General features: G+C 69.2%; 113 protein-coding genes and 1 tRNA gene (1 of these 114 running past the window's edge). 59 read left to right on the top strand and 55 right to left on the bottom strand.

The genetic code is table 11. The annotated features are described in order from the left end of the window. From B4V06_RS08105 to ptsP, 4 genes are all read left to right on the top strand, one after another. Positions 1-1,160, top strand: partial view of a redox-regulated ATPase YchF gene (locus B4V06_RS08105; protein ID WP_498168999.1) — the 3' portion only. 43 nt of this gene lie to the left of the window's left edge; 1,160 of the gene's 1,203 nt are visible here — the last part of the coding sequence; the start codon falls outside the window, past its left edge; it ends in the stop codon at positions 1,158-1,160. A gap of 226 nt (positions 1,161-1,386) precedes the next feature. Then, positions 1,387-3,237 carry a cation:proton antiporter domain-containing protein gene (locus B4V06_RS08100; protein WP_498168996.1) on the top strand — a complete coding sequence of 617 codons (1,851 nt, stop codon included), beginning with the start codon at positions 1,387-1,389 and terminating at the stop codon, positions 3,235-3,237. A 93-nt stretch (positions 3,238-3,330) separates the two neighbouring features. Further along, positions 3,331-3,666 carry an HPr family phosphocarrier protein gene (locus B4V06_RS08095; protein WP_123112253.1) on the top strand — a complete coding sequence of 112 codons (336 nt, stop codon included), beginning with the start codon at positions 3,331-3,333 and terminating at the stop codon, positions 3,664-3,666. Beyond that, on the top strand, positions 3,663-5,354 hold the full coding sequence (ptsP, locus tag B4V06_RS08090) for a phosphoenolpyruvate--protein phosphotransferase (RefSeq protein WP_498168994.1): 1,692 nt from the start codon (positions 3,663-3,665) through the stop codon (positions 5,352-5,354). Before B4V06_RS08095 ends, ptsP begins: the two co-directional genes overlap by 4 nt. 13 nt (positions 5,355-5,367) lie before the next feature. On the opposite strand, the gene dhaM is transcribed toward ptsP, so the two are convergent. The 3 genes from dhaM to dhaK are packed head-to-tail and all read right to left on the bottom strand — an operon-like array spanning position 5,368 to position 7,519. After that, positions 5,368-5,748, bottom strand: coding sequence for a dihydroxyacetone kinase phosphoryl donor subunit DhaM (dhaM, locus tag B4V06_RS08085; protein WP_123112251.1), 381 nt, complete (start codon positions 5,746-5,748; stop codon positions 5,368-5,370). After that, positions 5,748-6,521 (bottom strand): dihydroxyacetone kinase subunit DhaL, encoded by a 774-nt coding sequence (gene dhaL, locus B4V06_RS08080; protein ID WP_123112250.1) that lies wholly within the window; start codon positions 6,519-6,521, stop codon positions 5,748-5,750. Before dhaL ends, dhaM begins: the two co-directional genes overlap by 1 nt. Next, a complete protein-coding gene (gene dhaK, locus B4V06_RS08075) occupies positions 6,518-7,519 on the bottom strand; it encodes a dihydroxyacetone kinase subunit DhaK (protein WP_123112249.1) in 1,002 nt (333 codons plus the stop codon). Before dhaK ends, dhaL begins: the two co-directional genes overlap by 4 nt. Positions 7,520-7,797: 278 nt before the next feature. Between dhaK and B4V06_RS08070 the strand changes: the two genes are divergently transcribed. From B4V06_RS08070 to B4V06_RS08060, 3 genes are all read left to right on the top strand, one after another. Continuing rightward, a complete protein-coding gene (locus B4V06_RS08070; protein WP_123112248.1) occupies positions 7,798-8,217 on the top strand; it encodes a CBS domain-containing protein in 420 nt (139 codons plus the stop codon). Positions 8,218-8,223: 6 nt separating this feature from the next. Then, positions 8,224-8,466, top strand: a complete 243-nt coding sequence (locus B4V06_RS08065) for an amphi-Trp domain-containing protein (RefSeq protein WP_123112247.1) — start codon at positions 8,224-8,226, stop codon at positions 8,464-8,466. A gap of 277 nt (positions 8,467-8,743) precedes the next feature. Continuing rightward, entirely contained in the window at positions 8,744-9,766 is a 1,023-nt protein-coding gene (locus tag B4V06_RS08060) for a tyrosine-type recombinase/integrase (protein WP_498168989.1), read from the top strand. A 925-nt stretch (positions 9,767-10,691) separates the two neighbouring features. Here the strand turns inward: B4V06_RS08060 and B4V06_RS08055 are convergent. After that, positions 10,692-10,765 (bottom strand) — tRNA-Ile (locus tag B4V06_RS08055). Positions 10,766-10,871: 106 nt separating this feature from the next. Next, a complete protein-coding gene (locus tag B4V06_RS08050; protein WP_498168987.1) occupies positions 10,872-11,534 on the bottom strand; it encodes an FxsA family protein in 663 nt (220 codons plus the stop codon). Positions 11,535-11,653: 119 nt separating this feature from the next. Between B4V06_RS08050 and B4V06_RS08045 the strand changes: the two genes are divergently transcribed. Together B4V06_RS08045 and B4V06_RS08040 are read left to right on the top strand one after the other, a co-directional pair. Continuing rightward, positions 11,654-12,367, top strand: coding sequence for a DUF1405 domain-containing protein (locus B4V06_RS08045; protein ID WP_498168984.1), 714 nt, complete (start codon positions 11,654-11,656; stop codon positions 12,365-12,367). 42 nt (positions 12,368-12,409) lie between these two features. Beyond that, positions 12,410-13,456: a hypothetical protein gene (locus B4V06_RS08040; protein ID WP_498168981.1), complete on the top strand. Its 1,047-nt coding sequence runs from the start codon at positions 12,410-12,412 to the stop codon at positions 13,454-13,456. Positions 13,457-13,940: 484 nt separating this feature from the next. Here B4V06_RS08040 and engB read toward each other — a convergent pair whose 3' ends face one another. Then, entirely contained in the window at positions 13,941-14,561 is a 621-nt protein-coding gene (engB, locus tag B4V06_RS08035; protein ID WP_498168979.1) for a GTP-binding protein EngB, read from the bottom strand. Positions 14,562-14,657: 96 nt separating this feature from the next. Then, positions 14,658-15,356: a DUF4013 domain-containing protein gene (locus B4V06_RS08030; RefSeq protein WP_498168976.1), complete on the bottom strand. Its 699-nt coding sequence runs from the start codon at positions 15,354-15,356 to the stop codon at positions 14,658-14,660. A 168-nt stretch (positions 15,357-15,524) separates the two neighbouring features. On the opposite strand from B4V06_RS08030, the gene B4V06_RS08025 reads away from it, so the two are divergent. After that, complete coding sequence (locus B4V06_RS08025) at positions 15,525-16,367, top strand: 5-formyltetrahydrofolate cyclo-ligase (RefSeq protein ID WP_123112238.1); 843 nt, start codon at positions 15,525-15,527, stop codon at positions 16,365-16,367. A gap of 60 nt (positions 16,368-16,427) precedes the next feature. Here the strand turns inward: B4V06_RS08025 and B4V06_RS08020 are convergent, their stop codons facing one another. The 3 genes from B4V06_RS08020 to B4V06_RS08010 form a co-directional block, all read right to left on the bottom strand. After that, positions 16,428-16,631 carry a DUF8106 domain-containing protein gene (locus tag B4V06_RS08020; RefSeq protein WP_094522190.1) on the bottom strand — a complete coding sequence of 68 codons (204 nt, stop codon included), beginning with the start codon at positions 16,629-16,631 and terminating at the stop codon, positions 16,428-16,430. Between the two features lie 164 nt (positions 16,632-16,795). After that, positions 16,796-17,890: an archaeosine biosynthesis radical SAM protein RaSEA gene (locus tag B4V06_RS08015; RefSeq protein ID WP_123112237.1), complete on the bottom strand. Its 1,095-nt coding sequence runs from the start codon at positions 17,888-17,890 to the stop codon at positions 16,796-16,798. 37 nt (positions 17,891-17,927) lie between these two features. Then, complete coding sequence (locus B4V06_RS08010; RefSeq protein WP_123112236.1) at positions 17,928-18,434, bottom strand: VanZ family protein; 507 nt, start codon at positions 18,432-18,434, stop codon at positions 17,928-17,930. 297 nt (positions 18,435-18,731) lie between these two features. Between B4V06_RS08010 and B4V06_RS08005 the strand changes: the two genes are divergently transcribed. The 3 genes from B4V06_RS08005 (at position 18,732) to B4V06_RS07995 (ending at position 21,494) form a co-directional block, all read left to right on the top strand. Continuing rightward, positions 18,732-20,663, top strand: a complete 1,932-nt coding sequence (locus B4V06_RS08005; RefSeq protein ID WP_123114815.1) for an aldehyde ferredoxin oxidoreductase family protein — start codon at positions 18,732-18,734, stop codon at positions 20,661-20,663. Between the two features lie 76 nt (positions 20,664-20,739). After that, complete coding sequence (locus tag B4V06_RS08000; RefSeq protein ID WP_123112235.1) at positions 20,740-21,063, top strand: DUF8066 domain-containing protein; 324 nt, start codon at positions 20,740-20,742, stop codon at positions 21,061-21,063. A 62-nt stretch (positions 21,064-21,125) separates the two neighbouring features. Further along, on the top strand, positions 21,126-21,494 hold the full coding sequence (locus B4V06_RS07995; RefSeq protein ID WP_123112234.1) for a DUF8147 domain-containing protein: 369 nt from the start codon (positions 21,126-21,128) through the stop codon (positions 21,492-21,494). Between the two features lie 20 nt (positions 21,495-21,514). Here B4V06_RS07995 and B4V06_RS07990 read toward each other — a convergent pair whose 3' ends face one another. The 4 genes from B4V06_RS07990 to B4V06_RS07975 form a co-directional block, all read right to left on the bottom strand. Continuing rightward, positions 21,515-21,868 (bottom strand): AzlD domain-containing protein, encoded by a 354-nt coding sequence (locus B4V06_RS07990; RefSeq protein ID WP_123112233.1) that lies wholly within the window; start codon positions 21,866-21,868, stop codon positions 21,515-21,517. Continuing rightward, positions 21,865-22,494, bottom strand: a complete 630-nt coding sequence (locus B4V06_RS07985; RefSeq protein WP_498169077.1) for an AzlC family ABC transporter permease — start codon at positions 22,492-22,494, stop codon at positions 21,865-21,867. The genes B4V06_RS07990 and B4V06_RS07985 overlap by 4 nt, the downstream gene beginning before the upstream one ends. Positions 22,495-22,556: 62 nt before the next feature. Next, positions 22,557-23,456 carry an RNA methyltransferase gene (locus B4V06_RS07980; protein ID WP_498168971.1) on the bottom strand — a complete coding sequence of 300 codons (900 nt, stop codon included), beginning with the start codon at positions 23,454-23,456 and terminating at the stop codon, positions 22,557-22,559. Next, positions 23,453-24,043 (bottom strand): DUF8114 family protein, encoded by a 591-nt coding sequence (locus B4V06_RS07975; protein WP_123112230.1) that lies wholly within the window; start codon positions 24,041-24,043, stop codon positions 23,453-23,455. The genes B4V06_RS07980 and B4V06_RS07975 overlap by 4 nt, the downstream gene beginning before the upstream one ends. A 157-nt stretch (positions 24,044-24,200) precedes the next feature. On the opposite strand from B4V06_RS07975, the gene B4V06_RS07970 reads away from it, so the two are divergent. From B4V06_RS07970 to B4V06_RS07955, 4 genes are all read left to right on the top strand, one after another. Beyond that, complete coding sequence (locus B4V06_RS07970; RefSeq protein ID WP_498168968.1) at positions 24,201-24,740, top strand: DUF192 domain-containing protein; 540 nt, start codon at positions 24,201-24,203, stop codon at positions 24,738-24,740. Between the two features lie 72 nt (positions 24,741-24,812). Then, a complete protein-coding gene (locus tag B4V06_RS07965) occupies positions 24,813-26,864 on the top strand; it encodes an ATP-binding protein (protein WP_498168965.1) in 2,052 nt (683 codons plus the stop codon). 89 nt (positions 26,865-26,953) lie between these two features. Then, a complete protein-coding gene (gene folP, locus B4V06_RS07960) occupies positions 26,954-28,267 on the top strand; it encodes a dihydropteroate synthase (protein ID WP_498168962.1) in 1,314 nt (437 codons plus the stop codon). 177 nt (positions 28,268-28,444) lie between these two features. Then, positions 28,445-29,149 (top strand): 6-hydroxymethylpterin diphosphokinase MptE-like protein, encoded by a 705-nt coding sequence (locus tag B4V06_RS07955; RefSeq protein WP_498168959.1) that lies wholly within the window; start codon positions 28,445-28,447, stop codon positions 29,147-29,149. On the opposite strand, the gene B4V06_RS07950 is transcribed toward B4V06_RS07955, so the two are convergent. Beyond that, positions 29,146-29,931, bottom strand: a complete 786-nt coding sequence (locus B4V06_RS07950) for a creatininase family protein (RefSeq protein WP_498168956.1) — start codon at positions 29,929-29,931, stop codon at positions 29,146-29,148. The two genes, B4V06_RS07955 and B4V06_RS07950, sit on opposite strands and share 4 nt — an antisense overlap. Positions 29,932-30,037: 106 nt before the next feature. On the opposite strand from B4V06_RS07950, the gene B4V06_RS07945 reads away from it, so the two are divergent. From B4V06_RS07945 to B4V06_RS07915, 7 genes are all read left to right on the top strand, one after another. Then, a complete protein-coding gene (locus B4V06_RS07945; RefSeq protein WP_498168954.1) occupies positions 30,038-30,445 on the top strand; it encodes a nascent polypeptide-associated complex protein in 408 nt (135 codons plus the stop codon). A 10-nt stretch (positions 30,446-30,455) separates the two neighbouring features. After that, the gene (locus B4V06_RS07940; RefSeq protein WP_498168951.1) at positions 30,456-31,196 is read left to right on the top strand and encodes a methyltransferase domain-containing protein; all 741 of its coding nucleotides are present in this window, start codon (positions 30,456-30,458) and stop codon (positions 31,194-31,196) included. Between the two features lie 41 nt (positions 31,197-31,237). Continuing rightward, complete coding sequence (locus B4V06_RS07935) at positions 31,238-32,380, top strand: transcriptional regulator TbsP domain-containing protein (protein WP_498168948.1); 1,143 nt, start codon at positions 31,238-31,240, stop codon at positions 32,378-32,380. Between the two features lie 93 nt (positions 32,381-32,473). Next, positions 32,474-33,595 (top strand): pyridoxal phosphate-dependent aminotransferase, encoded by a 1,122-nt coding sequence (locus tag B4V06_RS07930; RefSeq protein ID WP_498168946.1) that lies wholly within the window; start codon positions 32,474-32,476, stop codon positions 33,593-33,595. A gap of 605 nt (positions 33,596-34,200) precedes the next feature. Next, positions 34,201-35,403 carry a methionine adenosyltransferase gene (locus B4V06_RS07925; RefSeq protein ID WP_498168943.1) on the top strand — a complete coding sequence of 401 codons (1,203 nt, stop codon included), beginning with the start codon at positions 34,201-34,203 and terminating at the stop codon, positions 35,401-35,403. 71 nt (positions 35,404-35,474) lie between these two features. Then, positions 35,475-35,927 (top strand): DUF5804 family protein, encoded by a 453-nt coding sequence (locus B4V06_RS07920; protein WP_123112218.1) that lies wholly within the window; start codon positions 35,475-35,477, stop codon positions 35,925-35,927. Between the two features lie 474 nt (positions 35,928-36,401). Further along, positions 36,402-37,145 carry a ThuA domain-containing protein gene (locus B4V06_RS07915; protein ID WP_498168940.1) on the top strand — a complete coding sequence of 248 codons (744 nt, stop codon included), beginning with the start codon at positions 36,402-36,404 and terminating at the stop codon, positions 37,143-37,145. A 52-nt stretch (positions 37,146-37,197) separates the two neighbouring features. Here B4V06_RS07915 and B4V06_RS07910 read toward each other — a convergent pair whose 3' ends face one another. After that, positions 37,198-37,866: a helix-turn-helix domain-containing protein gene (locus tag B4V06_RS07910; protein ID WP_123112216.1), complete on the bottom strand. Its 669-nt coding sequence runs from the start codon at positions 37,864-37,866 to the stop codon at positions 37,198-37,200. 84 nt (positions 37,867-37,950) lie between these two features. On the opposite strand from B4V06_RS07910, the gene B4V06_RS07905 reads away from it, so the two are divergent. Further along, entirely contained in the window at positions 37,951-39,606 is a 1,656-nt protein-coding gene (locus B4V06_RS07905; protein ID WP_498168937.1) for an NADH-quinone oxidoreductase subunit D-related protein, read from the top strand. 215 nt (positions 39,607-39,821) lie between these two features. Here B4V06_RS07905 and B4V06_RS07900 read toward each other — a convergent pair whose 3' ends face one another. The 4 genes from B4V06_RS07900 to B4V06_RS07885 all read right to left on the bottom strand — a co-directional run bounded on the left by B4V06_RS07900 (position 39,822) and on the right by B4V06_RS07885 (position 43,027). After that, positions 39,822-40,682: a glycoside hydrolase family protein gene (locus B4V06_RS07900; RefSeq protein ID WP_123112214.1), complete on the bottom strand. Its 861-nt coding sequence runs from the start codon at positions 40,680-40,682 to the stop codon at positions 39,822-39,824. 282 nt (positions 40,683-40,964) lie between these two features. Next, positions 40,965-41,423 carry an aspartate carbamoyltransferase regulatory subunit gene (pyrI, locus tag B4V06_RS07895; protein ID WP_123112213.1) on the bottom strand — a complete coding sequence of 153 codons (459 nt, stop codon included), beginning with the start codon at positions 41,421-41,423 and terminating at the stop codon, positions 40,965-40,967. After that, a complete protein-coding gene (gene pyrB / locus B4V06_RS07890; protein ID WP_498168934.1) occupies positions 41,420-42,361 on the bottom strand; it encodes an aspartate carbamoyltransferase in 942 nt (313 codons plus the stop codon). The genes pyrI and pyrB overlap by 4 nt, the downstream gene beginning before the upstream one ends. A 249-nt stretch (positions 42,362-42,610) precedes the next feature. After that, the gene (locus B4V06_RS07885) at positions 42,611-43,027 is read right to left on the bottom strand and encodes a DUF4260 domain-containing protein (RefSeq protein WP_123112211.1); all 417 of its coding nucleotides are present in this window, start codon (positions 43,025-43,027) and stop codon (positions 42,611-42,613) included. A gap of 108 nt (positions 43,028-43,135) precedes the next feature. On the opposite strand from B4V06_RS07885, the gene B4V06_RS07880 reads away from it, so the two are divergent. Further along, positions 43,136-43,456: an ASCH domain-containing protein gene (locus B4V06_RS07880; RefSeq protein WP_123112210.1), complete on the top strand. Its 321-nt coding sequence runs from the start codon at positions 43,136-43,138 to the stop codon at positions 43,454-43,456. 49 nt (positions 43,457-43,505) lie between these two features. On the opposite strand, the gene B4V06_RS07875 is transcribed toward B4V06_RS07880, so the two are convergent. Then, positions 43,506-43,859 carry a 2Fe-2S iron-sulfur cluster-binding protein gene (locus B4V06_RS07875; protein ID WP_123112209.1) on the bottom strand — a complete coding sequence of 118 codons (354 nt, stop codon included), beginning with the start codon at positions 43,857-43,859 and terminating at the stop codon, positions 43,506-43,508. Positions 43,860-43,996: 137 nt separating this feature from the next. Here B4V06_RS07875 and mvaD point away from each other — a divergent pair, with 137 nt between their 5' ends. The 3 genes from mvaD to B4V06_RS07860 all read left to right on the top strand — a co-directional run bounded on the left by mvaD (position 43,997) and on the right by B4V06_RS07860 (position 45,796). Continuing rightward, positions 43,997-44,995, top strand: a complete 999-nt coding sequence (mvaD, locus tag B4V06_RS07870; RefSeq protein ID WP_498168931.1) for a phosphomevalonate decarboxylase MvaD — start codon at positions 43,997-43,999, stop codon at positions 44,993-44,995. Between the two features lie 104 nt (positions 44,996-45,099). Then, the gene (locus B4V06_RS07865) at positions 45,100-45,462 is read left to right on the top strand and encodes a transcription initiation factor IIE subunit alpha family protein (protein ID WP_123112207.1); all 363 of its coding nucleotides are present in this window, start codon (positions 45,100-45,102) and stop codon (positions 45,460-45,462) included. After that, a complete protein-coding gene (locus tag B4V06_RS07860) occupies positions 45,413-45,796 on the top strand; it encodes a hypothetical protein (protein ID WP_123112206.1) in 384 nt (127 codons plus the stop codon). The genes B4V06_RS07865 and B4V06_RS07860 overlap by 50 nt, the downstream gene beginning before the upstream one ends. A gap of 29 nt (positions 45,797-45,825) precedes the next feature. On the opposite strand, the gene B4V06_RS07855 is transcribed toward B4V06_RS07860, so the two are convergent. The 10 genes from B4V06_RS07855 to B4V06_RS07810 form a co-directional block, all read right to left on the bottom strand. Further along, entirely contained in the window at positions 45,826-47,373 is a 1,548-nt protein-coding gene (locus B4V06_RS07855) for a cryptochrome/photolyase family protein (RefSeq protein WP_498168927.1), read from the bottom strand. Between the two features lie 64 nt (positions 47,374-47,437). Then, positions 47,438-47,608, bottom strand: a complete 171-nt coding sequence (locus tag B4V06_RS07850; RefSeq protein ID WP_498168924.1) for a hypothetical protein — start codon at positions 47,606-47,608, stop codon at positions 47,438-47,440. Between the two features lie 24 nt (positions 47,609-47,632). After that, on the bottom strand, positions 47,633-48,196 hold the full coding sequence (locus B4V06_RS07845; RefSeq protein ID WP_498168921.1) for a SipW-dependent-type signal peptide-containing protein: 564 nt from the start codon (positions 48,194-48,196) through the stop codon (positions 47,633-47,635). After that, the gene (locus tag B4V06_RS07840; RefSeq protein ID WP_498168918.1) at positions 48,189-49,208 is read right to left on the bottom strand and encodes a signal peptidase I; all 1,020 of its coding nucleotides are present in this window, start codon (positions 49,206-49,208) and stop codon (positions 48,189-48,191) included. Before B4V06_RS07840 ends, B4V06_RS07845 begins: the two co-directional genes overlap by 8 nt. Before the next feature lie 90 nt (positions 49,209-49,298). After that, positions 49,299-49,943 carry a hypothetical protein gene (locus B4V06_RS07835; RefSeq protein WP_498168915.1) on the bottom strand — a complete coding sequence of 215 codons (645 nt, stop codon included), beginning with the start codon at positions 49,941-49,943 and terminating at the stop codon, positions 49,299-49,301. Positions 49,944-50,251: 308 nt separating this feature from the next. After that, positions 50,252-50,878, bottom strand: a complete 627-nt coding sequence (locus B4V06_RS07830) for a hypothetical protein (protein ID WP_498168912.1) — start codon at positions 50,876-50,878, stop codon at positions 50,252-50,254. Positions 50,879-51,095: 217 nt separating this feature from the next. Beyond that, positions 51,096-52,739: a SipW-dependent-type signal peptide-containing protein gene (locus tag B4V06_RS07825; protein ID WP_498168910.1), complete on the bottom strand. Its 1,644-nt coding sequence runs from the start codon at positions 52,737-52,739 to the stop codon at positions 51,096-51,098. Between the two features lie 111 nt (positions 52,740-52,850). Beyond that, the gene (locus B4V06_RS07820; protein ID WP_498168908.1) at positions 52,851-54,539 is read right to left on the bottom strand and encodes a SipW-dependent-type signal peptide-containing protein; all 1,689 of its coding nucleotides are present in this window, start codon (positions 54,537-54,539) and stop codon (positions 52,851-52,853) included. A gap of 114 nt (positions 54,540-54,653) precedes the next feature. Beyond that, positions 54,654-56,357, bottom strand: coding sequence for a SipW-dependent-type signal peptide-containing protein (locus B4V06_RS07815; protein ID WP_498168905.1), 1,704 nt, complete (start codon positions 56,355-56,357; stop codon positions 54,654-54,656). A gap of 126 nt (positions 56,358-56,483) precedes the next feature. Next, the gene (locus B4V06_RS07810; protein WP_498168902.1) at positions 56,484-57,917 is read right to left on the bottom strand and encodes a choice-of-anchor W domain-containing protein; all 1,434 of its coding nucleotides are present in this window, start codon (positions 57,915-57,917) and stop codon (positions 56,484-56,486) included. Between the two features lie 461 nt (positions 57,918-58,378). Here B4V06_RS07810 and B4V06_RS07805 point away from each other — a divergent pair, with 461 nt between their 5' ends. Further along, positions 58,379-58,912, top strand: a complete 534-nt coding sequence (locus B4V06_RS07805; protein WP_498168900.1) for a DUF7344 domain-containing protein — start codon at positions 58,379-58,381, stop codon at positions 58,910-58,912. Positions 58,913-59,004: 92 nt separating this feature from the next. Here the strand turns inward: B4V06_RS07805 and B4V06_RS07800 are convergent, their stop codons facing one another. From B4V06_RS07800 to dacZ, 6 genes are all read right to left on the bottom strand, one after another. Beyond that, entirely contained in the window at positions 59,005-59,892 is an 888-nt protein-coding gene (locus B4V06_RS07800) for a DUF8054 domain-containing protein (protein WP_498168898.1), read from the bottom strand. 111 nt (positions 59,893-60,003) lie between these two features. After that, complete coding sequence (locus B4V06_RS07795) at positions 60,004-60,474, bottom strand: phosphate-starvation-inducible PsiE family protein (protein WP_123112195.1); 471 nt, start codon at positions 60,472-60,474, stop codon at positions 60,004-60,006. 77 nt (positions 60,475-60,551) lie between these two features. Next, positions 60,552-63,014, bottom strand: coding sequence for a DEAD/DEAH box helicase (locus B4V06_RS07790; RefSeq protein ID WP_498168895.1), 2,463 nt, complete (start codon positions 63,012-63,014; stop codon positions 60,552-60,554). Positions 63,015-63,086: 72 nt separating this feature from the next. After that, positions 63,087-63,752, bottom strand: coding sequence for a GNAT family N-acetyltransferase (locus tag B4V06_RS07785; protein WP_498168892.1), 666 nt, complete (start codon positions 63,750-63,752; stop codon positions 63,087-63,089). 96 nt (positions 63,753-63,848) lie between these two features. Next, the gene (locus tag B4V06_RS07780) at positions 63,849-64,637 is read right to left on the bottom strand and encodes a mechanosensitive ion channel domain-containing protein (RefSeq protein WP_123112192.1); all 789 of its coding nucleotides are present in this window, start codon (positions 64,635-64,637) and stop codon (positions 63,849-63,851) included. Positions 64,638-64,643: 6 nt separating this feature from the next. After that, on the bottom strand, positions 64,644-65,453 hold the full coding sequence (gene dacZ / locus B4V06_RS07775; RefSeq protein WP_123112191.1) for a diadenylate cyclase DacZ: 810 nt from the start codon (positions 65,451-65,453) through the stop codon (positions 64,644-64,646). A gap of 210 nt (positions 65,454-65,663) precedes the next feature. Here dacZ and B4V06_RS07770 point away from each other — a divergent pair, with 210 nt between their 5' ends. From B4V06_RS07770 to B4V06_RS07760, 3 genes are read left to right on the top strand one after another with little or no spacing between them, the layout of a single operon-like run. Beyond that, positions 65,664-66,821, top strand: coding sequence for an aldo/keto reductase (locus B4V06_RS07770; protein WP_498168889.1), 1,158 nt, complete (start codon positions 65,664-65,666; stop codon positions 66,819-66,821). 60 nt (positions 66,822-66,881) lie between these two features. Continuing rightward, a complete protein-coding gene (locus tag B4V06_RS07765; RefSeq protein WP_498168887.1) occupies positions 66,882-67,544 on the top strand; it encodes a hypothetical protein in 663 nt (220 codons plus the stop codon). Next, complete coding sequence (locus B4V06_RS07760; protein ID WP_498168885.1) at positions 67,541-68,893, top strand: hypothetical protein; 1,353 nt, start codon at positions 67,541-67,543, stop codon at positions 68,891-68,893. The genes B4V06_RS07765 and B4V06_RS07760 overlap by 4 nt, the downstream gene beginning before the upstream one ends. Positions 68,894-69,061: 168 nt before the next feature. On the opposite strand, the gene B4V06_RS07755 is transcribed toward B4V06_RS07760, so the two are convergent. After that, a complete protein-coding gene (locus B4V06_RS07755) occupies positions 69,062-69,232 on the bottom strand; it encodes an HVO_0758 family zinc finger protein (RefSeq protein WP_176329420.1) in 171 nt (56 codons plus the stop codon). A gap of 151 nt (positions 69,233-69,383) precedes the next feature. Here B4V06_RS07755 and B4V06_RS07750 point away from each other — a divergent pair, with 151 nt between their 5' ends. From B4V06_RS07750 to B4V06_RS07740, 3 genes are all read left to right on the top strand, one after another. Continuing rightward, positions 69,384-70,568: an MFS transporter gene (locus tag B4V06_RS07750; protein WP_498168883.1), complete on the top strand. Its 1,185-nt coding sequence runs from the start codon at positions 69,384-69,386 to the stop codon at positions 70,566-70,568. A gap of 99 nt (positions 70,569-70,667) precedes the next feature. Continuing rightward, complete coding sequence (locus tag B4V06_RS07745) at positions 70,668-71,885, top strand: glycosyltransferase family protein (RefSeq protein ID WP_255212523.1); 1,218 nt, start codon at positions 70,668-70,670, stop codon at positions 71,883-71,885. A 3-nt stretch (positions 71,886-71,888) separates the two neighbouring features. After that, a complete protein-coding gene (locus tag B4V06_RS07740) occupies positions 71,889-72,470 on the top strand; it encodes a DUF7109 family protein (RefSeq protein WP_123112186.1) in 582 nt (193 codons plus the stop codon). A 32-nt stretch (positions 72,471-72,502) separates the two neighbouring features. On the opposite strand, the gene B4V06_RS07735 is transcribed toward B4V06_RS07740, so the two are convergent. Beyond that, positions 72,503-72,886, bottom strand: a complete 384-nt coding sequence (locus B4V06_RS07735; protein ID WP_123112185.1) for a TlpA family protein disulfide reductase — start codon at positions 72,884-72,886, stop codon at positions 72,503-72,505. Positions 72,887-72,988: 102 nt separating this feature from the next. On the opposite strand from B4V06_RS07735, the gene B4V06_RS07730 reads away from it, so the two are divergent. The 6 genes from B4V06_RS07730 to B4V06_RS07705 all read left to right on the top strand — a co-directional run bounded on the left by B4V06_RS07730 (position 72,989) and on the right by B4V06_RS07705 (position 78,137). Then, positions 72,989-73,906, top strand: a complete 918-nt coding sequence (locus B4V06_RS07730) for a PLP-dependent cysteine synthase family protein (protein ID WP_498168880.1) — start codon at positions 72,989-72,991, stop codon at positions 73,904-73,906. A gap of 126 nt (positions 73,907-74,032) precedes the next feature. After that, on the top strand, positions 74,033-74,428 hold the full coding sequence (locus B4V06_RS07725) for a hypothetical protein (protein ID WP_498168877.1): 396 nt from the start codon (positions 74,033-74,035) through the stop codon (positions 74,426-74,428). Beyond that, the gene (locus B4V06_RS07720; protein ID WP_255212524.1) at positions 74,425-74,985 is read left to right on the top strand and encodes an MOSC domain-containing protein; all 561 of its coding nucleotides are present in this window, start codon (positions 74,425-74,427) and stop codon (positions 74,983-74,985) included. The genes B4V06_RS07725 and B4V06_RS07720 overlap by 4 nt, the downstream gene beginning before the upstream one ends. A 79-nt stretch (positions 74,986-75,064) precedes the next feature. Beyond that, positions 75,065-76,258 carry a DUF3179 domain-containing protein gene (locus tag B4V06_RS07715; RefSeq protein WP_498168875.1) on the top strand — a complete coding sequence of 398 codons (1,194 nt, stop codon included), beginning with the start codon at positions 75,065-75,067 and terminating at the stop codon, positions 76,256-76,258. Beyond that, positions 76,248-76,886, top strand: coding sequence for a hypothetical protein (locus B4V06_RS07710; RefSeq protein ID WP_498168872.1), 639 nt, complete (start codon positions 76,248-76,250; stop codon positions 76,884-76,886). Before B4V06_RS07715 ends, B4V06_RS07710 begins: the two co-directional genes overlap by 11 nt. A gap of 78 nt (positions 76,887-76,964) precedes the next feature. Continuing rightward, positions 76,965-78,137 (top strand): MFS transporter, encoded by a 1,173-nt coding sequence (locus B4V06_RS07705; protein WP_498168870.1) that lies wholly within the window; start codon positions 76,965-76,967, stop codon positions 78,135-78,137. A 190-nt stretch (positions 78,138-78,327) separates the two neighbouring features. On the opposite strand, the gene B4V06_RS07700 is transcribed toward B4V06_RS07705, so the two are convergent. Then, positions 78,328-79,566, bottom strand: coding sequence for a mandelate racemase/muconate lactonizing enzyme family protein (locus B4V06_RS07700; RefSeq protein ID WP_498168867.1), 1,239 nt, complete (start codon positions 79,564-79,566; stop codon positions 78,328-78,330). Positions 79,567-79,782: 216 nt separating this feature from the next. Here B4V06_RS07700 and B4V06_RS07695 point away from each other — a divergent pair, with 216 nt between their 5' ends. Continuing rightward, entirely contained in the window at positions 79,783-80,244 is a 462-nt protein-coding gene (locus tag B4V06_RS07695) for a TRAM domain-containing protein (RefSeq protein ID WP_123112177.1), read from the top strand. A gap of 40 nt (positions 80,245-80,284) precedes the next feature. Here the strand turns inward: B4V06_RS07695 and B4V06_RS07690 are convergent, their stop codons facing one another. Beyond that, the gene (locus B4V06_RS07690; protein ID WP_123112176.1) at positions 80,285-81,385 is read right to left on the bottom strand and encodes a geranylgeranyl reductase family protein; all 1,101 of its coding nucleotides are present in this window, start codon (positions 81,383-81,385) and stop codon (positions 80,285-80,287) included. A gap of 110 nt (positions 81,386-81,495) precedes the next feature. Continuing rightward, the gene (locus B4V06_RS07685) at positions 81,496-83,697 is read right to left on the bottom strand and encodes a thioredoxin domain-containing protein (RefSeq protein ID WP_123112175.1); all 2,202 of its coding nucleotides are present in this window, start codon (positions 83,695-83,697) and stop codon (positions 81,496-81,498) included. Between the two features lie 144 nt (positions 83,698-83,841). On the opposite strand from B4V06_RS07685, the gene purD reads away from it, so the two are divergent. Together purD and B4V06_RS07675 are read left to right on the top strand one after the other, a co-directional pair. Continuing rightward, positions 83,842-85,125, top strand: a complete 1,284-nt coding sequence (gene purD / locus B4V06_RS07680) for a phosphoribosylamine--glycine ligase (protein ID WP_123112174.1) — start codon at positions 83,842-83,844, stop codon at positions 85,123-85,125. A 192-nt stretch (positions 85,126-85,317) separates the two neighbouring features. Further along, positions 85,318-85,854: an acyltransferase gene (locus B4V06_RS07675; RefSeq protein WP_498169074.1), complete on the top strand. Its 537-nt coding sequence runs from the start codon at positions 85,318-85,320 to the stop codon at positions 85,852-85,854. 2 nt (positions 85,855-85,856) lie between these two features. On the opposite strand, the gene B4V06_RS07670 is transcribed toward B4V06_RS07675, so the two are convergent. After that, the gene (locus B4V06_RS07670) at positions 85,857-86,222 is read right to left on the bottom strand and encodes a DUF5798 family protein (protein ID WP_498168862.1); all 366 of its coding nucleotides are present in this window, start codon (positions 86,220-86,222) and stop codon (positions 85,857-85,859) included. Between the two features lie 128 nt (positions 86,223-86,350). Between B4V06_RS07670 and surE the strand changes: the two genes are divergently transcribed. Then, entirely contained in the window at positions 86,351-87,211 is an 861-nt protein-coding gene (surE, locus tag B4V06_RS07665) for a 5'/3'-nucleotidase SurE (RefSeq protein ID WP_498168860.1), read from the top strand. Between the two features lie 9 nt (positions 87,212-87,220). Here surE and B4V06_RS07660 read toward each other — a convergent pair whose 3' ends face one another. Then, positions 87,221-87,898 carry a nucleotide exchange factor GrpE gene (locus B4V06_RS07660; RefSeq protein ID WP_123112170.1) on the bottom strand — a complete coding sequence of 226 codons (678 nt, stop codon included), beginning with the start codon at positions 87,896-87,898 and terminating at the stop codon, positions 87,221-87,223. Between the two features lie 138 nt (positions 87,899-88,036). Here B4V06_RS07660 and B4V06_RS07655 point away from each other — a divergent pair, with 138 nt between their 5' ends. After that, on the top strand, positions 88,037-89,002 hold the full coding sequence (locus B4V06_RS07655; protein WP_498168858.1) for a DUF1028 domain-containing protein: 966 nt from the start codon (positions 88,037-88,039) through the stop codon (positions 89,000-89,002). Positions 89,003-89,065: 63 nt separating this feature from the next. Beyond that, positions 89,066-90,949: a 2-succinyl-5-enolpyruvyl-6-hydroxy-3-cyclohexene-1-carboxylic-acid synthase gene (menD, locus tag B4V06_RS07650; protein WP_498168855.1), complete on the top strand. Its 1,884-nt coding sequence runs from the start codon at positions 89,066-89,068 to the stop codon at positions 90,947-90,949. Positions 90,950-90,967: 18 nt separating this feature from the next. Here menD and B4V06_RS07645 read toward each other — a convergent pair whose 3' ends face one another. Further along, the gene (locus tag B4V06_RS07645) at positions 90,968-91,336 is read right to left on the bottom strand and encodes a BsuPI-related putative proteinase inhibitor (RefSeq protein WP_498168853.1); all 369 of its coding nucleotides are present in this window, start codon (positions 91,334-91,336) and stop codon (positions 90,968-90,970) included. A 99-nt stretch (positions 91,337-91,435) separates the two neighbouring features. On the opposite strand from B4V06_RS07645, the gene B4V06_RS07640 reads away from it, so the two are divergent. Beyond that, positions 91,436-92,188 (top strand): DUF2797 domain-containing protein, encoded by a 753-nt coding sequence (locus B4V06_RS07640; protein ID WP_498168850.1) that lies wholly within the window; start codon positions 91,436-91,438, stop codon positions 92,186-92,188. A 44-nt stretch (positions 92,189-92,232) separates the two neighbouring features. Further along, positions 92,233-92,859 carry a trimeric intracellular cation channel family protein gene (locus B4V06_RS07635; protein WP_498169071.1) on the top strand — a complete coding sequence of 209 codons (627 nt, stop codon included), beginning with the start codon at positions 92,233-92,235 and terminating at the stop codon, positions 92,857-92,859. A gap of 38 nt (positions 92,860-92,897) precedes the next feature. Here B4V06_RS07635 and B4V06_RS07630 read toward each other — a convergent pair whose 3' ends face one another. The 5 genes from B4V06_RS07630 to B4V06_RS07610 all read right to left on the bottom strand — a co-directional run bounded on the left by B4V06_RS07630 (position 92,898) and on the right by B4V06_RS07610 (position 97,789). Beyond that, positions 92,898-93,980: an ABC transporter permease gene (locus B4V06_RS07630; protein ID WP_498168848.1), complete on the bottom strand. Its 1,083-nt coding sequence runs from the start codon at positions 93,978-93,980 to the stop codon at positions 92,898-92,900. Then, on the bottom strand, positions 93,973-95,904 hold the full coding sequence (locus tag B4V06_RS07625) for a PrsW family intramembrane metalloprotease (RefSeq protein WP_498168845.1): 1,932 nt from the start codon (positions 95,902-95,904) through the stop codon (positions 93,973-93,975). Before B4V06_RS07625 ends, B4V06_RS07630 begins: the two co-directional genes overlap by 8 nt. Beyond that, positions 95,901-96,914, bottom strand: coding sequence for an ABC transporter ATP-binding protein (locus tag B4V06_RS07620; RefSeq protein ID WP_123112162.1), 1,014 nt, complete (start codon positions 96,912-96,914; stop codon positions 95,901-95,903). Before B4V06_RS07620 ends, B4V06_RS07625 begins: the two co-directional genes overlap by 4 nt. A gap of 93 nt (positions 96,915-97,007) precedes the next feature. Further along, the gene (locus B4V06_RS07615; RefSeq protein ID WP_123112161.1) at positions 97,008-97,523 is read right to left on the bottom strand and encodes a CNNM domain-containing protein; all 516 of its coding nucleotides are present in this window, start codon (positions 97,521-97,523) and stop codon (positions 97,008-97,010) included. Between the two features lie 146 nt (positions 97,524-97,669). Beyond that, positions 97,670-97,789: a DUF7989 family protein gene (locus B4V06_RS07610; RefSeq protein ID WP_498168842.1), complete on the bottom strand. Its 120-nt coding sequence runs from the start codon at positions 97,787-97,789 to the stop codon at positions 97,670-97,672. 82 nt (positions 97,790-97,871) lie between these two features. On the opposite strand from B4V06_RS07610, the gene B4V06_RS07605 reads away from it, so the two are divergent. Continuing rightward, entirely contained in the window at positions 97,872-98,393 is a 522-nt protein-coding gene (locus B4V06_RS07605; protein WP_123112160.1) for an SRPBCC family protein, read from the top strand. 28 nt (positions 98,394-98,421) lie between these two features. On the opposite strand, the gene B4V06_RS07600 is transcribed toward B4V06_RS07605, so the two are convergent. The 3 genes from B4V06_RS07600 to B4V06_RS07590 form a co-directional block, all read right to left on the bottom strand. Continuing rightward, the gene (locus B4V06_RS07600; RefSeq protein WP_498168839.1) at positions 98,422-99,012 is read right to left on the bottom strand and encodes a flavin reductase family protein; all 591 of its coding nucleotides are present in this window, start codon (positions 99,010-99,012) and stop codon (positions 98,422-98,424) included. A 42-nt stretch (positions 99,013-99,054) separates the two neighbouring features. Continuing rightward, positions 99,055-99,537 (bottom strand): VOC family protein, encoded by a 483-nt coding sequence (locus tag B4V06_RS07595; protein ID WP_123112158.1) that lies wholly within the window; start codon positions 99,535-99,537, stop codon positions 99,055-99,057. A gap of 119 nt (positions 99,538-99,656) precedes the next feature. Beyond that, positions 99,657-100,106, bottom strand: a complete 450-nt coding sequence (locus tag B4V06_RS07590; protein ID WP_498168836.1) for a DoxX family membrane protein — start codon at positions 100,104-100,106, stop codon at positions 99,657-99,659. Between the two features lie 69 nt (positions 100,107-100,175). On the opposite strand from B4V06_RS07590, the gene B4V06_RS07585 reads away from it, so the two are divergent. After that, positions 100,176-100,565 carry a winged helix-turn-helix transcriptional regulator gene (locus tag B4V06_RS07585; protein ID WP_123112156.1) on the top strand — a complete coding sequence of 130 codons (390 nt, stop codon included), beginning with the start codon at positions 100,176-100,178 and terminating at the stop codon, positions 100,563-100,565. 513 nt (positions 100,566-101,078) lie between these two features. After that, the gene (locus tag B4V06_RS07580) at positions 101,079-101,540 is read left to right on the top strand and encodes a DUF7960 family protein (protein WP_498168833.1); all 462 of its coding nucleotides are present in this window, start codon (positions 101,079-101,081) and stop codon (positions 101,538-101,540) included. A gap of 26 nt (positions 101,541-101,566) precedes the next feature. On the opposite strand, the gene B4V06_RS07575 is transcribed toward B4V06_RS07580, so the two are convergent. Continuing rightward, on the bottom strand, positions 101,567-101,845 hold the full coding sequence (locus B4V06_RS07575) for an acylphosphatase (protein ID WP_123112154.1): 279 nt from the start codon (positions 101,843-101,845) through the stop codon (positions 101,567-101,569). Positions 101,846-101,929: 84 nt separating this feature from the next. Here B4V06_RS07575 and B4V06_RS07570 point away from each other — a divergent pair, with 84 nt between their 5' ends. From B4V06_RS07570 to B4V06_RS07550, 5 genes are all read left to right on the top strand, one after another. Beyond that, positions 101,930-103,459, top strand: a complete 1,530-nt coding sequence (locus tag B4V06_RS07570; protein WP_498168831.1) for a phosphohexomutase domain-containing protein — start codon at positions 101,930-101,932, stop codon at positions 103,457-103,459. 157 nt (positions 103,460-103,616) lie between these two features. Beyond that, on the top strand, positions 103,617-104,774 hold the full coding sequence (locus B4V06_RS07565) for a BMP family lipoprotein (protein ID WP_498168829.1): 1,158 nt from the start codon (positions 103,617-103,619) through the stop codon (positions 104,772-104,774). 151 nt (positions 104,775-104,925) lie between these two features. Then, positions 104,926-106,554 (top strand): ABC transporter ATP-binding protein, encoded by a 1,629-nt coding sequence (locus B4V06_RS07560; protein WP_123112151.1) that lies wholly within the window; start codon positions 104,926-104,928, stop codon positions 106,552-106,554. Continuing rightward, positions 106,551-107,798: an ABC transporter permease gene (locus tag B4V06_RS07555; protein ID WP_123112150.1), complete on the top strand. Its 1,248-nt coding sequence runs from the start codon at positions 106,551-106,553 to the stop codon at positions 107,796-107,798. The genes B4V06_RS07560 and B4V06_RS07555 overlap by 4 nt, the downstream gene beginning before the upstream one ends. Continuing rightward, positions 107,791-108,891 (top strand): ABC transporter permease, encoded by a 1,101-nt coding sequence (locus tag B4V06_RS07550; RefSeq protein ID WP_123112149.1) that lies wholly within the window; start codon positions 107,791-107,793, stop codon positions 108,889-108,891. The genes B4V06_RS07555 and B4V06_RS07550 overlap by 8 nt, the downstream gene beginning before the upstream one ends. Positions 108,892-108,961: 70 nt before the next feature. On the opposite strand, the gene fer is transcribed toward B4V06_RS07550, so the two are convergent. Beyond that, a complete protein-coding gene (fer, locus tag B4V06_RS07545) occupies positions 108,962-109,774 on the bottom strand; it encodes a ferredoxin Fer (RefSeq protein ID WP_498168825.1) in 813 nt (270 codons plus the stop codon). A 202-nt stretch (positions 109,775-109,976) separates the two neighbouring features. Between fer and B4V06_RS07540 the strand changes: the two genes are divergently transcribed. Further along, positions 109,977-111,347 carry a geranylgeranyl reductase family protein gene (locus tag B4V06_RS07540; protein WP_498168822.1) on the top strand — a complete coding sequence of 457 codons (1,371 nt, stop codon included), beginning with the start codon at positions 109,977-109,979 and terminating at the stop codon, positions 111,345-111,347. Positions 111,348-111,467: the final 120 nt, after the last annotated feature.

The following is a 111,467-nucleotide window of genomic DNA, read 5'->3' as shown; positions in this document are numbered from 1 at the left end:
AGTCGACGTTTTTCAACGCCGCGACGATGAACGACGTGCCCGAGGGCGCGTACCCGTTCACCACGATCGACCCGACCGTCGGCGAGGCGTACGTCCGCGTCGACTGCGCCGCCCCCGAGTTCGACGAGAGATGCACGCCGAGCGTCGGCGTCTGCCGCGAGGGGACCCGCTTCGTCCCCGTCAAGCTCGTCGACGTCGCCGGGCTCGTCCCGGGCGCCCACGAGGGGCGCGGGCTCGGCAACCAGTTCCTCACGGACCTCAACGAGACGGACGTGCTGATCCACGTCGTCGACTTCTCCGGCAAGACGGACATCGAGGGCGAGACGACGGAGGGCCACGACCCGCGCGAGGACATCGACTTCCTCGAGGCGGAGCTCGACGAGTGGTACCTCGACGTGCTCCGGAAGGGCCTCGAGAAGTACGAGACGCGTTACCACGGGTCCGAGGCCGCCGTCGAGGCGGAGCTCGCCGAGCAGATGTCGGCGTTCGGCATCGACAAGGACCGGATGAAGCGCGTCATCCTCGCCGAGGGGCTCGAGCTCGACCCCGAGACGTGGGACGACGCGGACGAGGCCTCGCTCGCGCGGGAGATCCGGAAGCGCACGAAGCCGATGGTCGTCGCCGCCAACAAGATGGACACGCCGGAGGCGCAGGCGAACTGGGAGGAGATCACCGCGGACCCCGACTACGACCACCTCTCCTTCGTCCCCGCGAGCGCCCACGCCGAGAAGGCGCTTAAAAACGCGAACGAGGCCGGCGTCGTCGACTACACGCCCGGCGAGAGCGACTTCGACGTCGTCGGCGACGTCTCGGGCGAGCAGGAAGCCGGCCTCGACCGGATCGGTGAGTTCGTCGCCGACTACGACGGCACCGGCGTCCAGGGCGCGCTGGAGTCGGCCGTCTTCGACGTGCTCGGCTGCATCGCCGTCTTCCCCGGCTCCGCGAACGGGAGCAAAGACGAGAAGGGCGTCTTCCGCGACTGTTTCATCCTCCCCGAGGGGTCGACGACGGAGGACTTCGCGTTCCACATCCACTCGGACATCGGCGAGGGGCTCCTCCACGGCACCGACTGCCGGAGCGGGCGGCAGGTGGGCACCGACCACGCGCTCGACCACCGCGACGTGATCGAGCTGGTCTCGACGAAACAGCTCGCGCCGTAGGCGCCGATCGCCCCCCGAACCGGCTTTTCACCCCCGACGGCGACGGCGGCGGTTCTCCGGGCGATTTCCCGAAGTTGCTCACGAGCCCACGGACGAATCGCGACCGAGGCCGTCAGGTGTGAGCTCCACAGAATCCGAACAGGTTCGGGGGTCGGTGACGGGCTTCTCCGCAGCCAGCAGATATATACCTCGACTGTTCACATCAGCAGTTAGTCGGTAACCCAACGTGTCAAGTGAACTGATACCACTGGTAGCGGCGATCATCGCGATCGGAGTCATCGCGCAGCTACTTGCCGATCGCTTCGAAGTACCGAGCATCGTCTTCCTCCTCGTCGCGGGGGTCGCTCTCGGTCCCGAGGGACTCGGGTTCATCACCCCGGACACCTTCGCGTCGCTTCCGGCCATCGTCGGGCTCTCGGTCGCGATCATCGTTTTCGAGGGTGCGTTCCACCTGCGGATAGAGAGCATCCGACAGGCGACGAGAGAGAGCATCCGGCTCGTCTCGATCGGAGCGGCCATCTCGCTCGTCGGCACCGCGCTCGTCGTCCGGTTCGCGCTGGACGCCGATTGGGGGGTGGCGTTCCTCATCGGTTCGCTGCTGGTCGCGACCGGCCCGACCGTCATCACGCCGATCCTGCGGGTCGTTCCCGTTCGCGATCGAGTGGCGACGGCGCTGGAGACCGAAGGGATCGTCAACGACGTCACGGCGGCCATTCTCGCCATCGTGGTCTTCAAGACGATGCGGTTACAGGAACCGTCGGTACCGGCGTTCCTCGAGCTGTTCATCGAGCGGATCGGGACCGGGATCGGAGTCGGCGTCATCGTCGCGGTCGTGATCTGGGTCGTTCTCCGCTACATCGACCTCTCGCCGGGCGACGCGCCGCGAAACGCTCGGCTGGTCGTCCTCGCTGGCGCTCTCGTCGCGTTCGGCGCCGCCGACACCGTCGCGAGCGAGGCGGGGGTCGCCGCCGTCGCGACGGCCGGCATCATACTCGGGAACGCCGATATCCCCTACGAGGAGGAGATCGCCGATTTCAAAGGCGACATCACGCTTATCGTCCTCTCGTTCGTGTTCATCGCGTTGGCGGCGCTGCTCAGGTTCAGCGACCTGATCGCGCTGGGCGTCGGCGGCCTCGTCGTCGCCGCCGCGGTCATCTTCCTCATCCGGCCGCTGGACGTGCTCGTCTCCACGCAGGGAGGGGACTTCACCACGTCCGAACGGTTGTTCGTCAGTTTCGTCGGCCCGCGGGGGATCATTCCCGCCTCGGTCGCGACGCTGTTCGCGGTCGAGCTACAGGCGGCCGGCCAGTCCGAGGCCGCGACGCTGCTCGTCGGAACCGTCTTCTTGGTCATCTTTTCGACCGTCGTGCTTGAGGGCGGGTTCGCCCGCCAGATCGCCGAATACCTCGACGTGATACCAATGCGTGTACTCATCATCGGCAGCGGGCGGGTCGGCCGCGAGGTCGCCGCTCGACTCGAAAACAGGGGAGAGAACGTCGTCATCATCGAGAACGACGAGACAGCGATCGAAACCGCCCGCAGCGAGGGACTCACGGTGCACATGGGCGACGGGGCCAACGTGGACACGCTCCGCTCGGCCGGTATCGAGAACGCCAAGACCGTCATCGCGGCGACCGGCGACGACACGGTGAACCTCTTCGTCGGGCAACAGGCCACCACGAACTTCGACGTCGATCGCGTGGTCTGCCGGGCGAACGACCCGGAGAACCTCGACGCGTTCGATGACCTCGGCGTCGAGACGATCTCGCCGACCCAGGCGACGGCGCAAGCCATCGACGACCACATCGAGCGTCCGGCGATGGCCCGCTGGGTGGACATGCTCGGCGAGGAGGGCGACGTGCAGGAGGTGACGCTTCAGAACCCGGAGCTCGTCGGACAGTCGCTCAACGAGCTCGGTCCGGAGATCCCGGGTCGCTGTCTCGTCGCTCTCGTCTCCCAGGGCGACGAGACCTTCGTGCCCGAGGCGACGTATACGCTCGAGGCCGACGACCACCTCACCCTCATCGGCGAACCGGAAGCCGTCCAGTCGACCATGTCGCTGATACGCGGGAAGTAACGCCCGTCGAGTCCGTTGCCCGGGGTATCGCTCGCACCCGGCGTCGAGCCCCTCGAACGCACTTATAAGGCCGCCCCTCGCGTATCGGGGACTATGGAACGTACCGTAACGGTGGTACCCGAGGCGGGGCTCCACGCCCGCCCGGCCTCGGAGCTGGTGCAGACGGCGAACGGGTTCGACGCCGACGTGTCGATCGGTCGCGCGGACGACGGCGACGACGGGCTCGTCCGCGCCGACAGCATGCTCTCGGTGAGCGGGCTGAACGTCGGCCACGGGGAGACCGTCCGCGTCGTCGCCGAGGGGGCGGAGGCGGGGGACGCCCTCGACGCGGTCTGCGACCTGCTGACGAGCGAGGTCGATGGAGACGGCGAGGACGGCGACGAGAGCGACGACGGCGGGGCCGAGCCCGACGGCGGTGACCCGGCGTGAGGACGCTCTCCGGCGTCGGGAGCACGCCGCTTGCGGGCGTCGGCGCGGCACGCTGGTATCGCCCCGGGGCGGACCTGACGCTCCCCGACCGACCCGACCCGACCGCGGTCGACGCTGACGCCGAACTATCGCGGTTCGCGGCCGCCCGCGACGAGGCTCGGGCGGAGATCCGGGCCGCACGCGACCGCGCCGCCGAGCGCGTCGGCGAGGAGGAGGCGGCCGTCTTCGACGCGCACGAGCAGTTCCTCGACGACCCGGAACTGGTGGGGGACATCGAGGACGCGATCGGTGAGGGAGCGCCGGCCGAACACGCCGTCCACGACCGGTTCGCGGATGCGATCGAGCGGTTCGAGGCGCTGGACGGGCAGATGGCCGAGCGCGCCGACGACCTGCGCGACGTCCGCGACCGACTGCTCTCCGTCCTCCTCGACGTCGACTCGCTCGGCGACCTCGGCGACCTCCCGGCCGGGACCGTCCTGCTCGCCGAGCGGCTCACCCCGAGCGACACCGCGGAGCTGGACCCGGACGCGGTCGCCGGGATCGCGACCGTCGCCGGCGGGCGGACCGCGCACGCGGCGATCATCGCGCGGTCGCTGTCGATCCCCGCGGTCGTCGGCGTCGGGGAGCCGCTCCGCGAGGTGTCGGACGGCGCCGACCTCCTCGTCGACGGAGAAGCGGGACGGATCGTCGTCGACCCCGACGCCGAGACGCGTGCGGCCGCGGCGGGCGACGCGGCGTCGGCGGTGCCCGAGCGCGTCGCGACCGCCGACGGCAGACCGATCGAGGTGGCCGCGAACGTCGGGAGCGAGGCGGAGCTCGCCCCCGCCGCTGACCGCGGCGCCGACGGGATCGGACTGTTCCGGACGGAGTTCCTCTTCCTCGACCGCGAGGCGCCGCCGACAGAGGACGAGCAGTACGAGACCGTGACCGACGCCCTGTCGGCGTTTCCCGACGACCGGGTCGTCGTCCGGACGCTCGACGTGGGCGGCGACAAGCGGGTGCCGTACCTCGACCTGCCGAGCGAGACGAACCCGTTCCTCGGGCGGCGCGGGATCCGGCTCTCGCTCGACGAGCACCGCGACCTGTTCGAGACGCAGCTCCGGGCGCTGTTGCGGGCGGCCGCGAGCGAGGGCGGCGAGGGGCTCGCCGTGATGGTCCCGCTCGTCTCCCGGGTCGAGGAGGTCGAGGCGGCCGCGGCGGCGGTCGAGTCGGTCGCCGCCGACCTCGCCGCCGAGGGGGTCGACCACGCCGTCCCCGAGCTGGGCGCCATGATCGAGACGCCGGCCGCGGCCCTCCTCGCCGACGCGCTCGCCGAGCGGCTCGACTTCCTCAGTATCGGGACGAACGATCTGACCCAGTACGTGATGGCCGCCGACCGCGAGAACGACGGGGTCGCCGCGTACGGCGATCCCCTTCACCCGGCGGTGTTGCGGGCGATCGACCGCACCGTGTCGGCCGCCGCGGGGACCGACGCCTGGGTCGGGATGTGCGGCGAGATGGCGGGCGACCCGACGCTCACGGAGCTCCTCGTCGGGCTCGGGCTCGACGAGCTCAGCATGAGCGCGGTGACCGTGCCGGCGGTGAAAGAGCGGGTTCGAGAGGTGGACTCGGCCGAGGCGCGCGACCTCGCCGACGAGGCGCTCGCCTGCGAGACGCGCGCCGAGGTGCGAGAGCTGCTCAACGCGTAGCGAGTTACCCTCGTTACAGTTTCTCCATCCCGCGGGCGGCCTCGGCCTGCTCGTGGACCGACTCCAGCGTGGCGGACGGATCGGTCGCGGCCACGGCCGCGTTGACGGCTCCTTCCAAGACGGGCGCGTCGGCGATGACCGCCTCGGCGTCGCTCAGCTCGACGGCGACGTCGGCGTTCATCACGGCGCTCCCGAGGTCGACGAGGACGACGACACCGTCGCCGTCGTCCGCGGCGTCGATCGCGGCCCCGATGTCGTCCGGGACGGTGCCGATCCCGCCCTGTCCGTCGCCGCCGACGGGCTCGATGCGGGTGTCGCCGGCCATCTCCGCGGCCACCTCGACGATCCCTTCGGCCGCGCGCTCGCTGTGGGAGACGACGACGAGCCCGACCATCAGCCGTCCTCCGGGTCGGGCGGGGTCGCGTCATCCGACTCCGCCGCACCCTCGTCAGGGATCGTCGGCGAGGTCGCGTCGACGTCTGGGACCTCGGCGTCGAGTCGGTCGGCGGCGACCGCGAGCAGCTCCTCGAGGATGAACAGCGCGCTCGTCGCGCCGGGGTCCTGGTGGCCGACGGACCGCCAGCCGAGGTAGGAGGCGCGCCCCTTCTTCGCCCGGATCGGGACGGTGAACGCGACGCCGCGCTCGGCCGCGTCGACCGCCTTCGCGAGCGCTTCGAGCGGCGGGAGCTCGTCCGTCTCGATCGACTTCTTGAACGTGTGGACCGCGGGGGTGAGCGCGTCGACCATCGTCTGGTCGCCCACGCGGGCGTCGCCGCGGTCCTCGACCTTCTCGAGGTAGGTCTCGGCGAACGCCACGGCGCTTTCGGGCGTGACCCCGCCGTCGAGCTCCGCGCTCGCGAACACGAGCGAGCCGCCGAACAGGGGGCCGGAGGCGCCGCCGACCTCGGCCATGAGCGTCTTCCCGACCGTCTTGCAGACGGTCTGCGGGTCGGGGTCGTCGAGGTCGCGCGCCGCCTCGGCGGCGGCCGCCCACCCGCGCGCCATGTTGCCCCCGTGGTCCGCGTCGCCGATGGCGGAGTCGAGGTCGGTGAGGTGGTCGCGCTCGCCCTCGATGCGGTCCGCGACCGCCTCGACCGCCGCGACAACCGCGTCGCCGTCGCTCGCATCGTCCGCCGCTCCGCCGTCGGTTCGGGTCCCCCCGCTCATCGCGTCTGGGTGAGTGCGGGGGTGTCGGCCGGCGCGCCGAGCAGCTCCTTCAGCTCGTCGTCGACGGCGCAGACGGTGACCGACGCGCCCATCATGTCGAGCGAGGTCATGTAGTCGCCGACCCACGCGTCCCACGTCTCGAGGCCGCGCTCGCCGAGCAGCTCTTGGAGCCGGCGGTTGACCACGAACAGCTCCATCTGCGGGGTTCCTCCCATCCCGTTGACGATCGTGAGGACCTCCTGGCCCTCGTCGAGGTCGAGGTCGTCGAGGACGGCCTCCGTCAGGGCGTCGGTGATCTCGTCGGCGCTCATCAGCTCGGTGCGCTCGGTGCCGGGCTCGCCGTGGATCCCGATTCCCAGTTCGATCTCGTCGTCGCCGAGGTCGAAGGTGGGCTCGCCTTTCTCCGGCGTGACGCAGGAGGTGAGCGCGGTGCCCATGGTGCCGACGTTGTCGATCACCTTCTCGGCGACGCGCTTGACCTCCGACAGCTCGGCGCCCTGCGCGGCCTTCGCGCCGGCCGCCTTGTGGACGAGGATCGTCCCGCAGACCCCCCGTCGCCCCGAGGTGTACAGCGAGTCCTCGACGGCGACGTCGTCGTTCACCACGACGCTCTCGACCTCGACGCCCTCCATCTCGGCGAGTTCGATGGCGGTCTCGAAGTTCATCACGTCGCCCTCGTAGTTCTTGATGATCGCGAGGACGCCGTCGCCGGCGTCGCAGGCCCCGATCAGCTCCTCGAACTCGTCGGCGGTCGGCGAGGAGAACACGTCGCCCGCGGCGGCCCCGTCGAGCATGCCGTCGCCGATGTACCCCGCGTGGGTCGGCTCGTGGCCGCTCCCGCCGCCCGTCACGAGCGCGACCTTCCCGTCGACCGGCGCGTCGTCGCGGACGAGCACCTGCGTGTCCGGGAGCCGGCGGAGTCGGTCCGGGTACGCCGCGGTCATCCCGTCAAGCATCTCGTCGACGACGTCGTCCGGGTCGTTGATCAGCTTCTTCATAATCAACGTGTATGACACTCCGAGATCTGTTAAAGATAGTGGGAGTTCACGCTCCTCACCGGTCGCAGCCAGAGCGATCGCGCTTAACACCGGGTGAACGGTGCGCTCGCGCCTCTTTCCGGCACCCGAAACTCGCTGGGACCCATCGCTCGAAACTCGCTGGGATCGCTCACGCGGGTCGACGGTGGCGCGATACACCGCGCAGGCGTTCCCACGAATCAACAATCATGATACTCAATTATGTCGGTTGGCTCATATTTCTAACTGGGTGAAACCATATGCCAATCGAAGACCTCGCTCGCAGCGACGCCGTCACGGCTCCCCCCGAAACCTCCGTGACCGACCTCGCGGCGACCATGGACGAGGAGAACGTCGGTAGCGTCGTGATCACGGACGGCGAGACGCCCGTCGGGATCGTCACGGACCGGGATCTGACCGTTCGCGTCCTCGGAGCGGCAGTCGATCCGACCGAGCAGACGGCCGAAGACGTGATGACCGACGGGCTCTGCACGGCCGAACCCGGCACCGGGTTCTACGAGGCGACGAACCTGATGGCCGAGCACGGAATCCGACGCCTCCCCATCTGTGAGGGAGACACGCTCGTCGGAATCATCACGGCGGACGACGTGGCCGAACTGCTCGCCGACGAACAGCAACAGCTCGGCGATCTCATCCGCGCCCAGCGACCGGAGTACTGATCCCAAATGCCCGAAGAACAACTGTTCAAAAGCGAGAACCGTATCGACAGAGCGGCGATCTCGGAGGCGCTGCGTGACGCCGCGGACCAGATCGAGTCCGGCGACGTCACGCTGGGAAGCGGCGCGGAAACGCAGACCGCGACGGTTCCGGAACGCGCCCGGTTCGAGGTCGAACTCGAACGGCTGACGGACTCAGAGACCGGAGACCAGCGGCTCGAACTGGAGTACGAGATCAGGTGGACGGAGTAGCCCTCGACCCGTGCCGACTGCACTCTCCCTGTGCGCGGCACGCGGCTTTTATTTCTCTCTGAGGATACCGACGGTGGCGACTATCGAGAGTAGGACGAAATTGGGTGGCTGGGGAGTCCCAGCCCACCAATCCCGCACGGCCAAAGACCGTGCGCGTTGTAGGTGGGCCAACACGGATTTTCACCTGTGGACCTCGACGCCTTCGGGCGGTTTCCGCCCTCGGCGTCTGCCGCACCGCCGCTAATCAGGGCTTCGCGCAACCTGCGATTGAGCAATCATGAGTGAGCAAGACCTGATTGAAATCGAAGTGGATAGTGCTTTAGAAATGTACCTTGACCAACGCCAACCAGAAGTTTCGGACTCTACGCTCCAAGCTCACCGCTACCGGCTTGGTCATTTCGTGGAGTGGTGCGAGAACGTCGCAGAGATCGACAATCTGAACAACTTGACGGGTCGCAACCTCCAACAGTACAAAATCTGGCGACGTGAAGACGGTGACTTGAACAACGTCTCGCTGGTGACACAGCTCTCCACGCTCCGTGTCTTCATCAGATGGTGTGAGGACATCGATGCTGTAGAACCCGGTACTCACGACAAGATCTTGATGCCGTCGTTGAGCACGAACGAGGACCGAAGAACGGTTACACTCGGGAAGGGCGCCGCAGAAAAGCTTATCGAGTACCTCCGGCAGTTCAAATTCGCATCTCGGACACACGCTCTCGTAGAGCTACTGTGGCATACGGGGATGCGAATAGGTGCTGCCCACGCTCTCGACATCGTTGACTACAATCCCGAAGAGCAATATGTCGAGCTTCATCATCGGCCTGAGTCAGGAACCCGGCTGAAAAACAAGGAAGCCGGTGAACGATACGTCGCTTTGAGTACCGAAGTGTGTGATGCGCTAGATTCCTATCTCAAATACGAACGCGAGAAGGCCGCCGACGATGACGGTAGACAGCCGTTGTTCACATCTCGTCATGGACGCCCGGCAAAGTCTTCTCTCCGAGATAGCATCTATCGGATCACCCGTCCTTGCCAATATACAGGTGAGTGTCCTCATGACCGTGAGATAGAGTCGTGTGAGGCGATGGAGAATAACAAGGCTAGTACCTGTCCGTCGAGTGTCAGTCCACACGCGATTCGTCGGGGGTCAATTACCTACCACTTGGCGGAGGACGTTCCTGAGAAGGTCGTCAGCGACCGGATGAATGTGAGCCTTGACGTGCTTGAAAAGCACTATGACCGCCGTACAGAGCGAAAGAAATCAGAACAGAGGAGAGACTATACTGACGAATTATAACAGAACAAATTTTGAATTGTGGGCTACCAATCAAACTAATAATCAGTCCTCAATTAAGACTCTCTGAGATTCACCGGAAAATCACCGACATACTAACATAGTTATAATAAACGCTATCTAGTTCTCTATTAGGTTCCACTTTCACTCCGGTCACGGAACATTAATTAAAGAAAGTACACAATAATCTAGCAAATGAATAGACCTCATTCGGGATTTCCCGGTGTAGTAATGGAGAATGTCCATATTGACGGTGGTAGTACAGCTATCAAGAACGATGGAATGCCGATGATACTGAATAATGTGACTACAACAAACTACACCGATACTGGGCTTCGAGCTAAGAATGCTCCAATCCTCGGACAAGATCTACATTTCCAGTCGAACGATGCTCGCTTAGGATGGGATTTTGAGCGGAATGTCAGTTCTAACTTATATAACTCCACCGTCAAAGGGCATCGGGACGCAGATATCCGGTTCGGTCCAGACTGTCGCGCTGACATTTCCGATGTAACCGCTCGGAGTCTCTACGATAAAGCGAGGCGAGAAAATCCACTTCTCCCGCAAACTGGTCTTCAAGAGCTGGATATGGCGATTAATACAACCGAAAAGAAGCTCCAACAGGAGCAAAACCGTGGACGACTAAAATGGCTTCTTAACAGCCTCAGCAGGCAGCTTTGAGTGTTTTCTCGTCTTAGGGACTATTCTTAATCCAATTGCTCCAAAAATAACCTGAAAAATCCGAATTCTGAAACCCGGAAGGTGCGCGGCTAACCGATAGTCCACGACGTAGAAGGGCTCCGTGGAAGCAACGGTTGAAATCTACTAATACAGAGCGTTCTAACTATCCAGAGTTGGAACGAAGTTAGGTGGCTGGGGAGGAGACAGCCCCTAACGCGCCACGACAAAGAATCGTGGGCGCTGTGAGTGGGCCAACACGGATTTGAACCGTGGACCTCCCGGTTATCAGCCGAGCGCTCAACCTGACTGAGCTATTGGCCCAGGTGAGCGCATTCAGTCGTTGCGCGGGTAGGATTTTAAGGGTTTCCTTTCGTCACTCCCCCGCCGTCTCGCGGTTTCGACGCCGGGCGACCCGACGGTCTCGCGGTCAGTCGGTTCGCTCGGACTCCTCGTCCTCGACCGTGTAGTCGACGTCGACCACGTCGTCGGCGCGATCCGGGTCGTCAAAGCGATCGCCGCCGTTTCCGCCGCCGCTGTCGGTCGCCCCGCCGGCGCCGCCCGCGCCGGGGAAGTCGTCGGGGTCGTCGCCCGAGGGATCGCCGTCGAACCCGCTCCCGCCGAATCCGCCGCCGCCCATCGTGAAGCCGGCCCCGCTGCCGTTGCCGTCGCCGGGGAACCCGCCGATGTACACGTTGCCGGAGGCGAAGCCGTCGGTCTCGCTGTCGATGTACGGCACCACGACGTACTTTTTGAGCGCCATCCGGATCGGGACCCGAGAGAGCGGGAACGCGAGCAGGAAGCCGACCGCGTCCGTGACGAGCCCGGGGGTGAGCAGGAACGCGCCGGCGGCGATCAGCAGGCCGCCGTCGAGCAGCTCGTCCGTCGGCGGTTCGCCGCGGGCCAGCTTGCGCTGGACGCGCGCGAGCGTCGCCCGGCCCTCGGCGCGCAGGAGGAGCATGCCGAGCACGGCGGTCAACACGACCAGCGCGACCGTGACCGCCCACCCCAGCCGCGTCGCGACCACGATCAGGAACAGCGCGTCCACGAGGGGGACGACGAGCAGCAGCGCGAGCAGCGTACGCGGGCGCATACCACGAGGGTTCCCGCCGGGGACTCATAGCCCTTTTCGTCCCGGCGGCGGCTCGGAGTCCGTTCGGGGAGGCGATCCGCGACCGCCACGGCTTTGAGCGGCGGGTCCGACCCGAGGGTATGGACATCGTCGGCGCGCTCGGTCGCGAGCCCCCGGAGCGCGAGTCGCTGCCGCGGTGGGTCGCACCGCTGCCGAAGGCGCTGGAGGACGTCGCCTTCCGGTTCGCGTGGGTCATCGTCGCGATCAACCTCGTCGGCACCGCGTTCGGCTTCTGGTACTACCGGTTCCAGTTCCGGGAAGTGCCCGTCGAGATGTGGGCGTTCGTCCCGGACAGCCCGGGCGCGACGCTGCTCATCGCGCTCGCCCTCGCGGCGTGGGCGGTCGGCCGGTCGAGCGACACCCTCGCGGCGCTCGCCTTCTTCGGGAACATCAAGCTCGGGCTCTGGACCCCGTACGTGCTCGTCGTCTTCGCGCCGCGGTTCGTCGAGACGTCGGGGCCGCCGCTGTACGCGTTCCTGCTCGTGAGCCACCTCGGGATGGTCGTGCAGGCGTTCGTGCTCTACCGGATCACGGACTTCCCGCCGAAGGCGGTCGCCGTCGCGACCGCGTGGTACACCGTCGACCTCCTGATGGACTACTTCGTTCCCGTCACCGGCGGCGTGACACACACCTCGCTTCCGTACGCGGACGCCACCCCGTGGTTCACCACCACGGTGCTGCAGGTCGCGGCCGCCGGCGCGGTCGCGCTCACCGTGATCCCGCTGTTCTGGACGCTCGGGACGCACGTCGAGAAGCTTCGGGCCCGCCACGGTCCCGGTCGCGACGGGCGCTGACCGCGTCCCCTCTTTAAGTTCGCCGCGCCCGTCGGCCCACCCATGAGCGCCTACGAGCGGATCGCGGGGCTGTCCGTGACGATCGAATCGGTCGACCGGCGCCGATACACCGGCGAGACCACCAGCGGGTTCGAGCGGACCACCACCGAGTTCCGGCTCGCCGGCGACGGCGTCGTCGGGCGCGGCGAGGACGTCACCTACGAGGCCGAGGACCACGCCGCCCTCGTCGGGACCGACCACGTCGACATCGAGGGCGAGTGGACGATCGCGGAGCTCTCGACGCGCCTCGACGACGAGGACCTGTTCGCGCACGAGCCGCCTTCGCGGGAGCACTTCCGGAACTACCGCCGGTGGGCGGTCGAGAGCGCCGCGCTCGATCTGGCGCTCCGGCAGCGCGGCGAGTCGCTCGGGGAGTGCCTCGGTATCGAGCCGGATCCGGTGCGGTTCGTCGTCTCCACCCGGCTCGGCGAGCCGCCGACGACCGACCGCGTCGAGGAGCTGCTCGCGCTCGACGACGACCTGGAGTTCAAGCTCGATCCGACCCCGGACTGGCCGGAGGAGGCGTTCGTCACCCTCCGCGAGACCGACGCCGTCCGGATCCTCGACCTGAAGGGCTGGTACGAGGACACCGACGTCGACGTCGAGGCCGACCCCGAGCTGTACCGCGACGTGTTTGCCGCGTTCCCGGCCGAGATCGTCGAGGACCCCGCGCTCACGCCCGAAACGCGAGCCCTCGTCGAGCCGCAGGCCGACCGGCTCTCGTTCGACTACCCGATCGACGGCGTCGAGAGCCTCGAATCGCTCCCGGTCGACCCCGGCTACTGCAACATCAAACCCTCCAGGTTCGGCACCCTCGAATCGCTGTTCGAGACGATAGCGTACTGCGAGGACCACGGCATCGAGATGTACGGCGGCGGCCAGTTCGAGCTCGCCAGCGGGCGAGACGCGATCCAGACGCTCGCCGCCCTCTTCTACCCCGACGCTCCGAACGACGTGGCTCCCCGCCCGTTCAACGACCCCGAAGCCTCCCCGCCGTATCCGATGAGCCCGATCCGGCCCGACCGCGACGCGGTCGGGTTCGAGTTCTGAGACGGTACGATCTCGGCCGAATGTCGCTCGACCATTTATAAATAGAAATGGAATGCGGTGGCGCGTGCCTCCGAGCGCCCGCAGGGTGCGAGGAGCACGCGCGAGGGAGTCGCGAGCATAGCGAGCGACGAGGTTGGGGAGGCGTGAGGTGCGGTGCGGTGCGGGGTGGGACTCAAAGGGGCAGCCGCGAGGGCGGCGGAGGCGACGCAAGCAGCGTGGCGCGTAGCGCCACGGGCAGCCGGCGGCGAAGCCGCCGGCGACACCGGAGGGAGCGAACGGAGTGAGCGACCGAGGAGCGCAGCGAGCGTGCGCCGCCCTCGCGGCTGGGGCTTTGGAGGTGTTCGCTGGCGATCCGGAGTCGCTCACGTATAACCGAGCGGCTGGGGCTTTGGAGCTGTTCACCGCCGAGTCGCCAGTGTCGACTTATAAACGAACACCTGCGACCTTCACGAACCGAACTCACGGTCCTGCCCGAAACGACCGATCAGGAGACGAACTTCAGCAGGTCGTCGCGGTTGTGGTCGTGAAAACGGGTCCGCAGGCACTCCTCTAACGCCTCGATGTCGCCGCGCTTCGCGCAGATCGGCGCCACGCGATCCGACCACTGCTGCCACGGCGGGTAGAGTCCGAGGCGGTCGCAGATCTCGTCGAGCCGCTCGTCGAGGTCATCGATTTTGTCGGTCTTGTTAACGGCGATGATGGGTTCGACGCCGACGTCCTCCAGGAAGCCGTACATCTCCACGTCGTGCGGGATGTTCCCGCGCTCGGCGTGCCGGTCGATGATGTCGACGGCCGCCTTCCCGTCCATCACGACGACGCCCGCGAGGATCGAGTCGGCGTTCTCCTCCAGGTAGCGGACGATGTTCGTCTTGATCGTCTCGCGGTGCTCCTCTTCGACGCCGGACATGAAGCCGAACCCGGGGAGGTCCGTGAACATGAAGCTCTCGCTGGACCAGTCGAAGTGGTTCGGCTGGCGGGTGACCCCCGGCTTGCCGCCGGTCGAGAAGTCGTGGCCCGTCAGCTCGCGCATCAGCGTGGACTTGCCGACGTTCGAGCGCCCCACGAGGACGACCTCGGCGTCGCGGTCCGGCCGGTCTTCGAACATACCCGTACGTGGGCGACTGAGCGGTTTAAAAGGCGCGTCGTCGGTTGCGACCCGCGGCGGCGACCGCGGATCCTCAATAGGTCGTGCCGCCGGTCCTCAGAGCGTCGTCCCGACGTCGTTGCTCGCGCGCGTGTCGCCTTCGACGCGGTCGTTCACGGTCGCGAACGCCGAGCCGAACATCCGGAAGACGGCGACCTGCCCGTAGAACTGAACGAACGGGACCAGCAGGAGGCCGACGACGGTGACGGCCAGCAGCGCGGTCGCGATCCACATGACGACCGCCACGACGATGGGCATGAGCACCGCGACGAGGTACTCGGTGCTGAGCAGCGCCGGCTTCAGGAGCTCCGGGTCGAACGCGGCGCTCAGCTCCCCGCGGGCCGCGTACGCCGACAGCGCGGCGGGAACGGCGTAGTAGATCAGGAACAGCACGGGGATGAACGCCAGCGCCAGCAGGAGGCCGACCACGCCGACGAGCGCGCCGACGTCGCCGCCGACCGCGCCGCCGGTCCCGCTCACGACCCCCACGACGACCGCGTAGACGACCACAGGGATCACCGTGTACGCGAGGGTGATGATCGTCCCGATCACGCCCTTCGTCAGCAGTTCGCCCCAGTCGGTGAACTCCGGGGGGACCTCGTCGCCGCCGATCGTCCGCTCCAAGACGCGCACGAGGTAGCCGACGATGAGGAACGCCGGAATCACGAGCACCGAGAGGAGCCCCAGTATCCCGCCGATGACGATGCGGCCGATCCAGTCGCCGCGAATCGGATACGAGAGTCCGTCTTCTAACATACGACGAATCAACACCGATCTGATATATAAGTTCGGCGGTGAGTGCCGCCGGATCGGCGGACGGGCCGGACCGAGTCGCAATCGGCGGACCGAGTCGCAATCGGCGGACGGCCACCTCCCCGTGCTCGCGTTCGAGGCTTACTTGGCGGGTCGGACCGTCCATAATCCATGGACAAGCAGGCCGTCCGCGAGGCCGTCTGGGACGCCTTCGAGGCGGGCGACCAGGCCCGGTTCCCGTTCCCGCCCCACGACCGGATCCCGAACTTCGCGGGCGCGGACGCGGCGTGCCAACGACTGACCGAGACCGACGAGTGGGCCGCGGCGGCGACGCTCAAGTGCAACCCCGACGCCCCGCAGTTGCCGGTCAGGCGCGCCGCGCTCCGCGCCGGCAAGACGGTGTACGTGGCGCAGCCGCGGCTGCGCGACCCGGACCCGTTCCTCCGGCTCGACCCGGACGAACTCGCCGCGCCCGACGACGACGGCGCGGCCGACCGCCCGACGATCGACGACGCCACGACCGTCTCGGGGATCTCGACGCACGGCACGCCGGTCGCGCCGGAGGACGTCCCCCACGTCGACCTCGTCGTCTCCGGCTCCGTCGCGGTCACCACTGACGGCGCCCGCATCGGCAAGGGCGAGGGGTACAGTGACTTAGAATGGGGTATGCTCCGCGAACTCGACGCCGTGGACAGCGAGGCGCAACGCGCCTCTGGCAGTCGGGCGAAGCCCGACGACGACGAGACGACGGTCGCGACCACCGTCCACGAGCTCTCCGTGATCGACGGCCCGGCGTCGGCGCTGGCGGGCGAGGCCGGCGGAGCGGACGGCCCCGCGTCGAGTCGACTGCCCGAGCCGGACGCTCACGACGTGCCGCTCGATCTGATAACTACTCCCGAACGGACGATCCGGACTGAGACGCCGTACGAGCGGCCGTCCGGGGTCGACTGGGACGTGCTCGACGCCGAGCGACTGGACGACATTCCGGTGCTCGCGGAGCGGGCACCGGAGTGAAAACAACGGGATTCGGACGGCCGACCGTTCAGTTCGCGCGCTTCTCAGTTCGCGCGCTTCTCAGTCCGCTCGCTTCGGCGACGGCGCGGACCGCTCCGTGCGGTGGTCGGCGACGTGACCGCACTCGGGGCAGACGATGGTGCGCTCGTCGCCGTCGCTGACGACGAGCCACCCCTCCGAGACGGGGTTCTGGAAGCTACACTCCGCACAGAAGAGGACCGACTTCCGGCGGGACGACCGGGGACCGCTAGCGACTGCGTTCATGTGCAGCCGTAGGAGCCGGACGTATATGGGTCTTGTTCGACCTGATCGTTCGGTATATTCCGAACTATAACTCAAATCTGCGCCGTCTCTTGCTTATAAATCTCACATTCATTTCAGAAAGCGGAACAGAATCGATCGGTAGCTGTCGGCGGCGTCACCGATCGCTATCGCGCCAGCGGCATGTTGTAGCTCGTCTCCGCCTCCATCACGTGTTCCCACGTCGCCTCGCACTCGCAGGAGACCTGTGCGAAGACGCTCGGGTCTTGCCGCTTGTCGAAGTCCTTGATCGCGGTCTGGACGCGGTCGTCGCACTCGCCGCAGTTGTGCGCGCCCCGGTCGGAGCCGTGCCCCACGGGGTCTGAGACGACGATGGCGTCGACGTCGGCCGTTTCTTCGAGGACGTGCGCGACCGACCAGAGCCACGGCGGCCGGTAGCCGCCCTCGAAGAACAGCTCGTCGACCATCGTGTAGCGCTGGACGTTCGTGGGGTTCATCGAGACGGTGTGGCAGCCGTCGACGTCGGCGCAGCGCCGGATCGAGTCGATCATGTCGGCGGCGGCCTCCGGCTCCGCGAGGAACGGCGGCTTCATGAGGAGGTACGCCTTGATCCCAACGTCGGCGTCGAACTCGGCGTCCGCCGCGGCCGCCTCGGCGCAGGCGTCCTCGAAGTCGGCGAAGTCGAAGTATTTGTTCACGCAGTCGTGGCGCACCCGGTCGGTGGCCGTCTCCAGCCCGACGGCCACGTCGGTCGCGATCCCGTGGTCGGCGAAGTCGCCGATCTTCTCCCGACTCACGAAGTCCGGCAGCGACTCGACCACGATCCGGTCCCGGTCCGCGAACGTCTCCGCGATGGCCCGTCGGGTCTCCGCGGGCACCTCGCGCTCGTCGAGGAAGGACCCCGAGGTGTAGATCTTGATCAGCTCGGCGGGCGCGTCCGCCTCCTCCCGCTCGTGATCGAGACAGACCTCGATCTGGTTCATCAGGGCCTCGTGGCTCACGCTCCCGCCCTCCACGGACTCGGCGACGTAGCCGCACATCGTGCAGCCGCCGGCGCGGGCCCACCGGCACCCGCCCGTGTTTAAGATGATCGTGAGGGAGTTCACGACGCCGTCGGGCGTGTTGTCCTCGTCGATCCACACGCGGGTCGGCTGCGTCGGGTCGTACGTCTCCGAGCGCTCGGCGCGGATATCGCGCATCACGGCGTTGTGCGCGTCCATCCCGCGCCCCTGCTCGTACGCGTCGGGGCTCGGCTTACTCATTACCGGAGGGAGCGGCCGAGCGCGTAAAGCCGTGTCGTCATCGCGTACTCGTCCGCGCCGCGACCGGGCCGGCGACCGCGCCGGTGACCGCTCCGACGACGGCCCCCGCGGCGTTGAGCGCGGCGTCGGTCCACGCGAACGACCGCCACGGGATCGGCGCCTGCACGAGCTCGATCCCGAACCCGAACGCGGTCGCCGCGGCTACCGCCATGGCCGCGGCGACCGCGACGCCGCGTCGCTCCCGGTTCGCCGCGCGGACGAACAGGGCGGCCAGCACCGCGTAGCCGACGAAGTGGAACGGGGCGGTGAGCCCGAGCCCGGCCGGAAGCGCACCGACGATGAGGTCGAACGCGCCGTCGACGAGACCGCCGATCGCGCCGCCGGGGGCCCCACCCGACGACGCGGTCGGAACCGGGACCACCGAGCCGACGAACACGACGACCCCGAACGCGGCCGCGGCGGTCCGGGGTCGCGTCGCAGACGCTCCGGTGGTCGAATCCGGACCGTCGGATCGGGCTCGCCGGTCGGACGCGGAACCGGTCACGCTCCCGGTTCGCCTCGCGGGGAGTTATGGCTCACGGCTTCCAGAAGGGTTCATGACTCCCGAGCGGCCGGGCGCCGGCGCGTGCTCCCCGTCGAAACCGCTCGCTCGCACGGGGCGACGATCTCCGCCGATACCGCACCTCACCGGGGCGCTGTCTCCGAGTCTCGACCGCGTCGCCGCCGCGCCGGATTTATAAACGCCCCTCACGTGACACGCGACGAATCGTAACCGGTTTCGGCTACGTCGGGAGGTGAACACCTAACACGCTACAGTCCGTCTATAATGAACGAGCATTACATGACTGAAATGGGCGGCTACAGAGACCGAGTTGCACAGGTCGATCTCGGCGAGGGAGCGGTCGAGTACCGCGGGATCGACGACGAGGACGCGAAAAAATACATCGGCGCGCGCGGCCTGGGCGTCAAGTACGTCTTCGACGCCGGCCCGGACGTGGACCCGATGGGACCGGACAACCGACTGGCGTTCATGACGGGCCCCCTCACGGGGACCCAGACCGTGATGAGCGGCCGCATCGCGCTGGTGACCAAGTCTCCGCTGACGGGGACGGTCACCGACTCCCATCACGGCGGCTGGTCCGGCGCGCGGCTCAAGTGGGCGGGGCTCGACGGCATCCTGCTCGACGGCGAGAGCGACGACCCCGTCTACCTGCTCGTCGAGGACGGCGAGGTCGAGGTACGCGACGCCTCCCACCTCTGGGGCCAGGGCGTCCACGACACGATCGATGATCTCGGCGAGGAGGTCGAAGGGTCGGTCGGCAAGAACCTCTCCGTGATGGCGATCGGGCAGGGCGGCGAGAACGGCGTCCGCTACGCCTGCGTCATCAACGAGGACGACCGGGCGTCGGGCCGCGGCGGCACGGGCGCCGTGATGGGCGCGAAGAACGTGAAGGCCGTCGTCGTGAAGGGCGGCACCGACATGCCGAAGCCCGCCGACTCGGAGACGTTCCAGGAGGGCTACCAGCAGGCGATGGAGGTCATCCGGGAGTCGGACGTCACCGCGCCCAACGAGGGCGGGCTCTCGATGTACGGCACCAACGTCCTGATGAACGCGACCGAGGAGATGGACGGCCTCCCGACGAAGAACGCGCAGCACACGTCGACGGAGGCGTACAGCGAGACCGACGGGATCGACGTCCAGGCCGAGCGCGTCTCCGGCGAGAACGTCCGCGAGAACATCCTCGTCGACGAGCCGACGTGTCACTCCTGTCCGGTCGCCTGTAAGAAGGAGGTCGAGGTCGACGTCACCCACAAGGGCGAGGACCTGAACGTCCGCATGGAGTCGTACGAGTACGAGTCCGCGTGGGCGCTCGGCCCGAACTCCGGTCACGACGACCGCGACGAGATCGCGGTCATGCTCGACCGGTGTAACGACCTCGGCATCGACACGATCGAGGCCGGGAACATGATGGCGATGGCGATGGAGATGAGCGAGGAGGGCAAACTCGAGGGCGTCGGTCACCTCGACTGGGGCGACTCCGAGACGATGATCGACCTCCTCGACGAGATCGGCCACCGCTCGTCGGACCTCGGCGACCTTCTCGCGGAGGGGCCCGAGCGCGTCGCCGACGCGAAGGACGCGCACGGCAACAAGCTCTCCGTCAAGGGTCAGACGATGGCCGCCTACGACCCGCGCTGCATGAAGGGGATGGGGATCGCGTACGCGACCTCCAACCGCGGCGCGTGCCACCTGCGCGGCTACACGCCGGCCGCCGAGATCCTCGGGATCCCGGAGAAGGTCGACCCGTACGAGTGGGAGGGCAAAGGCGAGCTCACCGCCACCTTCCAGGACCTGCACGCGGTGTCGGACTCGTTCGACATCTGCAAGTTCAGCGCGTTCGCCGAGGGGATCGAGGAGTACGTGCTCCAGTACAACGGCATGACCGGCCGCGACCTCTCCGAGGACGAGCTGTTCGAGGCGGGCGAGCGGGTGTACAACCTCGAACGCTACTTCAACAACCTCGCCGGCTTCGACGGCGCGGACGACACGCTGCCGAACCGCTTCATCGAGGGGCACCCGGACGCCATCCCCGGCACGGGCGCCAGCGAGGGCGAGCTGGTCGAGCTCGACGAGATGAAGGCGGAGTACTACGAGACCCGCGACTGGGTCGACGGCGTCGTCCCCGACGAGAAGCTCGAGGAGCTCGGGATCGACATCGGCCCGGGTACCGGCGTCTCCGCCGGCGACTCCGCGGCTCCGGCCGACGACTGAGGAGGGCCGCCGCGCGACCGGCGCGCGACTCCGGTTCGCGTTTATTTTTAAGTGACCCGCGCCGGTAGCGGCGTCCATGGCGCACGACCCGCTCTCGCCCGCCGAGGCCCTCCGCACGCGACTCGGCACCGTCGTCGCGACCGTGCCCCTCCTGACGCTCGTCTACTCCGTCGTGATCGCCGCGCAGCCGCTGCTCGGACTCATCGTCGCCTTCGGGCTCACCCTCGGACCGTACCTCTCGTACCGCCTGTTCGCCGCGCTCGACGCGCTCGCGGACGCCGCCCAGCGGATCGCCGACGCCCGCGAGCGCGAGGCCGAGCGGGGGGACCAGTTCGGATCGGTCGCCGAGCGGGAGGAGTCGTCCGCCGACCGAGTCTCGGAGCGCGAGCGCGGGCGGTAGCCCGTCTCGCGACACGAGAACGCGGCGTCTTATTTAAGCCGTGAGCCGTCCATCTGGCGGGTATGAACCCCCGCCCAGTCGCGGCGGTCGGCGTCGCGCTCACGACGTTCCTCGTCGTCGCCGCCGTCATCACCGAGGCGCTCGCGGCCCGGATCGCCTTCTCGGCGCTCGTCGGCCTCCCCGTCGGCGTCGTGTTCGGAGTCGCCGCGGGCGCGGCCGTCCGGGCGCGCCTCTGGCGCTCGCCGCGGTTCAGGCCGGTCCTGCTCGGGACCGCCGCGTTCGGGTACGCGCTGCTCGCCGTCGCCGCCGTCTCGTACGCCGTGCCGCCGGCTCGCGGCCTCGTGAGCGTCGCGACCGCGGTCCCGGTCGCCGGGCTCTGCGCGGTCGCGGTCGCGCTCCTCGCGCGGCGGTACTCGGGGCGAATCGGTTGAGACTGACCGACTGGAGCGCCTCACGCGAAGACGACGAACCGGAACAGCCACAGGACGCCCATCCCGACCGCGATGGTCGCGAACACGTTCTCGGTGCGCCACGCGACGACGCCGGCGACGGCGCCCGCGATCAGCCGCTCGTCGAGGAGCGTCGCGGTGACGGAGGGGCCCAGCGTTACCAGATCCGGGAGGACGAGCGCGGCGAGCACCGCCGGGGGGACGTAGCGCAGGGGACGCTTTATCCGGGGCGGCACCTCGTCGATCCGGCCGAACAGGTGGATAAAGGAGAGCCGGAAGCCGTACGTGGCGACCCCGATGAGGACGATAGCGAGCCAGACGCGCGGGGAGCTTACGGCGGGAAGCGCGCCCGTCACTCGCCGATCACCTCCACCGCGAGGCCGACGACGATGCCCGTGATCGCCCCGACGAGCAGTCCGAGGTTCAGCGGGAGCCCGGCGGCGACGACCGCGACCGCGCCGGCTGCGACGCCCGCGGCCGTGGTCGGCCGGTCTTTCATCGCGGGGACGAGGAGCGCGAGGAAGACGAGCGGCACCGCGAAGGTGAGTCCCCACGCGTCGGGGACGCCGGCGCCGACGACGACGCCGACGACCGTCCCGATCTGCCAGACCACCCACAGCGACGCGGCCGCGCCGAGGTAGTAGCGCCAGCGGCTACGCCCGGGGTCCTCGTCGAACTCCGCGACCGAGAGCGCGTACGCCTGGTCGGTGAGCAGGTACGCGAGGCCGGCCCGGAGCCGGCGGCCGTACTCCGCGAAGTACGGCGCGATGGAGGCCGAGTACATCACCATCCGGACGTTGATCACGACCGCCGTGCCGACCACGACCGCGAGCGGCGCGTCCGCCCCGAGCAGGTCGAGCGCGGCGAGCTGGGAGGCCCCGGCGAACACGATCACCGACATGCCGACCGCCTCCGCGAGGCCGAGGCCGGCGTCGACCGCGGCGATGCCGGCGACGAGCGCGAACGGGACGATGCCGAGCATCAGCGGCGACACGTCCCGCACGCCGGCCCAGAGGTCGCCGTCGAGGAGGGAGTCGCTCACGGCTATCGCTCCCGCGGGTAGACGGGTTCGTCGTACTTCGCGGCGAGGTGCTCGGCGTGCTCCAGTTTCGCGTTCGCCTTGCGGAACGTGCCCAGCAGCGAGTGAACCTCGCGTTCGGTCGGGTGCGCGCGCCCGAGCAGCCGCCGCATCAGCAGCGCGTTCTTCTCGATCTGGTGGTCGCGCTGGCCGGTCGCCTCCAGGAACTCGCCGAAGAACTCGTGGAAGCGCTCCAGGTCGGCCTCGGGGGCCCGCGTGACCGCCGTATCCGGGAGCTGCGTCTCGTCGACGGTGAGATCGCGGAGCTCGTAGAGGAGGACGGTCGCGGCTTGGCCGAGGTTCAACACCGGGTAGTCGTCGTCCGCGGGGATCGAGCACACCTCGTCGAGCCGCGAGAGCTCCTCGTTGTTGAGCCCGCGGCCCTCGCGGCCGAAGACGATCGCGGTCGGCGCGTCGACGGTCTGCAGCGACTCCCGGAGCTCGGCGGGGGTCTTGAACGGGAAGCGCTCGTGGCTCCGGTCGTCCTCGCCGGTGATCGCCGTGGTCCCGACCGTGTGGTAGTTCGCGACGACCTCGTCGAAGGTCACCTCCTCGGCGTTCGGGAGCACGTCCTCGCGGGCGTGGCCGGCGAAGCCGTACGCCTCGCCGTCCTCCTTCAGCTCGGGCGGATCGACCAGCTTGAGCTCGGAGAGGCCGAAGTTCTTCATCGCGCGGGCGATGGTGCCGACGTTGCCGGGGGTCTCCGGCTCGACGACGACCACGACCGGCTTGCGGCGGGCCGAGCGGTCGGAATCCGTGGAGTCTGCCGAGTCACCGGAATCGGCCGGGTCACCGGAATCGGCGGGGTCACCGGAATCGGCGCTCGCGTCGCCCTCGCTGACCGCGCCCTCGTCCCCGCCGCTCATCGGTTCGACGGGTAGTCGGTCGAGAGGTCGGCGTCCCGGAACTCGTCTTCGTCCAGCTCGTCTTCGGAGTCACCTTCGTCGTCCTCCCCGGCGAGTTCAAGGATGTCGATCCGGTCGCCCTCGAAGTCCTGCTCGACGCGCTCTTGGATCTCCTGTTGGTCCGGCAGGTCCGGGAGCCCCTCCGGGTCTTCCTCGACGTGCTCGACGGAGCCGTACCCCTCGGGGGCCTCGTTGCCGGCCGCGACCCACTCGTGGAAGCGGTCGCCGAACTCCACGCTGCCGGCGTGCTCGCTCCCGCCCTCCTCGCGGTACCAGTAGATCAGGTCGGGCTCGTGTTCCGGGCAGCACAGCACCTCGCCTTCGGGCTCCCCGTAGACGATCTCGGCCTGGTTACAGCGGTGGACCTCGCTTTCGCCGTGTTCGAGGTAGCAGACGTCGCACGGCTCCTCGACGAGACCCACGAGCCTGAAGAGCCGCTCGCGGGGCCCCTCGGGGATCTCGTCGAGCGGCTTGAGCTCGCCGTCGCCGGTGAAGATCTCCTCCTCGTCGAACCGCCATCCGCGGAGGCCGACGCTCACTTTCGCCATGCGTGGCGCTACACGCGGCGCGGATAAAAGCGCGTCCTTCCCGGAACGAGCGCGCTCGTCGGCCCGAGCGTTCGTTCCGCGGCCAAGGCAGTCGACCTCCTCGGCGGTCGGCGACCCCTCCGCGGGGCATATACGCGAGCGACTCGTACTTCGGGCCATGCGACGCCGGAACCTGCTGGCCGCGATCGGTGCGGGCTCGATCGGCGCACTCGCCGGCTGTGCGGGGGCCACTCCGGCCGGAACCGACGCCGACAGCGGCGAGGGAGCGGACCCCGCGACCGACTGGCCGTCCGGCGCCTACGCCGACTACGCGACGACCGACGTCGAGGCTCGAACCGCCGACGGCGACCTCCTCGGGACGGTGACCGCGGCGGTCGCCGAGACCGGCGATCAGCGACGCCTCGGGCTCAGCGACGCGGAGACGCTCCCCGAGGACGCCGGCATGCTGTTCGTCTTCCCGGCGCCGCAGGACTCGCTCACGTTCGTCATGCGCGAGATGGACTTCGGGATCGACATCGTTTACGCCGACGCCGAGGGGACGGTCGTCGAGATCCACAACGCGCCGGAACCGGGGCCGAACGAGGACGGCAGCGAGCAGGAGTACCCCGGATCGGGTCGGTACGTGCTGGAAGTTCCTTATAAATGGACCGACCGCCACGGCGTCGAAACCGGCGACGAGCTGGCGTTCGAGCTGTGACACTCGTGGAGGAGTTATTTGTGTCTCACAAGCCAACTTTTATTATTATCTGAAGCGACCATCTTTCAGTTAGTGTTACAGAATCTCGGCACCGTCGGGCAAATATATCTCGCCGTCTTCGCGCTCAGCGGACTCGTCTGTTTCGCCGCCATCGGTCGGGCGCGGAAGTTTCAGGACCCCGACGTCCGCCGCGGACTGGTGGGGCTGCTCGCCACCGCCGGCGGGTGGGCGCTCCTCAGAGCCGCCGGGTTCCTGCTCCCCGATCCGTTCCGCGTGCCGGCGTACATCGTCGGACTCGCCATCGGGTTCGCCACCGTCTGGGCGTGGCTCTACTTCTGTTCCGCCTACTCCGGACGGATGTACCACCGCAACAAGTCGTTGCGACGTGTGAGTGCGGCCATCTTTCTCGTCGTCGTTTCGGTCAAAGTCACGAACCCCATTCACGGGGCGTACTTCACGGCGCGGCAGGCGTCGACGCCGTTCGCCCACCTCGCGGTGGAACACAACGTGCTCCACTGGACCGCGACAGGCCTGTCGTACGCGCTGTCGGCGGTGGGACTGTTCATCATCTTCCAGCTCTTCTTCGAATCGGAGTACGACACCGGGCCCCTCAGCGCGCTCTCGGCCCTGATCGGGCTCCCGGTCGTGCTCGACATCACCGCTCAGTTCACGCCGCTGCTCATCAACATCATCTACGCCCCCATCGGGGTGGCGGTGTTCGCGGTCGGTGTGCTGTTCGTCTTCGAACGCCGCTTCCTCGCGGTCCAGCGGGCGTCGTTCGGTGACGACCTCTCCATCTATCTCGACGAGCGGGGACGGATCCGCGATTATTCGGCGACCGTCAGGGAGGTGTTACCGGAACTCGACGAGTCGAGGGGCGACCGGCTCTCCGAGACCGTTCCGTCGGTCGCCGAGGCCCTCGAGAGCGACGACCAGATACTCGAACGGGAGCGGTCCGACGAACTGCGGTACTACTTCGTCTCGACGAGCACCACCTCGCTCGGCGACACCGGAGCGCAGATCGTATTACTGTCGGACGTAACCGAGACGGAGCGCCAGCGCCGCCAACTCGCCGAACGCGAGGCCGAGATCAACGAGCAGAACGAGCTCTATCAAGGCGTCATCGACGCCAGTTTCGGCTTCGTCTTCCGGATCGACAAGCAGGGCCGGTTCACATTCGCCTCGCCGTCAGTGGAGGAGTTCCTCGGCTACTCGCCGGCGGAACTCGAGGGGCAACCGGTTTCGATCACGCTCCCAAACGAGGCGACGATCGAACGGGCGTGGAACGAGATCGAGCCGATCTTCGACGGCAAACGCAACATGGTGCGGGACTTTCCGCTGGAGACGAAAGCCGAGGCGACCGTGTTCACGGACGTGCGCGGTGTTCCCATTTACGAGGGGAGCGTTCCCGCCGACGAGCGAACGACGGAGGACATCGTGGGCATCCAGTTGATGGTGCGTGACGCGACGAAGCGCCGGGAGCGCGAGGGTCTCATCAGCGTCATCAACCGCGTGCTGCGTCACAACATGCGGAACAAGATGGGAATCATCACCGGGTACGCGGAGATGCTCGAAGGCCGACTCAGCGGCGAGGATGCGGAGAAAGCGACACAGATCAGGGACACGGCCGACCAGTTGCTCGATCTGACCGAGTCGGCCCAGCGTCTCGAGGAGTACCGGGAGCTGTCGCCCGACCTCGAACCGGTCGACATCGTCCCGATGCTCGAGGACACCGTCTCGGAGCTGCAGATGCAGTATCCCGAGGCGTCGGTGACCATCGACGCCCCCGACGCCGTCGTGGTTGACACCCACGAGCGTCTCAAAACGGCGCTGTGGGAGGTCGTCGAAAACGCCGCGAAACACGGCGGCGACCCGCCCGTCGTCGAGATCGACGTGACGGACACCGAGACGGGGGTGACGATCGCCGTGAGGGACAACGGGCCGGGGATCCCCGAAATAGAACGGGACGTCCTGCAGTCGAACGTGGAGACGCCGCTGGTTCACGGCGAGGGCCTCGGTCTGTGGCTGATCCACTGGATCGTCACCAGCCTCGACGGCGAACTCAAAACGACGGCGGGGGACGAGGGCACGACGGTCACGATCCGCCTCCCGAAAGCGTCGTGAGACGCGACCCGACGGCCGTTACTCTCGACTCCCCGGCGAGCGCGTCGGGTACTCGTCCCGTTTATGTCGCTCGCGCCCGTGGTGATCGTATGCGAAACGTGGACGCCGCGGGGCTCGGGATCGGCGACGACCACCCCCCTCGGATCATGGGCGTGCTCAACGTCTCCGCGGAGTCGCCGTACGACCCGAGCGTGTACGACGACCCGGGCGAGGCCGCCGAGTACGTCGACGAGGAGCTGATCGGCGAGGGCGCCGACATCGTCGACGTCGGCCTCGAATCGGCCAACAAGGACCTCGACGTGCTGTCCGCCGAACAGGAGCTGGACCGGCTCGACACCGCGGTCGAGACCCTCGAATCGACCTCGGGCGACGCCGTCTGGTCGATCGAGACCCGCTACCACGAGGTCGCCGACGAGGCGCTCTCGCGCGGGTTCGACATGGTCAACGACATCTGCGGGTTCGCCGACCCCGAGATGCCCCGCGTCTGTCGCGAGCACGACGCCGCCGTCTCGAAGATGGCCTCGCCGCCGGACTTGGAGCGACCGGGGGCGATCGAGGAAGTCGACTGGGCGGCGCGAAGCGCCGCCAGTCCAGAGCGTAGCTGGAGCTACGCGGACGACATCTACGAGGCGCTCTCGATGAACGGGTTCACCGACAAGACGATCCTCGACCCCGCCTTCGGCGGCTGGTCCGAGGCGAAGACCCACGCCGATGACCGCGAGACGCTCCGCCGGCTCCGGGAGTTCCGGGGGTACGGCCGGCCGCTGCTCGTCTCGATCAACCGCAAGAGCTTCCTGAAGACGATCGCCGGGCGGACCACGGAGGAGGCGCTGCCCGTCTCGCTGGCGGCCACGTCGATGGCGGTCGAGCGCGGCGCGCACGTGATCCGCACCCACGACGTCGCGGAGACCCGCGACGCGGCGCTCGTCGGCGCCGAATTCGCCCGGAACCGGGTCCGCTCGGGGCGCGACGCGGGCGACGTCGCCGTCGAGGAGCTCGACGTGACGACCGCGCGTGAGGCCGAGCGCCACCTCGATCGGCTCGGCGCCGACCGCGGAGCGGCCGACGCGGCGGTCGTTCGCACCTACGAGCTCACCGGCCTCCCGGAGCCGGCGGTCGGCGCGCTCCGGGCCGCGACCGCGGGGGCGGAGGGCGTCGACGGCGCGGCGTTCGCCCTCGCGGGCGAAGCCGATGCGGCGGCGCCCGGCCCGGCCGCCGACCCGCCCTCCGCGACCGACGGCGGCGCTCCGGACACGAGCGACGCCCGCGATGCCGCCGAGACCGGCGCTGCGGGCCTCCTTATTTGTACCCCGGCCGGGCGAAGAGCGCTGATAGACCGGGTTTCGGGGGTTTCCGACCCGCTCGACGCAGCGCTTGTAGCGACCGACGCGGGCTCAAAGTAAGAGAAAGTTTATGCCGTCGTGCAGACAACCGATCGACCGGACGCCGGAGGGGCACGCGGGTAGGGGTACTCTGTGCCACTCCGGCCCATACCATATTCCACACCGCCAGCGGCGGCGCCGCGCGGCGCACTTCCGAGCGCGCAGTCGCGGCCTCACGATACCCGCGGAGGAATCAGTGTGAACTTCGAGACGTTCGAGCCGATGTACGAGGCGATCCTCGCGGACTTCGGCTTCGAGCGCGCCGCGGACGAGCGCGCCCGCGACGTCGCCGCCGAGCTGGCGACGCCCTTCCCGCTCGATAGGCTCGGTGACTGGCGCGGCGCGACCGTCGCGGTCGCCGGCGCCGCGCCGCGGCTCGTCGCCGACGTCGAAATCGCCCGCGACGCCGACGTCGTCGTCGCCGCCTCGACCGCCGCCGACGTCCTCCGCGACCGGGGCGTCGCCGTCGACTGCATGGTGACCGACCTCGACAAGAATCCGGAGACTGCGGCGGCGCTGACCCGCGAGGGCGTGCCGGTCGCGGCGCACGCGCACGGCGACAACGTCCCCGCCGTCCGCGAGTGGCTCCCGCGGTTCGCCGACGAGTGGACGCTGGCGACGACGCAGGCGGCGCCCCAGGGACCGGTCGTCAACACGGGCGGATTCACCGATGGCGACCGCGCAGCCTTCCTCGCCGACCACGTCGGCGCCGGCCGGCTCGTCTTCCCCGGGTGGGCGTTCGACGACCCCGACGTCGACCCGATGAAGGCGCGGAAGCTCGACTGGGCCGCCCACCTGCTGCGCTGGCTCGAACGGCGCCGCGACGAGCGGTTCGGCGTTCTCGACGGGCGGCGAGAAGCGACGGACGCGGCGCTCGACCCGATCCTGTCCGGTCGCGGCTAGTACGGCGACGACTCGACGCGCGCTTTCGGCAGCAGTTCCTCGCGGTCGCGGGCCTCCAGCCACTCGACGAGCTGCACGAGCTGGTCGGTGGCCGCCTCGAACAGCCGCTCGGCCTTCTCCGGGGTCACGTCGGTCGGGTCGCCGAACGCGCCGTTCGCGGAGTTGTCGACCGAGTCGTAGAAGGTCCGGGCGCCGTGGACGACCGCGTCGGAGTCGTCGAGGTGAACCAACCCGTCGTCGCGGGCGTTCCTGAACTGGTCCTCGCGGACGAGTTCCGGGGCGATGTGGGTGATCATGGCGGTCTCCTTCGGCCCCGCGTGCGGGCCGTTGTGCTCGAACAGCTCGTCGACCAGCTCCGGGATCGACTCGTCCCACATCCACTCGAGCGCGTACGTCGTCCCGTCTTGGTGGAGCCGCCGGCCGACCTCGCGGAGGTGCTGGACGTTGCCGCCGTGGGCGTTCACGTAGACGACGCGGTCGATCCCGTGGTACGCGAGGTTCCGGGTGAACCCCTCGACGTAGTCCCGGAACTCCGGCGGGTCGACCCACATCGTCCCCGGGAACTGGCGGTGGTGGGGGCTGACGCCCACGTCGATCGTCGGGGTGCGGACGACGTCGGCCTCCTCGGCGGCGGCGCTCGCGAGCGCCTCGGCGATCAGATGGTCGGTCGCCAGCGGGAGGTGCGGGCCGTGCTGTTCGGTGGAGCCGAGCGGGACGAGGGCGACGGTGCCGTCGGACAGCTCCGCCGCGAGTTCCGGCCAGGTGTGGTCGGCGAGATACATACCCGAAGGTGTGGGTCGCGACGTATGAACCCAGCCGTCCCGGCGCGGTTCGCCGTCTCGTCCCGTGTCGCCACCCTTTTTGTGTCGTCCGGCCGAACTCGTTCCTATGTTTGGAGGCGGCGGCATGAACCCGCGGAAGATGAAACAGATGATGAAACAGATGGGGATCGACGTCGAGGAGCTCGACGCCGAGCGGGTCGTCATCGAGACGGCCGACGGCGACCTCGTCTTCGACGGCGCTCAGGTCACCAAGATGGACGCGCAGGGCCAGGAGACCTACCAGATCGTCGGCTCGCCTGAGGAGGTCGACGACGCGGGCGCCGGCGGGGGTCCCTCCGCGGTCGAGGACGGGTCCACCGACGCGGCCGGCGAGATCGACGAGGCCGACGCCGGTATCCCCGACGAGGACGTGGCGCTCGTCGCCGAGCGCGCGGGCGTGCCGCAGTCCACGGCCCGCGAGGCCCTCGAAGACAACGACGGCGACCTCGCGGCCGCGATCGCGGAGCTGGAGTGACTGATTCGGCGTGACGGACGCCGCGTACCTGCTCGTCCACGAGGACCGGGAGTACCTGTTAGCGCCCGGCGAGGAGTTCGGCACCGACCTCGGCGTGCTCGAGGTCCCCGACGACGTCGCCGGCGGCGACACGGTCGAGACGCACCTCGGCACCGAGTTCGCGGTCCGCGAGCTCCGCGGCCCGGACCTGTTCAACCACCTCGAACGCACCGGCGCACCGATGATGCCGCGCGACGTGGGGCTCGTGATGGGCCACACCGGCGCGTCCAGCGGCGACCGCGTCCTCGACGCCGGCACCGGAACGGGGATCCTCGCCGCCTATCTCGGTCGGGCCGGCGCCGACGTGACCACCTACGAGGTCGACGACGAGTTCGCCGACGTCGCCCGCGCCAACATGGCGACCGCGGGCGTCGCCGACCGCGTCGAGGTCCGGACCGGCGACCTCACCGAGGAGCTGGACGGGCTCGCCGAGGTGGAGCCGTTCGACGCGCTCACGCTGGACACCGGCGACGCGCCGGCCGTCGTCGAGCGCGCCGACGAACTGCTCGTCTCGGGCGGCTGTCTCGCCGTCTACTCGCCGTTCGTCGAGGGCACCCGCGAGGCGGTCCTCGCCGCGCGCGAGGCCGGCCTCGACGGCATCGAAACGCTGGAGACGATCCAGCGCGAGATGGACTTCTCCGACCGCGGTTCCCGTCCCTCCACCGCGGGCGTCGGCCACACCGGCTACCTCGTCTTCGCGCGGGCGCCCTGACCGGGCGCAACGTTCTTTCCGATTCCGCCGCCACGGAGCGTATGGGTTCCTCGGAGGACGGCGACGGCGCTACCGCCGACAGCTCCGACGCTCCCGACGGCTCCGACGCTCCCGACAGCTCTGACGCCCCCGACGGCTCTGACGCCGCCGATCCACCCGACGAACCCTCCGAAGTCGCCGTCGCGGTCGATCGGTGGGGCGGGGAGCTCGCGACCGCGGTCGAGTCGGCGCTCGCGGGACGGTCCGGCGTCGTCGCCGTCGGCGTTCCGCTCGGGCTGCTTCCGCCCGTCCTCGCGGCCCGACGGCGGACCGACGACGCCGAGCCGTGGCGGATCGCCTGTCGGCCCGGTGCCGTCGACGCGCTCGCTCGGGCGTTCGTCCTCGGTACCGACGTCGCCGAGGCGGTCGCGGACGGATCGCTCGAACTCCGGACGCCCGCTGACGACGGGGCTTCCGGAGACCTATTGAAAATCGATGCCGCCGCTCGCTCGCTCGCGTTCGCGACGCCCGACCGCGTCGACGCGGTCGCCGGCCCCCGCGCGGACCGGGCCCTCCTCTCGGAGACGGGAGACGCGACCGCGGCCGCGGCGCACCGGGCCGCGACGGCTCGGTTCGAGGCGGCGACGCCCGCGACCGTCGAGATGCCCTCGCGGACCCGCCTGCTCGCCGCGGCGCGCGAGGTCCTCGACGACCGGTTCGCCGACGACCTGGCGGCGGTCCTCGACGCGCTCGACTACGGCGCGGTCGGGCGGACCGTGGCGCCCGCCGATCGAACCCTCCTCGTCGCGCTGGCGGCCCGCCACGATCACCTCTTTCGGGACCTCAGGCGGTGGGTCGACGGCGCGGGCGGCGAGGGGGGCGAGGGCGACGGCGCTGGCGGCGAGGGGACCGAAGGCGACGACGCCGAAGGGGACGCCGACCGCGTCGCGATCGCGCCCGGACAGGAGCTCACGGCCGACCGGCGCGCGCTCGTGGAGCGGGAGCTGATCGAGTCGATCAAGGTTCCGATGGGGGCGGGGCGACCCAAGCTCCGGCTCAGGGCGGTCGACGAGGTGCTCTTGCGGGCACGGCCGAGCGAGGTGCTCAGCGTGCTCCGCGGGCGGTTCGCGCTCCCGCTCGACGGGGACGGCACGCTCCGGCGGGGTCCCGACGGCGAGGGGCGCCGGCCGGTGTGGGACCGCTAGCGGCGACGCGGGCGGGCGGCGGTCGCGGGACCGCCTCCTCGTCGGTGCGCCGACGTGACAAGAACTAACTCCCGGCGGCGCCCCCGAACGGGTATGCCGAACTTCTCCGACAGGGTCGAGCGGATCTCCATCAGCGGGATCCGCGAGGTGTTCGAGGCGGCCGGCGACGACGCGATCAACCTCGGGCTCGGGCAGCCCGACTTCCCCACGCCAGCGCACGCGAGGCAGGCCGCCGTCGACGCGATCGAGGACGGGAAGGCGGACGCCTACACCGAGAACAAGGGGATCCGGTCGCTGCGGGAGGCGATCGCGGAGAAACACCGGGCGGACCAGGGGATCGACCTCGATCCCGGGAACGTGATCGCCACTGCGGGGGGGAGCGAGGCGCTCCACGTCGCGATGGAGGCGCACGTGAGCGAGGGCGACGAGGTCGTGATCCCGGATCCGGGATTCGTCTCGTACGACGCGCTCACGAAACTCGCGGGCGGCGAGCCCGTCCCCGCCCCGCTGCGCGACGACCTCACGATCGACCCGGCCGCGATCGAGGACGCGATCACCGACGACACCGCGGCGTTCGTGGTGAACTCGCCCGGCAACCCCACCGGGGCGGTCTCCTCCGAGGAAGACGTGCGGGAGTTCGCGCGGATCGCGGACGAACACGACGTGCTCTGTATCTCCGACGAGGTGTACGAGTACACCGTCTTCGACGGCGAGCACTACTCGCCGATGGAGTTCGCGGAGACGGACAGCGTCGTCGTCGTCAACTCCGCCTCGAAGCTGTTCTCGATGACGGGCTGGCGGCTCGGCTGGGTGTACGGCTCCGACGAGCGCGTCGAGCGCATGCTGCGCGTCCACCAGTACGCGCAGGCCTGCGCGTCGGCCCCGGCCCAGTACGCGGCGGAGGGCGCGCTGCGCGGCGACCGCGGGATCGTCGACGAGATGACCGCCTCCTTCGAGCGCCGACGCGACCTCCTGCTGGAGGGCTTCGACGACATCGGCCTCGACTGCCCCACTCCGCAGGGCGCCTTCTACGCGATGCCGCGGGTGCCCGAGGGGTTCGTCGACGAGTGCCTCGACCGCGGGGTGATCGTCGTCCCCGGCGAGGCGTTCGGCGAGCACGGCCGCGGCCACGCGCGCATCTCGTACGCGACCGACGAGAGCGAGCTCCGGGAGGCGCTCGACGTGATGGCGGAGGCCTACGAGGCGGCGAAGTAGGTGACGAGGCACGAGGCGAGGTAAGGACGAGGGAGTCTGTTGAACTCCAATTTTTCAGAAACATTCTCGACTGAAACAGCCGGTCGGTGAAGCGTGCGTATCAATCGTTATTAGAACGAGTACAGTTCTATCCGCACCTGAGAACACACCGAATTAGTTTTCGGGAGAGGCAACTGTACCTTCGACAAGTATGCCCTCCGAGAAGACGTGTCCCGATTGCGAGGAACCACTGGAACGGATGGAACTACAAGGAACCGACGCCGTTGGCGAACTATCTATCGTCTCACCATCGACGGACGACGGATTTCTTAGTAGTATCCGAGCGGATGAGATTCTGACGCCAGTTCCATACGTTTGCCCCGAGTGCCGACGAACCCTCCTGTATGCCGAAAAGTAGCCGATACGTTAGTCACCTGTATTGACCACAACCGGATCAAAATAGATCACCTGTTACGGATTTCAACAGAGCCGGACGAGGTAGGGAGACAGAATGCAAAGCGGCTGCAGGATACTGGCAACACCTGCCAAACGATAACTAAAGAGCATTACCCGGGCGCGGGAGGTTTCCGCAAGTTATACTGCGGCCGACGGAGTACCGAGAGGTAATGGACCGGAACATTCAGGTCAGCCGCCTCGACCGGCGGGCCGTCGAGGACCAGGAGGTCGAGATCGTCGAGCGGAAGGGTATCGGACACCCTGACTCGATCTGCGACGGGATCGCGGAGTCGGTGTCGCGGGCGCTCTCGCAGCTCTACTTGGACCGCGTCGGCAAGGTGCTCCACTACAACACGGACGAGACGCAGCTCGTCGCCGGCCGCGCCGCGCCCGCCTACGGCGGCGGCGAAGTCGTCGAACCCATCTACGTGCTCATCGTCGGCCGCGCCACGAAGGAGTACGACGGCCAGCAGCTCCCCGTCGACTCGACCGCGCTGGCGGCCGCCCGCGACTACCTCGGCGAGGCGCTCCCGGAGCTGGAGTACGGCACCGACGTCGTCGTCGACGTGAAGCTCGGCGAGGGGTCGGGCGACCTGCAGGACGTCTTCGGCGAGGAGACCCAGCAGGTGCCGATGGCGAACGACACCTCCTTCGGCGTCGGCCACGCCCCCCTCACGGAGACGGAGACGATCGTCCGCGAGGCCGAGCGCGCGCTCAACGGGCGGTATCACGACGAGCATCCCGAGCTCGGTCCCGACGTGAAGATCATGGGGAAGCGGGAGGGCGATCGGATCGACATCACGGTCGCGGCCGCGATGGTCGACCGGTACGTCGACGGGCTTGACGCGTACGACGACGCCGTCGACGACGTCCGCGAGTTCGTCACCGGGCTCGCCCAGGACCACACCGACCGCGAGGTCCACGTCGACGTCAACACCGCCGACGACTACGACGAGGGGTCGGTGTACCTCACGGTCACCGGCACCTCAGCCGAGCAGGGCGACGACGGCTCGGTCGGGCGCGGGAACCGCGCGAACGGGCTCATCACGCCGAACCGGCCGATGTCGATGGAGGCGACCTCCGGGAAGAACCCGGTCAACCACATCGGGAAGATATACAACCTCCTGTCGACCCGGATCGCCGAGTCGGTCACCGACGAGGTTGACGGGATCCGCGACCTGCAGGTCCGCCTGCTCTCGCAGATCGGCCGGCCGATCGACGAGCCCCACGTCGCCGACGCGCAGCTCGTCACCGAGGAGGGGGTCGCGATCGGCGACATCGAGCCGGAGGTCCTCGAGATCGTCGACCGCGAGCTGAACGACGTCACCGACGTGACCCGCAGCGTCATCGACGGCGACGTCTCGACGTTCTGAGTCGGCCGCGCCCGACGATCCCGAGCCGAACGACCGCAACCGATTTGGGGAGCGGGCGAGACCGACAGCGTGTGACGCGGGTGTGTCTCCTCGGCGATCCGGACGTCAACCTCACCTACGAGCTGCTGTCTCGGGAGACCGCCCGGGACGCGCTCGCGACGTACGACATCGAGGAGCCGTTCGCGAACAGCCTCGCGGTCGACACCGTGAGCCTCGGCGCCGCCGTCGCGCTGTTGAACGACCTCAACTGGTACCTCGTGCGCTTCGTCGACGAGGCGCTCGTCCGCGAGCCGTCGATCTCCACCGACGAGTGGCTCTCGCGCGACCTCGCCCGCGAGGTTCGCGACGGCGCCGTCCCGCCCGAGGAGACCGACCAGCGCCTGAAGGTGTTCGGCCTCGTCGACGGGCGGCCGGTCGAGCCGCTGTACGTTCGGCGGCAACAGGGCGAGACGCCCGAATACGACCTCCGTGACGTCGACGAGACGGTGATCGTCCGGGTGAGCGAGTCGGAATTCTCGGGGTAAGTGGCGGATAGGGGCGTTTGTTTATAAGATAGCGCGGTGAACCGGTCCAAACCCCCAGCTGCGCGTTTATAAGTGACCGACCGAAACCTGGCACTGAAGCGGTCCAAAGCCCCAGCCGCTCGTCGGTACGTCGTCGCGATCGCTGTAGGGGAGAACACCTCCAAAGCCCCAGCCGCGAGGACTCGATGGGCTCGCTGCGGTCCTCGTCGCTCACTTCATTCGCTCCTGCGGTCCTTGCGTCGCCCGTCTTCGCCCTCGCGGCTGCCCCTTTGAATCCCACCCCTCACCGCGACCGCACCTCACGCCTCCCCAGCCTCGTCGCTCGCTCGGGGCTCCCTTCGGTCGCCCACATCACTCGCGACTCCCTCGCACGCGCTCCTCGCGCCCGAAGGGCGCTCGGAGGCGCGCGCCACCGGAACGATCTTTTTCGCTCCGGATACGATCGTACAAGTCAATCGGGCGGCGAAGGCGCGTATGGCACGCGTCACGGTCTGGAACGAGTACCGTCACGAGCGCGAGAGCGACGTCGTCGCCGACCGCTATCCCGACGGGATCCACGCGGTCCTCGCGGAGGTCTTCGAGGAGGCGGGCCACGACGTCCGCACCGCCACGCTCGACGAGGGACACGAGCACGGCCTCACCGAGGCGGTCCTCGACGACACCGACGTGCTCACGTGGTGGGGCCACGCCGCCCACGACGAGGTGCGCGACGAGGTCGTCGACCGCGTCCACGAGCGGGTGCTCGACGGGATGGGCCTCCTGGTGCTTCACTCCGCGCACTACTCGAAGATCTTCAAGAAGCTGATGGGCACCAGCTGCTCGCTGAAGTGGCGGGAGGCCGCCGAGACGGAGCGGCTCTGGGCGATCGAGCCGAGCCACCCGATCGCCGACGGGATCGGTGAGTACATCGAGGTCGACGAGGCGGAGATGTACGGCGAGCGCTTCGACGTTCCCGCGCCGGACACGCTCGTTTTCAACTCCTGGTTCGAAGGCGGCGAGACGTTCCGATCCGGCTGCTGTTACCGCCGCGGCAGCGGGAAGGTGTTCTACTTCCGCCCGGGCCACGAGACGTATCCGGTGTACTACAACGACGACGTCCGGCGGGTGCTCCGGAACGCGGTCGAGTGGGCGGAACCGGGCGACGGCCCGAATCCCGAGTTCGGCAACGCCGACCCGATCGAGGATATCGACACGAGCGACGACCGAACGGTCCACTAGCGACGACCGAACGGTCCACTAGCGGCGGTTCGCGGGCCGCTCGCTCGCGCCCTCACGACACCTCGCGAAGCTCCATGAACGCGGTCATCACGGCCGACTCCGCTTTCCGGAGGTGCTCCGACGCGGTGCTCGCGGAGGCGTCGATCCGCGCCGCGACCTCCTCGACGGTCGCTTCCCGGGGTGCGTCGTAGTAGCCGCTCTCGACGGCGGCCGCGAGCGCGTCGAACTGCCGGTCGGTCAGCTCCGGATCGAAGAGGTGCTGCCGCCAGTCGTACTCGCCGATCCGGAGGACGGTGGTGTCGATCCGCTCCGGGAGGCCCGCGAGCGCCTCCCGGAGCGGGCCGCCGTTCCCGATCGCCGTCAGCCGCGCGATCCCATTCGGGCGGAAGTCGATCGGCGGGACGACGACGACGCCCGTTCGCTGGAGCGGGTCGAACGTCGCGTCGTCGGCGCCGTCGCGACGCTGCGTGAGGAAGACGTAGTGACCCGATTCGTCGATCCGGGTCACGTCGAACTCCCGAATGCGGTCGACCGACCGAAGCGCGTCGGTGTACACGTCGATGTCCCCCTCTACGTAGAAGAGGAAGGTGTCGTCCGGTTCGCCGAACACCGTCCCCTGAACGAGCACGTCGCGCTCGATAGCGTCGGACTCGTCGATGAGCCGGTGTATCGGGTGCATGAGTTCCGGCGGATACCGGAGTTCGACTCGGAGGTACTTCACGCCGGCCACTGTTCACGGATCCGGTATAAATACCCGTCCTGATCCGGCAGAAGACTCGGATGGTCCGGACGCGTCGGTTCACCCATGTCGATCGACGCGACGACAGACGGCGTCGACGCAGCGACGAAACCGGACCCGTTCTCGTCGATTTCGGAGCTGGTCGTCGGACGCGAGACGCATCTGAACGCCCCCGCCGCGCGAATTCGCCCGGACGCGGTCCGAGAGGCGCTCTCGACGCTGAAAGCGGAAGCTGGCTTCGATCACCTCGCCTGCGTCACCGCTCAGGAGTACGAGGGCCGCTACGAGTCGATCTACCACCTGCGGACGTTCGACGACCCGACCCAAGAGGTCAGCGTCGTCGTGCCCGCCGACACGGATACTCCCGTTTCGGAGTCGGCCGAGCCCGTCTTCCGCACCGCCGACTGGCACGAGCGGGAGGCGTACGACCTGATCGGCATCGAGTACGACGACCACCCCGACCTGCGCCGGATTCTGCTGCCGGAGACGTGGCAGGGCCACCCTCTGTCGATGGATTACGACAAGGACCAGCCCCAGATCGCCGCGCTCTCCGAGAATGAGCCCGTCGAACCGGGCTCGTCGACGGCGGTGGGGAGCGACACCATGCTCCTCAACATCGGGCCGCACCACCCGGCGACCCACGGCGTGCTCCACCTCCAGGTCACCTTAGACGGGGAGGACGTCGTCGACGTCGAACCCGACATCGGTTACATCCACCGCTGCGAGGAGCAGATGGCCCAGTCGGGGACGTACCGGCACCAGATCATGCCGTACCCCGACCGCTGGGATTGGGGCGGTGCCGGCCTCCTCAACGAGTGGGCGTACGCCCGCGCGGCCGAGGACCTCGCCGACATCGAGGTGCCGGAGTACGCGCAGGTCGTCCGGACGATGGCCGCGGAGTGCAGCCGGATCCTCTCGCACATGCTGGCGATGGGGGCGTACGCGCTCGACGTGATCGGCGACTTCACGGCGACGTTCATGTACGCGATCCAAGAGCGCGAGCGCGTCCAAGACGTTCTGGAGGAGCTGACGGGCCAGCGGCTGATGTTCAACTACTTCCGGCTCGGCGGCGTCGTCTGGGACCTGCCGGAGCCGCGCGAGGAGTTCTTCTCGACGGTGCGGGAGTTCCTCGACGGACTCCCGCGTCGCCTGGAGGAGTACCACGACCTCCTCACCCGCAACGAGATCCTCCAGTTGCGCACGGTCGACACGGGGGTCCTGCCGCCGGACGTCGCGAAGGAGTACGGCTGCACCGGACCCGTGCTTCGCGGGTCGGGCGTCGACTACGACCTGCGTCGCGACGACCCGTACGGCTACTACGACGAGCTCGACTGGGACGTCGTCACCGAGGACGGCTGCGACAACTACAGTCGCCTGCTCGTCCGGATGCGCGAGGTCGAGGAGTCCGCGAAGATCATCGAACAGTGCGTCGACCTGCTCGAGGACTGGCCGGAGGACGAACGGACGATTCAGGCGAACGTGCCCCGCACGCTCCGCCCGGACGACGACGCCGAGATCTACCGCGCCGTCGAGGCGGCCAAAGGCGAGCTCGGCATCTACATCCGTTCGGACGGCACCGACAAGCCCGCTCGCTTCAAGATCCGCGGCCCCTCCTTCTCGAACCTCCAAGCGCTCCCGGAGATGGCCAACGGCGAGTCGATCCCGGACCTGATCGCCTCGCTGGGGAGCTTGGACACGATCATGGGCGAGGTCGATCGGTGAGTCGCCCCGGTCGCGGACGAGCCGGCGGCTCACGACTGTAGGGCGACCGCCGCTACGGCGCGGACGTTGAAAGGCGACCGCCTCGCGCGAACGCGAGACGACCGGTGTGTCGCACGCCGGCGGCCGGTCGAGTAGGCGTCGGCCGCGGTGGGATATAAACCCTCGTTCGTGCGGACGAGGAGGGCAGACCGGTGGGGCGAGACCGACGGCTCCCGTCAGTCGGGGCGGTGGACCTCGCCGTCGCGCCCGTCGGCGTCCTTCCGGCGGAGCGCGGCGGCCGCGTTGTTGGCGTCGTAGCCGAAGAAGACGTCCTTCGCGTACGTCTCGGCGACCTCGGTCGCGTGGATCAGCTCGTCGACGGGGACGTCGACCGCGTACAGCTCCAGCGAGAACGGCGTCTCCGGCGGCGCGCCGTGCACGTCGTAGTCGCCGCCGAGCCGCGTGCGGAACCCGCGGGCGATGGTCTCCAGCCAGTAGGTCGTCGCGTACTCGGTGTCGTACAGCGGGACCACGAACTCGTCGACGTGCTCGGCGAGTCGGTCGAGGTCGAGGCCGGCGCGCGCTCGGAGGTGGCCGGGGTACGGGTCCGGATACAGGGTGAGCAGGACGCGGCCGGGGACCAGCTCGGCGGCGTCGGCGACGAACTCGGTGATGACGTCGGCGCGCCAGTCGCTCCAGCGCTCGCGGTCGCTCTCGGCGAACAGCCGCTCGCAGCGGTCGCAGCGACAGAACCCCTCGCGCGGGAAGCCCACGTCGTCGAGCCGGACGTCGTCGCTCTCGGCGGCGCAGTCCTCGATGATCTCCAAGAGCCCCTCGCGGTACTCCGGGTGCGTCGGACAGATGTACGCCCAGTCGAAGTAGTCGCGGTCCCGGGTCGCCGGCTCGCCGCGCTCGTCGACAGGGACCAGATCCGGGTTCTCGGCGGCCGCGGCGTTGTCGCCGAAACACGACACCATGTTCACCGCGTTCGGGAGCGGCGCGGCCGCGCGCCCCGTGACGTCTTTCACCTCGTAGAAGCCGAGGTCGAACGGCTCCATCTCGACCTCGTCGGCGTTGCGCGTGACGACCCCGTACATACCGGTCGGTACGCGCGTGAGGGGTAAAAACGGCGGGCATCCGCCCGCGGGAGGTAGTCGTGATTCGACGCGTCCGGTTCTCGCGGTCGCTCGTTACTCGACGGTCACCGGCTCCTTGTCGCCGGCGAACATGAAGTACGCGACCGCCACGAGCGACAGGACCAGGACGAGCTTGACTTTCTTGCTCATGTTCCACGCATCGGGCGGCGGGCGCTAAAACCTACCGGAGCGTCGGACGCGTCGCGGCGGCGGTCGGGGGTGGACCGGGCGACGCCGCGGGCCTCACACGTCGATGTGGTCGGCGATGTCGGCGCGCAGGATCGTCGAGCAGTAGTCGCAGCGGACGCCGTCGGCGACGACGTCGAACCGAGTCTCGATCGGCTCGTCGGCGTTCGTGATGCAGTTACGGTTCGGGCACGAGAGCACGCCGGTCACGGTGTCGGGGCGAGTCACCCGGTTCTTCTCGACGACCTCGAAGTCGCGGACGATGTTGATCGTCGCCTCGGGCGCGATGAGCGAGAGCACGTCGACCTCGGACTGCGAGAGCTCCCGCTCTTCGACCTTCACGATGTCCTTCCGGCCGAGCCGGTCCGAGGGGACGTTCATCCCGACGGAGACGCCGAACCCCTCCGAGCCGTCGATCCCGAGGATCGCGAGCACGTTGAGCGCCTGCCCGCCCTCGACGTGGTCGATCACGGTGCCGTCGCGGATCTTCGAGACGCGGAGCTCGTGGTCGCTCATCGATCCACCTCCATCCCCTCGGCGGCCTCGGCGTTCTCCATGAGGGTGTCGAGCAGCGCCATCCGCACCGGAATCCCGTTGTGCGCCTGCTCGAAGTACGTCGCGTGATCGGTCTCGTCGACGTCGGGCGCGATCTCGTCGACGCGCGGGAGCGGGTGCATCACGGTGAGGTCGTCGGAGGCGTCCTCGAGCGTCTCGGCGTCGATCCGATACTCGCCGGCGACGCGGTGGTACTCGTTCTCGTCGGGGAACCGCTCCTTCTGGATCCGGGTGACGTACAGCACGTCGAGCTCGCCGAGCACGTCCTCCAGGTCGGTGTGCTCGCGCATCTGCGCGCCGGTCTCGTGGAGGTCGAACCGGACCGACCGCGGGAGCCGCAGCGACTCGGGGCTGATGAAGTGCTGGTTGGCGTCGAACTCCGTGAGCGCCGCGGCCAGCGAGTGGACCGTGCGGCCGTACTTCAGGTCGCCCATGATCCCGACCGTGAGGTCGTCGAGCCCGTGGTTCTCGCGGATCGTGTGGAGGTCGAGGAGGGTCTGCGAGGGGTGCTGCCCCGCGCCGTCGCCCGCGTTGACGACCGGGACGGAGACGTTCTCGGCGGCCAGCGTCGCGGCGCCCTCGCTCGGATGTCGGAGGACGAGCGCGTCCGCGTAGCCCTCGATGACGCGGACGGTGTCCGAGAGCGACTCCCCCTTCGACACCGACGAGGAGTCGACGTCGCCCATGTCGACGGTGTTCATGCCGAGGCGTTTGGCCGCGCTGTCGAAGCTCATCCGGGTGCGCGTGCTCGGCTCGAAGAAACAGAGCGCGAGCACGCGCCCGGCGTGCCGGTCCGCGTAGGCGGCGGGGTCGTCGGCGACCTCGCGGGCCCGGTCGAGCACCGCCTCGATGTCATCCCGCGAGAGCTGTGTCGCGGTGATGAGGTGGTCCTGACGCATCGTCGGAGAAGGGGACCGGCAGTATCTTGAATCCCTCGGCTCGGCCCGCTAATTCGCTGATCACGAAAGTGAACACCGCCGTCAGCGACGGTTTCGAGATGCGTAATGTCGACTCGTCTTCACGCGTCACCGCGTCCTTCGGTCGCGCCCGCGCTCCCGCCTCGACGGACCCAGCGATTCCACGCCGCCGATGGAAGACTAACAGTTCCACGTCGCCGACGTCACGGCCACCCGCCCCCGAGCTCTCGGTCAGTCGTCCCTGCCGCCGGCGTCGGGGACCACTGGTCCGTGCCCCGCGATTCGAGAGTCGCGGTCGGCCTCGACGGAGAGGTGGGTGTGTTTGAATCCGGTCGGGCGCTTCAGTCCGTACCCCACGGCGCGGTCGGCACCGATGTGAGCGGCCCAGACGAGCGCGATCCATGAGAGGGGCGTTACGCCGAGCCCCACCCCGACTCCCAAGAGGCTCAACGGCGCGAGATACGTGTGAAAGGCGTTGTAGAAACGACTGCCGACGCGAGGTCCCGCGAGGTACGCCGCCATCGAGATGTCGGGGGCGAGAGCGAGCACCGCGAACAGCCAGAGCGGGCCGCCCAGCGAGAAGTACGCCGCGGTCGCCGCGGCGAAGAGCCCGGCCCCCTCGAGTCGGAGAATAGATCGCGTATCCATGACAGGAATACGGCGGTCGCGGATAAATACGCGCAGTGAGGCGTGATAGCACCCACGGGGGCAGAGGCCGTCCACATTTATAAGCGGATCCGCGCCCAACGAACGGCCATGTCCGAGAACGATCCAGCGGACCTGCTCCCGAACGACCGCGTGAAACAGGCCGCGCTCGACGGCGACGTCACGCAGCTCCACCGCGGGAATCAGTACGGCGACGAGGGCGACGTCTTCGAGATCGACGGCGTCGACTTCGAACTGACCGAGGTCACCGAGCGCACCCTCGGCGACATGACCGACGCCGACGCGAAGCGAGAGGGGTCGCCGTCGCTGGAGGCGTACAAAGAGCGGATGGTCCGCGCGCACGGCGGGAACTTCGACTGGGACGACGACGCCGACGTGGTACGCCACCGGTTCGAGCGCGTCGGCGAGTAGGGAGTCGGAGAAGGAATAGGGAGTCGGAGAAGGGCGACGGCGAGACGGCTCAGTCGTCGTCCGCGGCCGCGCCGTCGGCGCCGTCGCCGTCCCCGCCGGCCGCGGTCGCCGCGTCGTCCTCGATGCTCGGCGGGTACTTCCCGCGGTCGAGCTTCAGGTCCGACTGCGGGCGGGCCATGCAGGTGAGCGCGTACTCCTCGGCCTCCTCGTCGGTGAGCCCCCGGGCGGCCGGCTGGGTCACCTCGCCCTCGACGATCTCCGCGGAGCAGGCGAGGCACATCCCGACGCGGCAGGAGTACTCCTGGGCGATCCCCGCCTCGATACAGGAGCTGAGGACCGTCTCCGTGTCGGCCACCTCGATCGTCTCGCCGGTGCCGACGAACTCGACGGTGTACTCTGTCATGGCGCGGAGTATCCACCGACCCGTCAAAAAGGGTTCCCCTCTATCGCGTCGCCGTCGCGGGGACGGAAGCGGGGAAGCGCCCCCGACGCCCCGCGCCCATCGCAACGACTAATCCCCCGCCGGACGCTTCCCGAGGTATGACCGAGAAGGCCACCGCGCGAGCCCACCCGATCCAGGGGCTCGTCAAGTACCACGGGATGCGCGACCCGGAGCTCCGGCTCCCGTACCACGACAGCATCAGCCTCTGTACCGCGCCGACCGCGACGACGACCACGGTCGAGTGGCAGCCCGACGCGAGCGAGGACACCTACGTCATCGGGGGCGAGGAAGTGGACGGGAGGGCCGCCGAGCGTATCGACATGGTCGTCGACCACGTCCGCGAGCTGGCCGGCGTCGACGCCGCCGTCCGGCTGGAGAGCGAGAACTCCTTCCCGTCGAACATCGGGTTCGGCTCCTCGTCGTCCGGGTTCGCGGCCGCCGCGCTCGCGCTCACCGAGGCCGCAGGCCTCGACCTCTCGCTTCCCGAGGTGTCCACGGTCGCCCGTCGCGGGTCCTCCTCCGCGGCCCGCTCGGTGACGGGCGCGTACTCCCGGCTCGACGCCGGACTCAACGACGAGGACTGCCGCTCGCACCGACTCGACGTGGGCGTGAGCGAGGACGGGTTCGACCCCGAGGAGGACCTCCGCATCGTCGCCGCGCACGTGCCAGCTTATAAAGAGACGGAGGAGGCGCACCGCGAGGCGGCGGAGAGTCACATGATGCAGGCGCGGACCGCGCACGTGCAGGACCAACTCGTCGAGATGACCGACGCGCTCCGCGAGGGCGACTTCGACCGGATCTTCGAGACCGCCGAGCACGACTCGCTCTCGCTGACGGCGACGACGATGACCGGCCCCGCGGGCTGGGTGTACTGGCAGCCGGAGACGATCGCCGTGTTCAACGCGGTCCGCGAACTGCGCGAGGAGGGCGTCCCCGTCTACTTCTCGACGGACACCGGCGCCTCGGTGTACGTGAACACCCTCGCGGACCACGCCGACGAGGTCGAGAGCCGGATCGCCGAGATCGGCATCGACACCGACGTCTGGGAGGTCGGCGGGCCGGCGCGCGTGCTCGACGAGAGCGAGGCGCTCTTTTAAAAGGGCGGCACTCGGGACACCGTCTCGTTCCCGGTGGACACTCCCCTTCGACTTCTCGCCGGCCACAAGCGACTAATACATTCGATACAAACTGTACGCTCGAGATGCCCATCAGCGCCGATCGGTTCGAATCGATGCGCGAACCGGACGACGGCCCCGTACCGGGAACGAACGCGCACGAGGTCCTCTCGTTTCTGGAAGAACACGCCGATGAGGCGTTCACGCAGAGCGAAATCGCGGACGCGACGGGGATCGCGACGGGGTCCATCGGACCGACGCTCACGCGGCTCCGCGAGGACGGTCGGGTCGATCATAAGGGGATATACTGGCGGATAAGCGATCACGCCCGGAGCCTCGACGCCGCCGGAGCGCACGCAGGAGCGACCGCAGCGAACCGTGAGGACGAACCGCCGGCGTATGACGACTGGCAGGAGCACGCGGTCGACCCCCGCGCGGACCGTGAGTGACGCGTACCGAAGGGGCGACGTGTTCTGGGCGCCCGACCCGTTCAGACGCGGGACGAATCCCCGGCTCTGGTTGGTTCTCGCCGCGGAAAATCTCCCGTACCCCGGCGAAGAATACGTCTGCGCCGCGCTCACCACCAGCGATCTGCCTGCGAACGAAGCGGTGGGTGGCGACTGGGTCTCGGGCCGCAACCCGGACAAGACGTCGTACTGCTCGCCGTGGGTGATCGGAACGATCAAACACCGGGCGGTAGCGAACCCGCAGGGGCGGATCTCGACCGAATTCACCGAGAGAATGGCCGAGCGGTGTCGATCGTTCCTGGCCGAGGATCGGTGACCGCGTCGGTCCCCTCCCTCGGAATCTCCCTACTCGTCCGGGTCCTCGCCGCGCGCTCGCTTGTACATCGCCAACGCCTCCTCGCGTCGCTCCGAGTGGTCGACGACGGGCGCGGGGTATTCCGGCGCCGCGTTCGCGCGCTGGGTGGGCGACAGCTCGTGCCACTCGTGGATCAGGTCGGCGTCGAGGCCCCGGAGCTCGGGGACGTACTCTTTGATGTACTCCGCGTCGGGGTCGTACCGCTCCCCCTGCGTCATCGGGTTGAAGATGCGGAAGTAGGGCTGGGCGTCGGTCCCGGTCGAGGCCGCCCACTGCCAGCCGCCGTTGTCGTTGGCGGTGTCGTGGTCGGCGAGCTTCTCCCGGAAGTGGTCGTAGCCGTGTCGCCAGTCCGCGAGCAGGTCCTTCGTCAGGAAGGAGGCGACGATCATCCGCACGCGGTTGTGCATGAACGCCTCCTCGCGGAGCTGACGCATCCCGGCGTCGACGATCGGGTAGCCGGTCTCGCCGCGCTTCCACGCCGCGATCTCGTCGGGGTCGTCGCGCCACTCGATCCCCTCCTCGTACTCCTTGTAGTCGTCCGTCACGACCTCGGGGTTGTGGTACAGCACCTGCGTGTAGAACTCCCGCCACGCCAGCTGCTGCTGGTACTCCTCGACCGCGGCGACGGGGCCCTCGTCCTCGTCGCCCTCCTCATCGGTTTCCTCGGCCCGCTCCTCCGCCGCGGCCATCGCGCGCTCGGTCGCCTCGTACGCCTCGCGCACCCCGATCTCGCCGTATTTTAAAAAGGCCGACATGCGGGAGGTGGCCTCGCGGGCGGGGTAGTCGCGCTCCGCGTCATACGCGAACACCGCCTCCGAGAGGAAATCGTCAAGCCGCTGGCGGGCCGCCTCGGTGCCGGCCGGACCGATGTCGGCGTCGGGCTCCGCGAAGCCCAGGTCGGCGGGTGCGGGCAGGTCACCGACGGCGACGCGATCGGTCACGACGCCGCCGTCCGACCGCCCGTCGACCCGCTCGCCGCCGTCCGCCAGCGCGCCACCGTCGTCCCCCACCGCCGCAGCCAACGTGTCGGCGTCGACGAGATCGTTCGCCTCGGGCGTCGGCGCCGGCGGGTCGGTCTCTCGGTCGGTCCACTTCCGCCAGTAGTAGGTGTACACCGAGTAGGGGTCGCCGGCATTCGTCCGGATCGAGTCCGGGGTGTGTAACACCGCGTCGTGGTGCGCCGCGCGTTCGATCCCGGCCTCGTTGAGCGCCTTCCGGACATCGGCGTCGCGCTGGCGCGCGAGCCCCGAGTAGTCTCGATTCCAGACGACCCGGTCAGCGTCGAGCGCGCCGGCCAGCTCCGGGAGGACGCTCTCAGGGTCGCCGCGGGCGACGAGGAGGTCGCTCCCGCGGTCGCGGTAGTCGTCCCGCAGCGCCGCGAGCCCGTCGAGCAGGCGGCGGACCCGCACGTCGCTCGCGTGCGCCAGCACGTCGTCGTCGAAGACGAAGGCGCCCGCGACCGCTCCCCTGTCGGCCGCAGCCGCGAGCCCGACGTTGTCGGCGAGTCGCAGGTCCCGTCGGTGCCAGAACAGATCCATGGGATCCACACGGGTGCAAGGACCGTGAAAGCACCGCCGTCGACGACGCGGTGATCGGTGACCGTCACCACAGACCGGCGACGTAGCCGCTGAGGAATCCGAGCAACAGAAGTAAGGCGAGTATCCGGAGGACGTTCCGTTTGGTCAGGAACCGGCTCCGCGAGCGGTTCGACTCGATCCCAGAGACATCGTTTCCGTTCCGTTCCCGCTTACCTGACGGGTCGCTTGAGTTCATGTGGCTCTCCTTTTCCCGAACGCTTCACCCGCCCGACTGCGGCGGCGCCGCCGGGAGATGTCGTTGGCCCACAGCCGTTGCCGCGGCGGCTGGAACGGCGTCGGTCGTACGACTAACGTCCGGTCCCTCGGTGGTCGGGAGGCCTTCGCTAGAGACCCGATCGGATGTGTTCTGGCTCGTTTCGTTGGTCGTGGTATCGTCGCTGTCGGTCGTGGTGTTGTCGGTCTTTGTGGTGTCGTCGCTGTCGGTGGTGTTGTCGGTCTTTGTGGTGTCGTCGCTGTCGGTGGTGTTGTCGGTCGTGGTGTTGTCGGTCGTGGTGTTGTCGGTCGTGGTGTTGTCGGTCGTGGTGTTGTCGGTCGTGGTGTTGTCGGTCGCTGTGATGTTGTCCGTCCCGTCGGAATCCACTACATTCGTCCCGCTTATGCTTACTTCCGAACTGCCGGAGAAGTTGCCGGCAGTAAACGTCACGTCAACGTCACCGCTGTCGCTGAACGCGGCATACGTCACGGCGCCGCTGGAGACCGCGGCTATCAGTAGCGCCATACTCACCGCCAGCACGGCGGTCTTTCGAAGTGGCGTGTTATGCATCGTCCGCCTCCGATTCCGCGTGATCCGCGCTCTCGATTCCGGCGTGCTCAGGAGACGGCATCGACGATCCGTCGGCACGCATCGCCGGGGTCGATCCAGTCACGGCCACAGGGTCCAGGGCGGGTACCGAGCCAGTATCTGACGTGGTCTCCGACTCCGGTGCGTCATCACTCCCGGCGGCGTAGTACATAGAGCCGACGAGTAACGCCCCGATTCCCGACCCGAAGGCGACTGCGAACGACCACGCGGCTTGGATGTTGTAGACGACCCAGCCGGCGTATACCGCGGTCCCCGTGAGAACGCCCAGCGAGAGACGGAGGTCCGTTCGCGTGAGCGCGATGCCCCCCCCGTCTTCCGCTTCCTCGTCGGCCGCTTCGGACGCCGCCCTCTGACCGTTCGTCCCGGCGACGGTCGGAGTGTGGACGGGTCGCCGAACGGCCGGCTCCGGCCCGGCGACGTCCGGGTCTGCAGCGGTGACCGCGCTCGTCTCGTCGCTCCCCTCGTCGTCCGATCCCGAACCGTCGACGACTATCGAGTACACCTCCGAGAGCAGCAGCAGGGCGAACGGAACGACGACGAGAGCGACGAATCCGGTGGTCGTGCTCCCGAACTGAATGACGTACCCGATGTACGGGATCGTGAACACGACTTGGCCTCTGACTTCCGAGGCCGCGACCGGCGAGGCGTCCGGGTCGTCGTTCGCGTCACCCTGGGTTACGAACGAGCGCTCGCCGCCGTCCTCGTTGATACCGACAACGCGATGGGTGGTCGGGGTATCCGAGCCGCTTCGGAGGTAGGTGATAACGTCCCGTTCCTCGATGTCGGCCGGGTCCACGTCGTCGACGACGACGACGTCGCCCGTGTTGATCGTCGGCTCCATGCTGCCCGACAGCACGACGTAGCTCCCCTCGGCCCCGACCACTCCCGGCACCGCGTAGATGACGAACGGGATCACGATAGCGATCAACAGGAGGAGTCCGAGCCAATTGAGCAGCCGGCGAGTGTCGGGCATGTCACCACTCACCTCCGTCTGGTGACCTCTCGCTGGCTATCTCGCGCCCTGTCCCGGGGCGACTCGTTTCGTATCGTCTCGATTTCCCCGTCATTCCGTCTCGTTCCATGGATTATCGTTTTGCTGGCTGTGTCGACACTGTACGGCGGTGAAATCGAACGAACAGGAGAGCGACTCCTCGGAGAGGTCGGCTGGCGTGTCCGCCCGGAACGTCCACTTGAGGTCGAGACACCACCGTCCGTCGATGCAGCCATCGGTGAGCAGGCCGCCGTCGGCGTACCTGGTGGTCAGCCCGTCGAGCGTCCCCTGGTACAGCTCAGTACCCTCACCGTCGTCACACGTCGGCCGCTGTAGGAGCTCGACGTCGATGTACGACCCGAGATCGGTAGCACTCGACGACGCGGCCCGCATCCAGATCCGACCCCGGTCTTCGCCGAGCCGATGTCCGACTCTGAGCACACCCGTGTCTCCCGGTTTGATGCCGGAGAAGCCGACCTCGATCGTCGCGTCCGTTCGGAAATCGTCGTCGGAGAAGGACTCGAGACTCTTGACGTAGGTGGCCCGATCGGTGGCGAGTTCGAGGATTAGGTCGCCAGTACCCATGAAATTTCCGGAGAACGGCTCCCAGTCCGAAAGGTAGGCACCCGTCGCCGCTCCGCCGCCGGCACCGAGCGTGCCAGTGACTCCTATCGCTTTGAGCAGTCGTCGGCGGGTGTAGTCGTCGTCTTCGGACATGTGTTCTCTGGTTTCGATGACCGCTGCGGGCGTCAGTCGTCCCAGTCCGGCTCGGGAGTCGAAGCGGCCTGAGGTTCCCCGTTCGAGTTCCCGGCCGCCTTCGGCGTCATTTGGTTGACTTGTTACTTTGTATTGAGGTGCTTGAGAACGATCGAGCACGGACAGTGTGATCGACGCTCACGTCTAATCGGTCGTTAGCAGCGTTTAACGAGCCGTTTGAACTTTCGATTTGATCGATAACTACCGAGGTATCTCTACGTCCGACAACTGCTTCTGTCGAAAGGCAACGTCGGACGATACCGACGAGATCAGCACTGGGTGACATCGAACTGGATATCGAACTCGACCGTGTCGCCCTGTGCCGCGTTGATGTCGGCCTGATCCGGGGGGAAGGACCACCCGAACGTGACCGTCACCGCGTCCTCGGCGCCGAGACAGCTCGTCCCGGGGGTGAACGGCGAAGCGTCGAGGACGACGCCGTTTTCGAGGGCGGTGGCGACGTCTCCGAGCGTTCCGCTCGCGCCCGAATCGACGAGCCGTTCGCCCGGGTCGCGCTCGGCGTTGTCGGACCCCAGCGCTCCGACGTCGAAGAGGCCGGTGTCGTACCAGACCGCGATGTCGATGTACTCCTGTATCGACGTCGGCTCTCCGCCGTCCCTCAGCGAGACCGTCAGTTTTGGTTCGACTGCCGGCCCGTCTCCCCCGCCCGAACCGTCGGTGACGATCCGGAGTCGGACGCTGAGCGATCCGGAATCTCCGGGAAGCACGTTGCCGAGGGAGATCGCCGGGCCCGACGGCTCGGTGCTCACGGTACCGGCGGTCGTGTCCGTCAGCGTCGCTCCGTTGTACGTCTCCCGCCAATCGATGACACAGTCCTCGATTGCCTCCGTCTGAAGCTGCATCGTGTCGGTATACGCCCGACTCCCCTCGGTCATCAGCGCCAATCCTCCGAGCGATGCGGCGCTCCCGCCGGTGATACCGGCGAGCAGCGTACGACGTGAGATGCGATCGAGAGTCATGTGAGCTCTGTGTTGGAGACACCCACCGTCGGAATCGAACCGACATGCACGGATCCGGTGAGTCCGGATGGGCCGGCATGCACCTGCGTGGGCTGGGGGGATCGACCGACTGCTGTCGCTCCGGTCGATCGCCTTAGGTCTGACCGCTCCCGTCGTTGTGGCGGCACTGCTCGGTGTAGAACCCGAGATCGAAGCTCACCGAATCCCCTTGGACCTCGTTGCCTACGTCGGCCGGGAGCCACCACTCGAAGCCGACGTACGCCGTCGTCGAGTTCGGGAAGCACTGGCGGCCGTCCGTCTCCCCGTTATCGCCGTTGTCTCCACCGCTCCCGTTGACGGGACAGCAGACATCGATGTTACTGATATCCTGATCAGTGGGTGTTGTCAGCGTTACCTCATCTAGAATGACCGGCTCATCCCACACGTAGATATTCTCACCTTCGTTCCCGCCTTTCACGCTGACGACGCGCACGGGGTTGCCCGTCGAGATGGTGATCTCGTTGGGGGTGCCGTTGTCGTCGGTGTCGGTGAGAGTGTTTACAGTCAGGTCCGCACAGCTATTGTAATCCGTATTTTCCTCCAACATTCCCGCCTCGATATCCGTCCCAACGAGATCGATACCGAGTAGCTTCTCGTAATCCGCACACTGGAGGTTTCTCGGTTTCTTATTGGTGTATGAGGCGAATGGATCATCTTGAGTGCTATTATACACGCTCACCGACGCATCGTCATACGCCGAGATCGTCGGGGTCTCACCGCTTTCTCCACCAGTTTCTTCGTCCGCTGGAGACACCGGTTCCGCATCGAGAGGGAACATGCCGTTTTCAAGCGCGGTGAGAACGCTCCGCAGCGTTCCCCCTAGTGGGATATACTTCTCCTCAGTTTGGAGATAGTTGTCTCCCTCGCTCCCATCACCGTCCTTATCCTCGTAATCCTCACCGTACACACCGTCAGTGCCGGTATCGTACCAGAAGGCGGTCCGAATCTCGTCGAGGAGTTCGACTGTCTCCTCGCCGTCCTTCGACACGATTTCGCCGTCATCGTTGAGCGTCTGATCCTCGTCTTCCGCCTCCATCTCCGGTTCGGTCAGCCCGTTCTCGCTGGCGCTAACGAGCTCGCCCGTCAGCCAGACGTAGCCGGGATTGTCACACAGGTGGAAGCTGAACGTCACCTCGCCGAAGTCGCCCGGCTTGGCGTCGCTGATGTTGACGAGGGGATCCCCAGCCTTCGTGGTCTGTGGGTTCGGTCCGTCGCCGATGGTGACTCCCCCGTCGACGTTCGCACCGGTCCGGTACGGATGGCTCAACACCCCATCGCCACCGTCGAGATCCGCGGGGATGTCACAGATGTCGCTATCGTTATCGAACGGGACTTTCTCACCGTCGTAATCCTCCGAGGCTGGGTCGTCCGTTGTCGTGTCCGGGAACGCCTCAATAGCCGTGTTCGCGAGGAAATCTCGCGCGTCGTCCATGTTCGTAACGAACACGGACTGCTCCGATTCCGGCGCTGCAGCCGGGAACCCGATGTCGTAATCGCCGTCTGGTTCCATACTGACGTCGACTTCATCGGATTCGTCGTCAGACCAGTCGGAGTAGTGTTCGGTCCAGTCGACTTTCAGGTCGAGCTCGCCCGCCGTGATCGTGTTGTTCTCGAACGATTCCGTGTCGCTGAAGTAGGCACTCGTGCCGAGCCCGGCACCGGCGGAGGCGACGCCGACCGCTCCGAGGCTCGCGAGCGCCTTCCGGCGTGAGAGTTCGAACGCGTTTTTTTCGCTCATGGTCGATCATCCCCCGAGGGGAAGTCCCACCGACGGAGTCGAACCGCCGTACACCATGTGGGAAAGGGAGCCGTCGATCGACTCCGCAGTGACAGCCTAGTTTGATCTCAATTAACTCGGGGCCGTTTCGTTGGTACTGCTGTTACTGTCGTTGCCTATTGCGTCGTCGTTGTGGCGGCACTGCTCGGTGTAGAAGCCGAGATCGAAGGACGCGGAATCGCCCTGGATTATGTTACCGACTTCGGTTGAGACTTCCCACTCGAAGCCCACGCAGAATCCCTCTTCCGGCGGGAAGCATTCCTTGCCGTCAGTAGTGCGATCGGCATCAAGTGGAAGCATCCCCTCGAAGCCGTCGTCTCCTTCAGCAGCACCGGACTCAACTCCGAGCTTGCCCATCAGACCGGCAAGCGTCCCGTCGTAAATCGACATTTCATCGTCGTCATCGAACTCGTTATCGCAGTCGGCATCATACCAGAGAGTCACGTTGACGTACTCTGCGAGGTCTCCGGTGTCGTCACTCTCTTCGACCGAGCTTTGGTCCGACCCATTCATCGCCACCTGCTCCGGTTCCGTCAGCGCTCCGCCGCTCTCCGAGAAGTTGCCGGCCTTAAACCAGATGTATCCGGGGTTATCACACAGATGGAGCGAGAAGGTGATCTCGCCGCTGTCACCCGGTTTCACGTCGTCGAGTTCGACGAGGTGACTCTGCTCCGGGTAATACTGGCTGGCGAAGACGTCACTCGGTAGGTTTGCACCGCTCTCGATTCCGCAGGAACTGTGGATGGTGATCTGGTCGACGCCCTCGCCCGACTCAGGAATCCCGTCTTCCAGCGTAATCGATGTACCAGCGTCGCCGTCAAGCACTGCCAGGGTAGTTAATGCTCCCCAATCCGAATCGTAATCGAACCAACTAAAGTCACCGTCTTCTGCCGGGTCGTGCTTTGCCGCTAGTTTATTCAATTCCGGGGTCAGACGAAGCGCGAAGTCACCTTGACTTCCGTTGTTATTGACCGGACCAAGGACCCCGCCATCCGTATTTGGCCCTCCCCAGACCCAGTTTCCGACAGCGACCTCATCGGAGGAATCGGGATCCTCGTAATCGTCGTCGCTGTCCCCGCGATCATCGTCCTCGACAACCCAATCACCGCTTAGCCAGCGGGCGCTGGGTGCGCCCTCGATCCGATACGTTGCAGTACCTCCCTCGTCGGTTTCGATTCGATCGTTAACGATGAAGAGGTAGACGTTACCCTCTCCGTCACCCGAGGTGTCTTCCCAGAGAAAGACGGTACTTCTCCGATCGTCTTGGAAGTCCGTGTTCTCCGATCTCACACCGGTTTTATCGTAAGCGTCTTCCGGATTATCGCCGCTCAACGGTTCAATACAGTACGTCTCTCCGCCGTAGGTGACGTAATACTCGCCCTCCTCGCAGTCACAGCATGCGGGCACGTCGGCAGCGTTGAACACCGGATCTAACTCTCCCGCACCCGAGTACCGAACATCATTCAGGTCCTGGAGCCCGTCGCCGTAGCTCTCCCCACTCATCATGGTGTCCGGGTAGGCGTTCACGGGATGTTCTTCGACGGCCCCGGTTTCCGACATCGGGTTCGGCCCGTTGTAGGTCTGCTGCCAATCGACTTTCAGGTCGAGCTCGCCCGCCGTGATCGAGTTGTTCTCGAACGATTCCGTGTCGCTGAAGTAGGCACTCGTGCCGACTCCAGCGCCCGCGCTCGCGACGCCGATCGCGCCGATACCGGCGAGCGCCCGCCGCCGTGAGATGTTGAGTCCGTTGTTGTCGCTCATGGTTGTTCGCCCCCCAAAGGGGGAAACCCACCGGCGGAATCGAACCGCCTCCGACGGCGCCCAGAGAGGTGGGCGCCGTGGTGCCAGCGTGGGGCGATGGTTAGTTGGAGGTCATTACGACTGCCCGCTACCGTCGTTATGTCGGCACTGTTCGGTGTAGAAGCCGAGATCGAACGTGACGGAGTCTCCTTGAATGATGTTGCCAACTTGGGTCGGAACCCACCACTCGACACCGATACACATCCCGGTCTCACCGGGGAGACACTCACGTTCGCTAGCGTCCTCTCCCGCATTCCATCCCATTCGGGGCGCTTCCCCATCGAGCGGAATGCGGCCGCTGTCGTCGCCATCGAGGATGAGTTCCATCGCGGCAGCAAGCGTCGCTGGATTCTCGCCGCCAAATCCGGTGTATCCACCGATCCCCGGACCGAAGATCAGCTGTTCGCCGTCACCGCTGTCACCGCCGTCGTCGAACTCGTTGTCACAGTCCTCGTCGTACCAGATCCGAACCATCGTGTGGTCCGCCAACAGTCCTGTGTCGTCGCTGTCCGTCACATTCGCGACGTCGGTGATGGTTTCGTTGGTCGCGTTGATCGCAGCTCGTTCCGGTTCGGTCAGGACACCACCGTCCTGCGAATAGTTGCCGGCTGTCAGCCAGATGTACCCGGGATTGTCACACAAACGGAGAGAGAAGGTGATCTCACCCCTGTCCCCGGGCTTAACGTCCGACAGCTCAACTAGGTGCTCCTGATTCGGATAGTTGGAGCTCTGAAATGCATCGGGCGTCGTCGGCGCCGGACGCGTACAGATGAGAAAGATGTCCTCACGGCTACTGATATCTGTGAAGGTGAGGTCGTTGATGGATGTCACAGACGTGAGCTGCTTAGCTCCAACATCGATCTCGAAGAACTCGCCGCTCCCGGCATCCTGACCATAGAGCGTTCCGTCTTGACCGACTGCGAGCTGCAATCCGGTTGGGTCACCTCCACGGTCACCGCCCCAGTCGCTCTCACTCCCGGTGTACAGTTCGGTGTAGGTCCCGCTGCCACTGGGGATGTCGACCGTGAAGAACTCGGCCGTACTCGGACTGCTATCGAGTGTACTCGCGTACAGAAGCCCGTCAGGGGTGATCGCGAGGTCCCCGAACCGGTACTCTCTGTCGTTACTCGTTAGGTCAGCAAGTTCTGTGGTTTCGTTGCTCTTCGTTCCGTTTGAATTGAACGTGACCGCGTTCAGATCGTCAGTCTCGTTTTTGATGTACCAGTATCGACCGTCGTACCAGCCGGCTCCGGCGGCCTGTGCGTTCAGGTCTCCCGCTTTGGTGTTGGAATTACTGCCGAAGTCGTAAAACCAGATTTCGCTTCCTGAATCGGTGTTGACCGAGTAGTAGAGACGCCCGTTGTTGGGATCGAAGGCGATACCGTTCGGAGACGAGTCGGAATCGGGCGTACCCCCGCTGTCGGAGATCTCGATGGCTTCGTTCTCTTGGAGATCGATCAGATAGAGGGTATCGTCGAATTCGACTCCATAAATCACGCCACTGAGGTCCTGAATGCCGTCACCCTGGCTGTCGGGAAACGCGTTGACCGGGTGTGACTCAACCGCCCCTCCGTTTCCCGGATTCGGGCCGTTGTATGTCTGTTGCCAGCCCACCTTGAGGTCTAGTTCACCAGCGGTTAGCGTATTATTCTCGAACGATTCCGTGTCGCTGAAGTAGGCACTCGTGCCGACTCCAGCGCCCGCGCTCGCGACGCCGATCGCGCCGATACCGGCGAGCGCCCGCCGCCGTGAGATGTTGAGTCCGTTGTTGTCGCTCATGGTTGTTCGCCCCCAAAGGGGGAAACCCACCGGCGGAGTCGAACCGCCGTCACACGGCGAAGCCGTGCCACGCGTCTCCGATAGCACCGGAGACGACGTGTGCCAGCGTGGGTCGGTCGGATGTCGCTACGCGTCCACGCGGAACTTCGCGTCCTCGCCGCTCGGCTCGCTACCGCTCCAACTGAACGTCACGTCACCGGTGATAGTGTCGCCGGGATCGATCCCGCCCCCGGCGAGGAAGAGGTACTTCGTCTCGCCCGAAGCACTGACGCTCGAAGCACCGGCAGGCGTCTGGCCGTTCACCTGGACGTTCGACACCGAGACCGTATCGTCCGAGCTGGACGTTTTCACGGTGATAGCCGCGTCGTCGTCGCTCGGAGCGGGTGCAGGACTGAGGACCACCGAGTCGCCGCCCACAGTGAGGGTGGTGGTGCTTCCGCTACTGTATTCCAGCGTGAAGGACTGCGACACGCCGTTCTCGTAATCCGCCTCGCCGGAAGCCAACTCGGAATCAGAGGAATCGCGGATGTCGAGTTCGGATAATTCACCACCGCCGCCGGACGCGTCGTTGTTCCCGATGATACCGCGGGCGTTCCACGTCGGGGTGAAGTCGTCGCGGTCCTTTGCGAACCCGTCGCCAGTCCGGCCCTCTAGGCAGGGATTGGCCGATCCGTCGTTGTGCCGTGCTTGCTGGGCGTTGAACTCGAGGTCGAACTCCACCGAGTCGCTCTGGATCTCGTTGCCGACCGTTGTCGGCACGTTCCACTCGACGCAGATGCAGGGATTGTTGACATCGGTGTTCCCCGAGAAATTCGTTGTTCCGTTATATGGTGCCTGATCACCAGGAGACACACCAGAGGAACCAGTACCATCAAGCGGGATTCCTCCGTCCAGTTCATCGAGGACTTCCGCCAGCGTACCGGAGGTGATCTCCGTCCCTCCCGAGAGACTGTCGCCGTCGGAATAGTTCGGAGCGTCTGCTGTGTCGATGGTGCAGTACGAGACGGTCACTTGGATGGCGTCGGCGAGTTCGCCCTCGCCCGTGGTAGAATCCTTTGGGGAGTAGTCGTCGTCCGCGTCGTCCTGTTCAGCTTCGTTCTGTCCGTTCTCAGCATTGGCCGTGAGTTCGCCGCACGCCCACAGATACGCCGGATTATCGTCGATCGTGAAGCAGAAGTACGAGTAACCTTTATCACCGGGCTTCAGGTCGCCGAGATTCTGACTCATCGCTGTGCCGTCACCGTTCAGTGTGACGGCCTGCGACGCATTGTCCCCGTTGACTGTTCCCTCGAAACTATTGATCGTGTACGTACCCGCGGAGCCCTGATACTCGTGAACCACGTAGTCGACCGCCAGGTCCAGTTCCCCGGCAGTTATCATATTGTCCTCGAACGACTCCTCATCGCTGAAGTACGCGCTTGTTCCGACTCCCGCTCCCGCGGACGCGAGGCCCACGGTCCCGAGACCGATCAGTGCGTTCCGCCGTGACAGCTCGAATTTCTTGTCTGACATCGTGATTGAACCCGACCTGACTCCCGGTCGGGCTTGGTAGAGGCCCACAACACCTACCCCCTTAGCCAATTACACCATTTCTGACGAAACGGCCGAGTTGGAGCGTCGAACCGCGTGTTCGAGCGTTTTAATGACTCGTTACGGAGAGAGTTACCGTGGTTTGACACGTGGCTTTGAGTCGGAACGCACGGTCGGTGACCGACCGGATCGCCACGGAGATGATCCCCATACTACACCGGTTTGACCCGCTACATTCGCCTCGTTCAGGCAGGCCAATCTCCGATGAGAAATACAATCGGCCCGTTACGGACATCTCGAGAGTTTGAGAAAGGGAGCGCGTCGGCTCGAGACGGAACTCGCATCGGTCCGGAAAGAACCGGTAACTATTCATTGTTGTTGCTCTGGCGACACCTGAACAACGGCCGTCGTCGGTATTGGTCTAATTACTTTAGTGACACTATCTCGTGTGTCGCTCTGTCGCACGTGAGAATCGGTGACGGGACCAATATATGGCAATAACCAATCGATACGGGGGGATTCCCGAAACGGAGATCCACGACCTGCTGCGCAACGAGCGCAGGCGTCAAGTGATCAAACACCTGCAGGCCACGGTCGGTAAGACGACCCTGCGGGACCTCGCAGAGACCATCGCCGAACGCGAGACCGGCGAGTCGCCGCCACCGAAGAACATCCGCAACAGCGTCTACAACTCGCTGCACCAGACGCACCTCCCGAAGCTCGACGAGCGCGGGATCGTGGAGTACGAGTCGGACCGGAAGACGATCCGGCTCACCGAGGAGGCCCGCTCCGTCGACGTGTACATGGAGGTCGTCACGCCGTACGGGATCACGTGGAGCGAGTACTACAGCATGCTCGGTACTCTCTCTCTTTTCGTTGTCCTCGCCGCTCTGATCGAAGTGCCCGTCGTCTCCGCGGTCGATCCGGTTCTCTGGGTGAGCGCCTTCCTCGCTGCGTTCGGCGTCTCGATAGGGTACCAGCTGTGGACGGACCGCTGGGTGTACCTCAACGCGCTCTTCGACTGACCGACCGTGCGAGATCGGACATCGCCTCGATCCGCCTTCTCAATCCGCCTCCCCGCTGACCGACAATAACCGCGGCGCCCGGTCCGACGTCATCACTCCTCGAGCGCGTCCGCGTCGATGTCGGCCTCGAACAACCGGCTCCCGCAGGAGTCACAGGTCGAGGCGAGCACCTGCCGCTCCCGACAGCACGACGAGACCGTCTCCCGTCCCATCGCCGCCCGCCCACCGCACGAGGGACAGCTATCGAGCCAGAGCCGGAGGACGCCGGCGACCTCGGTCCGGTCGCGGAACCCCAGACGCCGCCAGCCGGGGAACCGGTCCTGCAGCACCGCCGCGGCGGCGGCGTCGGAGAGGTACGCCGCTTCGGACTCCCACTGCGCGATCCGCGTCCCGTCGAGCAGCGCCACGCACGCCTCGCCGCGTTCCTCGAGGGTGATATCACTTCGATCGACTGACTCGTCGAGGTCCTCGCCGTCGATGAACCGCTCGACCACCCGCTCGATCCCGGGGTCGTTCGCGGCGAATCGCTCGGTTTGAGCGCGCCAGGCGGACTCGAACGACGGAGTGAGACAGAGGTCGTCCCGGTCGGGGCACTCCTCGAGCGCGCCCGCGTCGAACAACACCCCCTCGACGTCGACATCCCCGGTCTCGTCCCGCTCCGGGCCCGTCGCCTTACCGAACAGCCGAAGTACCCAGAGCGGGAGGTACCGCTTCGTCAGCGTCGGGGTTCCGGGCACTAGGTAGCCCCGTAGATACACGGTCGCGACGCTGCCTGAGAGAACGAGACCGCCCGCGGCGATCCGACCCCCGGTCGAGACGCCGGACGCCGCGAGCAGGGCGACCGTCAAGACGGCGGCGACCGCGGCGATACTGAGGTTGACCACGGTACAGGGGAGACACCGATTTTCCCCGACGTACTCCGGCTGGCGTATCTCGTCGGTGAGCTTCGGAAACATCTGTGTTAGTGTGTTCCGTGTCAACGGCCGTGTACTCCTTAGGTAATAACACGTTGAACGGGGCGCATCGCCGGGAAGGCCGTCGTTCTTTCGCCCGAGATCGGCGTGAGATCCGACCGGGAAGCCGGTACGCGCTCACTCCTCGGGGGTCGAGTCGCTCGCGAGCTCCGGTCGCCCGGGCACGCTCACCCGGTCGAGGAGGAAGTAGCCGAGGGCGAGCGCGAGGACCAACACGGCGATCGAGAGGGCGGCCAGCAGGGTCTCCTGCCCCGAGGCGTAATCCTCCAGCCGGAAGCTGATGGCGCGTCGGGCGACCGCGATGATCGACGCGCTGACGACGATCCGGAGGACGGGCTTCCCCCTGGCGTACGCCAGCAGCGTCCGGTGGACCTCGACGATGATCAGCAGGAGGAGGACGCTGTCGAGGAGGCCGACCACCTCGTTCGGATCGGTGAAATCGCCGGCGGCGAGGAGTCGGAACAGCGATAAGAACAGGTCGAACACGCCGATGAGAAACAGCAGGAGGAGGAAGTACGCGGCTCCGAGCACCAGCCACTCCATCGTCACCGCGGCCGGCCGCGTCGCGTCGTCGAGGTCGAACGCCATGCGTCGCGTTCGCCCGGGGGCGGCAAGTCGTTTGTGCCTGTCCGTCTCGCGCGGCGCCCCTCCCGGAGCGCGTTCGTCTACCCGTCGTCCGTCAGCGCCTCCAGCAGGCGGACCGCCGGCGCCTTCGCGAGGGGATCGTTGGCGTTGCCGCAGTGCGGCGATTGGACGCAGGCCGGACACCCCCCCTCGCAGTCGCAGCCGTCGATGAGCCGCGCGGTGCGGGCCATCAGCTCCTCGATCCGCTCGTGACCGCGACGCGTGAGCCCGACGCCGCCGGGGTAGCCGTCGTAGACGAACACCGCGGGCGCGTCGGTGTGCGGGTGGGACGGCGTCGAGATGCCGCCGACGTCGGCGCGGTCGCAGAGCAGGTGGAACGGGAACAGCGAGATGATCCCGTGTTCGGCCGCGTGGATCCCGCCGGTGAAGGCGTACTCGCCGTCGGGTGTGGCCTCGCTCCCCCCGTCCCTGGCTCCGCCCTCTCCGTCTCCAGTTTCACTCTCCCCGCCGTCGGTCGCTGCCTCCGCGTCGTCGGCGTCGCTCCCCTCGCCCGCGTCGCCGTCGCCGGCGCCGATCGCCCGCATCTCCGACTCCAGGTCGGCCGGCACCGGGAAGTACAGGGCCTTCGTCCGCAGCGTCGTCTCCGGGAGGTCCAGCGTCGATTCGCCGAGCGACTCCCCGGTCTTGGCGTCCCTCCGTACGAACCCCGTGATCCGCTCCGTCACGGTCACGTCCGCGAACCGGACCGGAACGTCGGGGCGCGCCGACAGCTCCCGCTCCGCGAGGTCCTCGTTCACGACGATGTCCTTCTCGGTGAGCGGCTGCGTGTAGTAGTCGGCCCACGACGACTGCAGTTCGGCGACGTCGCGGTCGAGGTCCAGCTCCGTCACCTCGTAGGTGCGCCCCTGCTGGTGGTAGATGGCGCCGGGGTGGGCGTCGCGGAGGGCGTCGCCGAACCCGAGCGAGGCGACCGTCTCGCTCCGCGACGAGTCGATGAGGTCGACCTCGCGGTCGCCCGCGGTCCGGAGGTTCACGGACTGCTGCGGGCTCGACGAGCCGGCGTGGGTCCACCGCAGCCCGTCGTCGGTCTCCCGCCTGTCGAGGACACTCTCGTCGGTCAGGTCGGCGACGACACCGGGGAACGATGAGCCGAAGAAGCGATCGTCGTCGGGCGTGAGCCAGCTCTCGTCGGCCGCGCAGGCGACGTGGCCCGGGAGCAGCTGATCGTTCTCGGGGTCGCAGATCGCGTCCTCCGGCGGCGCCTCGAAGAAGTCGGCCGGGTTGTTCATCAGGTACTGATCGAGCTGGTCCTCGCCGCCGACCATCACGACGAGGGCGGGGTCGTCGCCGCGGCCGGCCCGCCCCGCGCGCTGGTGCGCCGACATTCGCGTTCCGGGGTAGCCGTCGAGGATCACGGCGTCGAGCCCGCCGACGTCGACGCCGAGCTCCAGCGCGCTCGTCGACCAGACGCCCCGGAGGTCGCCGGCGTGGAGGTCGGCCTCGATCTCCCGGCGGCGCTGGTTCGTCAGGGCGGCCTGATACGCGCCCACCTTCCCCGCCAGCTCGCGCTCGCCGCGCTCGCGGAGGTCGCTCGCGCTGTCGGTCGCGTACTGCTCCGCGGTCTGGCGCGCCCTCGTGAACGCCAGCGTCTGGGCGCCGGCGGTCACGAGGTCACAGAAGAGCCGTTTGCTCTCCGTGTGACTCGACTTCCGGCGGCCGCTCCCGCGCTCCTGCCAGTCGTCGTCGTACTCCGGCGGGTTCCACAGCACCCAGTCGCGCGGCCCCCGCCCCGACGTATCTTCGTCGACGAGCGCGATCCCGTCCGGGTCGCGACCGGTCACCGCGGCGACGTGCTCGACCGGGTTGTTGATCGTCGCCGAACAGCAGACGAACTGCGGGTCCGACCCGAATCGCTCGCAGGTCCGCGCGAGCCGGCGGAGGGTCAGAGCGACCTGCGAGCCGAACACGCCGCGGTAGCTGTGGACCTCGTCGATAACGACGTACTCCAGCGACGAGAAGAACCACTCCCACAGGCGCCCCGCGTACGGCAGCAGCGCGTAGTGGAGCATGTCCGGATTCGACAGCAACACGGTCGGCTGGCGGTCGCGCACGTCGCGCTTCTCCGCCCGCGAGAGCCGGCCCGTGTACGACGCGACGGAGACGCCGCTGCCGAAGCCGAGCCCGTGAGCGAGGTCGCTCAGGCTCTCCTCCTGGTCCGCGATCAGCGCGTTCTGGGGGGCGATGTACAGCGTCCGGCCCCCGCGGTCCATCGCCGCCTCGAAGGCGGGGACGGTGTACGCGAGCGACTTCCCGCTCGCCGTCTCGGTGGCGAGGACGACGTCGTCGCCGTCGCGGACCGCGTCGATCGCGTCGGCCTGGTGACGGTAGAGGCGGTCGATGCCGTCCTTCGAGAGCGCGTCGGCCATCCGGGGGGCGAGGTCGACGTCGCCGTACGCGGGCTCGCGGGCGGGGAGGCGGCGGTGCTCCGCGATCTGTCCCTCGTAGAACGGTCGGTTCCGCAGCCACTCGATGGCGTCCTCCACGACTACCGGATCGTGGGGACGGGCGGGCCTAACGGTTGTGGTCGCCGAAATCGGTCCGGGAGCACGGACCGGTCAGTCGTCGGCCGGGGCGCGGGAAGGACCTGCTGCGGGCGGCTCGTCCGCCTCCGGCTCGGCGGGCCCGAGACGCGCCAGCGGCGGCCAGCGCACCTCGGTCGCGATCGGGTCGTCGAGGTCGAGTTCCATCCGGAGGTCGCCGCGTCGCTCGGCGAGCTCGAACCCGACCGTTCGGTACACCCGGCGCGCGACGCGGTTCCCGCTCTCGACGTGGAGTTCGAGCCCCTCGCGTCCCGCGGCGGCGGCGTCGGCGATCACGTGTCGGCAGAGCTCGGTCCCGACGCCCCGCCCCTGCATCGTCGGCTGGACGAACACCGCCAGTTCGGGGCGGGGCGCGTCGCTGGGCGTGTACATCGCGTGGCCGAACAGCTCGCCGTCGCGCTCGGCGACGACGTTGCTCCCCTCGGTCAGCATCGACTCGATCCACTCCGCCCGGCGGTCCCGCGTCACCGGCGGGAGCCCCTGGGCGCGGTCCCCGGTCTCGAACCGCTCGTACATCTCGGCGAGCGGCGCGGCGTCCTCGTGCACGGCGGGCCGGATCGTCCACCGCGCGCCCTCCTTGTCCACGAACCGCGGACACCGCGGCGGACAGTGGACCGTGCCCTCGCACTCGCTCCCGTCCCACCCCTCGCAGGCGACGGCGTCGGCGTCGTCGTGGCTCATAGCTACTAGTCCGTCGCCCAAGGGGTTATATCGTGACAGCTGGTCCCACGGCGTGGGAACGGTCGAAGGCGGGCCTGAAGAACGGGGAGCCGCCCCTCACTCCCGGATCAGGACGATCCCGTCGCGGAACACCGAGTGGTTGGGGATCACGTGGTCTTCTCCGTCGGCCTCGATGTGCGTGACGAACAGGTCGACCTCCTGGACGATGCCGCGCTCCCCGGCGACCTTCACCTCGTCGCCGACGACGTAGGGCTGGCGGAGCAGGAGGAACACTCCGGCGGCCGCGCTGGCGACGAGGTCCTTCGTCGCGAGCGCCGCGAACAGCACGACCGCCAGCGCGTACGCCGCGAGCAGCACGACCAGCGCGAGCGTCTGCACCCCCACCTGTCCGAGCGCGACCAGCGCGGCGACGTACACGATGCTGTACTTCACGAGCGGCGGCAACACGCCGAGGTCGGGCAGCTTGATCCCGCGGAGCCGCTCGGCGACGAGCAGCTCCGCCTTGTCGCCGACGACGACGCCGACGATCATGACGACCGCGGCGACGAACAGGCGCGGGAGGAAGGCGGCGACCGAGGACCAGAACCGGTCGAGGTAGTTCACCTCGGCGACGGTGAGGGCGACGATGACGGCGACGGCGAGGATGAAGTAGCTGGACAGCTGCGCCAGGATCCGGACGGTCGACGTGTTGAACTCCCGGACGGTGCGCTCGAAGGCCGTCCCCTCGATCGCCTCCGGGACCCCGGCCCGGGTCAGCAGCCGCCGGTTTATCACTCCGACCAGGAACGCCGCGATCACGCCGATGACGAGCACGACCAAGGCGAGCCACAGTCGCTCGGGGACCCTCCCCGCGAACTCCGTGAACGCGCTCTGTGCCGCGAACATGGGTGGTCAGTACTCCTCCGGATCGATCTCCAAGACGAGTTCGCCCGCCTTGAACGCTCGGACGAGCCCGTCGGACTCCGAGAGCACGATCGCGGTCGCGTTCGTGTCCCGAGTGATCGCGCCGCCGGCCATGTGGCGCGCGCCGAGCCCCTTCGGGATGTCGACGCCCTCGGCCCCCGGTTCGAGGTAGCGGTACGCGGAGACGATCTTCCCGGAGTCGGAGACGACGAACGCGCCGTCGAGCCGGGAGAACTCCTTGACCATCACGTTGACAATAGGGTCGCCGACGTGGACGTGCGACTTCTCGAAGGGGTTGTACGACAGCGGGCGGGACTTGTTCATCACCTTCCCCGCGTCGCCGACGACGAACAGGGCGCCCACCGGCTTCCCCTTCTGTCCCTTCTGTCCGAGTTCGATCGCGAGTTCGAACACGTCGCGGATGACGCTCGGCTCCGCCCGGGAGTTGACGAACAGGTCGTAGATCCCGGTGTGGACCGTCTCGTCGACGGTAACGCGGATCACCGCGTCCGATCCCCCGTCGAAGACGCTCGCGATGCAGACGACCTCGTCGCCCTCGCTGACCAAGTCGGCGTCCATCGAGCCCTCAATACCGAACCGGATACGGTCTTTGACGTTGTCGAACGGGAGGGGGAGCTCGACGAAGGTGTCGGCGTCGACGTCGTTGTCCGGAGCGACGACGACGACCTCGGTGTCGCCGTCCTCGAACCGGTCGTGAAACGAGCTCGTCGGCGAGAACAAAAGCACCGCGTCCGCGTCCTCGACGAGGTCGGACAGGTGGTCGGTGAGCGAGGCCATTACTCGGAGCAACTCCCGGACGGCCTATAGTCGTTGTGTCGCCGTCGTGCGCCTGTCGGACGTGTTACATTCTCTCGAAACGAATCCTCGGCCGTCGTCGCCCGTCGACCGCCGCGCGATTGGGTCCGCCCGCCGGATGCCGCTCGATCGCTGGCCGCCCGCCGAACGCCGCGCGACTTTTGCCCCCGCGGCGACACCGTTCGGACGAACATGGCGACTCGCGACGCGCTCTGGGCCTACCGCGACCGGTTCGGCGACGCCTTCGGGCGGACCTACTTCCGGCGCTTCGGCCCCGGCGTGGCCTCCAGCGTCGGGATCGGCACCTACCTCGGCGAGCCGACAGCCGCGGTCGACGACGCCTCCCGCGAGGCGATCGGGCTCGCGCTCCGCTCCGGGGTGAACCACGTCGACACCGCGGTCAACTACCGCTGCGGGCGGGCCGAGCGCGTCGTCGGCGAGGCCGTGCGAGAGTCCCCGATCGACCGCGAGTCGATCGTCGTCGCGACGAAGGGCGGGTTCCTCCCCTTCGACGGCGAGCGCCCGGACGACCCCGCGGCGTACGTCCGCGACCGCTTCCTCGCGACCGGAATCGTCGACGCCGACGACCTCGCGAACGGCGCGCACGCGGTGGCGCCGGAGTACCTGGAGTGGTCGCTCGACCGCTCGCTGGACCGGCTCGGGCTCGACGCCGTCGACCTCTTTTATATTCACAACCCGGAGACGCAGCTCGCGGCCCGCTCCCGCGAGGTGGTGTACGACCGGCTGGAGGCCGCCTTCGAGGCCCTAGAACGCCGGCGCGCCGCCGGCGACGTCGGCGCCTACGGCGTCGCCACCTGGGACGCCTTCCGCGTTCCCGAGAGCGACGAGCGGTACCTCTCGCTCGCCGAGGTCCTCGCCCGGGCCGAGGCCGCCGGCGAGGCGGTCGGCCCCGACGACGATCACGGGTTCGAGGCGGTCCAACTCCCTTTTAATGTCGCCATGGCGGACGCCTTCACGCGGCGGAACCAGCGCCCGCCCGGAGTCGACGGCGACGACGGCGACGCCGACGGAGACGACTCCGACGACGCCGACGGCGACGCTAAGCCGGTCTCGACCCTGGAGTTCGCCCACGAGGCCGGCCTCTCTGTGGTGACGAGCGCGAGCATCGGGCAGGGGGAACTCGCGAACGAGGGCGCGATCCCGGCCGACGTCGACGCAACCCTCGCCGGCGAGACGCCGGCGCAGCGCGCGCTCAACTTCGCTCGGAGCGCCCCGGGCGTCACCGCCTCGCTCGTCGGGGCGAGCGACCCGGCCCACGTCCGCGAGAACGTCGCCGCGGGCACGTTCGACCCGCTCGGCGCCTCGGCGTTCGACGCCGTCTTCGAGTGAGTCCGGGAGCGACCCGATGTCGGCAAAAGAGGTTTGTCGAGACCGCTCCAAGCCGGCCGCATGTCCCCGACGAGACGAGCCCTCCTCGGTAGCGTTCCCCTCGTCGCGCTCGCCGGGTGTCTCGGCGTCGAGACGCGCGACGAGGGCTCGGGGTCGCCCCGGCGACGGGTCTCCGGAACGGATACGGACCCGACCGTCCTGAAGGCGCGAAACCCCGACGGCGAGGCCGTCCTCCTCGACGGCGCCGACGTCGGCGACGAGGGAGCCGACGACCCGGCCCCGATCGGACGCGAACTCGTCACCACCGAGGACCGGGCCGCGGAGCTGTCGGTCGCCGAGGGCGTGTCCGACGCGGACCGCTCGCGGATCCGGTCGTTCCTGGAAGAGACGGACTACGACGCGGAGACGGTGTACGCGTCGCGCGCCGGGGTGCGGTCGTGTTACCGCCTCCGAATCGAGTCGGTCTCGTGGGAGCCGCGGCGCGTCGAGTACGAGTACTGCCGCGAGCTCAGGCCGCCGGACGCGGCCTGCGAGGCGGGCGAACGCGTCGCGCTCGCGCTCCTTTTCCGGCTCCCCGCCGCGTTGGACCCGGAACTCACCGGCTCCGGGTCCAGCGGTCGGTCCCCCTGTCGCGGCGTCGACACCGAGTACGAGGTGCTCGACGCGAACGCGACCGTGCCGGGCAACGCGACGGCGGTCGACGAGGGAGGTGACGGCTCGTGACCCAACGGCTCACCCGACGCGACGCCCTCGCGGTCGGCGGCGCGGTCGCGCTCGCCACCCTCGCCGGCTGTTCCGATGTCGGAAGCGAGCCCCGGTTCTGGGACGACCCGCCGTCGCTCGACACCGACGGTATCACGCGCGCCTTGGACGCCCCGGTCCCGGAGACGCCGCGGCTCGTCCCGGTCGATTTCGACCCCGCCGTCGCGGCCGCGCTCGACGACCGGATCGACCGCCTGCTCGGCCCGATTCCGGAGCCGCTGACCGCGACGACGCTCCCGAACGGCGAGATCCGCGAGCGGATACGCCAACAGCGGGCGGCCGCTCGCGAGGCGCGGCCGGCCCCCGACGAGTCGCTCCCGCCGCTCCGGGCCGCGGAGCGGTACGCGGCGGCGCGGGACCGCGCGGCGACCGCCGTCGGCACGTGGGCCGGGGTGACCGTCGAGGGCGACCCCGAGGACGTGACCGCCGACATCGGGACGGTGCGGCGACGGGCGTTCGAGACGTTGGACGCGCTCCCGGGACCCGCGGCCGACCCGCTGGCCGGCGCCGCGGCGTACGGCCCGATCGAGCGCTGGTACGACGAGTCGCGGCGGCGGACGCTGGTCGGCGGGGCCGCGGGTGTCGAGGGGCGAGCGAACCCGCTTCGGGCCGGCGAGTCGGTCGGCGACGTCGAGCGCGTCCAGTCGTACGTGGACGCGGGACGCCACCTCAGCGACCGGTACCGGGCGTCGCTCGCGGACCCGCAGTCCGTCGAGGACCCGCTTCGGGAGGCGGCGGAGCGGCTGGGCGCGTCAGTCCGCGACCGGCTCCGAGGGCTCCACGGGAGCGACGCCGACCTCCGGTCGAACCCGGGTGCAGAGGCGTTCCTCGACGAGCGGCCGGTGGCCCGCGACGCGCCGAGCGTCTCGCTGCTCTCGAACGCCCTCCACCGGACGTTCGAGGACCTCCGCTTCGACCCGGTTCCGGTGGACGACCGCCCGCCGGAGAACCCGGCGACCGCGCTCACGCGGACGGCGCTCGCGCTCGCTCGACTCCGGGGGCTCGACGCCGTCGCGTCGCGGATCGAGACGGGCGACACGCTGTTCCCGGAAGACCGCGCCGCGGTGAGAGAAGCACGCGACGCGGCGGTCGACTCGGCGGCGTCGCTCGCGGCGAGCGAGAACCCGCTCGACCGCTGGCTCGCGGCGCGGGTCCTCCCCCTCTTCGACGGGCCCGACGCCCGACTCGCGGCGACCGATCCCGACGCCCGCGACGCGGCCGAGGCGTTTACAGAGTACCGGTGGATCGAGACGGTCGCGCGCGAGTCGACGAGCGTGGCGGCGTCGGTCGCCGAGTCGATCGAGGCGTGAGAGCGGCGACGACGACGCGGCGAGTTGAGGGGAAAAGAGACGAGACGCGGCGTCGGGAGGGCGGGCGGGACGCGGTTCGGTTCGATTGGGTTCGATTAGGTTCGGTTCGATTAGGTTCGGTTCGATTAGTTCGGCTTCGGCTCTCGTCGCACCGGCCCGCGACGACGCTCAGCGCAGCTCTTTGAACGTCGCCTCGCACTCGGGGCAGACCCGGACCGCGAACACTTCGTCGGGATCGTTCTTCTTTTTCAAGACCTTCTCGCAGTCGGCGCAGTTCAGGCGCTCGTAGGTGTCCTTGAACAGGTCGCCGTCGCGGAGTCCCTTGCGCGTCGATTTCATACGTCTCGGTTGATCCCGTGTGGGTATAAAAACCCCGTACGACGCGAGTCGGACGGCGAACCCGCTCCGGTCGCGACCGTACGACACGCGACGTCGTATCGGAGCGCCGCGCTTTCGCAACGCTTGTCTCCGGGCGATTCGAAGCGCGTCCGTGTCACGGACTCGGCTGTTCGGATCGCTGTGTGCCCTCGTCTTCCTCGTCAACTTCGCGCGCGTCGTCTTCGCGCCGCTCGTGGGGGAGTTCATCGGCGAGTTCGCGATCGGCGAGGGGACCGCCGGCCTCATCGTCACGCTCGCGTGGCTCGGCTCGGCCGCGCCGCGGCTCCCGGCCGGCTGGGCGCTCACGCGCTTCTCCCGCCGGCTGGTTATCGTGGTCTCCGGGGCGATGCTGACAGTCGGCGCGCTCGGCGTCGCCCTCGCGCCCGGCGTGGCGACGCTGATGACCGCCGCGTTCGCGATCGGCTTAGCGTCCGGCGTCTACTTCGTCGCCGCGAACCCGTTCGTCTCCGAGCTGTTCCCGGAGCGCGTCGGTCGGGCCATGGGCGTTCACGGGACGGCGAGCCAGCTCGCCGCGGTCGCGGCCGCACCGGTCGTCACGGTCGCGCTGTGGTACGACTGGCGGCTCGCGTTCTACGGGCTCGCGGCCGTCGCGGCCGCGACGACCGTCGCCTTCGTGTTCCTCGCCTCCCGGACGGACCTCCCCGACGCCGGCGCGGACGACACCGACTTCGTCGGCGGCGCGCTCGCCGAGTGGAAGCTCATCCTGACGGCCGTCGTGCTGATGGGCCTCACGGGCTTCGTCTGGCAGGGGCTGTTCAACTTCTACGAGCTGTACATGATCGACAAGGGGCTGCCGCCCGCGACCGCCCGCAACCTCCTGACGGTGATCTTCGCCGCCGGCGTCCCCGCCTTCCTCGTCTCCGGGGACCTCGCCGACCGGCTCCCACACGTGCCGTACCTGCTCGGCATCGTCTCGGCGTTCATCGGGAGCGTCGTCCTCGTGGTCATCGTCTCCGGGCTCGTCGCCGTCGTCCTCGCCAGCCTCTCCGTCGGCTTCGCCATCCACATGCTGTTCCCCGCCATGGACACGTACCTGCTCGCGTCGCTGCCGGACGGGTCCCGGGCGTCGGCGTACGCCGTCTACTCCGCCGGGATGATGACGACGCAGGCGGCCGGCTCGTGGACCGTCGGCGAGGCGGTCGAGGCCGGATTCGCCTACGACGTCGTCTTCCTCGCGCTCTCCGGGGGACTCGGTGCGGTCGTGGTCGCCTACGCCGTGTTGGAGCGCATGGGCCGCGTCCCGGGCGGCGCGGCGGGGGCGGAGCCGGCGGCGTGAGCGCGGAGTTGTGGCCGCTCGCGTGCGCGGTCGCGCGTGTGCCGGCACGCGCCACGGGTATCGCACCTATTTAGGGCGTCCCGCCCCTGTACGGTCATAATGGAGTACGTCCAAGAGCGCGTGACGACGCTGCACGCGTTGACCGACCACCGGCCGGACGCCCCCACCGGCCGGGCGGCGGTCGTGGTGCCGATGACGGAGCGCGAGTACGGCACGCTCGCGGCCGAGCGCGTCCTCTCGGCGCTGGAGACGGTCGCGCCGGCTCGGGTGATCGTCCCCCTCCGCGCCCCGCCCGAGCGCGTCGGCCCCTTCGCGCGGTGGCTCGACGGGTTCGACCTCGACGTGGAGACGCTCTGGTGCGGCGGTCCCCGGCTGACGGAACTGCTCGCCGACAGCGGCCTCGACGGGGACCGCGGGAAGGGGCGCGACGTGTGGCTCGGCCTCGGCCGCGCCTTGGAGGAGGAGTACGTCGTCGTCCACGACGCCGACACGAAGACGTACTCGCCGGCGTTCGTCAAGCGACTGCTGTTCCCGGTCGCGAACGGCTACTCGTTCTCGAAGGGGTACTACGCCCGCGTCGAAGACGGGGCGCTGTACGGCCGGCTCTTCCGGCTGTTCTTCCGACCCCTCGTCCGCGCGCTCGCCGACGCCACCGAGCGTCGGGAGGCGGGCGTGATCGAGTATCTCGACGCGTTCCGGTACGCGCTCGCCGGCGAGTTCGCGGCGACGACAGACCTCGTCTCGAAGCTCCGCGTCCAGCGCGGCTGGGGCCTGGAGGTCGGGACCCTCGGCGAGGCGTTCGCGCACGCCGGCTTCGCGGGGAGCGCGCAGGTCGACCTCGGCCGCTACGAGCACGACCACCGCTCCGTCGACGGCCCGACCGGCCTCGCGGACATGAGCCGTGCGGTCGGCGAGGCGACGCTCCGGGCGGTGGAAGAGGCCGGCGTCGCCGTCGACTACGACGGCCTCGCCGACCGCTACCGCGAGGCGGCCGAGGGAATTATTGACGGGTACGAGACCGACGCCGCGTTCAACGGCCTCGACTACGACCGCGAGGACGAGCGCTCGCAGGCCGCGACGTACGCGGACGCCCTCGGGAAACCGGGGCCGGACACCCGCCTCCCGGCGTGGCGCGACGCGCCGATCACGCCCGAGGCGGTCGCCGAGGCGGCCCGGGCGGACCTCGCGGAGGCGGCCGGCGGAGCGGGCGGCGAGGCGACTCGAATCGGCGGCGCGCCGGGCGACGCCGACGTCCGCGGGAACGGCCACCAACCGCCGGCGTCCCCGCCCTCCGATCCGGCGCCGGGAGAGGACTGACCGATGGCCGAAGACGGAGCCGCCGACGATGTCGCGGCGGCGCCGGACGCGCCAAGCGTGGCCGCGCGCGACGACCTCGCAGGAGTCGTCGACCTGTTCGAGTGGCTCACTCGCGCGGAGCTCTCGCACGCGCTTTCGGAGCTCGCTTTTAAACAACGGGCCGAGGTCGACGACGACGCGATCGCCGCCGCGATCGACGTCGCCGTCGCGGAGTACGCGCTGGTGCCGGCGCCGCCCGCGGCGCTCTCGGAGGGCGGCGAGACGCCGCCGGAGACCGCCGACCCCGAGGCCGGTCTCGACGCCGGCGACGTCGCCCTCGCGGTCGGGCCCGCCGCGTTCCCGTCGCTGCCCGACGGCGCGGGGGATCTCCCGCACATCCTCGACGTGCCCGAGCGCGACGTGGACCGCGAGGCGCTCTCGGAGGCGGTCCTCGCTCGGCTCTCCGCGGACGCAGTCTCGGCGATTCGCGAGAGCAACGCCGACCGGCTGGAGGTCCTCGCCGACGTGACCTACGACATCGAGGCGTGGGCGCCCGTCGACGCCGGCGAGATCCGCGAGCGGATCGTCGCCGAGCTGGACGCCTGACTCGGTTTAAAAAAGAAACGCGGGGGCTCGACTCAGGCGCTCGCCTCGCCCTCGGCGAGCTCGCGCGCGAGGAACTCCGCGATCGAGACGTCGGCGTCCTCGACGAAGCGGGCGAGCTCCTCGCCGTCGGCGCTCTCGACCACGACGGTCGGGATCAGCTCGATCCCGTACTCGTCGACGGCCTCGCCCTCCTTGCCGTCCGGCCCCTTCGTGACCGGGAAGTCCTCGATCCGGTCGTCGGGGACGCCGGCCGCGTCGAGCGCCGCCGCGAACGCGGGGAGCTGCCGCCGACAGTCGCCGCACCAGTCGCCGCCCCACACCTTGAATCGGTAGTCGCCGCCTCCGAGCGCGTCCAGCACGTCGTCGCCGAGCGCGTCGCCGTCGGTTCCGTCGGGAGCGAGCGTTTCGAGTGTCATACCGCCCGCTACGCCGGGTAGCCTTGTAAACCGCGCGTCGGTGGCAACGCGTCTTGCCGCGGTCCGTCGGGCATTTGAGTGGCGGTCCCGTTCGTCGACGTAATGGACGACGACGTGCTGGAGGGGCTCGGCTCGCCGCTGGTTCGGGTCGACGCGCCGCCGGAGACGACGGTGGCCGCGAAGGTCGAGTCGCGCAACCCGGGCGGCTCCGCGAAGGACCGCCCGGCGCGGTACATGGTCGAGGCGGCCGAGGAATCGGGAGAGCTGGAACCGGGGGACGGGATCGTCGAACCCACGTCCGGCAACACCGGCATCGGGCTGGCGATGGCCGGCGCGGTGAAGGGGTACGACGTGACGCTCGTGATGCCCGACGGCAAGTCGCTGGAGCGCCGCCGGATCATGCGCGCGTACGGCGCGGAGGTCGAGCTCGTCGACGGCGACATCTCCGCGGCCAAGGACCGCGCCGACGAGCTCGAGGCCGAGGCGGGGATGGTCCAGCTCCGGCAGTTCGAGAACCCCGCGAACCCGCGGGCCCACTACGAGACCACCGGCCCGGAGGTCGTCGAGCAGGTCGGCGACCGGACCGTCGACGCGCTCGTCGCCGGCGTCGGGACCGGCGGGACCATTTCCGGGATCGGTCGTCGGCTCCGCGAGGAGTTCCCCGACGTCCGGGTCGACGCGGTCGAGCCCAGCGACAACGCCGTCCTCTCCGGCGGGGAGCCCGGAAACGACGCGTTCCAGGGGATGGGACCGGGCTTCGTCTCGCCGAACCTCGATGTCGACCTCATCGACGAGGTCCACGCGGTCGGCATCGAGGAGGCGGAGGCCGAGTGCCGGCGGCTCGCCCGCGAGGAGGGGATCCTCGTCGGGCAGTCCTCGGGCGCTTCGAACCTCGCGGCGAAGGACGTCGCCGCGGAGCTCCGGGACGCCGGCGCCTACGCCGGCGAGGAGCCCCTCGTCGTCACCGTGTTCTGGGACAGCGGCGAGCGGTACCTCTCGGCCGGCACCTTCGACGAATAAGCCGCTTCTCGACGACCGGCGCGCCGGTCGAGAGTCGTCGGCCATCTACTCGCCGCCCGTCACCAACCCGCCCCCAACCTGCCCCCCGACCCGAACGTTGAGTACCGTCGGGCCCTCAGTTCAGTCGTGACCACACACGCGGAATCCTCTCCGGGCGACCCCGACGGGGCGGCCGCCGAACCGGCCGGCAGACGGTTCGACGGCCCGTGGCTCCTCGTCCTCGCCGTCGCCGCCGGCGGGTGGACCGTCCTCTACGCGGTCGACTGGGCGCTGCTCTCGGCCGGCACCCCGGCCGGCGCCGCCGTCGCGTTCGCCCACGGCTACCTCCTCGCGCCGCTCGCGACCGCCGCGGTGCTCCTCGACGCGCTGTCGCTGAACGAGCGCGGGGTCGCCGACTTCGGCCTATTTAAATGGCTCTACGCGCTGGCCGCGCTGGTCGCGCCCCCGGTCGGCGCCGTCTACTACGCGCACCGCGAGTGGCTGAAGCCGGGCGACCCGAATCTCCTCGGAGGGACGCCGTGAGCGGCGAGGGCGGGACGAGCGGCGTCGTCCGAAGCCTCGTCACGGCCCCGGCGGGAGGCGCGCCGCCCGAACTCCGAGAGGCCGTCGAGATCCGTCCGGACGGGGTCGACGGCGATCGCTACCGGCGCGGCGACGGGCGCTTCCAGCTCGACGGCTGCGCCGTCACCCTCGTCGCCGCCGAGGCCCTCGACGCCGTCCGCGAGGAGACCGGGATCGACGTCTCGGACGGTCGCCACCGTCGAAACGTCGTCGTCGAGGGGTTCGGTCCGGGGATGGACGACCTGCTGGACGCGACCGTCGCGGTCGGCGAGGCGCGCCTGCGACCGACCCGACGCCGGCCGCCGTGCGCGCACGTCGAGTCGCTGGCCGGCGCGGACGGGCTCGCGTCGGCGCTGCGGAACCGCGGCGGGCTCTGCTGTGACGTGATCGAGCCGGGCCGCGTCGCCGTCGGCGACTCCGCGAGCGTCGCGGACCCGGACCCACGCACCGCGGGCGCCGCCATCGCAGACCGGCTGCGCGAGCGCTCGGCCGGTGGGGATCACCGGCGAGACGACTGATACGGCCGTTTCTATCGGGTGTGTGTGATTCTCACACCTCCGCTTTGGGCTTTATATTGTCGAGTCCGGAGCTATCGCCATGGACCGCACTCGTCGGTCGGCGCTGGCCGGACTCGCCGCGGTCGGAGCCGTCGGCGTCGCCGGCTGTCTCGGCGGCGCACCCCTCGACTCGCTCGCCGGCGACGAGGCGGGCGACAACGATGGGTCCGGCGCCGATGGGCCCGGTGGCGATGGGTCCGGCGCCGATGGATCCGGCGACGCCGACGACGCCACCGGAGAGGGCGCGCGGCCTCCCACCGCCGACACCGGCTATCACGTCCCGTACGACGCCGACACCCTGGTGGCGGAGGCGCTCAACGGCGGCGTCGGGAAGGACGGGATCCCCTCGATCGACGACCCCTCGTTCCGGCCGATCGAGGAGGTGAATTACGCCGAGGGGATCCCGGTTTTCGGTGTCGTTCGCGACGGGGAGGCGAAAGCGTACCCGCAGCAGGTGCTCTCCCATCACGAGATCGTCAACGACGAGCTCGGCGGCGAGCCGGTCGCGGTCACGTACTGTCCGCTCACCGGGACGGCACAGGGGTTCCGCCGCGGCGACACGACGTTCGGGGTGTCGGGGCAACTCGTCAACTCGAACCTGATCATGTACGACCGGGGCACCGACAGCTGGTGGCCGCAGATGCTCGCCACCGGGATCGACGGGCCGATGACCGGCGAGACGCTCGACGAGTTCCGGGTCGTGTGGACGACGGCCGACCGGTGGAGCGAGCGCCACCCGGACTCGCTCGTCATGACGGACGACACCGGGTACGTGCGCCGGTACGAGAGCGACCCGTACGGGAGCTACGCGCCGCTCGGCGGCTACTACGCGCGGGACGGCACGGTGTTCCCGCCGCTGTCGTCGCCCGACGAGGGACACCCGAAGTCGGTCGTCATCGGGGCGCGAACGGGGACCGGCGCTATCGCGTTCGACAAACGGACGCTGCTCGCGGACCGGGTGCTGACCGGCTCGATCGGCGACGGAGGAGCGGACGTCGTCGCCGTCGCGGACTCGGGGCTCTCGACGGGGTACGTCTACCGCAACCCCGATGGCCTTGGGGTCGAACCGGACGGCGACGCCTATCGAGTGGAGGGCGAGGGCGGCGGCGTCGCGGCGGCCGACCTCCCGCTGGAGCCGGTGCTCGCGTTCGACGCGATGTGGTTCGCCTGGGCGGGCTTTTACCCCGACACCGCGTTCGTCGGCGAGCACACGGGGGCGGGGGATGGCGGCTGAGTCGGCCCCGCCGGTCGAGTCGCCGGTCGCGTGGGCTGGCGGGCTGATCCGCCGGACCGCCTTCGCCGTCCGGGCGTCGCTCGGTCGGCGCGACGGGCGGTCGACACTCGCGGTCGTCGCGGTCGCGTACTTCCTCGCGTACAGCGCCGGAGTCCGCCACCTCGGCCTCCGCGGCGGCGGTGGCGGCTGGGCCGGCTCGGGGCCCGCCATCGACGTCACCGTCGCGAGCGACCCGCTCGCGCTCCTGACGCGCCGAGTCGGACCGTTCCAGTACGAGCCAGTCGCGCTCGTCGCGGTCGGCCCGCTCGAGTACCTGTTCGCGCCCGTCAACGCCGCCATCGGACTCGCGCTCGCCGCGCTCGTCGGAGTCACGCTCGCGGTCTCCGTCGTCGCGTGGCGCGGCCCCGCGGCGTGTCGGATCGGCGCCGGGGCGGGCGCCGCCGCGGGACTCCCCGGGATCCTGTCGGGGGTCGCCTGCTGCGGCCCGACGCTCCTGCTCGTCATCGGCGTGCAGGCCTCCGCGGGGCTGCTCGCCGTGATGCAGTGGTTCCTCCCGCTCGCGGTCCTCGGTCTCGTCGCCACGCTGCTGTGGGTCGGGAGCCGGGTCGACCCGGCCGCCGTCGGGTGAGGGGCGGCGGAGGTGGTTCCGGCCGGAACCGAAAGCGTTGACCGCCGACCGGACCCACCTCCCGTCAGTGACAGCCGGATGAGTTGGCAGTACCGTCACACGGTGCTGTCGCTGTGCATGCTCGCGTTCCTGGTGACCTACTTCGCGAGGCTGGCGATCAGCCCGGTCGTCCCCCTCATCGTCGACGACTTCGGGGTGTCGAACACCGCTATCGGCGTCGCGCTCTCCGGGATGTGGCTGGCGTACGGCGCCGCCCAGTTCCCGAGCGGCGTGCTCGCCGACCGACACGGCGAGCGGATCGTGATCCTCGTCGCCGTCGGCGGCACGACGGCGATGAGCCTCGTGCTCGCCTTAGCGCCCGTCTTCCCCCTGTTCGTGCTAGCGGCGGTGCTGTTAGGGCTCGTCGCCGGCCTCCACTACGCGGTGGCGACGACGCTGCTCTCGCGGACCTTCGACGAGATCGGCACGGCGTTCGGGCTCCACTCCGCGGGCGGCCCGCTCGCCGGGCTCGTGGCGCCCGTCGCCGCGGCGTGGGTCGGCGTCCGCTACGGCTGGCGGCCCGCGGTCGCGCTGGCCGCGGTGGTCGGCGTGCCGGTGTTCCTGCTGTTCGCGTGGCGCGTCCGGCCGACCGAGCCGCGGCGCCCCGACCAGCCGATGCGGGACCGGCTCGCGGTCGCGCCGCTCGTCGAACTCCTCTCGCGGCCGCGCATCCTCCTCCCGCTGTTCGTCGCGATGGCCGGCACGTACGTGGTGCAGGGCGTGATGTCCTTCCTCCCGACGTTCCTCGTCGAGTTCCGCGGGTATTCGCCGGGGTTCGCCGCCAGCGTCTTCTCCGCGTTCTTCGTCGTCCGGGCGGTCGCGCAGGTCGCGCTCGGCCGGCTGTCGGACCGCGTGGGCCGCGACGCGGCCATCGGCGGCGCGATGCTGGCGGGCGCGCTCGGGATCACCTCGTTCGTCCTCGGTCCCGGGCTCGTCGGCGTCGGCGTCGCCGTGCTGCTGGCCGGCTCCGGGTCGAGCTTCTTCTCGGCGATCGACCCGCGGTTCATGGACGCGCTCAGCGACACGGAGCGGGGGGCCGGATTCGGACTCGTCCGGACCGTCTACACCGTGATCGGCTCCGCGGGCTCCTTCGGCGTCGGGCTCGCGACCGACCTGTTCGGCTGGGGCGTCTCCTTCTCGATACTGGCGGTGCTGTTCGGGCTCACGTTCGCCGTGCTCGTCGCCAACTGGGCGCTCGGCACGGGGTACTGAGGGGAGACCTGAACTCGGCTTCTCTCCACTCTAATAAAAAATCGATAGATGACCGTAGCGCGCCTATCGAGTTCGACGAAGCGTCGCTTCGTCGAACTGCGAAAATCAGATATTTTCGCGCTTGACTTCGGCTTACGCCTCGTCAAATATCGATAAGCTCGCTCCGCTCGCTTATCGGACTCGATCCGGCTTACGCCTCGTCAAACAACGTCTCGCCCTCGACCATGTGCGCCTCGACGGCGTCCATGTCGAGCGTGACGCCGAGGCCCGGCTTCTCCGGGACCTCGATGTAGCCGTCCTCGATGACCTCCTCCTCGACGAGGTCCTCCCACCAGCCGAGCTCGTAAGAGTGGTACTCGATCGCCAGCGAGTTCGGGATCGCGGCGCCGACGTGCGTCGCCGCCATCGTCGCGATCGGCGAGGCGACGTTGTGCATCGCGACCGGGACGTAGTACTGGTTCGCCACGTCGGCGATCTTGCGGGTCTCGCGCATCCCGCCGACCTTCGGCAGGTCGGGCGCGACGATGTCGACCGCCTGGTTCTCGATGAGGCGGCGGAGCTCGGTGACGCGGTAGCGGTTCTCGCCGACCGCGATCGGCGTCGTCGTGCTCTTGGTGACCTCCTCCTGCACCTCGAGGTTCTCCGGCGGGACGGGGTCTTCGAGCCACCACACGTCGTAGTCGTTGATGGCCTCCGCGAGTCGCTTCGCGGAGCCGCCCGAGAACGTCCAGTGGCAGTCGAAGGCGACGTCGGCCTTGTCCTTCACGCGCTCGGTGACCTTCTCGACGATCTCCGCCTTGTGACGGATCTCGCCGGGGCGGAGGTGGCGGTTCGCGCGGTCCTTCTCGAGCCCCGAGGGGACGTCGAGGTCGAACTTCAGCGCGTCGTAGCCGAGCTCGTCGACGACCCGTTCGGCCTCGTCGGCGCACGCGTCGGGGTCGGCCTCCTCCTCGGTGTGGCAGTCGCAGTAGACGCGGAGCTCGTCGCGGTACTTCCCGCCGAGCAGCTGGTAGGCGGGCACGTCGAGGATCTTGCCGGCGAGGTCGTGGAGCGCGACCTCGATCCCGGAGATCGCGGTGACGGTGACGCCCTCGACGGAGCCCTCGCCCGACATCTTCTGGATCAGGTGCTCGTACAGCCGGTCGATGTCGAGCGGGTTCTCGCCGATCACGAACGGCTTCATCCGTTCGATGAGCTCCGGGACGCCGGCGCCCCAGTAGGCCTCGCCGGTGCCGACGACGCCCGCGTCGGTGTACACGCGGACGAGCGTCCACGGGAAGTTCCCGTCGACCATCGTCGTCTGTACGTCCGTGATCTCGACGTCGCGGTCGCCGCCGCGCGACCCGGTCGTCCCCATCGTCTCGGCGGAGAGCTCCCGCATCGTGTACTCCGCGTTCGGGTCGTGAAGCGACTCGTAGTTTCGGCTCATGAGCGGCGATTCCTTCGGGACAGGGTAAATGTTTATGTTCGACTGTCGGCACTGGGAATCCCTCCGCTTTCCGCTGTTTCCAGACTCGCATCGCTTCCCGCTGTTTCCAGACTCGCATCGCTTCCCGCTGTTTCCCGATCCCCGGGGGCTCCGGACGGCTCCGCGCGGCGGATAATAAATAGGGAGCTTTTCATTACCGTGTTCGAAAGGTGACCTATGGTCGAAATCACCGATTCGCTGGCGTGTCTGTTCACAGGAGAGGTCGAGGAGCGCGACGGCGATCACGTCGTCGCCGTCCCCTCGTCGGAGATCGAACACGGGTCCGTCGCTCCCGACGAGACGTACCGCGTGGCACTGATACAGCGAGACGGGGGTAACCAGGGCGCCGCCTCGACCGAGTCAGCCACCGACACGTCGGGGGATCGGGACGTCGCGGGCAACGCTGCCGGGAGGTCCCCGGCGCACTCCGCCGTCGACGACGCCGCCGGCCCGCCGGTCTCCGAGGGCGACGTCCGCGAGGTCACGATCGAGACGCTCGGCGACAAGGGCGACGGCATCGCGAAGATCGAACGCGGCTACGTCGTCATCGTCCCGGACTCCGAGCCGGGCGACGAGCCGACCGTCGAGATCACGAGCGTCCGCGAGAACGTCTCGTTCGCCGACGTCATCGAGGAGTAGGCGGCTCCGTCGGACCCGCCGTTTCGAATCCGCCCCCCGGTCACTCCGGCGGGTCGCTCCGCGAGAACAGCCGCCGGAGGTGCGCCGGCGAGAAAAAGGAGCTCGGCCGGTCCATGTGGACGCCGATCTCGCCCGAGAGCGCCCGGAGGCCGAGCCGCTGGACGGGTTCCGGCAGCGAGTAGCACCGCCTGATCCCCTTTCCGAGCAGGATCTCTCGGCCGATCGCGTCGCGCCAGCCGGCCTCGTAGTCGGCGAGCGTCGCCGGGTCCGCGGGGTCGATCACGTCCGCGGCCACGTCGGCCGCGGTCATCCCGTACAGAATCCCGCCGCCGGTGAACGGCTTCGTCTGCGCGGCCGCGTCCCCGATCAGGAACGCCCGGTCGGTGGTGACCCGATCCGGCGGGCCGACCGGGATCGCCCCGGAGCAGAACCGGTCGGTCGTCGCGCCGTAGGCGTCGGTGAGCCGGTCAAACATCGCCGAGACGTCGTCGCTGGGGGGCGCCGCGAGCCCGTACTCGACGCCGGCGTCGCCCCGCGGGATCCGCCACGCGAAGAACGTCGGCGCGGTGAGGTGGACGTCGACGAGGTCGCCGTCGTCGGGCGCGTCGTCGAACGCGAGCACGCCGTGGAGCAGCTCGTCCGGCTCCGGGAGGTCGAGCGACCGGCGCACGCGGGAGGTCGGACCGTCGCAGCCGGCGACCATCCGAGCCTCCACCGTCTCGACGTCGCCATCGGGAGTCCGGACCTCGACGGCGACCCGATCCGACCGCTCGTCGAGGTCGACGACCGTGTGGCCCTCGCGCACGTCGGCGCCCGCGTCCCGGGCGCAGTCGGCGAGCGTCCGGTCGAGCCCGACGCGGTCGATCACGTTCGAGACCGGCCGTTGCTTATAAAACGGGTACGCCTTCGAGTTCGGGCCGCCGACGTGGAACCGCGCTCCGTACACGCGGTTCTGGAGGAGGCGGTCGCGGGCCTCGTCCGGGACGTAGTCCCAGACGTCGTCGGAGACGTGTCCCGAACAGGCCAGCGGCTCGCCGACCGTCCCCTTCTCGAAGACGACCACGTCGCGGCCGGCCTCGGCCGCGCGTCGGGCGAACCGGGACCCCGGCGGGCCGGCGCCGACGACGACGAAATCGTGCATGAACGAAGCGTCGTGGCGGATAGGTAAAAGTACGACGCGGTTACCTCGGCTCCGGCAGCGCCCCGCCCGCGGGCTCGCGCTCCTCGCCGGCGCCCCGGAGTCGGCTTCCCCTACCGTCGCTCCGCCAGCCACGCCAGCGCCGCGTCGAGGTCGGTCTCCGGCGGCGAGCAGGTCCGCCCCTCGCAGACGTAGGCGGTCGGCTCGCCGTCGACGGCGTCCCGGCCGGCCCAGATCGGCGGCGCCTCGTCCATGTCGAGCCGGCCCAGCCACGCGTCCAGTCCGCCCTCGGTCGGCGGTCGTGGCGCGACGAGCGCGCCCGGCAGGTAGCGCTCGCCCAGGGTCTCCCGCCACGCGTCCGGCACCGCGTCGGCGGCGATCGTCGCCTCGATCCCGCCCGTCTCGACGCGCTCGGCCGCTCGAACGAGCGAGACGTGCTCCAGCGGGCTCGCGCGGATCCGGTCGGCGTGAGTCGTCACGACCGCCTCCGCGACCGCGGCGAACTCGCGGTCGGTTCGGAACCCGTCGAGCAGCGCCAGCGTCTCGGCCGCCACGCCGAGGCTCGACGGCGTCGAGCGGTCGGTGAACTCCTGCGGGCGGGCGAAGAGGGCGTCGTCGCCCTCATCGGCGCTCTTTCCCGGCTCCCGCGTGAAGTAGATCGTTCCGTCGTCGGCGTCGTAAAAGTCCGAAACGATCGTCTCGGCCAGTTCGAGCGCGAACCCGAGCGGCTCGGGATCGCCGGTGGCGGCGTAGACGTCGAGCGCGCCGCGCGCGAGGAACGCGTGGTCGTCGAGGTAGCCCGGCCCGCGGACGTCGCCGTCGAGCCACCGGCGAGCGAGCTCGCCGGACGCCTCGTCGTACAGGCGGTCCCGACAGAACTCCAGCGCCTCGCGGGCGATCTCGGCGTACGACTCGCCGAGGACGTCCCCCGCGTTCGCGAACGCGGAGATCGCGCGGCCGTTCCACGAGGCGAGCACCTTCTCGTCACGGGCGGGCCGCGGCCGCGACTCCCGGGCCTCGAACAGCGCGGTGCGGGCCTCAGTCAGGCGCTCGCGGACCTCGTCGACCGCCAGGTCGTGCTCGTCGGCGAGCTCCTCGACCGAGGCCGCGATCGTCGGCACCGTCGTGCCGCGCTCGAAGTTCCCGCCCGACTCGATCCCGTAGCGGTCCTTCGCCAGCGACGCGGCCGGGTCGTCGAGGACCGCGTCGACCTCGGCGGGCGTCCAGACGTAGAAGGCGCCCTCGACGTCGGCGGGCTCTCCTCCGTCGTCGCTCCCGTCCCCACGCCGGCTTTCGGGCGGTGCGCTCCGCGCGTCGAGGGTGCTGAAGAAGCCCCCCTCGTCGTGGCGGAGTTCGCGGTCGAGGAACCCGAGGGTCTCGCTCGCGACGCGGGCGTACGCGGGGTCACCGGTCAGGCGGTACCCGTCGAGGTACACCAAGGGGAGCTCCGCGTTGTCGTACAGCATCTTCTCGAAGTGCGGGACGGTCCACCGCCGATCCGTCGCGTACCGGTGGAACCCGCCGCCGATCTGGTCGTACATCCCGCCGCGGGCCATCCCGTCGAGGGTGCCGGTCGCGGCCGTGAGCGCGGCGTCCCGACCGGTCCGGGCGTAGGCGCGCATGAGCAGGTCGATCCGGCCCGGCATCGGGAACTTCGCGCCGCCGCTTCCGAAGCCGCCGTACTCGTCGTCGTAGCCGCGGATCGCGGCGGCGGCCGCCTCGTCGAGGAGATCGGCGCCGGGCGGTTCCGCGTCGCTCGCGTCGCCGGCGGGGTCCGCCTCCGGCACCGACTCCAGCTCGTCGCGGGCGCTCGTCGCCCACTGCTCGGCGCGCCGCTCCATCTCCTCGCGCTGCTCGGGGTCCGCCCACGAGTCGGCGATGCGCTCGCACAGATCGCGGAACCCCGGCTGGTTCCGCCGCGGCTCGGGCGGGAAGTACGTCCCGACGTAGAACGGCTTCCCCTCGGGCGTGCACCACGCGGAGAGCGGCCAGCCGCCCCCGCCCGTGACGAGCTGGGAAACGGTCATGAACGTGCTGTCGACGTCGGGCCGCTCCTCGCGGTCGACCTTCACCGGCACGAACTCCTCGTTGAGCACCTCGGCGATCCCCTCGTCCTCGAAGCTCTCCTCGGCCATCACGTGACACCAGTGGCAGGAGGAGTAGCCGATGGAGACGAACACCGGGACGTCGTGCTCGCGGGCGCGCTCGAACGCCTCGTCACCCCACGGCTGCCAGTTGACCGGGTTGTCGGCGTGTTGCTGGAGGTACGGGCTCGCCTCCTCGTCGAGGCGGTTCCGCTCCGTCGGCTGTGTCATACCCCCGGTTCGCTCCGGCGAGGCAAAAAGCCGTCACACGACCGGCGGATCAGGAAGCCGGCGCGACTGGTAATGCACGTGTGTGTATATCTCGTCCCAGAGGGGAAAGTAAAGCTTACACTACCGTGCACTCACCCGTCGAGCATGACCGAGACCGTACTCCTCGTCGGCGGCGGCGGACGCGAGCACGCGATCGCCCGCGCGGTCGCCGACGACTGCGCGTTGTACGCCTGCGCGAGCAACCGGAACCCGGGCATCCGTCGGCTGGCGGACGGCTTCGAGACGATCGACGAGACCGACGCCGCGGCGGTCGCCGACTACGCGACCGACGTGGGCGCCGACCTCGCGGTGATCGGCCCCGAGTCCGCGCTGGCGGCGGGCGTCGCGGACGCGCTCGACGACGCCGGCGTGTACGCGTTCGGCCCGCGGGCCGAGGAGGCGCGGCTGGAGACGGACAAGGCGTACCAGCGAGAGTTCATGGAGGAGGCTGACGTCCCCGGCTGCCCGGACTACGCGGTGTTCGACGACATCGAGGCCGCCTGCGACTACATCGACGCCTACGACGGCGACCTCGCGGTGAAGCCCGCCGGGCTCACGGGCGGGAAGGGCGTCAAGGTGATCGGCGACCAGGTCACCGCCGAGGAGGCGAAGGCGTACCTCCGCGACTCCGACTACGACCGCGTCGTCTTGGAGGAGCGACTCGTCGGCGAGGAGTTCACTATCCAGGCGTTCGTCGCGAACACCGACGTGCGGACGACCCCCGCGGTCCAGGACCACAAGCGAGCCTACGAGGGCGACGAGGGGCCGAACACGGGCGGGATGGGCTCGTACTCGGACACGGGCCTCTCGCTGCCGTTCATGACCGATGGCGACTACGAGGCCGCCGTCGACGTGCTCGAGGCCGTCGTCGAGGCGCTCCCCGACTACAAGGGCGTCCTCTACGGCCAGTTCATGCTCACGGACGAGGGGCCGAAGGTCGTCGAATTCAACGCGCGGTTCGGCGACCCCGAGGCGATGAACACGCTGCCGGTGTTAGACACGCCCTTCATCGACGTGCTGACCGCCGCCCGCGACGGCGAGGCGCTTCCCGAGCTCTCCTTCGCCGGCGAGGCGACCGTCTGCAAGTACGCCGTCCCGGACGGCTACCCGGTCGACCCCGACGCGGGCGCTGAGATCGCGGTCGACGAGGAGAGCGTCGGCGACGCGCTCCTCTACTACGCCAGCGTCGACGAGCGCGACGACGGGCTGTACACGACCACCTCGCGGTCGTTCGCCGTCGTCGGCCGCGGCGACTCGATCGCCGCCGCGGAGCGGCAGGCCGAGGCGGGGCTCTCGGCCGCCGGCGACGGGCTCCGGATCCGCCACGACGTGGGGAAGGCCGACCTCGTCGAGCGCCGGATCGAGCACATGAACGAGCTGCGAGAATAGTCGGCTCCGCTCGCTCGCGCCCGCGTTCGACTCGCCGCGTGTCGCTGCCGCGCGTCGACGACCCTTTTACCCGTGCCCGCCGAACGTCCCCTCGTGACTCACGAGGACGGCGGCGCGGCGGCCGAACCGACGAGCTCCGCGGGGGCGACCGCGGTCGACCACGCGGCGGACGACGACTCCCGTACCGACCGACTGGACCGGCATCCGACGCCCGGGGCGCGCAACTCGCTGTGGTCGTGGCCGGACGCGAAGTCGCCGCTCGTCGTCGTCCGCAACTACGTCGTCATCGTGCTCGCGCGGATCTGCCCGAGCCTCCGGCTGAAAAACTGGCTGTTGCGGCGGATCGGCGTCACGGTCGGCGCCGGCGTGTCGTGGGGGCTGGAGTCGACGCCGGACGTGTTCTGGCCCGAGCGCATCACCGTGGGCGACGACGCCATCGTCGGCTACGACGCGACGCTGCTGTGTCACGAGTTCCTTCAAGAGGAGTACCGCCTCGGCGACGTCGTCGTCGGGGAGGGCGCGATGATCGGGGCGGGCGCGGTCGTCCTCCCGGGCGTCACGGTCGGCGAGGGCGCGCGGGTCGCCGCCAACTCCCTCGTCGCCGCGGACGTCCCGCCGGAGACAACGGTAGCGGGCGTACCGGCCAAGGTCGTGTCGCGGTCAGACGGCGGAGACGACCCCGCCGACGGGACGGCCGACCCGGACGATCCGACCGAGTCGGTCGAATAGCGTTACGCGGCGTCGTCTGTGGACTCGCCGGCGTCGCTCTCGGCGGGGGCCGCGTCCTCGTCGGCGCTCTCGGCCGCGTCATCACCGGCGTTCCCGGCCCCGTCCTCCGCGGCGGCGCGCTCCGCCTCGGTGATGTGGGCCTCGGTGCTGACGCTCTCCAGGTCGACGCCGACCTCGCGCGCGACCGCGTCGAGGACGGCCCGCTGCTCGGCCATCTCGTTCTCCAACTGCTGGACGCGCTCTGAGGTGTCGAGCACGGTCGTCTGGGTCTCCTCGACCTCGGCGCGGAGCTCGTTGATCTTCTGGTACGTGCGCTCGGCCTTGTCGGCGAGCGTCTGGATCTTCTTTGCCGTGTCCCCGAATCCCATGTCGGACGCTGGGGGCCCGGGATACGTGGGCTTTTCCGTTCGCCGCGGCCGGACCGGACCCCGGCCGAGCCAGTACTGGCCGGCCCGGGCGACGGTGGACTTTTGCCTGAACCGCCCGAGGTACCGGTATGAGCGTCGAGCGGATCCTGCTGACGAACGACGACGGCATCGACGCCGTCGGTCTCCGCGCCGTGTACGACGCGCTCGCGGTCGACTACGACGTGGTGGCGGTCGCGCCCACGGGCGACCGCTCTTCTATCGGCCGCGCCATCTCCGCCGACGTCGACGTCGCAGAGCACGAGTTGGGGTACGCCGTGGACGGGACCCCCGTCGACTGCGTCGTCGCCGGGGTCGACGAGCTCGTCCCGGACGCCGACCTCGTGATCGCCGGGTGCAACGAGGGGGCCAACCTCGGCGCGTACACCCTCGGGCGCTCCGGGACCGTGTCGGCGGTCGTCGAGGGGGCCTTCTTCGGCGTCCCGGGGATCGCGGCGTCGATGTACGTCCCGGGCGGCGACGACTGGCGGCAGCGGGAGCTGTCGCCCGCGTCGTTCGAGCACGCCGTCCGCGCCACGCGGTTCCTCGTCGAGGAGGCCTCGCCGGCCGGGATCTTCGAGCGGGCCGACTACCTCAACGTCAACGCGCCGATGGCGGAACCGGCCGAGGGCGACGGGGGGAGCGAGGCGACCGCGGACGGGGGCACGGCGGCCGACGCCGCGGCCGACCCCGCGCCGATGCGCGTCACCGCGCCCTCGGAGTGGTACGGAATGGAGGCGACGTCGGACGGCAACGGCGGCGTCTCCATCTCCGACCCGATCTGGGGGCGGATGTCGCCCGCGGAGGTGCCGGACTCCGTCGGCACCGACCGCCGCGCGGTCGTCGACGGCGAGGTGTCGGTCTCGCCGCTGTCGGTGCCGCACGCCGCGGAGCCGGACGCGGGGCTCGACGAGCTCGCGTCGCGGTACGGGAGCGATACGACCGGGGAGTGACCCCGCAGACTACGACTCGTCGGCGCTGACGGTGACCTTCGCCTCGCTGACGACGCGGTCGCCCATCTCGTACCCGGGCTCGTACACCTCGTGGACGGTGCCCTCGGGCTGGTCGCTCTCGACGCGGAGCATCACCTGGTGGCGCCCGGGGTCGACCTCGTCGCCCGGCTCGGGGGCGATGGGCTCGACGCCCTCCTCGGCGAGCACCTCGTCGAACTTCTCCAGCGTCGACTCGACGCCGGGGCGGAGGTCGCTCCCCTCCTCCTGGTCGAGCGCCCGCAGGAGGTCGTTGCGGACCGGGGTGATGCGCTCGACGAGCTGCTCGGAGGCGCGCTCGCGGATCTCGTCCTGCTTGCGCTTGGCGCGCTGCTTGTAGTTGCTGAAGTCCGCCTTCACCCGGGCGAGCTTGCTCGTCAGCTCGTCGACCTCTTCCTCGGCCTCCAGCAGCTCCTCGCGCGTCTCGTCGAGCTCCGCTTCCAGCTCGGCCACCTCCCGCGCGAGCGCCGCGTCGTGCTCGGCGACGGCGGCGGCCAGCGCTTCCCCGCCGCGGGCGTTCGCATCGTCCTCGCCGGACTCCCCGCTCGCTTCCCCGGCGGTCGCCTCCGCCGTGCCGTTCGCGCTCGCCGCGTCGGCCGCGGCGTCGTCGGGGGACTCGACCTCGACGTCGACGGCGTCGTCGTCGCTCATACCCGATCGAAGTCGGTCGGCGTGCATAAGCGTTGCAGAACGCGGCCGCGGGCGGCGGCGCGGAGCGGGTCGCTCGCGCTCGCGGCGTCGGGCGTCCCGACCGGATTTATGAGGCCGGCCGCCGATCGGTCGGGTCGCATGCCACCCCGCCCCTCGACGTTCTCGATCGCCGCCCGCGACCCGGAGACCGACGCCGTCGGCGTCGCCGTCCAGTCGAAGTTCGTCGGCGTCGGCGCGGTCGTCCCGTTCGTCAGCGCTGACGCGGGCGCGATCGCGACGCAGAGCTTCGCGAACGTCGCCTACGGACCCGACGGGCTCGACCTCCTCCGCGAGGGGCGCGACGCCGCCGCGGTCGTCGACGAGCTCACGAGCGCCGACGACGAGGCGCCCTCGCGACAGGTCGGCGTCGTCGGCCTCGACGGCGAGCCGGCCGCGTTCACGGGCGAGGAGTGCCACGACTACGCCGGCGACCTGCAGGGCGAGCAGTACACCGTGCAGGGGAACATCCTGGAGAACGCCGAGACCCTCACGGCGATGGCGGAGGCGTTCGAGGAGACGACCGGCGGGCTCCCGGAGCGTCTCATCGCCGCGCTCCACGCCGGCAACGCGGCTGGCGGCGACAAGCGCGGCGAGCAGTCGGCGGCGCTGTACGTCGCCAAGCCGGAGGGCGGGTACGACGGCCGCAACGACCGGTGGATCGACGTGCGCGTCGACGACCACGAACGGCCGATCGACGAGCTGGAGCGCGTGTTCAAGCTGTACGACGTCACCCTGCTGGAGCGCGAGGCGCCCGACGAGACCCGCGAGCTGACCGGCGACGCGGCGACCGAGGTGGCGGCGATCCTCGCCGACCTCGGCTTCCTCGACGAGAGCGACGCGGCCGAGGGCGACACGGCCGAGAAGGGCGCGGCCGACGTCGACGCCTTCGGCGAGCCCCACCGGGAGGCGCTGGAGACGTTCCGCGGGATGAACAACTTCGAGAACCACCCGATCCCGGTGTTAGAGGACGCCATCGCCCGCGGCTGGGCCGACGCGGAGGGTGAGGGCGAGGACCGGCTCGTCGACGCGGTGTGGCACGGGCTCTCGCGGCTGGATAGAGTATAAAACGTCCCGCCCTCGAGACCGACCCGCGGGAGTATTTAAATATCGACCACCTAGCGGCGGTTAATGACCGCGCCGAACCGGAACGCGCTGTGGGCGAGGGCGCTCGTGGACGAGCTGGTCGCCGCCGGCGTCGACAGCGTCGTCGTCTCGCCGGGCAGCCGCTCGACGCCGCTGACCATGGCCGCCGCCCGCAGCGACGACCTCCGCGTCTTCTCGCAGTTGGACGAGCGCTCCGCCGCCTACTTCGCGCTGGGCCGCGCCCGGCGGACGGGGAGCGTCACGCCGCTGATCTGCACCTCCGGCACCGCCGCCGCCAACTACCACCCCGCCGTGATGGAGGCGAGCGAGGCCCGCGTCCCCCTGCTCGCGCTCACGGCCGACCGCCCGCCGGAGCTCCGCGACTCGGGGGCCAACCAGACCGCCGACCAGGAGAAGCTGTACGGCGACGCCGTCCGATTTTATAAGGACCTCCCCGAACCGGCGCCGAACGACCGCGCGCTCCGCTCGCTGCGGACCACCATCTCGCGCGCCGTCGGGACCGCCGAGGGCGCCGACCCGGGCCCGGTGCATCTCAACGTTCCGTTTAAGAAGCCGCTGGAGCCGACGCGGGTGGCGGACGACGTGCCCGCCGACCTCGATCCGGTCGCCGCGACCGGCCGGGACGGCCCCTACGTCGACGTGACGCCGGGGTCGCCGGAGCCGGGAGACGAGGAGTTGCGCGCCCTCGCGAACGAGCTCGCGAGAACCGACCGCGGGCTGATCGTCGCCGGCCCCGCGGACCCGCCCGGACTCGACGCGGAGTCGGTGACGGCGCTGTCGCACGCGACCGGGTTCCCGGTCCTCGCCGACCCGCTCTCCGGCGTCCGGTACGGCGGCCACACTCGGGTCGCGCCAGTGATCGGCGCCTACGATGCCTACCTCTCGGCAGATGTCGCGGGGGAGGACGACGCCGGCGAAGACGGCGGGGCTCCGGACGCCGACGCCGCCGGCTGGACCGACCCCGAACTGGTCCTCCGGCTCGGCGCGTCGCCCACCTCGAAGCGCCTCCGCAAGTACCTCGCCGGCACCGGCGCCGACCAGTACCAGGTCGACCCCGCGGGGCGCTGGCGCGAGGCCGAGTTCGCCGCGACCGACCTCGTCGTCGCCGAGCCGAGCCGCCTCTGTGCCCGGCTCTCGCGGCTGGGAGGCGGGGGCGGCGGCGACCCGGACTGGCGCGCGCAGTGGGAGGCGGCCGACCGCGCCGCCCGGGCGATTCAGGAGCGAGAGGCGGCGGCCCGCCTCCCGGGAGACGGCTCCGTCGGCTTCCACGAGGGCGACGCGCTCCGGGTCGTCGCCGACGCGCTCCCGGACCCGGCGACGCTGTTCGTCTCCAACTCCATGCCCATCCGCGACCTCGACCGGTTCGTCGGGCCGACGACGACGAGCGTCACCGCGCTCGGCAACCGCGGCGTGAGCGGGATCGACGGGATCGTCTCCAGCGCGCTCGGGGCCGGCTCAGCGACGACCGACGACCTCACGCTCGTCGTCGGCGACCTCGCGCTGTACCACGACGCGAACGGCCTGCTCGCGCTCGACCGGTGCGACGTCGACGCGACGGTCGTGCTGATCAACAACGACGGCGGGGGGATCTTCCACGCGCTCCCGATCGAGTCGTTCGAGCCGGAGTTCACGGAGTCGTTCAAGACGCCCCACGGCATCGAGTTCGAGCCGATGGCCGACCTCCACGGGCTCGAGTACGCGCGGGTCGACGCGCGGCCCGAAGCGGTCGGCGACGGGGCCGAAGGGGCGGAGGAGGCCGCCGCCGCGCTCGGGGAAGCGTACGCCCGGGCCAAAGAGGCCGACGGCTCGCACCTGATCGAGGTCCGGACAGACGCCGAGTCGAGCCACCGGACGCGCGAGCGGCTCGCGGCCGCGGTCGAGGACGCGGTCCACGGCGACGGGGACTGAGGGGCGGCCCGCGCGGCGTCACTCGACCGCGACTCGCGCGGTCGCCGCCGCGTCGTGGTCCTCGGCGGTCAGCGACCCGACGACTCGGAACTCTCCCGGCGGCGGGTCCGGCCACGTCCCCTCGTAGGTCGCCGACTCGCCCGGCCCCAGCGTCTCGGTGCCGAGCGCCTGCGTGAACACCCGCCCCTCACCGTGTCGCCAGACGGGGTCGTCGTCTCCCGGCTCGGCGTCGCCCGGCTCGGCGGTGACTCCCTCGTACGCCGCGAAGTCGGCGCGCTGGCCGGTCCGGAACCGGAGCGTGACGGGGTCGTCGCCCTCGTTCGTCACGGTGAGCGCGAGGTCGACTCCCTCGTCGCCGTCGGCGGTCGCGAGCGCGGCGTCGAGCATGCGACCAGATCGCACGGGACGCGATTTAAAGACAGGGCTCGGGCGGGTCCGCCCCTCGGCGACGACGCGCATAAGTCGGGGCTCCCCCTACTGGCGAACGTGCAGGTCGTGGGCTACGAGTCGGGCGAGGGCCTCTACGTCGCCAGCGGCGGCGCGGTCGAGTTCGTCGAGGCGGACGCCGCGACGGAGCTCGCGTACGGCCTCGGCGACCGCCGCTGCGCGGGGACCGTCCACGACGGCGAACACGTCGCCTGCGACGCCTCAGACGCCCCCTACTGCGACGCCCACGACAGCGTCTGGGTCTGCGCGCGGTGTACGGGGACGTGTTTAAAAGACGAGATGGACTGTCACGAGGAGCACGCGCTGTACCTCGCCGCGTTCGCGCCCGACGTGTTGAAGGTCGGCGTGACGCGGCTGTGGCGGCTGGAGACACGGCTCCGCGAGCAGGGCGCGGACCGGGGCGCCCACGTCCGGACCTTCCCGGACGGCCGGGTCGCCCGGCAGGTGGAGGCCGAGCTGGCCGACGGCGACGACCTCGTCGACCGGGTCCGGGTGCCGACGAAGCTCGCCGGGTTCGGGCGCGCGGTCGACGAGTCGGCGTGGGAAGCGCTCCTCGACCGGTTCGACCCGATCGACCGCTTCGCGTTCGACTACGGGCTCGACCTCGCCGACCGCCCGGTCGCGGAGACGATGGCGGCCGGCACGGTGCGCGGCTGGAAGGGCCGGGTGCTGGTGCTCGACCGCGGCGGGTCGACGTACGGGGTCGACGCCCGGGAGCTGGTCGGGTACGAACTCACCGACGAGGTTCCGGGCCGCGAACTGCAGTCGAGCCTGGGGGCGTTCGGCGAGTGACGGAGGGACTCGCGGCGGTCCTGTTCGGTGACCCCTTCGCCGTCATGAACACGATCGGGCTGGTCGCGTTCGCGCTCGTGGGATCGACGAAGGCGATCCGGGAGGAGTTCGACCTGTTCGGCGTCGCCGTCGTCGGGCTGGCGATGGCGTTCGCCGGCGGGGTGACGCGCGACCTCCTCGTGAACCGCGTCCCGCTCGCCCTCCAGTCGCCGGTCGAGATCGCGCTCGGACTCGTCGGCGTCGGGTTGGCCGTCGGCCTCAGCGTCGTCCTCCAATCGGCCGACACCCACCCGATAACGCTCGTCGCGGACGCGATCGGGCTCGCCGCGTTCGCGACGACCGGCGCGATCGTCGCCGCCGACGCGGGCGTCTCCGCGTTCGGCGTCGTCGCGGTCGCGACGATCAACGCGGTCGGCGGCGGCGCGTTCGCGGACATCCTGCTCGACCGCGCGCCGTTCATTTTGTTCGACGACTTCTACGCGAGCTGCGCGGTGCTGGGCGGGGCGACGTACTGGGCGCTCGGCGCGCTGGGCGGCCTCGGCGGGGCGGCCGCCGCCGGCTGCGCGGCGGTGACCGTCGGGACCAGACTGGTCGCGGTCGCCTACGGCTGGAGCGTCCCCACCGCCGGGTGGGTCGAGCGGCTCGTCGAGCGCGTCAGCGGCAAGCGGTAGCTCGGACCGGCGAGCGGTGAGCCCTATTTAAAAAGGGCTCAGCTCTCGAACCCGTTCTCCGCGACGAGCGCCCTGACGCCGGCGTACGCGACCGCCGCGATACCGACGTAGGCGACGACGAGGGCGGTCGTCGTCGCGTCCGCGCTGTCGATCGCGAGCCGCGCGACCGCGTTCGCGGGCCCGCCGGCCATCGCCGTGGCGCCGCCGAACAGGACGAGGACCCCGACCGAGTAGAGGAACTGGGCGGCCCGGCGGTCGGGCGCGAGCGCGGAGATGGCGACCGCCAGCGCGACGACGAGCGTCGTCAGCGCGGTCATCAGCGCGAGGATCGACGGGACGTTGGCGACGGGCGTCCCGTTCGCGCGGAGCAGGAGCAGCCACAGCAGCGCCTGTCCGGGGGCGATCGCGACCGCCGCGAGCGCCTTCCCGTCGACGATCTCCCCCAGCGTGACCGGGGCGACGCGGAGCAGTTCGAGCGTCCCCTCGTCGATCTCCTCGGTGATCGAGTCGACCACGAGCGACCCGGAGATGAAGACTGGGAGGAAGACGAGAACCGGGATCAACACGGTGTAGGTGAACGTGAAGTACGGGCTGGATCCGGTCCGCTCCGGGAGCGGAAGCGGCGACTCGCTGAGGTACGCGGCGCGGTCGGCGCGCTCGTTCAGCTCGTACGTCCGCAGCAGCTCCCGGAGCTGGACGACGATCACGGTGGTCTCGACGGTCGCGTCCGGCGCCGTGACCGTGGCCGAGATCCGCCCCTCGTCGTGCCGGTTCACCACGACCACCGCGTCGGCGGCGTTGCGGTCGAAGGCGAGCCGCGCGGCGGCGGCGTCCTCGTACGGGGTGACCGAGGCCCCCTCGACCTCGCTCGCGGCGCGTTCGAGGTCGCTCACGGCGTCGCCCGCGCCGGCCACCTCCACCTCCGCGCCGCCGAGCGCGCCGGGGTCGTACATCGAGACGAGCCCGACCACGAGGAACGACGAGAACGCCGCGATGAACAGCTGGATCGCGACCGCGAGCAGGATCGTCTTCTCCGCGCGCAGGCCCGCCAGCTCGCGGCCGGCGATCGTCAGGCGGCTGCTCTTTCCGGCGGTCGTCGCCCCGCCTTCACCCTCACCCATGGATGCTCACCACCCCGAAGTTGTACGCCGCGTGCAGTAGCGTCGCCAGCGCCAGCGTCAGGACGTAGTACGTCCGGTTCCGGCTCGCGCCCACCGCGGCGACGGTCGTCGCGAACCCGTGGAGCAGGAGGGGCGCGAACAGCAGCGCCGCGACGGCGACCGGGGAGAGCCCCTCGACGCCGGCGACGCTCCCGAACGCGGCTCGGCCGACGTACAGGTCGGTGAGCCCGACCGCCTGCACGACCGCCGTGGCCTTCTCGGCGAGGAAGAAGCCGACCGCGGAGGCGAGCCCGACCGCGACGGCGACCCGGTCGGCCCGGGCGAAGACGCCGCGCTCGAACCCGGCGTAGAGGTGGACGCTTTTCGCGACCTCCTCGATGAAGGCGATGGTCACGAGCAGCACGGGGATCGACACCGTCACCGGCAGTGCGAACAGCGTCGCGACCGCCAGCAGCTCCGCGACGAACACGAAGGGGATCGTGAAGGCGGTGAGGAGCGCGACCGACCCGAGCGCGCGGATCCGCCGACGGTCGACGAGGTCGGCGAGGACGACGTCCTCTATCGCCGAGAGCCGCACCGCGAGCGCGTCGAGGAGCTTTCGCGCCACCGGCTTCTGGGTGAACATGTCCTCCTCGCGGTACACCCCGAGCCCGAGCCCGAACAGGAGGGCGGCGCCGAGTGCCATCGGCCCGGTCGAGAAGAGGGCCTCGCCGACCGAGACGGCCTCCCCTTGCAGGTCGAAGACGACGAGCGTCAGCGGCGACACCAGTGCGACGGGCGTTACGTTGGTGAAGATGGCCGGCACGAAGGCGTACGTCGTCAGGAGCACGCTGACGCCGACCGTGACGAAGGTGAGCTCCTTGAACGACCGCGCGAACATCGCGCCGACGAACGTGGCCGCGAGGAAGGTCAGCGCCACCGGAAGCACGGCGATCACCGAGAGGGGGCCGCCCCCCACGGCGGCCGCGATGAGCGTCGTGACGAGCAGCGCGACCGCGACGTACGGCAGCGTCTTCCCGGCGACGATGTCGACCGGCGAGAGCGGCGTGACGAGCAGCGGCTCCCCCCGCCGGTTCGTGCGCTCGTCGAGAATCGAGGAGCCGTACGCCTGGATGAGGAAGTTCATCGGGACGAGGAAGACGAACGCGAGAAGCAGCGAGACGAACGGGAACGGCGGGGAGATCGACCCCGGCGACCCGACCGTGTCGGCGCCGAACGCCGCGCCGCCGACAGAGGGGACCGCGAGGCCGTCGCCGGCGGTGTCGTCGGCCGTCACCGGGTCTCCGCTACCGTCCGCGTCGCCGCCCTCCGAGTCGCCGTCGCTCCCGCCGCCGTCGGTGGAGCCGTCTCCGCCGCCGGATCCGTCCCCGCTTTCGGTGTCGCCCCCGCTACCGCCGTCGTCCTCGCCGAGCGTCGAGCCGTCGTCGAGCCCGCTCGTCCGACCGACGTACTGGAGGGTGACGGTGATCGGGAAGGCGGCGGTCGCGTTCTCCTCGGCGGCCATCAGCCGCTCGTTGTGCGCCTCGACGGCCTCGCGGAACTCGGCGGCCGCGGCCTCGCCCTTCCGCGTGTCGCTGGCCCGGACGGCGACGGTCTCGACCGCGCCGGTCCGGCTCCCGCCGCCGTCGAACACGACGAGGTCGGCCGTGTCGCCGAGTTCGGCCCCCTCGACGGGGACCGGCGTCAGCGCCGGCGCCTCCTCGACCGCGTCCGCGTACGGGGAGTCGCCGTCGACGGCGACCCGGTAGACGTCGCGGTCGACGTCGAGCCCGACCGCTCCGGCCGCGAGCCCCCCGCCGAGGACGCCGCCGGCGACGAGCAGGAGCGCGAGCGCCGCGAGCAGCGTGCGGCGGTCGACGCCGCCGCCGGCGCGGGCGACCTCCCAGCGGGCGACCCGGAGGACCCTCCGGAGCCGGTCGATCACTCGGCCCCCTCCGGCGGCCCCGCGGGGCGTTTCTCGTCGTCGCCTCCGGTATCGTCGTCCGTCTCATCGACCGGCCCGCCGCCGGCCGCGTACCGTCCGGGCATCGGTCGCCCGACGATGTCGAGGAACACGTCCTCCAAGCTGGGTTCGCGGGTGCGGATGTCGACGACCTCGCCGCCGGCGTCGGCGGCCGCCGCCCGGACCGCCTCGACCGCGTCCATGTCCGGTACGACGGTGCGGAACCGGTCGCCGACCTCCTCGGTCGCGGCGCCCGGGTCGTCGAGCGTCTCGGTCAGCCGCTCGGTGACCGCGGGCGAGACGTCGGTGAACACGTGGTACGTCGTCTCGCCGTGTCGCTCGCGGATCCCGTCGACGCTCCCGCGGGCGACGATGCGGCCCTCGTTCATCACCACGACGCGGTCGCAGACGGACTCGACGTGGTAGAGGTTGTGCGCGGAGAAGACGACGGTCTTCCCGGCCGCGCGGAGCTCGCGGGTGAACTCCAGCACGGAGTTCGTCGTCACCGGGTCGAGCCCCGAGGCGGGCTCGTCGTACACGAGCACGTCCGGGTCGTTGACGAGCGACCGGGCGATGGCGACCTTGCGTTTCATCCCCTTCGACATGTCGCCGAGCCGGCGCTCGCGGTGGTCCAGTTCGAGCCGGTCGAGCGCGGCCTCGATGCGCTCGTCGGCGACGTCGCGCGGCACGTCGTACAGGTCGGCGAAGAACCGCAGGTACGACAGCGGCGTCATCTCCTCGTATAACGGCGACTCCTCGGGGAGGAAGCCGAGTCGCCGTCGCATCTCCGGGTCGTCCGAGGGGAAGCCGGCGACCGTGACCTCGCCGTCGGTGGGCTCGACCAGTCCCGCGAGCACCTTCAGCGTCGTCGTCTTGCCGGCGCCGTTCGGGCCGACGATGCCGAACACCTCGCCCTCCTCGACGGAGAAGCCGCTGTCGACGACGGCCGCGAAGTCGCCGTACGTCTTCCGTAGCCCCTCCACCTCGATCATGGGATTCGCTCGGCCGCGGGACGGGTTAAACCCACCTCCGCGGCTATCAGCCGCGAGAACGCGGAGCGAGGGCCACGGATCCTTCGGCGCGATTCAATCCGTGTACGGCTTCTCGATATTGGCGTCGCCGCTGATGTACGCGTTCATCCGACGGGTGATCCCGTCGAACAGCGTGATGACCGGAGAGAGGACGCGCTCGACCAGCCGGACCGGCGATGCGATCCGCAGCGACCACCGCTCAGCGTTTCCGAGGCCGAACGCCTTGGGGACGATCTCGCCGAACACGAGGACGAGAAAGCTGGTACACAGGGTCGTCACCACGACCGCGCTGCCCGTGGGGAGGTAACTCGCGACCAGCACGGTGACGATACTCGAGATCGCGATGTTGACGACGTTGTTCCCGACGAGCAGCGTCACCAGCAGGCGGTGGGGGTCGTCGTAGAGCTCCTTCAGGATCTTGCCCCGCGGGTCACCCGTGGCGGCCTGCTGCTCGAACCACTCCGCCGGCAGCGAGAAGATCGCGGTCTCCGAGCTGGAGAAGAACGCGCTGAGCGACAGTAACGCGATTACCGCTGCGATCCCGGCCAACCCGAGTGTGACTCCGACCATGCGACGTAATTTAAAACGTCATCAAAGAGAGTGTCGGCCGGCTGCGCGGGATCGAAACAGACGCGCTCCGGTTCGAGCGCGTTTTCGGCGGACGAAGCCGTGACGGCCGGTCGCGGCGTCGACGAAAAAAAAGTGGCTCGACGGCGTTACTCCTCTTCTTCCTCTTCCTCGACGGGGCCTCGGCCCCGTTTCCAGACTCCCTTCGCCGATGTGTCGTGCGGTGCCGTGTGCGAGACGTCCTTCATGGTGTCGCGGTCGTTGGCCATGTTGGGTTCGTGTTGCTCGGATCCCCGTATTAACCCTTCGTGGAAAGAGATAATGATACCTGATACCATATAAGGTATTAATATGCGTCGGCTTAACTACGACGAGAACGTTGGACGGATCGTGACTTACCGGTCTCGTTCGGGCGGCGAATCGGACGGACGTTTCGATCTCGGCGGGTGTCGCGTCGACTCCGCGTCGAGCGTCGAGCGAGAGGGGGCGACGCTCGCCGTGGGTCGCGACGTCGCCGTCGCGCCGGCGGTCGCCGCCGAGGCCCTCCGCGACACGCACACGTGGCCGGACTGGGGGCCGGCGATCGACGCCGTCGAGAGCGACGACCGCCACGTGACCAGCGGGACGAGGGGGCGGGTCTCGGTCGGCGGCGCGTGGATCCCGTTCCGCGTGACCGCGTGCAACGATCGTCGGTGGGAGTGGCGGGTCGCGGGGGTCCCCGCGACCGGTCACCGCGTCGACCGGTACCCGAGCGAGTCCGACCGCAGCCGCGTCGTGATCGAGGTGCCGGTCGCGGCGGCGTGGTACGTCCCCGTCTGCCGGCGCGCGCTCGACCGGTTCGCGGCGCTGGTGGAGGGCGACGCGGAGAGATAAAAAGGCGCGACGAGGGCGACGGCGCGAGCTACGGCGGACGCTCCAGTTCGAACCGGTCGTCGGTACTGGCGTACCACTCGCCGGCGAGCCGGCCGACGGTGTCGAGGCGGTCGACGTCGATCTTCTCGTCGGTCAGCGCGCCCTCGGCGACGTGGGCGTAGACGACCTCGCCGAGCACCAGCGTCGAGGTGCCGATCTCGACGGCGTCGTACAGCTCGCACTCGAGGCTCACGGCCGCCGCGGCCACCCGCGGCGCGTCGACCCGGACGGACGGGGCGCGGTCGATCCCGACGCGGTCGAACTCGCTCTCGCCCGCCTCAAGCGTCGCGCTCGACGCGTTCATCGCCTCGACGACGGTCTCGGTGACGACGTTGACGACGAACGCCTCCGTCTCCAGGGCGTTCGCGAGCGTGTCCTTCGGGTCCGCCGCGGTCGCCACCGGCGAGAACGCGACGACCGGCGGGTCGATCGCGACGGTGTTGAAGAAGCTGTACGGCGCGAGGTTCTCGCCCGCCGGCCCCCGCGAGGAGACCCACGCGATGGGGCGCGGCGTCACAGCGGTCGAGAGCAGGCGGTACGGCGACCCGAAGGCGTCCGGTTCGCCGCTCCGGTGGGACACCGGACCGTCGGAGTGTGTGTCAGCGGGGCGCTCGCCCGCCATTCAGCTCTCGTACCCCTCCGCGAACGGGTCGATCTCCTCGCTGCCGGGCTCCTCCTCGTCGCGGGTGAACCCCGGCCCCTCGGTCGCCAGCTCGAAGACGAGCCCGTCGGGGTCGCTGAAGTAGATGCTCTTGAAGTAGGTGCGGTCCTTCACCTCGGAGACCCGCACCCCCTGCTCGCGGAGGTGCTCTTGCCACTCGCGGAGCGTCTCCTCGTCTTCGACGCCGAACGCGAAGTGGTGGCTCGCGCCCGGCCCGGGCGCGCCCTGCGAGTTCGGGTACTCGAAGTAGGTGACGTTGGTCCCGGGCTCGCCCTCGGGCGTGGACGAGAAGTAGTAGTGCGGCGTCCCCGGGTCGTCGTAGTTCTGGGTCCGCTTGACGGTGTGCCAGCCGAGCGCGTCCTCGTAGAACGCGACCGTCTCCTCCATGTCGGTGCAGATGTTCGTCACGTGGTGCAGTCCGGTAGTGGGCGGGGCGTCGGTCATGAGTGTCTCATCGGTGGTCGCGAAGTCAGTTAGTGGTACTGGCGGGTCGGCAGAGCGGTCGAGAAGCGATTCAGTCGTCTCGGAGCGGTCGCGTCCGGCTCAGAGCGGTCGCGTCCGGCTCAGAACAGACCGAGGCCCAGCGCGTAGGGCCACGCGGTGCCGCCGACGGCGAGCAGCGCGACCGCCGCGCCGGCGCCGTAGACGTTCTTGAGGAAGCTCGTCATCTCGTTCTGCTTCTCCTCCGGGTCGTCGATCGACCAGAAGTCGTGCATCGTCACGGCGGAGACGAGCAGGAAGGCGGCGAGCGCGCCGGCCGCGAGCACGGGGAACGCGCCGAGGACGACGCCGAGCCCGCCCAGCACGAGCAGGAGCCCGGAGGCGATCACGGAGAAGCGCGGCGCCGGGAGCCCCTTGAACTCGGCGTAGCCGGCCATGGTGTCGACGTCCATGAAGTGGTTCAGCCCCATGAACGCGAGCGTCGCGCCGAACAGGATCCGGCCGAGCAGGAACAGTTCGCCCGCGAGGGGGCCGTCGAGCTGCAGTGGTAGCGTCGTGAATTCAGCTAACATCGTGTAACTACGTATACGGACGTAACCTATATATCGCTTCCCGGACAATACGGTTAGTAGGTAACACCGATGTCATCGCAGGAACTCGCCGGCTCCGATCCGGCGGACACGACCGAAGGGGAGCCCGACGCGGATGCCTCGTCCGGCCCGGACACGCCGTGTCCGGTTGTCGACTCGCTCGAACAGATCGGCTCGCGCTGGCGGCTCGTCGTGCTGCACGAGCTGTTGAACGGCGAGTCGCGGTTCAACGAGCTGAAACGCGAGACCGACGCGAACGCCCGGACGCTCTCGCGCGTGCTCGACGACCTCCAAGAGACCGGCTTCGTCGACCGGCGGTTGGAGGAGGAGTCGCCGGTGGCGACGTACTACAGCCTCACGCCGAAAGGCGAATCGCTCGCGCCCGTCTTCGAGGAAATCGACGACTGGGCCCACGAGTGGCTCGCCGAATGTAGCGGGTAGGATATCGTCGGCGGGGTCGGCGATCGGTACTCAGCGTCTCCCGGTCCCGTGGCTGCCTGTTTTTAAATGGTAGTTGATGGACCGGCGGTGAGCACTTCCAAAGCCCCAGCCGGGAGGACAGCGCACGCTCGCTGCGCGCTTCAGTCGCTCGCGATGCTCGCTCCTTCCAGTGCTTGCGTCGCCTGCGCTGTCCTCCCGGCTGCCCCTTTGAGTCCCACCCAGTCGCACCGCGACCGCAGCCTCACGCCTCCCCAGCCTCGTCACCGGCGCTACGCGCCGGTTGCAAGCGAGAGCTCCGCTCTCGCCCTGTCGGTGGTCCTCCGCTTCGCTCCGGACCACCGACTCCCTCGCGCGTGCGGTTCGCGGCCTGTCGGCCGCTCACCGGCACGCGCCGCCGCACCGCCTTTTATTTATAAAAGCCGGCGCTATCGATCGCCTTTTTATACGCTACGTCGCCGGGGTTCGGTTCCCGCCGGCGAAACGCACACGTCCCCTCGGTCCGTACGGATCTGCGTGTACGCCGGACTGAAGAACACCCCCTGTTGCCTCTGCGGTCGCGACGATACCCACACCCGGATCGCGGTGCCGCCGCGGGCGCTCGGGCTGATGGAGAACGGCGATCCGATCTCGTGGCGCGACGTGGTCGGGGCGGTGACGCTCCGCTTCTGCGCCGACGACTGGGAGCTCGTGAGCGACCTCGCGATCGAGATGGACACGCACCCGCTCTCGCGGTGTAACGCGGCGCACGTCTCGCTCGACCTCCGCGAGGACCACGAGGCGCTCCTGTCGGCGGTCAAAGGCGAGACGGACCAGACGGAACTGGAGTCGCGGCTCGCCGGCGAGGCAGAGGCGACGCTCGACGCGGTCGACGACCCCTACACGGAGGAGCGCGACGTGGTCGAGGCGATCGTGGTGTTGCGAGCGTTAGCGGAGCTCGGCGTCCGCGACCCGCCGGGCGACCCGGTGGCGCCGTAGCGCGATCCGCGCTTAGGAGTCGCCGGTCACCACCGCACCTCGAACCCGTCTAGCCCCTCCGGCTCCGCGTACGTGGCGTCGACGTCGTCGACATCGGCCGCCTTACTCCCCGTCTCGCACCACGCGACCATCTCGCGGACCGCGTTCTCCGGCCCTTCGAAGACGGCCTCGACGCGCCCGTCGTCGAGGTTGCGTACCCAGCCGTCGACGCCCTTCTCCCGGGCGGTGTCGCGCGTCGTCGCGCGGTAGTAGACGCCTTGTACGCGACCCGAAACGTACACGTGTGCTCGCGTGCGGTCGGCCATCGACCGGGGCTGTGACGCCCGCCGGCTTAAATACGGCGGCGCGCAACCGACGGCTTCTAACTGTTCGCCGGCGCAGGCGGGGGTATGGACTTGTTCGGAACCGCGGGGATCCGCGGGAGCGCCGAGGAGCGGGTCACCCCCGAACTCGCGCTCGCCGTGGGGCGCGCCGTCGCGGCGGAGGTACGGGGAGCGGCCGAGGCGGACGGAAGCGACCGGACGAACGGGGACGGGCGGCCCGCCGAGGTCGTGCTCGCCCGAGACGGACGCGTGACGGGCGACGCGCTCGCGGCGGCGATGGAGTCGGGGCTCGCGTCGGGCGGCGTCCGGGTGCTGCGCGCGGGTCGGCTCCCGACGCCGGCGCTCGCGCACGCCTCGCGGGGCCGGTACGGCGTCATGCTCACCGCCTCGCACAACCCCCCGACCGACAACGGGATCAAGCTGTTCCGCGACGGCAGCGAGTTCGACCGGGAGGCCGAGCGCGCCGTCGAGGAGCGGGTGTCGAACGGGGGGCCGCCCGCGGCGTGGGACGCGTGGACCGAGACGGAGCGCGTCGACGCCCTCGGCGGGTACCTCGGTGACGTCCGCGCGTACGCGGAGCGGTTCGGCGCCCCCCTCGACGGGCTCCGGGTCGCGGTCGACTGCGGGAACGGGATGGCCGGGCCCGCGACGCCGACCGTGCTCCGCGAGCTCGGGGCCGACGTCGTCACGCTCAACGGGAACGTCGACGGCCACTTCCCGGGCCGCGGCAGCAAGCCGACCCCGGAGACGCTCCGGGACCTCCGAGCGTTCATCGCCGACGCCAACGAGGGACTGGACGACCCCGGCCGCCCGGGTACGGACGGGGGGAGCGAAGCCCGCGACGCCGAGGGCGACACGGCGGGGTTCGCGTTCGGAATCGGCCACGACGGCGACGCCGACCGGATCGTGGTCGTCGACGCCGACGGCGAGGTGGTCCACGAGGACACCGTCCTCGCGATGCTCGCGGAGCGGTACACCCGCGAGAGCGACGCGGCCGATCCAGTGGTCGTCACGACCCCGAACGCCTCCGGTCGGATCGACGAGCGCGTCCAAGAGGCGGGCGGACGCGTCGAGCGCGTTCGGCTTGGCGCCCTCCACGAGGGCATCGCGGCGGTCCGCGAGGAGGCGGCGGCCAGCGGGGAGATGGACGCGGAAGCGGGCGGAGACGCCGACACCCGCGTCGTCTTCGCCGCGGAGCCGTGGAAGCACATCCACGTCGCCCACGGCGAGTGGATCGACGGGGTCGCCTCGGCGGCCGTGATCGCCCGGCTCGTCGCCGACGAGGGACTCGACGGCCTCCGCGAGCCGATCACGGAGCGCCCGTACCGCAAGGTGAGCGTCGACTGCCCCGACGACGCCAAGGCCGGGGCGATGGAGCGGCTGGAGACCGAGCTGCCGGCGGCGTTCCCCGACGCGACCGTGGACACCGACCACGGCGTCCGCCTGGAGTTCCCGGACGCCTCGTGGACGCTGGTCCGGCCCTCCGGCACGGAGCCGTACGTCCGGGTGTACGCCGAGAGCGACGCGGTCGACGAGCTCGTCGCGAACGTCGAAGCCGTCGTCGCCGACGCGGTGAGCGCGGCCGCGGACGCGTGACCCCGGCCGATCGCCGCGCATAAGCCACGAACGTGAACGGGTTCGGGGCCGTTCGGTGCGAATCGGCGACGTATCTCCCGTCCGCTACCGGGAACGTGCGATATCGGGCGTCGGGAACGACGATTTTATGATGCGCACCCACTCCCTTGTACGTGACATGGTATCCGACCTCGATCGGCGGCGGTTCGTCAAGGCGGCAAGCGCAGCGGGCCTCATCGGCCTCGCCGGCTGTAGCGGCGGGCCGAGCGACGACGGTTCGGACGGCAACGACTCGGAGGACGGCTCGGACGGGTCCGACGGCGACGACGGGATGGACGGGTCCGACGGCGACGACGGCTCGGACGGCGGGAACGGCCCGGCGGCGAACATCGGGATGGTGTACGCGACCGGCGGCCTCGGCGACGGGTCGTTCAACGACCAGGCCCAGCAGGGGGCGATACAGGCCGAAGAGGAGCTGGACATCTCGTTCCAGGAGGCCCAGCCCGACGAGGTGTCGCAGTTCAGCAACTTCCAGCAGCAGTTCGCGGAGTCGACCGACCCGAACTACGACCTGGTCTGCTGTATCGGCTTCCTCCAGGCGGACTCGCTCTCGGAGACGTCCGGGTCGTACCCCGACCAGAACTTCATGATCGTCGACTCGGTTGTCGACGGAGACAACGTCGCGAGCTACACGTTCAAGGAGCACGAAGGGTCGTACCTCGCGGGCCTGATGTCGAGCCTCCTCACCACCCGCGACTTCTCGGCGGGCGCGGGGTCGACCGCGGGCGACTCCACGAACGTCGGCTTCGTCGGCGGCGTCGAGTCCGGTCTGATCCAGAAGTTCCAGGCCGGCTTCGAGGCGGGCGTCGCGGCAGGCAGCGACGACGTCGACGTCAGCGTCAACTACACCGGCAGCTTCAACGACCCCGCGGCGGGCCGCGAGGCGGCGACCGCGATGTACAACAGCGGCGCTGACATCGTCTACCACGCCGCGGGCAACACCGGCACCGGCGTCTTCCAGGCCGCGCAGGAGCAGGAGAAGTTCGCGATCGGCGTCGACCGCGACCAGTCGGTCACGCGTCCCGACTACGCCGACGTCATCCTCGGGAGCATGGTCAAGCGGGTCGACACGGCCGTCTACAACGCGATCGACGCGACCGTCGACGGCGAGTTCCCCGGCGGGTCGAACGTCGCGCTCGGCCTCGACAACGAGGGCGTCGCGCTCGTCTACGGCGACCAGCTCGGCTCCGAGATCCCCACCGACGTCCAGGACGAGGTCGCGACCGCGCGAGAGGATATCATCGCCGGCGACATCTCCGTCCCCTCGGAAGTCTAGCGCGTCGATCCGCGGACCGCCGCCGCCGACGGACGAGACGCGCGGCGACCGATCTGCGCGCAGATCGGAGTGTCGGCCGCTCCCCCGGCCGCTCGGACCGGACCATATCCAAACATATTCACCCCCGCTCGAATCAGTGGGTACTAGACCAATGGCCACAGCCGTCCACCTCGACGGGATAACGAAGCGGTTTCCCGGAGTCGTGGCGAACGACGACGTCGACCTCGAAGTCGAGCGCGGCACCGTCCACGCCCTCCTCGGCGAGAACGGGGCCGGCAAGACGACGCTGATGAACGTTCTCTACGGCCTCTACGAACCGACGTCGGGGGTGGTTCGGCTCGACGGCGAACCGCGCGAGTTCGGCTCGCCGCGGGACGCGATCGACGCCGGGATCGGGATGATCCACCAGCACTTCATGCTCGTGGACCCGATGACCGTCACCGAGAACATCACGCTCGGCAACGAGCCGCGGAAGTGGGGAGGGCTCGCCGTCGACCGATCCGGGGCGCGCGAGGCCGTCGTCGAGCTTGCCGACCGCTACGGGTTCGACGTCGACCCGGACGCGCGGATCGAGGACGTCTCCGTCGGGGAGCAACAGCGCGTCGAGATCCTGAAGGCGCTGTACCGCGGCGCCGACACGCTGATCTTAGACGAGCCGACCGCCGTGTTGACGCCTCAGGAGGTCGACGAGCTGTTCGGCGTGCTCGACGAGCTCACCGCGCAGGGGAAGACGATCATCTTCATCACCCACAAGCTCGGCGAGGCGATGCGCGCGGCCGACGACATCTCCGTCCTCCGAGACGGGCGGAAGGTCGGGACCGTCGACGCGGACGCGACCACGCAGGAGGAGCTCGCGGAGCTGATGGTCGGTCGCGAGGTCCTCATGGAGATCGACCGCGGGGCCGCGGAGGCGGGCGAGGTCGTCGCCTCGGCCTCCGATGTCGTCGTCGAGGACGACCGCGGGGTCCGGGCGGTCGACGGCGTCTCCTTCGAGGTCCGCGCCGGCGAGGTGTTCGGGATCGCCGGCGTCGACGGCAACGGCCAGTCGGAGCTCGTCGAGGCGGTGACCGGCCTTCGGACCCCCGACGGGGGCGAGATCCGGTTCGTCGGGGAAGACGTCACGACCGCCTCGCGGCGGCAGCGGATCGACGCCGGGATGGCGTACATCCCCGAAGACCGCCAGGAGCGCGGACTGGTGATGGAGTTCGACCTCGTCGAGAACGGACTCCTCGGCAGCCAACACGGCTCAGAACTCGCCTCCAACGGCCGGATCGACTGGTCGAAAACCCGGGGACACGCCGAGTCTATCATCGACGAGTACGACATCCGACCGCCGGACGCCGACGCCGGCGCGGAGTCGCTCTCCGGCGGCAACCAGCAGAAGTTCATCGTCGGCCGCGAGTTCGAGCGCGACCCGGAGCTGGTCGTCGCCTCGCACCCGACGCGGGGCGTCGACGTCGGGTCGATCGAGTTCATCCACGAGCGGCTCCTAGAGCTCCGCCGTCAGGGCGTGGCGATCCTCCTCGTCTCCTCGAAGCTCGAGGAGGTACAGGGGCTCTCGGACCGCTTGGCCGTCGCCTACGAGGGCGAGTTCGTCGACGTGGTCGACCCGGACGAGACGACGGAAGAGGAGCTCGGCCTGCTGATGGCCGGGGAGCGGCCGGGAGACGACGGCGGGGACGGAGGTGGATCGGCGGCGACGGGGCGCGGCGAGGGCGACGAGACCGATCGGGACGCGCCGACCGACCTCGCGGACGCCACGGACGGTGAGCGAGCGTGAGCGCCGCCGACCGCGCGCGGGACGCTCTCTCTCGGCTGGTCGACGCGTCCGCGACCGAGCGGATCCTGATCAGCACGGCGGCGCTCGTCCTCTCCGTCCTCATCGGTGCGGTGCTGGTCCTCGTGGCCGGTCGGATGACGACGTGTACCGCGGGCGAGGCGGTGTACTACTTCGGGATGGGGTTCTGTTACGACCCCGTCGTCGTCTTCGATCGGCTCTTCCTCGGGGCGCTCGGCGACCCGTTCAGCGGGAGCTGGTCGCCGAACGGGCAGTTCTCGGTCACTCTCAGAGAGACGACGCTGCTGCTGTTCACCGGGCTCTCGGTTGCCTTGGCGTTCCGCGCCGGGATCTTCAACATCGGGACGCAGGGACAGATGGTCGTCGGCGCGCTGGCGACCGCGCTCGGCGTCCTCTGGGCGTCGTCGCTCGTGTCGGGCGTCGTCGGAACCGTCGTGCTGATCCCGTTCGGGCTCCTCGTCGGCGCGGTGTTCGGTGGTCTCTACGGAGCGGTTCCGGGTCTGCTGAAGGCGTACGCCGACGCCAACGAGGTGATCACGACGATCATGCTCAACTTCATCGCTACCGGCGTCGCGCTCTACCTCGTCAGCGGGGTGTTCAAGGACCCCGAGAGCGCCGCGAACCAGACCGTACCGCTCCCGGAGTTCGCGCAGTTCCCGGCTCTGCTGTTCGGCGCCCGGCAGGACTTCTCGATCGTCGCGCTCGCGTTCGGTCTCCTCGCCGTCGCCGCGCTGTACTACGTCCTCGAGCACACGGCCTTCGGCTACGACGTCCGAACGAGCGGCGTCCAGCCCGGGGCGGCCGAGTACGGCGGCGTCGACGCCAAGCGCACCGTCGTCGCGAGCCTGACGCTGTCGGGCGCGCTCGGCGGTATCGCCGGCGCGATGTACGTGATGATGATCCTCGGGACGTTCCAGACCGGCATTCCCTCGTACGGATTCGACGGGATCACCGTCTCGATCCTCGCCGGCAACAACCCGCTCGGCGTCGGGATCGCCGCGCTGCTGTTCGGCGTGCTGAAGAGCGGGACGACGGTCGTGCAGTTTGCGACCGACGTGCCGCCGCAGCTCGTCGGCGTCCTCCGTGGGCTCATCATCCTGTTCGTGGCGATGCCGGAGTTCTTCCGGCTGATGGCCCGCGGACTGCCGGGCACGGGGTCGAGGCCGGAGGCGGTCGCGACCGACGGCGGCACCGCCGGCGACGGCGGAGGTGAGACCGATGAGTGACGCGCCCGCGGACCCCGAGGGCGCCGGCGTCTCGGCCGAGAGCGCCGAGGGTGAGGGCTTCTTCGAGCGGTACACGACCCGGGCGATCGCCGCCGGCGTGACGGTCGCCACGGTCGTCGCGCTGCTGCTCGCCGGGGCGCTGTTCCCGGACTCGCTCGCGGGGACGCTCTCGGACGCGCTCACGAGCCGGAACACGCTCGCGTCGGCGCTGCGACTGTCCGTGCCGATCGCGTTCGCCGCCCTCGGGGGTATCTTCGCGGAGAAGTCGGGCGTGATCAACATCGGGCTGGAGGGGCTCCTGATCATCTCGGCGTTCAGCGCCATCTACGTCGCCGACCTCACCGGCGGTGTCTGGCTCGGCTTCGCCGGCGGAGTGGTCGCGAGCACGCTGCTCGCGGCGCTGTTCGCCGTCGTGACGATCGGGTTCCGCGCGGACCAGATCATCGCCGGGCTCGCGGTCTGGCTCATCGCACTCGGGCTCGCGCCGTTCGCCTCGCAGGTGATCTACGGCAGTCCGAACACGCCGATCGTGGCGACGTCGCCGTCGATCACGGTGCCGGTGCTCGCCGACATCCCGTTCTTCGGCGCGCTCTTCTCGGCGTCGCCGTCGGTGTACATGCTGTTCGCCGCCGTCTTCGGCTCGTGGTACGTCTTCGAGCGGACGGCGTTCGGCCGGTGGATCCGCGCTAGCGGCGAGAACCCGAAGGCGCTCGACACCGCCGGTGTGAGCGTTACCCGCGTCCGGTACGCGGCGGTGCTGATCTCGGGCGTCCTCGCGGGAATGGGCGGCGCGGCGCTGTCGCTCGACCTCGGTCAGTTCACCGGCAACGGCCCGACGATGGTCAACGGGAAGGGGTTCATCGCCATCGTCGCGTACCTGTTCGGCAACTACAACCCGGTCGGGGCGTTCCTCTCGACGATGCTGTTCGCGGGGCTGGACGCGGTCCAGACCGTGCTCCAGCTCCAGGGGATCGGGATCCCCCGTCAGCTCATCCGGGTCACGCCGTTCGTGGTTGTCATCCTCGTCCTCGCCTTAGTCGGGCGGACGCGGCTCCCAGAGGCGGCCGGGGAGCACTACGAGACGGAGGAGTGAGGCCTCGTCCGGGACGAGAGGAGGGGTGAGGCCTCGTCCGAGGCCGGCGTGGTCGGCGAAGGCCGGTCGCTCAGTCCGACGCCGATTCCGCGGACCCGTCGCCGTCAGCCAGCGAGGGGAGCCGCAGGTCGGCGAACTCGGATAAGTCGCCGACGCCGGTGACGACCCGGACCTCGTCGGTGACCGGGACGCCGACGCAGGAGAGCCGGGCGTTCGTCTCCCGGATCTGCGCGTCCGAGAGCACCGACTGCCCCGGCATCGCGACGTCGCCGTCGACCACGATGACGGCGCAGTTCGAGCACGCGCCGCCCCGACAGGCGTACGGCCACGACCGGCCGCCGCGCTCCGCGGCCTCGAGGATCGACTCGTCGGGTTCGACGAGGAAGCGGCCGTACTCGGGCAGCCCGAGGTCCGACTCCGCCGCTTTCTCGAAGAGGTCCGGGTCGTCGAGCGACCAGCCGCGCTCGGTCATCGCGTCGTGGTCGAGGTGGTACACCGTGGAGGGCTCGCCCGTGACGAGGGGCTCGACCCCGCCCTGCGCGTACCCGCGGATCACGCCGGCCGCCTCGGAGACGGGGCGGTCCGACAGCTCGGCGAACCACTCTTCGACCGAATCGACCGTCAGGTTCGACTCCTCGGCGACCGCCTCGATATCGACCCCTTCGAGCCGGGCGATCTCCGCGACGTACCCCGGCGAGTCGAGCGCCGCGATCGTCTCCTCGACCGACTCGGTCGACCGACCGTACCACGACGCCAGTTCGCCCGTCCCGATCCCCTTGTCGTACGCCACGGCGAGCATCAGCGCCGCGGTCGTCTCCCCCTCGCGGACCTCGTCGAGCCACTCCCGGAGCCGCTCGGTGTCGACGTGTTCGAGTCCGGTCATATCCGACGCTACGGAGCCGTTCCCGATAAAAACGAGGCCAGAACAGTAAGGTACCGATCTGGTGTCGGAGCCGGCGCTTTCGGCGAGGTGCACGGCCTCGACCGACTCGCCGTCGACCGGCGATCCACGGGGCTCGTGTTGGTCGAGAGGGGACCGAATCGGGAACAAAGAGTTTTGCCACCGGGGGAACGACCCACGTGACATGACCATCGACGAGTACGACGTCGTCGTGGCCGGCGCCGGGACCGCCGGCTGTTACGCTGCCGCGACGATCGCGAACGAGGGGCTCGACGTCGTCATCGTCGAGCGGAAAGACGAGGAGGAAGCCGGACACATCGCCTGCGGCGACGCGCTGAAGGGCGCCGACGCCTTCCCGGAGGCCATCCCGAAGGAGCGCCTCGAACCGGCGTTCACGAACACCGGCGTCGACCACGGGCGGTTCGAGATCCCGCAGGAGGACACGGTCCTCGAGATCCCCGTCCCGGGCGAGCTCGCCGTCATCGACCGCTGGGAGTATGGGCGCCGGATCATCGCGGGCGCGGAGGACGCCGGGGTCGACTTCCACTACGACACGGTGATCAACGACGTGATCCAGACCGCCGACGGGCGGGTCACGGGGCTCCGCGCGAAGCGCAAGGGCGACCCGGTCACCTACGAGGGCGACATCGTCATCGACGGCGCCGGGTCGCTGTCGCTGCTGCAGGACAAGGCGGACTTCGAGGGGACGACGTTCGACACCAACGTGCGCTACTCGCAGTTCTGCTCGGCGTACCGCGAGATCGTCGAGGTCCCCGAGCCGGTCGAGTGGGACGACGCCTTGGTGTTCAAGGCGACCGACCGCGCCGCCGGCTACCTCTGGTACTTCCCGCGGACGAGCACCGAGATCAACGCCGGGCTCGGCTTCCAGATGAACGAGGAGCCGATGCAGCTCGTCGAGGCGCTGAAACGCGACCTCCGGAACCGCCCCGAGTTCGAGGGCGCGACGGTCACGGACAAGCTCGGTGCCGCGCTCCCCACCCGCCGCCCGTACGACTCGGCGGTCGCGCCGGGGTACATGGCGGTCGGCGACGCCGCGGGCCACGTCAACCCGACCACCGGCGGCGGCATCGCCGGCGCGGCGTACGCGGGCAAGTACGCGGGCGAACAGGCCGTGAAGGCGGTCTCCGACGGCGACGTGAGCGAGGAGAACCTCTGGCGGTACAACACCCGCGTGATGGATCATTTCGGCGGCCGCTACGCCGGGCTCGACGTGTACAACGTGCTCTCGACCGCCGTCGACGTGGACGACCTGATGGGACTGCTCGCCGCGCTCCCGGGCGAGAAGCTCGCGGAGGCGTTATACGAGGGCTCCACGTCGATGTCGTTCGGGCTGAAGCTGAAGGCGGCCGTCAAGAGCTTCGGCTACTGGGGGACGATCCGGAACTTCTACCAGACGAAGTCGCTCGCGGACGAGCTGCTCGCGCACTACGAGTCGTACCCGACCAGCCCGGCCGCGATGGCGAACTGGACCGGCGAGCGCGACGCGATCATGGACCGGATCTACGAGACGACGGGCGCCGACGCGAAGTACTGAGCGGGGCGAGCGGGCGGCAGATCGGCGTTGCGGTTTTTCAGCATAAATCGAGGTGGAGCCTCCGACCTCAAGGAGCGAGAGCAGCGAGCGAGTAGGTCGGAGAGGAAACCGACAACGGAC

This window comes from Halorubrum sp. B53 (assembly GCF_059752395.1).
Note: the sequence above shows the minus strand (reverse complement) of the source record. Positions and strands in the feature narration are given on the sequence as shown.

Coding starts and splice junctions, on each gene's coding strand:
- B4V06_RS08095 (WP_123112253.1), top strand. CDS start 3,331: ATGGAACGTACCGTAACGGTGGTACCCGAGGCGGGGCTCCACGCCCGC.
- dhaM (WP_123112251.1), bottom strand. CDS start 5,748: ATGGTCGGGCTCGTCGTCGTCTCCCACAGCGAGCGCGCGGCCGAAGGG.
- dhaL (WP_123112250.1), bottom strand. CDS start 6,521: ATGAGCGGGGGGACCCGAACCGACGGCGGAGCGGCGGACGATGCGAGC.
- dhaK (WP_123112249.1), bottom strand. CDS start 7,519: ATGAAGAAGCTGATCAACGACCCGGACGACGTCGTCGACGAGATGCTT.
- B4V06_RS08070 (WP_123112248.1), top strand. CDS start 7,798: ATGCCAATCGAAGACCTCGCTCGCAGCGACGCCGTCACGGCTCCCCCC.
- B4V06_RS08065 (WP_123112247.1), top strand. CDS start 8,224: ATGCCCGAAGAACAACTGTTCAAAAGCGAGAACCGTATCGACAGAGCG.
- B4V06_RS08060 (WP_498168989.1), top strand. CDS start 8,744: ATGAGTGAGCAAGACCTGATTGAAATCGAAGTGGATAGTGCTTTAGAA.
- B4V06_RS08050 (WP_498168987.1), bottom strand. CDS start 11,534: ATGCGCCCGCGTACGCTGCTCGCGCTGCTGCTCGTCGTCCCCCTCGTG.
- B4V06_RS08045 (WP_498168984.1), top strand. CDS start 11,654: ATGGACATCGTCGGCGCGCTCGGTCGCGAGCCCCCGGAGCGCGAGTCG.
- B4V06_RS08040 (WP_498168981.1), top strand. CDS start 12,410: ATGAGCGCCTACGAGCGGATCGCGGGGCTGTCCGTGACGATCGAATCG.
- engB (WP_498168979.1), bottom strand. CDS start 14,561: ATGTTCGAAGACCGGCCGGACCGCGACGCCGAGGTCGTCCTCGTGGGG.
- B4V06_RS08030 (WP_498168976.1), bottom strand. CDS start 15,356: ATGTTAGAAGACGGACTCTCGTATCCGATTCGCGGCGACTGGATCGGC.
- B4V06_RS08025 (WP_123112238.1), top strand. CDS start 15,525: ATGGACAAGCAGGCCGTCCGCGAGGCCGTCTGGGACGCCTTCGAGGCG.
- B4V06_RS08020 (WP_094522190.1), bottom strand. CDS start 16,631: ATGAACGCAGTCGCTAGCGGTCCCCGGTCGTCCCGCCGGAAGTCGGTC.
- B4V06_RS08015 (WP_123112237.1), bottom strand. CDS start 17,890: ATGAGTAAGCCGAGCCCCGACGCGTACGAGCAGGGGCGCGGGATGGAC.
- B4V06_RS08005 (WP_123114815.1), top strand. CDS start 18,732: ATGACTGAAATGGGCGGCTACAGAGACCGAGTTGCACAGGTCGATCTC.
- B4V06_RS08000 (WP_123112235.1), top strand. CDS start 20,740: ATGGCGCACGACCCGCTCTCGCCCGCCGAGGCCCTCCGCACGCGACTC.
- B4V06_RS07995 (WP_123112234.1), top strand. CDS start 21,126: ATGAACCCCCGCCCAGTCGCGGCGGTCGGCGTCGCGCTCACGACGTTC.
- B4V06_RS07985 (WP_498169077.1), bottom strand. CDS start 22,494: ATGCTCGGCATCGTCCCGTTCGCGCTCGTCGCCGGCATCGCCGCGGTC.
- B4V06_RS07980 (WP_498168971.1), bottom strand. CDS start 23,456: ATGAGCGGCGGGGACGAGGGCGCGGTCAGCGAGGGCGACGCGAGCGCC.
- B4V06_RS07975 (WP_123112230.1), bottom strand. CDS start 24,043: ATGGCGAAAGTGAGCGTCGGCCTCCGCGGATGGCGGTTCGACGAGGAG.
- B4V06_RS07970 (WP_498168968.1), top strand. CDS start 24,201: ATGCGACGCCGGAACCTGCTGGCCGCGATCGGTGCGGGCTCGATCGGC.
- folP (WP_498168962.1), top strand. CDS start 26,954: ATGCGAAACGTGGACGCCGCGGGGCTCGGGATCGGCGACGACCACCCC.
- B4V06_RS07950 (WP_498168956.1), bottom strand. CDS start 29,931: ATGTATCTCGCCGACCACACCTGGCCGGAACTCGCGGCGGAGCTGTCC.
- B4V06_RS07945 (WP_498168954.1), top strand. CDS start 30,038: ATGTTTGGAGGCGGCGGCATGAACCCGCGGAAGATGAAACAGATGATG.
- B4V06_RS07935 (WP_498168948.1), top strand. CDS start 31,238: ATGGGTTCCTCGGAGGACGGCGACGGCGCTACCGCCGACAGCTCCGAC.
- B4V06_RS07930 (WP_498168946.1), top strand. CDS start 32,474: ATGCCGAACTTCTCCGACAGGGTCGAGCGGATCTCCATCAGCGGGATC.
- B4V06_RS07925 (WP_498168943.1), top strand. CDS start 34,201: ATGGACCGGAACATTCAGGTCAGCCGCCTCGACCGGCGGGCCGTCGAG.
- B4V06_RS07915 (WP_498168940.1), top strand. CDS start 36,402: ATGGCACGCGTCACGGTCTGGAACGAGTACCGTCACGAGCGCGAGAGC.
- B4V06_RS07905 (WP_498168937.1), top strand. CDS start 37,951: ATGTCGATCGACGCGACGACAGACGGCGTCGACGCAGCGACGAAACCG.
- B4V06_RS07900 (WP_123112214.1), bottom strand. CDS start 40,682: ATGTACGGGGTCGTCACGCGCAACGCCGACGAGGTCGAGATGGAGCCG.
- pyrI (WP_123112213.1), bottom strand. CDS start 41,423: ATGAGCGACCACGAGCTCCGCGTCTCGAAGATCCGCGACGGCACCGTG.
- pyrB (WP_498168934.1), bottom strand. CDS start 42,361: ATGCGTCAGGACCACCTCATCACCGCGACACAGCTCTCGCGGGATGAC.
- B4V06_RS07885 (WP_123112211.1), bottom strand. CDS start 43,027: ATGGATACGCGATCTATTCTCCGACTCGAGGGGGCCGGGCTCTTCGCC.
- B4V06_RS07880 (WP_123112210.1), top strand. CDS start 43,136: ATGTCCGAGAACGATCCAGCGGACCTGCTCCCGAACGACCGCGTGAAA.
- B4V06_RS07875 (WP_123112209.1), bottom strand. CDS start 43,859: ATGACAGAGTACACCGTCGAGTTCGTCGGCACCGGCGAGACGATCGAG.
- mvaD (WP_498168931.1), top strand. CDS start 43,997: ATGACCGAGAAGGCCACCGCGCGAGCCCACCCGATCCAGGGGCTCGTC.
- B4V06_RS07865 (WP_123112207.1), top strand. CDS start 45,100: ATGCCCATCAGCGCCGATCGGTTCGAATCGATGCGCGAACCGGACGAC.
- B4V06_RS07860 (WP_123112206.1), top strand. CDS start 45,413: ATGACGACTGGCAGGAGCACGCGGTCGACCCCCGCGCGGACCGTGAGT.
- B4V06_RS07855 (WP_498168927.1), bottom strand. CDS start 47,373: ATGGATCTGTTCTGGCACCGACGGGACCTGCGACTCGCCGACAACGTC.
- B4V06_RS07850 (WP_498168924.1), bottom strand. CDS start 47,608: ATGAACTCAAGCGACCCGTCAGGTAAGCGGGAACGGAACGGAAACGAT.
- B4V06_RS07845 (WP_498168921.1), bottom strand. CDS start 48,196: ATGCATAACACGCCACTTCGAAAGACCGCCGTGCTGGCGGTGAGTATG.
- B4V06_RS07840 (WP_498168918.1), bottom strand. CDS start 49,208: ATGCCCGACACTCGCCGGCTGCTCAATTGGCTCGGACTCCTCCTGTTG.
- B4V06_RS07835 (WP_498168915.1), bottom strand. CDS start 49,943: ATGTCCGAAGACGACGACTACACCCGCCGACGACTGCTCAAAGCGATA.
- B4V06_RS07830 (WP_498168912.1), bottom strand. CDS start 50,878: ATGACCGAGGGGAGTCGGGCGTATACCGACACGATGCAGCTTCAGACG.
- B4V06_RS07825 (WP_498168910.1), bottom strand. CDS start 52,739: ATGAGCGAAAAAAACGCGTTCGAACTCTCACGCCGGAAGGCGCTCGCG.
- B4V06_RS07820 (WP_498168908.1), bottom strand. CDS start 54,539: ATGAGCGACAACAACGGACTCAACATCTCACGGCGGCGGGCGCTCGCC.
- B4V06_RS07815 (WP_498168905.1), bottom strand. CDS start 56,357: ATGAGCGACAACAACGGACTCAACATCTCACGGCGGCGGGCGCTCGCC.
- B4V06_RS07805 (WP_498168900.1), top strand. CDS start 58,379: ATGGCAATAACCAATCGATACGGGGGGATTCCCGAAACGGAGATCCAC.
- B4V06_RS07795 (WP_123112195.1), bottom strand. CDS start 60,474: ATGGCGTTCGACCTCGACGACGCGACGCGGCCGGCCGCGGTGACGATG.
- B4V06_RS07785 (WP_498168892.1), bottom strand. CDS start 63,752: ATGAGCCACGACGACGCCGACGCCGTCGCCTGCGAGGGGTGGGACGGG.
- B4V06_RS07780 (WP_123112192.1), bottom strand. CDS start 64,637: ATGTTCGCGGCACAGAGCGCGTTCACGGAGTTCGCGGGGAGGGTCCCC.
- dacZ (WP_123112191.1), bottom strand. CDS start 65,453: ATGGCCTCGCTCACCGACCACCTGTCCGACCTCGTCGAGGACGCGGAC.
- B4V06_RS07770 (WP_498168889.1), top strand. CDS start 65,664: ATGGCGACTCGCGACGCGCTCTGGGCCTACCGCGACCGGTTCGGCGAC.
- B4V06_RS07765 (WP_498168887.1), top strand. CDS start 66,882: ATGTCCCCGACGAGACGAGCCCTCCTCGGTAGCGTTCCCCTCGTCGCG.
- B4V06_RS07755 (WP_176329420.1), bottom strand. CDS start 69,232: ATGAAATCGACGCGCAAGGGACTCCGCGACGGCGACCTGTTCAAGGAC.
- B4V06_RS07745 (WP_255212523.1), top strand. CDS start 70,668: ATGGAGTACGTCCAAGAGCGCGTGACGACGCTGCACGCGTTGACCGAC.
- B4V06_RS07740 (WP_123112186.1), top strand. CDS start 71,889: ATGGCCGAAGACGGAGCCGCCGACGATGTCGCGGCGGCGCCGGACGCG.
- B4V06_RS07735 (WP_123112185.1), bottom strand. CDS start 72,886: ATGACACTCGAAACGCTCGCTCCCGACGGAACCGACGGCGACGCGCTC.
- B4V06_RS07730 (WP_498168880.1), top strand. CDS start 72,989: ATGGACGACGACGTGCTGGAGGGGCTCGGCTCGCCGCTGGTTCGGGTC.
- B4V06_RS07715 (WP_498168875.1), top strand. CDS start 75,065: ATGGACCGCACTCGTCGGTCGGCGCTGGCCGGACTCGCCGCGGTCGGA.
- B4V06_RS07710 (WP_498168872.1), top strand. CDS start 76,248: ATGGCGGCTGAGTCGGCCCCGCCGGTCGAGTCGCCGGTCGCGTGGGCT.
- B4V06_RS07705 (WP_498168870.1), top strand. CDS start 76,965: ATGAGTTGGCAGTACCGTCACACGGTGCTGTCGCTGTGCATGCTCGCG.
- B4V06_RS07700 (WP_498168867.1), bottom strand. CDS start 79,566: ATGAGCCGAAACTACGAGTCGCTTCACGACCCGAACGCGGAGTACACG.
- B4V06_RS07695 (WP_123112177.1), top strand. CDS start 79,783: ATGGTCGAAATCACCGATTCGCTGGCGTGTCTGTTCACAGGAGAGGTC.
- B4V06_RS07690 (WP_123112176.1), bottom strand. CDS start 81,385: ATGCACGATTTCGTCGTCGTCGGCGCCGGCCCGCCGGGGTCCCGGTTC.
- B4V06_RS07685 (WP_123112175.1), bottom strand. CDS start 83,697: ATGACACAGCCGACGGAGCGGAACCGCCTCGACGAGGAGGCGAGCCCG.
- purD (WP_123112174.1), top strand. CDS start 83,842: ATGACCGAGACCGTACTCCTCGTCGGCGGCGGCGGACGCGAGCACGCG.
- B4V06_RS07670 (WP_498168862.1), bottom strand. CDS start 86,222: ATGGGATTCGGGGACACGGCAAAGAAGATCCAGACGCTCGCCGACAAG.
- surE (WP_498168860.1), top strand. CDS start 86,351: ATGAGCGTCGAGCGGATCCTGCTGACGAACGACGACGGCATCGACGCC.
- B4V06_RS07660 (WP_123112170.1), bottom strand. CDS start 87,898: ATGAGCGACGACGACGCCGTCGACGTCGAGGTCGAGTCCCCCGACGAC.
- B4V06_RS07655 (WP_498168858.1), top strand. CDS start 88,037: ATGCCACCCCGCCCCTCGACGTTCTCGATCGCCGCCCGCGACCCGGAG.
- menD (WP_498168855.1), top strand. CDS start 89,066: ATGACCGCGCCGAACCGGAACGCGCTGTGGGCGAGGGCGCTCGTGGAC.
- B4V06_RS07645 (WP_498168853.1), bottom strand. CDS start 91,336: ATGCTCGACGCCGCGCTCGCGACCGCCGACGGCGACGAGGGAGTCGAC.
- B4V06_RS07635 (WP_498169071.1), top strand. CDS start 92,233: ATGAACACGATCGGGCTGGTCGCGTTCGCGCTCGTGGGATCGACGAAG.
- B4V06_RS07630 (WP_498168848.1), bottom strand. CDS start 93,980: ATGGGTGAGGGTGAAGGCGGGGCGACGACCGCCGGAAAGAGCAGCCGC.
- B4V06_RS07620 (WP_123112162.1), bottom strand. CDS start 96,914: ATGATCGAGGTGGAGGGGCTACGGAAGACGTACGGCGACTTCGCGGCC.
- B4V06_RS07615 (WP_123112161.1), bottom strand. CDS start 97,523: ATGGTCGGAGTCACACTCGGGTTGGCCGGGATCGCAGCGGTAATCGCG.
- B4V06_RS07610 (WP_498168842.1), bottom strand. CDS start 97,789: ATGGCCAACGACCGCGACACCATGAAGGACGTCTCGCACACGGCACCG.
- B4V06_RS07605 (WP_123112160.1), top strand. CDS start 97,872: ATGCGTCGGCTTAACTACGACGAGAACGTTGGACGGATCGTGACTTAC.
- B4V06_RS07595 (WP_123112158.1), bottom strand. CDS start 99,537: ATGACCGACGCCCCGCCCACTACCGGACTGCACCACGTGACGAACATC.
- B4V06_RS07590 (WP_498168836.1), bottom strand. CDS start 100,106: ATGTTAGCTGAATTCACGACGCTACCACTGCAGCTCGACGGCCCCCTC.
- B4V06_RS07585 (WP_123112156.1), top strand. CDS start 100,176: ATGTCATCGCAGGAACTCGCCGGCTCCGATCCGGCGGACACGACCGAA.
- B4V06_RS07575 (WP_123112154.1), bottom strand. CDS start 101,845: ATGGCCGACCGCACGCGAGCACACGTGTACGTTTCGGGTCGCGTACAA.
- B4V06_RS07570 (WP_498168831.1), top strand. CDS start 101,930: ATGGACTTGTTCGGAACCGCGGGGATCCGCGGGAGCGCCGAGGAGCGG.
- B4V06_RS07565 (WP_498168829.1), top strand. CDS start 103,617: ATGGTATCCGACCTCGATCGGCGGCGGTTCGTCAAGGCGGCAAGCGCA.
- B4V06_RS07560 (WP_123112151.1), top strand. CDS start 104,926: ATGGCCACAGCCGTCCACCTCGACGGGATAACGAAGCGGTTTCCCGGA.
- B4V06_RS07550 (WP_123112149.1), top strand. CDS start 107,791: ATGAGTGACGCGCCCGCGGACCCCGAGGGCGCCGGCGTCTCGGCCGAG.
- fer (WP_498168825.1), bottom strand. CDS start 109,774: ATGACCGGACTCGAACACGTCGACACCGAGCGGCTCCGGGAGTGGCTC.
- B4V06_RS07540 (WP_498168822.1), top strand. CDS start 109,977: ATGACCATCGACGAGTACGACGTCGTCGTGGCCGGCGCCGGGACCGCC.